Source organism: Chromatiaceae bacterium (genome assembly GCA_024235395.1).
Classification (GTDB): domain Bacteria; phylum Pseudomonadota; class Gammaproteobacteria; order Chromatiales; family Chromatiaceae; genus Thiosocius.
The window spans coordinates 974,551-1,089,893 of record JACKMK010000002.1; the positions used below are offsets into that span (position 1 = coordinate 974,551).

The 115,343-nt window shown below is 63.5% G+C and carries 91 protein-coding genes, 2 tRNA genes and 3 pseudogenes (2 of these 96 only partly in view); 58 read left to right on the forward strand and 38 right to left on the reverse strand.

Going from position 1 to position 115,343, the window contains the following annotated elements:
• Window positions 1–497, reverse strand: partial view of an MFS transporter gene (locus H6955_12510; GenBank protein ID MCP5314379.1) — the beginning only. 634 nt of this gene lie to the left of the window's left edge; only the first 497 of its 1,131 coding nucleotides appear in the window; the start codon lies at window positions 495–497; its stop codon lies beyond the left edge, outside the window.
• 449 nt (window positions 498–946) lie between these two features.
• Here H6955_12510 and H6955_12515 point away from each other — a divergent pair, with 449 nt between their 5' ends.
• Entirely contained in the window at window positions 947–3,856 is a 2,910-nt protein-coding gene (locus H6955_12515) for a hypothetical protein (protein MCP5314380.1), read from the forward strand.
• A gap of 89 nt (window positions 3,857–3,945) precedes the next feature.
• Here the strand turns inward: H6955_12515 and H6955_12520 are convergent, their stop codons facing one another.
• Both H6955_12520 and H6955_12525 read right to left on the reverse strand, forming a co-directional pair.
• Window positions 3,946–4,146: a hypothetical protein gene (locus H6955_12520; GenBank protein ID MCP5314381.1), complete on the reverse strand. Its 201-nt coding sequence runs from the start codon at window positions 4,144–4,146 to the stop codon at window positions 3,946–3,948.
• Between the two features lie 301 nt (window positions 4,147–4,447).
• A complete protein-coding gene (locus H6955_12525) occupies window positions 4,448–4,603 on the reverse strand; it encodes a hypothetical protein (GenBank protein MCP5314382.1) in 156 nt (51 codons plus the stop codon).
• A 427-nt stretch (window positions 4,604–5,030) separates the two neighbouring features.
• On the opposite strand from H6955_12525, the gene H6955_12530 reads away from it, so the two are divergent.
• Both H6955_12530 and H6955_12535 read left to right on the forward strand, forming a co-directional pair.
• Complete coding sequence (locus H6955_12530) at window positions 5,031–9,578, forward strand: TIR domain-containing protein (protein MCP5314383.1); 4,548 nt, start codon at window positions 5,031–5,033, stop codon at window positions 9,576–9,578.
• A 144-nt stretch (window positions 9,579–9,722) separates the two neighbouring features.
• Window positions 9,723–11,861, forward strand: a complete 2,139-nt coding sequence (locus H6955_12535) for a tetratricopeptide repeat protein (GenBank protein MCP5314384.1) — start codon at window positions 9,723–9,725, stop codon at window positions 11,859–11,861.
• Between the two features lie 75 nt (window positions 11,862–11,936).
• Here H6955_12535 and H6955_12540 read toward each other — a convergent pair whose 3' ends face one another.
• The 3 genes from H6955_12540 to H6955_12550 form a co-directional block, all read right to left on the reverse strand.
• Window positions 11,937–12,521 (reverse strand): hypothetical protein, encoded by a 585-nt coding sequence (locus H6955_12540; protein MCP5314385.1) that lies wholly within the window; start codon window positions 12,519–12,521, stop codon window positions 11,937–11,939.
• Window positions 12,522–12,605: 84 nt separating this feature from the next.
• Window positions 12,606–14,555, reverse strand: a complete 1,950-nt coding sequence (locus H6955_12545; protein MCP5314386.1) for a response regulator — start codon at window positions 14,553–14,555, stop codon at window positions 12,606–12,608.
• A 407-nt stretch (window positions 14,556–14,962) separates the two neighbouring features.
• Window positions 14,963–17,056, reverse strand: a complete 2,094-nt coding sequence (locus H6955_12550; protein ID MCP5314387.1) for a hypothetical protein — start codon at window positions 17,054–17,056, stop codon at window positions 14,963–14,965.
• Between the two features lie 199 nt (window positions 17,057–17,255).
• Between H6955_12550 and H6955_12555 the strand changes: the two genes are divergently transcribed.
• The gene (locus tag H6955_12555; protein ID MCP5314388.1) at window positions 17,256–17,651 is read left to right on the forward strand and encodes a DUF302 domain-containing protein; all 396 of its coding nucleotides are present in this window, start codon (window positions 17,256–17,258) and stop codon (window positions 17,649–17,651) included.
• A 116-nt stretch (window positions 17,652–17,767) separates the two neighbouring features.
• Window positions 17,768–19,492, forward strand: a complete 1,725-nt coding sequence (locus tag H6955_12560) for a bifunctional sulfate adenylyltransferase/adenylylsulfate kinase (protein ID MCP5314389.1) — start codon at window positions 17,768–17,770, stop codon at window positions 19,490–19,492.
• Window positions 19,493–19,561: 69 nt separating this feature from the next.
• Here the strand turns inward: H6955_12560 and H6955_12565 are convergent, their stop codons facing one another.
• Window positions 19,562–19,903: a hypothetical protein gene (locus tag H6955_12565; GenBank protein ID MCP5314390.1), complete on the reverse strand. Its 342-nt coding sequence runs from the start codon at window positions 19,901–19,903 to the stop codon at window positions 19,562–19,564.
• A gap of 123 nt (window positions 19,904–20,026) precedes the next feature.
• Window positions 20,027–20,824: an inositol monophosphatase gene (locus H6955_12570; GenBank protein ID MCP5314391.1), complete on the reverse strand. Its 798-nt coding sequence runs from the start codon at window positions 20,822–20,824 to the stop codon at window positions 20,027–20,029.
• Window positions 20,825–20,902: 78 nt separating this feature from the next.
• On the opposite strand from H6955_12570, the gene H6955_12575 reads away from it, so the two are divergent.
• The 21 genes from H6955_12575 to der all read left to right on the forward strand — a co-directional run bounded on the left by H6955_12575 (window position 20,903) and on the right by der (window position 40,627).
• Window positions 20,903–21,640, forward strand: coding sequence for an RNA methyltransferase (locus H6955_12575; protein MCP5314392.1), 738 nt, complete (start codon window positions 20,903–20,905; stop codon window positions 21,638–21,640).
• An 82-nt stretch (window positions 21,641–21,722) separates the two neighbouring features.
• Window positions 21,723–22,523, forward strand: coding sequence for a serine O-acetyltransferase (gene cysE / locus H6955_12580; protein MCP5314393.1), 801 nt, complete (start codon window positions 21,723–21,725; stop codon window positions 22,521–22,523).
• Between the two features lie 89 nt (window positions 22,524–22,612).
• Window positions 22,613–23,104: a Fe-S cluster assembly transcriptional regulator IscR gene (gene iscR / locus H6955_12585; GenBank protein ID MCP5314394.1), complete on the forward strand. Its 492-nt coding sequence runs from the start codon at window positions 22,613–22,615 to the stop codon at window positions 23,102–23,104.
• Window positions 23,105–23,152: 48 nt separating this feature from the next.
• Window positions 23,153–24,367 (forward strand): IscS subfamily cysteine desulfurase, encoded by a 1,215-nt coding sequence (locus tag H6955_12590; GenBank protein ID MCP5314395.1) that lies wholly within the window; start codon window positions 23,153–23,155, stop codon window positions 24,365–24,367.
• A 243-nt stretch (window positions 24,368–24,610) separates the two neighbouring features.
• Window positions 24,611–24,883: an RNA-binding protein gene (locus tag H6955_12595; protein ID MCP5314396.1), complete on the forward strand. Its 273-nt coding sequence runs from the start codon at window positions 24,611–24,613 to the stop codon at window positions 24,881–24,883.
• A gap of 75 nt (window positions 24,884–24,958) precedes the next feature.
• Window positions 24,959–25,366, forward strand: coding sequence for a Fe-S cluster assembly scaffold IscU (iscU, locus tag H6955_12600; protein ID MCP5314397.1), 408 nt, complete (start codon window positions 24,959–24,961; stop codon window positions 25,364–25,366).
• A gap of 1 nt (window position 25,367) precedes the next feature.
• On the forward strand, window positions 25,368–25,691 hold the full coding sequence (gene iscA / locus H6955_12605) for an iron-sulfur cluster assembly protein IscA (protein ID MCP5314398.1): 324 nt from the start codon (window positions 25,368–25,370) through the stop codon (window positions 25,689–25,691).
• Between the two features lie 66 nt (window positions 25,692–25,757).
• Entirely contained in the window at window positions 25,758–26,303 is a 546-nt protein-coding gene (gene hscB, locus H6955_12610; GenBank protein MCP5314399.1) for a Fe-S protein assembly co-chaperone HscB, read from the forward strand.
• Window positions 26,303–28,201 carry a Fe-S protein assembly chaperone HscA gene (hscA, locus tag H6955_12615; GenBank protein MCP5314400.1) on the forward strand — a complete coding sequence of 633 codons (1,899 nt, stop codon included), beginning with the start codon at window positions 26,303–26,305 and terminating at the stop codon, window positions 28,199–28,201. Before hscB ends, hscA begins: the two co-directional genes overlap by 1 nt.
• Window positions 28,202–28,205: 4 nt before the next feature.
• Window positions 28,206–28,544: an ISC system 2Fe-2S type ferredoxin gene (gene fdx, locus H6955_12620; GenBank protein MCP5314401.1), complete on the forward strand. Its 339-nt coding sequence runs from the start codon at window positions 28,206–28,208 to the stop codon at window positions 28,542–28,544.
• 43 nt (window positions 28,545–28,587) lie between these two features.
• Complete coding sequence (iscX, locus tag H6955_12625) at window positions 28,588–28,788, forward strand: Fe-S cluster assembly protein IscX (GenBank protein ID MCP5314402.1); 201 nt, start codon at window positions 28,588–28,590, stop codon at window positions 28,786–28,788.
• 128 nt (window positions 28,789–28,916) lie between these two features.
• Complete coding sequence (locus H6955_12630) at window positions 28,917–30,161, forward strand: DUF1015 domain-containing protein (GenBank protein MCP5314403.1); 1,245 nt, start codon at window positions 28,917–28,919, stop codon at window positions 30,159–30,161.
• Between the two features lie 59 nt (window positions 30,162–30,220).
• Window positions 30,221–32,440 carry a bifunctional (p)ppGpp synthetase/guanosine-3',5'-bis(diphosphate) 3'-pyrophosphohydrolase gene (locus H6955_12635; GenBank protein ID MCP5314404.1) on the forward strand — a complete coding sequence of 740 codons (2,220 nt, stop codon included), beginning with the start codon at window positions 30,221–30,223 and terminating at the stop codon, window positions 32,438–32,440.
• A 217-nt stretch (window positions 32,441–32,657) separates the two neighbouring features.
• Window positions 32,658–33,086, forward strand: coding sequence for a nucleoside-diphosphate kinase (ndk, locus tag H6955_12640; protein MCP5314405.1), 429 nt, complete (start codon window positions 32,658–32,660; stop codon window positions 33,084–33,086).
• A gap of 6 nt (window positions 33,087–33,092) precedes the next feature.
• Complete coding sequence (rlmN, locus tag H6955_12645; protein ID MCP5314406.1) at window positions 33,093–34,181, forward strand: 23S rRNA (adenine(2503)-C(2))-methyltransferase RlmN; 1,089 nt, start codon at window positions 33,093–33,095, stop codon at window positions 34,179–34,181.
• The gene (gene pilW, locus H6955_12650) at window positions 34,181–34,969 is read left to right on the forward strand and encodes a type IV pilus biogenesis/stability protein PilW (GenBank protein ID MCP5314407.1); all 789 of its coding nucleotides are present in this window, start codon (window positions 34,181–34,183) and stop codon (window positions 34,967–34,969) included. Before rlmN ends, pilW begins: the two co-directional genes overlap by 1 nt.
• 16 nt (window positions 34,970–34,985) lie before the next feature.
• Window positions 34,986–36,029 (forward strand): DUF4115 domain-containing protein, encoded by a 1,044-nt coding sequence (locus tag H6955_12655; protein ID MCP5314408.1) that lies wholly within the window; start codon window positions 34,986–34,988, stop codon window positions 36,027–36,029.
• A 74-nt stretch (window positions 36,030–36,103) separates the two neighbouring features.
• Window positions 36,104–37,378, forward strand: coding sequence for a histidine--tRNA ligase (gene hisS / locus H6955_12660; protein ID MCP5314409.1), 1,275 nt, complete (start codon window positions 36,104–36,106; stop codon window positions 37,376–37,378).
• 34 nt (window positions 37,379–37,412) lie between these two features.
• Entirely contained in the window at window positions 37,413–38,048 is a 636-nt protein-coding gene (locus H6955_12665) for a tetratricopeptide repeat protein (GenBank protein ID MCP5314410.1), read from the forward strand.
• A 9-nt stretch (window positions 38,049–38,057) separates the two neighbouring features.
• A complete protein-coding gene (gene bamB, locus H6955_12670; protein ID MCP5314411.1) occupies window positions 38,058–39,227 on the forward strand; it encodes an outer membrane protein assembly factor BamB in 1,170 nt (389 codons plus the stop codon).
• A gap of 8 nt (window positions 39,228–39,235) precedes the next feature.
• Window positions 39,236–40,627, forward strand: a complete 1,392-nt coding sequence (gene der / locus H6955_12675) for a ribosome biogenesis GTPase Der (GenBank protein ID MCP5314412.1) — start codon at window positions 39,236–39,238, stop codon at window positions 40,625–40,627.
• Window positions 40,628–40,633: 6 nt separating this feature from the next.
• Here the strand turns inward: der and H6955_12680 are convergent, their stop codons facing one another.
• Window positions 40,634–41,992 (reverse strand): exodeoxyribonuclease VII large subunit, encoded by a 1,359-nt coding sequence (locus H6955_12680; GenBank protein MCP5314413.1) that lies wholly within the window; start codon window positions 41,990–41,992, stop codon window positions 40,634–40,636.
• Window positions 41,993–42,145: 153 nt separating this feature from the next.
• Complete coding sequence (locus tag H6955_12685; GenBank protein ID MCP5314414.1) at window positions 42,146–42,523, reverse strand: SoxXA-binding protein; 378 nt, start codon at window positions 42,521–42,523, stop codon at window positions 42,146–42,148.
• A 241-nt stretch (window positions 42,524–42,764) separates the two neighbouring features.
• Here H6955_12685 and guaB point away from each other — a divergent pair, with 241 nt between their 5' ends.
• The 4 genes from guaB (at window position 42,765) to H6955_12705 (ending at window position 47,449) form a co-directional block, all read left to right on the forward strand.
• The gene (gene guaB / locus H6955_12690) at window positions 42,765–44,234 is read left to right on the forward strand and encodes an IMP dehydrogenase (protein ID MCP5314415.1); all 1,470 of its coding nucleotides are present in this window, start codon (window positions 42,765–42,767) and stop codon (window positions 44,232–44,234) included.
• 168 nt (window positions 44,235–44,402) lie between these two features.
• Entirely contained in the window at window positions 44,403–45,980 is a 1,578-nt protein-coding gene (guaA, locus tag H6955_12695; GenBank protein ID MCP5314416.1) for a glutamine-hydrolyzing GMP synthase, read from the forward strand.
• Between the two features lie 38 nt (window positions 45,981–46,018).
• On the forward strand, window positions 46,019–46,468 hold the full coding sequence (gene tadA / locus H6955_12700) for a tRNA adenosine(34) deaminase TadA (GenBank protein ID MCP5314417.1): 450 nt from the start codon (window positions 46,019–46,021) through the stop codon (window positions 46,466–46,468).
• A 114-nt stretch (window positions 46,469–46,582) separates the two neighbouring features.
• Entirely contained in the window at window positions 46,583–47,449 is an 867-nt protein-coding gene (locus H6955_12705; GenBank protein MCP5314418.1) for an MBL fold metallo-hydrolase, read from the forward strand.
• 2 nt (window positions 47,450–47,451) lie between these two features.
• Here the strand turns inward: H6955_12705 and mltF are convergent, their stop codons facing one another.
• Complete coding sequence (gene mltF, locus H6955_12710) at window positions 47,452–48,924, reverse strand: membrane-bound lytic murein transglycosylase MltF (protein MCP5314419.1); 1,473 nt, start codon at window positions 48,922–48,924, stop codon at window positions 47,452–47,454.
• 261 nt (window positions 48,925–49,185) lie between these two features.
• On the opposite strand from mltF, the pseudogene H6955_12715 reads away from it, so the two are divergent.
• From H6955_12715 to hrpB, 3 genes and pseudogenes are all read left to right on the forward strand, one after another.
• A pseudogene (locus tag H6955_12715) lies at window positions 49,186–49,881 on the forward strand (flagellar motor protein MotA).
• Between the two features lie 208 nt (window positions 49,882–50,089).
• Window positions 50,090–51,361 (forward strand): peptidoglycan -binding protein, encoded by a 1,272-nt coding sequence (locus H6955_12720; GenBank protein MCP5314420.1) that lies wholly within the window; start codon window positions 50,090–50,092, stop codon window positions 51,359–51,361.
• Window positions 51,362–51,454: 93 nt separating this feature from the next.
• Window positions 51,455–53,965, forward strand: a complete 2,511-nt coding sequence (hrpB, locus tag H6955_12725; protein ID MCP5314421.1) for an ATP-dependent helicase HrpB — start codon at window positions 51,455–51,457, stop codon at window positions 53,963–53,965.
• A gap of 16 nt (window positions 53,966–53,981) precedes the next feature.
• On the opposite strand, the gene H6955_12730 is transcribed toward hrpB, so the two are convergent.
• A complete protein-coding gene (locus H6955_12730) occupies window positions 53,982–54,776 on the reverse strand; it encodes a response regulator (protein ID MCP5314422.1) in 795 nt (264 codons plus the stop codon).
• A gap of 17 nt (window positions 54,777–54,793) precedes the next feature.
• Between H6955_12730 and H6955_12735 the strand changes: the two genes are divergently transcribed.
• Window positions 54,794–55,132 (forward strand): DUF2970 domain-containing protein, encoded by a 339-nt coding sequence (locus tag H6955_12735; protein ID MCP5314423.1) that lies wholly within the window; start codon window positions 54,794–54,796, stop codon window positions 55,130–55,132.
• Between the two features lie 97 nt (window positions 55,133–55,229).
• On the opposite strand, the gene H6955_12740 is transcribed toward H6955_12735, so the two are convergent.
• From H6955_12740 to mnmH, 8 genes are all read right to left on the reverse strand, one after another.
• Window positions 55,230–55,829, reverse strand: a complete 600-nt coding sequence (locus H6955_12740) for a hypothetical protein (GenBank protein MCP5314424.1) — start codon at window positions 55,827–55,829, stop codon at window positions 55,230–55,232.
• 17 nt (window positions 55,830–55,846) lie between these two features.
• A complete protein-coding gene (locus H6955_12745) occupies window positions 55,847–56,119 on the reverse strand; it encodes a GlsB/YeaQ/YmgE family stress response membrane protein (protein ID MCP5314425.1) in 273 nt (90 codons plus the stop codon).
• Between the two features lie 143 nt (window positions 56,120–56,262).
• Window positions 56,263–57,603, reverse strand: coding sequence for a DUF697 domain-containing protein (locus H6955_12750; protein ID MCP5314426.1), 1,341 nt, complete (start codon window positions 57,601–57,603; stop codon window positions 56,263–56,265).
• Complete coding sequence (locus H6955_12755) at window positions 57,545–59,038, reverse strand: 50S ribosome-binding GTPase (protein MCP5314427.1); 1,494 nt, start codon at window positions 59,036–59,038, stop codon at window positions 57,545–57,547. The genes H6955_12750 and H6955_12755 overlap by 59 nt, the downstream gene beginning before the upstream one ends.
• A 129-nt stretch (window positions 59,039–59,167) precedes the next feature.
• Window positions 59,168–59,587 (reverse strand): hypothetical protein, encoded by a 420-nt coding sequence (locus H6955_12760; protein MCP5314428.1) that lies wholly within the window; start codon window positions 59,585–59,587, stop codon window positions 59,168–59,170.
• A gap of 161 nt (window positions 59,588–59,748) precedes the next feature.
• Window positions 59,749–60,702 (reverse strand): FHA domain-containing protein, encoded by a 954-nt coding sequence (locus tag H6955_12765; protein ID MCP5314429.1) that lies wholly within the window; start codon window positions 60,700–60,702, stop codon window positions 59,749–59,751.
• Entirely contained in the window at window positions 60,690–62,000 is a 1,311-nt protein-coding gene (locus H6955_12770) for a trypsin-like peptidase domain-containing protein (GenBank protein ID MCP5314430.1), read from the reverse strand. Before H6955_12770 ends, H6955_12765 begins: the two co-directional genes overlap by 13 nt.
• Window positions 62,000–63,151, reverse strand: a complete 1,152-nt coding sequence (gene mnmH, locus H6955_12775; GenBank protein MCP5314431.1) for a tRNA 2-selenouridine(34) synthase MnmH — start codon at window positions 63,149–63,151, stop codon at window positions 62,000–62,002. The genes H6955_12770 and mnmH overlap by 1 nt, the downstream gene beginning before the upstream one ends.
• Window positions 63,152–63,281: 130 nt before the next feature.
• Here mnmH and H6955_12780 point away from each other — a divergent pair, with 130 nt between their 5' ends.
• Window positions 63,282–64,040 (forward strand): tRNA threonylcarbamoyladenosine dehydratase, encoded by a 759-nt coding sequence (locus tag H6955_12780; GenBank protein ID MCP5314432.1) that lies wholly within the window; start codon window positions 63,282–63,284, stop codon window positions 64,038–64,040.
• A 4-nt stretch (window positions 64,041–64,044) separates the two neighbouring features.
• Here H6955_12780 and rdgC read toward each other — a convergent pair whose 3' ends face one another.
• Window positions 64,045–64,950 carry a recombination-associated protein RdgC gene (gene rdgC / locus H6955_12785; protein ID MCP5314433.1) on the reverse strand — a complete coding sequence of 302 codons (906 nt, stop codon included), beginning with the start codon at window positions 64,948–64,950 and terminating at the stop codon, window positions 64,045–64,047.
• Window positions 64,951–65,012: 62 nt separating this feature from the next.
• Between rdgC and rapA the strand changes: the two genes are divergently transcribed.
• Window positions 65,013–67,862, forward strand: coding sequence for an RNA polymerase-associated protein RapA (rapA, locus tag H6955_12790; protein MCP5314434.1), 2,850 nt, complete (start codon window positions 65,013–65,015; stop codon window positions 67,860–67,862).
• Between the two features lie 74 nt (window positions 67,863–67,936).
• On the opposite strand, the gene H6955_12795 is transcribed toward rapA, so the two are convergent.
• The 4 genes from H6955_12795 to H6955_12810 form a co-directional block, all read right to left on the reverse strand.
• A complete protein-coding gene (locus tag H6955_12795; GenBank protein MCP5314435.1) occupies window positions 67,937–68,536 on the reverse strand; it encodes a glutathione S-transferase family protein in 600 nt (199 codons plus the stop codon).
• A gap of 230 nt (window positions 68,537–68,766) precedes the next feature.
• On the reverse strand, window positions 68,767–70,410 hold the full coding sequence (locus H6955_12800; protein MCP5314436.1) for a methyl-accepting chemotaxis protein: 1,644 nt from the start codon (window positions 70,408–70,410) through the stop codon (window positions 68,767–68,769).
• Window positions 70,411–70,583: 173 nt separating this feature from the next.
• Window positions 70,584–70,751 (reverse strand): hypothetical protein, encoded by a 168-nt coding sequence (locus H6955_12805; protein MCP5314437.1) that lies wholly within the window; start codon window positions 70,749–70,751, stop codon window positions 70,584–70,586.
• Complete coding sequence (locus H6955_12810) at window positions 70,751–73,582, reverse strand: valine--tRNA ligase (protein MCP5314438.1); 2,832 nt, start codon at window positions 73,580–73,582, stop codon at window positions 70,751–70,753. Before H6955_12810 ends, H6955_12805 begins: the two co-directional genes overlap by 1 nt.
• Window positions 73,583–73,767: 185 nt before the next feature.
• Between H6955_12810 and pcnB the strand changes: the two genes are divergently transcribed.
• The 5 genes from pcnB to H6955_12835 are packed head-to-tail and all read left to right on the forward strand — an operon-like array spanning window position 73,768 to window position 77,908.
• Window positions 73,768–75,066, forward strand: a complete 1,299-nt coding sequence (gene pcnB, locus H6955_12815) for a polynucleotide adenylyltransferase PcnB (GenBank protein ID MCP5314439.1) — start codon at window positions 73,768–73,770, stop codon at window positions 75,064–75,066.
• Complete coding sequence (gene folK / locus H6955_12820; GenBank protein ID MCP5314440.1) at window positions 75,063–75,569, forward strand: 2-amino-4-hydroxy-6-hydroxymethyldihydropteridine diphosphokinase; 507 nt, start codon at window positions 75,063–75,065, stop codon at window positions 75,567–75,569. Before pcnB ends, folK begins: the two co-directional genes overlap by 4 nt.
• On the forward strand, window positions 75,550–76,224 hold the full coding sequence (locus H6955_12825) for a deoxynucleoside kinase (protein ID MCP5314441.1): 675 nt from the start codon (window positions 75,550–75,552) through the stop codon (window positions 76,222–76,224). The genes folK and H6955_12825 overlap by 20 nt, the downstream gene beginning before the upstream one ends.
• 44 nt (window positions 76,225–76,268) lie before the next feature.
• Complete coding sequence (gene panB / locus H6955_12830) at window positions 76,269–77,066, forward strand: 3-methyl-2-oxobutanoate hydroxymethyltransferase (protein ID MCP5314442.1); 798 nt, start codon at window positions 76,269–76,271, stop codon at window positions 77,064–77,066.
• Window positions 77,063–77,908 carry a pantoate--beta-alanine ligase gene (locus tag H6955_12835; GenBank protein MCP5314443.1) on the forward strand — a complete coding sequence of 282 codons (846 nt, stop codon included), beginning with the start codon at window positions 77,063–77,065 and terminating at the stop codon, window positions 77,906–77,908. The genes panB and H6955_12835 overlap by 4 nt, the downstream gene beginning before the upstream one ends.
• Window positions 77,909–77,969: 61 nt before the next feature.
• Here H6955_12835 and ppc read toward each other — a convergent pair whose 3' ends face one another.
• Window positions 77,970–80,789: a phosphoenolpyruvate carboxylase gene (gene ppc, locus H6955_12840; protein ID MCP5314444.1), complete on the reverse strand. Its 2,820-nt coding sequence runs from the start codon at window positions 80,787–80,789 to the stop codon at window positions 77,970–77,972.
• 142 nt (window positions 80,790–80,931) lie between these two features.
• Between ppc and pgi the strand changes: the two genes are divergently transcribed.
• A complete protein-coding gene (pgi, locus tag H6955_12845) occupies window positions 80,932–82,578 on the forward strand; it encodes a glucose-6-phosphate isomerase (GenBank protein MCP5314445.1) in 1,647 nt (548 codons plus the stop codon).
• Between the two features lie 211 nt (window positions 82,579–82,789).
• Here the strand turns inward: pgi and H6955_12850 are convergent.
• The 3 genes from H6955_12850 to H6955_12860 all read right to left on the reverse strand — a co-directional run bounded on the left by H6955_12850 (window position 82,790) and on the right by H6955_12860 (window position 84,787).
• A tRNA-Asn gene (locus H6955_12850) sits at window positions 82,790–82,864 on the reverse strand.
• A 99-nt stretch (window positions 82,865–82,963) separates the two neighbouring features.
• Complete coding sequence (locus H6955_12855; GenBank protein MCP5314446.1) at window positions 82,964–83,521, reverse strand: GspH/FimT family pseudopilin; 558 nt, start codon at window positions 83,519–83,521, stop codon at window positions 82,964–82,966.
• A gap of 78 nt (window positions 83,522–83,599) precedes the next feature.
• Window positions 83,600–84,787 (reverse strand): pyridoxal phosphate-dependent aminotransferase, encoded by a 1,188-nt coding sequence (locus H6955_12860; protein ID MCP5314447.1) that lies wholly within the window; start codon window positions 84,785–84,787, stop codon window positions 83,600–83,602.
• A 95-nt stretch (window positions 84,788–84,882) separates the two neighbouring features.
• On the opposite strand from H6955_12860, the gene uvrB reads away from it, so the two are divergent.
• The 13 genes and pseudogenes from uvrB to H6955_12925 all read left to right on the forward strand — a co-directional run bounded on the left by uvrB (window position 84,883) and on the right by H6955_12925 (window position 100,216).
• A complete protein-coding gene (gene uvrB / locus H6955_12865; GenBank protein ID MCP5314448.1) occupies window positions 84,883–86,892 on the forward strand; it encodes an excinuclease ABC subunit B in 2,010 nt (669 codons plus the stop codon).
• Window positions 86,893–87,019: 127 nt separating this feature from the next.
• Window positions 87,020–87,096 (forward strand) — tRNA-Val (locus H6955_12870).
• A gap of 355 nt (window positions 87,097–87,451) precedes the next feature.
• A complete protein-coding gene (locus H6955_12875; protein MCP5314449.1) occupies window positions 87,452–88,831 on the forward strand; it encodes a YfdX family protein in 1,380 nt (459 codons plus the stop codon).
• Between the two features lie 62 nt (window positions 88,832–88,893).
• Window positions 88,894–90,423, forward strand: a complete 1,530-nt coding sequence (zwf, locus tag H6955_12880; GenBank protein MCP5314450.1) for a glucose-6-phosphate dehydrogenase — start codon at window positions 88,894–88,896, stop codon at window positions 90,421–90,423.
• Entirely contained in the window at window positions 90,420–91,124 is a 705-nt protein-coding gene (locus tag H6955_12885; GenBank protein ID MCP5314451.1) for a DedA family protein, read from the forward strand. Before zwf ends, H6955_12885 begins: the two co-directional genes overlap by 4 nt.
• Entirely contained in the window at window positions 91,121–91,699 is a 579-nt protein-coding gene (locus H6955_12890) for an Hsp20/alpha crystallin family protein (protein MCP5314452.1), read from the forward strand. Before H6955_12885 ends, H6955_12890 begins: the two co-directional genes overlap by 4 nt.
• 82 nt (window positions 91,700–91,781) lie before the next feature.
• Window positions 91,782–94,097 (forward strand): annotated as a pseudogene (locus tag H6955_12895) (glycosyl hydrolase).
• Window positions 94,098–94,271: 174 nt separating this feature from the next.
• Window positions 94,272–95,510 carry a sodium:proton antiporter gene (locus tag H6955_12900; protein ID MCP5314453.1) on the forward strand — a complete coding sequence of 413 codons (1,239 nt, stop codon included), beginning with the start codon at window positions 94,272–94,274 and terminating at the stop codon, window positions 95,508–95,510.
• Between the two features lie 183 nt (window positions 95,511–95,693).
• Window positions 95,694–97,226, forward strand: coding sequence for a cytochrome ubiquinol oxidase subunit I (locus H6955_12905; protein ID MCP5314454.1), 1,533 nt, complete (start codon window positions 95,694–95,696; stop codon window positions 97,224–97,226).
• A 12-nt stretch (window positions 97,227–97,238) separates the two neighbouring features.
• The gene (gene cydB, locus H6955_12910) at window positions 97,239–98,372 is read left to right on the forward strand and encodes a cytochrome d ubiquinol oxidase subunit II (protein MCP5314455.1); all 1,134 of its coding nucleotides are present in this window, start codon (window positions 97,239–97,241) and stop codon (window positions 98,370–98,372) included.
• 16 nt (window positions 98,373–98,388) lie between these two features.
• Window positions 98,389–98,607 carry a hypothetical protein gene (locus H6955_12915; protein ID MCP5314456.1) on the forward strand — a complete coding sequence of 73 codons (219 nt, stop codon included), beginning with the start codon at window positions 98,389–98,391 and terminating at the stop codon, window positions 98,605–98,607.
• Between the two features lie 2 nt (window positions 98,608–98,609).
• Window positions 98,610–98,972, forward strand: coding sequence for a TusE/DsrC/DsvC family sulfur relay protein (locus H6955_12920; GenBank protein MCP5314457.1), 363 nt, complete (start codon window positions 98,610–98,612; stop codon window positions 98,970–98,972).
• Between the two features lie 29 nt (window positions 98,973–99,001).
• Window positions 99,002–100,216 carry an FAD-dependent monooxygenase gene (locus tag H6955_12925; protein MCP5314458.1) on the forward strand — a complete coding sequence of 405 codons (1,215 nt, stop codon included), beginning with the start codon at window positions 99,002–99,004 and terminating at the stop codon, window positions 100,214–100,216.
• A gap of 32 nt (window positions 100,217–100,248) precedes the next feature.
• Here H6955_12925 and H6955_12930 read toward each other — a convergent pair whose 3' ends face one another.
• The 8 genes from H6955_12930 to cyoA all read right to left on the reverse strand — a co-directional run bounded on the left by H6955_12930 (window position 100,249) and on the right by cyoA (window position 112,419).
• Complete coding sequence (locus tag H6955_12930) at window positions 100,249–101,100, reverse strand: alpha/beta hydrolase (protein ID MCP5314459.1); 852 nt, start codon at window positions 101,098–101,100, stop codon at window positions 100,249–100,251.
• A gap of 9 nt (window positions 101,101–101,109) precedes the next feature.
• Window positions 101,110–103,725 carry a bifunctional lysylphosphatidylglycerol flippase/synthetase MprF gene (gene mprF, locus H6955_12935; protein ID MCP5314460.1) on the reverse strand — a complete coding sequence of 872 codons (2,616 nt, stop codon included), beginning with the start codon at window positions 103,723–103,725 and terminating at the stop codon, window positions 101,110–101,112.
• Between the two features lie 38 nt (window positions 103,726–103,763).
• Window positions 103,764–107,045, reverse strand: coding sequence for an efflux RND transporter permease subunit (locus tag H6955_12940; GenBank protein ID MCP5314461.1), 3,282 nt, complete (start codon window positions 107,043–107,045; stop codon window positions 103,764–103,766).
• Entirely contained in the window at window positions 107,042–108,130 is a 1,089-nt protein-coding gene (locus tag H6955_12945) for an efflux RND transporter periplasmic adaptor subunit (GenBank protein ID MCP5314462.1), read from the reverse strand. The genes H6955_12940 and H6955_12945 overlap by 4 nt, the downstream gene beginning before the upstream one ends.
• 480 nt (window positions 108,131–108,610) lie before the next feature.
• Window positions 108,611–108,928: a cytochrome o ubiquinol oxidase subunit IV gene (gene cyoD / locus H6955_12950; GenBank protein MCP5314463.1), complete on the reverse strand. Its 318-nt coding sequence runs from the start codon at window positions 108,926–108,928 to the stop codon at window positions 108,611–108,613.
• Window positions 108,928–109,542, reverse strand: coding sequence for a cytochrome o ubiquinol oxidase subunit III (gene cyoC, locus H6955_12955; GenBank protein MCP5314464.1), 615 nt, complete (start codon window positions 109,540–109,542; stop codon window positions 108,928–108,930). The genes cyoD and cyoC overlap by 1 nt, the downstream gene beginning before the upstream one ends.
• 3 nt (window positions 109,543–109,545) lie before the next feature.
• Window positions 109,546–111,567: a cytochrome o ubiquinol oxidase subunit I gene (cyoB, locus tag H6955_12960; GenBank protein ID MCP5314465.1), complete on the reverse strand. Its 2,022-nt coding sequence runs from the start codon at window positions 111,565–111,567 to the stop codon at window positions 109,546–109,548.
• 21 nt (window positions 111,568–111,588) lie between these two features.
• Window positions 111,589–112,419, reverse strand: coding sequence for a ubiquinol oxidase subunit II (cyoA, locus tag H6955_12965; GenBank protein ID MCP5314466.1), 831 nt, complete (start codon window positions 112,417–112,419; stop codon window positions 111,589–111,591).
• A 439-nt stretch (window positions 112,420–112,858) separates the two neighbouring features.
• Here cyoA and H6955_12970 point away from each other — a divergent pair.
• The 3 genes and pseudogenes from H6955_12970 (at window position 112,859) to H6955_12980 (ending at window position 115,167) form a co-directional block, all read left to right on the forward strand.
• A pseudogene (locus H6955_12970) lies at window positions 112,859–113,362 on the forward strand (DUF1269 domain-containing protein).
• A 45-nt stretch (window positions 113,363–113,407) separates the two neighbouring features.
• Window positions 113,408–114,895 (forward strand): FAD-dependent monooxygenase, encoded by a 1,488-nt coding sequence (locus tag H6955_12975; GenBank protein ID MCP5314467.1) that lies wholly within the window; start codon window positions 113,408–113,410, stop codon window positions 114,893–114,895.
• Window positions 114,896–114,963: 68 nt separating this feature from the next.
• Window positions 114,964–115,167 carry a hypothetical protein gene (locus H6955_12980; GenBank protein MCP5314468.1) on the forward strand — a complete coding sequence of 68 codons (204 nt, stop codon included), beginning with the start codon at window positions 114,964–114,966 and terminating at the stop codon, window positions 115,165–115,167.
• Window positions 115,168–115,249: 82 nt separating this feature from the next.
• Here the strand turns inward: H6955_12980 and H6955_12985 are convergent, their stop codons facing one another.
• A protein-coding gene (locus H6955_12985) for a histidine phosphatase family protein (GenBank protein ID MCP5314469.1) crosses the window boundary here: on the reverse strand, window positions 115,250–115,343 show its 3' portion. 491 nt of this gene lie beyond the right edge of the window; only the last 94 of its 585 coding nucleotides appear in the window; the start codon falls outside the window, past its right edge; it ends in the stop codon at window positions 115,250–115,252.

A 115,343-nucleotide genomic window follows, 5' to 3' on the forward strand; every position in this document is an offset into this window, starting at 1 on the left:
ACCGCGACGCCGGCGACGACGGCGAGAGCCGACGCCGAATAGAAGACCATCTGCCAGTCGGGCGTGATGCCGAGCCCCCGGATGAATTGGGGTAGCCCGGTACCCAGCACGAGCATCCCGACCAGCCAGCCGAGCATCTCGCCAGCCTTCTCGGGCGCCCAGCTCATCACGAGTTTCATGCCGATCGGATAGATGCCGGCCAGGGCCAGGCCAGTCGCAAAACGCAATGCCATGGCGTGCACGAGGATGCCTTCGGTATTGGCGAATCCCGCGTTCGCTATCGCACCGAGCACAGCGCATACAAAAAATATGCGGCTCGCGGAATAACGATCGGCAAGCCCCGAGATCGCGAACAGGAAGGTGCCGCAGATGAAGCCCAGCTGCACGGCACTCGTCAGGTGACCGAGATCGACCAGGGTGATCTGCCACGAGTGCATCAGTGAATCGGTGACGGCGTTGACGCTGAACCAAAGCGAGGTGCCGAACATTTCGGCCATCACGATCACGACGATCGCGAGTCGCTTGGCGCGGACGTCGTTCTTCACGGCGATGACGTGGCGGGAAAGGGAGTCAACGAAGTCGGTCCTCACGGGTGGCAGCAGGCTCGCGCGAATGCCGCCTGCCAGCCAAGCAAAAGGTCTCGGATCATTGTAGTCAGCGCGCGCGTGGAATCCCCGGTCGATCGGCAGTCGACCGGCCTTTCTGTGCCTTTGTGGCCAGGTGCGGCCCGGTCCGGTGCGGGATCGCATCGCCGGCCGGCGCACCGTCCATTTTTTTTACATTTCGCCCATCGCGGGCATCGATGGCGCCGGCAAACTTCTGAGCGAAACAGAAAAATCCAACCTGGTTCGCAGATTGCTTAACTACGCGGACGGCATGGATGCGCGCGCCTCCGGCGCAAACAAGAACAATCCAAAAAGGTGCTGCGGCGCCGGGAGAGGGGGTCATGCGCGAGTCTCGCGAAATGCCGACGCGGACCATGCTGTCGTGTGCCTTGGCCATCGGCCTGTCGCTGGCGTCGACGGTCGGTCACGCAATCACCATCGAATGGGATGCCGGTACCGGAGACTGGTTCGAGCCGACCAACTGGAATCCGGCCCAGGTGCCGGTCGGGTTTGGTGGTGGTACCGCCGGCGACGACGCGCTGATCAACAACGGCGGCAGTGCGCTGGCCGATGTCGATACCGCTCCGTCCGGCAGCGTCGCGGACACACGCACGCTCGGCGTCGGTGCCAACGGCAGCAGCGGCGCGATCGACGGCACACTGAACAGCGACCGGATCGACGTCAGGGCCGCGTTCGGTGTCGCCGTCGGGCGTGCCAGCGGTGACGTCACCGGTGCCACCGGTACGATCGCGATAGACAACGCCGAGCTGAATGTCACGGGTACCTCGCTCGATGTCGGCGTTGTGGCCGCACCCAATGCCGATGCGAGCGCCACCGGCGCCGTCCAGGTGAACGGCGGTGGCATCACCGGTGCCTTCGGTTCGATCGGCGCGGTTGCGGCGAATCCCACGGATGGCGTCATCGGTCCGACGATGACTGCATCCGGTACCGTCGTTGCTGACAACGATGTGATCGGTGGCTATACGATCGGCAGCAATGTCGCCGGCAATGCCGCCAGTACCGCGACTGGCCGTCTGACGGTGAACAGCGGCAACCTGGATCCCAGGGGACGCGACACCGTCGTCGGCCGTTCGTCGGGGGGTGACGGTAGCGCCGACGGTCAACTGGTGATCAGCAACGGCGCCTTCGTGCTTGGCGACCCGCTGAACGCCGGCAGTTTTCCGCCCTCGCTGTTTGTCGGTTCCGCCAGCGGTGGCGTAGCGGACGGCGAGGTCCAGGTCGCGGCCATGGATATGGCCGGCAAGGCGCTCGGCGACCTGGTCGTCGGTTCCGCCGGGTACCTCGGCACCCACACGGAGGTGACCAACGGCGGTGGTACTGCCACCGGTCGCTTCGTGTCGGGCAGCGGGGACGTCGCCGTCACCGGCGATGTCAGCATCGGCGAAGTCGTCGCGAACAACGGTGGCAGCGCGACCGGGGCGGCCGATTTCGGCACCGGCGCCACCGTGCGCAAGGTCGGTGACGGCAGCGGCAGTTTCTCGCTCGGCGTTGCGCAGGACATTGGCCTGGTGAACAACATCGGCCAGGGTGAGGCCAGCGGAACGGCATCCGCCTTCGGCCTCGAAGGTTTCGACAACTACCGCATCGGTGTCACGCTGGGGACGGTACAGGATGCGCCGCGCAGCGCAACCGGCATGCTCTCGGTCGGGGCGGGCGGCATCCAGGGCAACAGCGACGGAGACAGCAGTCTGTACATCGGTGCCGCGCTGGGCATACCGAACAACAACCAGTTGCTGGGTGGCGGTGGCAGTGCCGACGGCAAAGCGGTGGTGAACGGCGGCGACATCGCCGGCATGGGCCGTGTCGGCGTGGGTGTCAGCGAAGGGCTTGTGACCGGTGGGGGTCATGGAACCGGGAACGGTGAGCTCGTATTGCACAATGGTTCGCTGACCACCCGGGCACTGGAGATCGGTGCTGCGACCATGAATCAGGCCGCTACTCTTGTCGCCGATTCGGTGGCCCACGCGACCGGGCATTTCGAGATGGACAATGGCGTGCTTTCGATCACCGACTCTGCAACCGGTGTGCCGGGCCAGATGTACCTGGGCTATGCCTTCAGCTTCGGCACGTCTGGTGGCGTCGAGGACCGCCCGGCCCAAGGCGTCGGCAGCGCACAGCTCACCGACGTGGACGTCAACGGCGGGGCCCTGTCGGTGGGCGTCGCCAGACAGGCGTTCGCCGAGGGCGATACGCACGCCGACGGCACCCTCGATGTGCTGCGTGGTGGGCTCGATATCGCGTCGCTGGCGGTCGGTATCGCCTCAGGCGGGACCAATGCGAGTGCGCGTGGGCGGGTCCGGCTCACGGATACGCACCTGACGACCAGCGGTATCGTCGAGGTGGGCGGCGGCACGGACGCAAGCGGTGAACTCACAGCGGTCAACACCGATATCGCAGTCGGTGACGACCTCCGGGTCGGGGCCTTCCGCGGGCTGATCGCCGACGATCCACCGATGCTCGGTCGCCTGCAGATGCGCAGCGGCACGCTGTCAGTCGGTGGCAATGCGCTGATCGGTGCGCAATTTACCGGCGGGCATGGCGAACTGCTGCTCGACCAGGTGACGGCGACGGTTGGCGGCCTGCTGCGGGTCGGCGCCAGTTCCAACCTCGGCACCTTGTTCGGCACCGGCGAGGTCGAATTGCGGCAGTCCAGCCTGGACGTTACCGGTACCGTCTTGCTCGAGTCAGGCAGTGTCCGTCTGGTCGACAGTAGCGCGACCTTCGCCAACGACCTGATCATGAGCAGCATCACCTCGTTCGGCGCGGAAGTCACCGCCGACGCAACGCTCGCGTTGCAGCGCAGTCAGGTCACCGTCGCTGGCCTGTTCACGATCGGCGAGGGCGATACGCTGCGCATCGCGATTGAGGCGGCGACCCGTGGCGACGGTTACGGTGCGCTGGACGTCGGCAGTGCAGTCCTCGGCGGCGGCCTGGTGCTCGATTTCGCCGGGTTCACCGGCGTCGATCCCGACTATGTGTTCGATCTGATCGTGGCCGATTCACTGGGCACAATCACTGGTGACTTCACCAGCCTGCTCGTCGATGGACTGAGCCCCCTCTACCAGATCATGGCTGGCGTCGTGCAGGACGATCTGGGCAATGGGCTCGTCGACATCTATCGCGTGCAGATTGCCAGGGCGGTACCGGCACCGGCGACCTGGTTGCTGTTGGCACCGGGTCTGGGATGGTGGATGGCGTTTCGGCGCCGTGCCCGGCGCTCCCGTGCGTGACTGTGAGTTGCGAACCATTGCGACCCTTGTTCAATCGGGTCGGCACCGCGGCGTTCAGTGCCCCGTTGTTCGATGCAATGGTCGCCTGATCAATGTTCGGTGTTGAACTGGCGGGGGCCGGTTCGCACAGCGCTGTCCCAGCAGCCAGTGCTCACCCAGCCGTCCCATCCGAGCCACTCGGATTCGGGCACTGCGCCGGTCGAAGGCGGCGTCTGCTGCGGCTCTTTTTGCGCACTCGAGGGCGGCGTTCGTTTGCCCGGGTACAGGGTTTCGCTGATCGAATAGGACATGGTTTCCTCCGGCCCGGCACGCATTGGTGTTCGGCTACTACCGGAGCAACATTCATGCCCGGCAACCTAACTGTCTGTTTTGGCGCGACAAGGCTCTACCGAGTCGGTGCAACTGTAAAATTGCCTGTCAACACCGCAGGCCACTGACACCGGACCCACCGCGTCACCCGATGATCGTGACCATGGTGTACAGCGTCACCAGAAGATCATTGTTGCGGAACGGTATTGCGTGAATGTGACGCCCCGGTCCATCCCGTGCAATGCGCCAACGACGCCAGTGAACCGCGGTTCGGCCGGGGGGTCAGGGGCGGGGTGTCCGCCGGAGGAAGAACAACATCGCGATGCCCGTATCCGCGGCCCGCACGACATAGGCAGAGCGCCGCACGACCTTCACCAACTGGGGCGTATGCAGGCGGAAGAAGGCCAGCTCGACCTGTTCCCCTCGGGGCAACCTCATGTCGGTCTTGATCACCAGCCCGCTCTGATTGAGGCAGCGAACCGCGCACTGCCGCACAGGTTGCCCCGCTACGCGGATATAGACGCGCGAAACCTTTGGATGGGGGCAGGGTTGTACTGAGAGTTTGGGTTGGCTCATTGCGTTCCGATTCGCCGGGTCTGCTGGAAAGTCGTGTCGACCGCTGTAAAGATCGCAGCAATTTTTGTGCCGAGGCTCAATAGTGCTTTTAAAACATTGGTCTAGGGGATAACCGGCGTTAGATTCACGGTGCTTCGTAAAGAAAAGCGACACCGCCGACCCGCGCAACTATCCATGTACACCGGCGGTGAAAAGCTCGCCATACGGTAGCCGTCGCGTGTTTTGTGTTTGCCCGATTCCTGGCTACTGTGTACCTAATTCCGCAGCCATTGGGATGGCGCTCCAGGTCATGGATCCCGCATATGACGCATTCCTGAGCTACAACCGCCGTGACAGCGCGGCCGTGGAGCTGCTGGCCGAACGATTGGTGCGCGAGGCCGGGTTGCGGGTCTGGATCGACCGCAACGCGCTGAGCCCCGGGGAATCCTGGCGCCGGGAGATAGAGCAGGCGCTGAATGACGCCGCCGCGGCCGTGATCATCTGGGGACCGCACGGCCTCGGCCCGGTGCAGCTGCAGGAACGTGATCTCGCGTATGTGATCCGCGACGCCAACCCGGACTTCAGACTCATCCATGTGTTTCTACCGGGTGCCGAGCCGCCGCGGGCCAGCTGGGCAAGCGTCGACACCTGGATTCGGTTTGCCGGAGGTCTCGACGAGCAGGAAACCTTCGACCGACTGGTCGCCGCCCTGAAGGGGTTGGCGACGCGCCAGGAGTTCACGGCCGATCTGCCCGATGATCCCGCGCCCTACCGCGGGCTCGCGGCGTTCACCACGGCCGACGCGCATCTTTTCTTTGGCCGCGGCGATGTGATCGAGCAACTCCTGCGGCAACTGCGGCACGCACCTTTCGTGGCGGTCATCGGACCCTCCGGCTGTGGCAAGACATCGTTGGTGCAGGCCGGCGTGCTGCCGAGGCTCGATTCGAACGGCCGCGGGCCCGACGACGGTCGGATCCAGATGCTGTTGCGCCCCGGCAGTCGACCGCTCGAGGCGCTCGCAGCGGCATTGTTGCGTGTCCAGTCGACCGACGATCCTGTCGGACGCCTCGCGCAGATCACCGAGACGCTCGCGGCCGACCCGGGTGCATTTGCGGGGCTGCTGAACGCGCTGTTCGACCCCGCGAGGCCACTGGTCCTGGTCGTCGACCGGCTCGAAGAGCTGTTCGGCCTCTGCGCCGATCCGCAGCAGCGTGCCGCGTTCGCCTCCGCGATCCTGTCGGCGACCTCGCGCGGTCGCGTGGTCGTGACGATGCGCGCCGATTTCTACGGCGAGTTGGGCGCCCTGCGCGACCTGGCCGATCGGGTCGTCGCACACCAGCTCTACATCAAGCCGCTGCCGGCGGAGGCCGTGATTGAGGTGATCGAGGCGCCGGCGGCGCAGGTCGGTGCGGTGTTCGAGAAAGGGCTGGCGGCGCAGCTGGCGATGGACGCTCTGGGTGACGGCGAGGTGGCGTTGCCCCTGCTGCAACACACGCTGGAGTTGTTGTGGCGCCGCCGCCGTGGGCGCTGGTTGACCTGGGATGCCTATCGCGAGATCGGTGGTGTCTCCGGCGCCTTGCGCTACCACGCGGACGGTGTGATCGACGCGCTTTCGGATGCCGATGCCGGGATTGCGCGGCGCCTGTTGACCGGTCTGGTGTGGGTCGGCGAGCAACGCGGCGCCGTGGCGGCGCGCCCGATCGCCAAGGTGGAACTGTTGAACCGGTTTGCCGATCCGGCGCGCGCCGAAGGCGTGCTGCAACGCCTGGCGGATGAACGGTTGGTGGTGATTCGTGCCGATGCCGGTGGCGCAATGGCCGATATCGCACACGACACGCTGCCGCTGTACTGGTCGCGGTTGCGGACCTGGGTGGATGCCGACCGGGCCTTCCTGCAATGGCGCGAACGCCTGCGCCTGGTGATGTCCGAATGGCAGCGCCTCGACCAGGATCCGGCGTCGCTGCTGCATGGCTCGGCGTTGTTGGAAGCAGAGCGCTGGCAGACCGAGCAGGCCGTGGAGCTGGGTGCCGGCGAGCGGCGTTTCATCGAACGTAGCCTGGCGAAGCGGGACAGCGATCGGCGCGCGCGGGAGCGTCGGCGTCGGCGTGCGTTGCTCGCGGTCAGTGGCGCACTGGTGGTCACCGCGTTGCTGGCAGGGCTGTTGGCCTGGCAGTGGCGACTGGCCGAGGCACAGACCCGCGCGGCGCTGGCCGGGCAGTGGGCCGCCGAGGCACAGAGGCTGGCCGGGTCTGAACCCGACCGGACCGAACAGGTCGCGTTGCTCGCGGTCGAGTCGTTCAACGCCGTGCCATCGCGCCAGGCCTACCAGGCCCTGCATGCCGCGGTCGCGCTGATGCCGCGCCGGGTGGTCGGCGGTCTCGGCCACCCCGCGTCGATCAATCGGTTGCGATTCGATCCGGCCGGGCGGTTGCTGTTGAGTGCGAGCGACGACCACACGGTCGGCGTCTGGGACTGGCGGGCATCGCGCGCGGTGCAGCGCCTGCAGCACGCAGGGCGGGTCAATCTGGCGATTTTCAGTCCGGACGGAAAGCTGATCGCCAGTGCCAGCGAGGACGACACCGCAGCGGTCTGGGACACGGCGAGCGGCCGGCGTTTGTTCGTCCTGCCGCACGACGGTGACGTCGTCGATCTCGCCTTCAGCCCGGATGGGTACTATCTCGCGACCGCGAGCCATGACAAAAAGGCACGCCTGTGGAACCTCGATGACGGAACCCTGGAGCGGACCTTCGAGATGGTCCGTTGGGTGACTGCGGTCACGTTCAGTGACGACGGTCGCTATCTCGCGATCGGCAGCGGCAGTGCCATCGAGTTGTGGGCCGACAGGCTCAGGCTGGGCCAGGGTGCCGGTGCCGCACAACGCGACCGGCTGGCCCGGGAACGTCCCGGTGGCGTCCTGGTATGGGACATCGCACAGGGAAGCGAGCGGCTGCGCCTGAAAGACGGGCAGGGCATCAACGACGTGAGTTTTTCGCCCGATTCACGCCTGATCGCGGTGGCCAGCGCAGACCGCAGTGCGACGACCCATGACCTGCTCAGTGGCGAGGCGCTGGCGAGCGTGCAGCACGAGGACGGTGTCCAGCAGGTGGCGTTCAGTCCCGACGGGCGCTACGTGGCATCCATCAGTGCCTCCGGACTCCTGCTGACCTCCGCGGTCAACTCGGCAAAGGCATGGGATCCGCACTCGGGGCAGGAGTACGCGCGCGTCGCATTCGCGGCGCCGCTGCTCGACCTTGCGGTCAGCCCGAGCGGACGGACCTTCGTCGTCGGCAGTGGTGACCGCACCGCCCGCGTCGTCGAGCCCATGTTGCAGCGTGAGATCGCACGCATCGGTTGGCCGGGTTCGGTGCTCGCCGTCGCCTTCTCACCCGACGCACACCACGTGGCGGTAGCCGGCGCGCAGGGCGATCTGAGCGTCTGGGAGGTCGCCGACTCGGCCGCTCGGTTCGGTCTCGCAAGCAACTGGTCGAACCGCGCCGTGACCTTGAGCCCGGACGGCAGCTACCTCGCCGGATACGGCCCCGCGGGCAGCATCGAGCTGTGGCCGATCGGCGGCGATCAGGCGCGTGCGCGCGTCGCAACCGGCGACGAGGTCGCTGTCCTGCGGGTCGCCATCGACGGGGGACGCCTGGCGACCACCCACGCCGATGGCATCGCAAGGCTGTGGGATGCGAGCAGCGGTACACCCATCGCGCAGGCGCCGCGGGGTGACGTCAACGGCCTCGCGATACCGGCCCCGGACGGTAGGCACTGGGCATTCACCGGTGAGACCCTGGAACAGCTGAATATCGTCGATCCGTCGGCCCCGTCGCAGGCGGTGACCGTTCGCCACGAGGCCGGGATCGTGCATGCAGTCTTCAGCGCCGACAGTCGATTGCTGGCGACTGCCGGGCAGGACGCCGCGGTGCGCGTGTGGGAGGTGGCGACAGGCCGACTGCGACAGGCGCTCGCTTTGGGCGGCGACGTCTCGTCCCTGGCATTCAGCCACGACGCTCAGCTGTTGGCAGTCGCCGGTGTCGACGACGTTCGGGTCTACAGGACACTCGATGGACAGCTGGCGGAGCGCATTCCCCATGCAGCCTCGTTGGTCGCGTTCAGCCACGATGACGGCTACCTGGCGATCGCCGATCAGCACGACCTGGTGATCTGGGACCGTATCCGCGGCGAGGTGCTTGGAAGCATCGCGCACGACGCCTCCGTCTACCAGGTCGCCTTCAGCGGCGACGGAGAGACCGTGGTGACAGCAACCGGCGAACTTTTTTCTGCGCAACACCGGGTACAACGCTGGCTGTGGCAGCCAGAGGCACTGCTCGCCGAGGCCTGCACCAGGGCGACGCGCAACCTGACTCAGGCGGAATGGATACGTTACATGAGTGGCCTGAGCTATCGTCGTACCTGTCCGGATCTGCCAATCGATCTCGCCGATGCCATGCAGCATGCGGCCGCGTTGGCAAAGGCCGGCGATCGTGACGCGGCACACGATGCCTATCGCCGTGCGGCGAGATGGGCGATCGACGCCGGCGATGCAGCGGCCTGCAACGGCGTGTGCTGGTTGGGCGGGCTCGATGGCTTTGCCGAGACCGTGCTGCCGGCGTGTGATTGTGCGGTCGACCTCTCGACCGAGCAGCGCGCGTTCCACCGTGACAGCCGCGCGCTTGTGCGCGCACGTTCGGGGGACCGGCTGGGTGCCGCCGAGGATCTGACCGCGTTCGTCGCCGCGCTGCGCGACGAACCCGCGATGGCCGGCATGGTCGCGCAGCGTGAGGCCTGGCTGCAGATCCTTTCCAACGGCGGCGATCCTTACGACCACGCCACGCTCGAGGCACTGCGGCGAGAGTAGCGCCGTGAATGGGAAGGCATGCGCGCCGCCGTGTCGGGTTCGGCGATCGGCCGCTGGCTAGGCGATGACATCGGCCGTCAAAACCCCAATTTACATGCGGGATAAGGTGCCTATACTGGGGCCGCCCAACAAAGGTATCCGCGCATGTCCGGTGAAACCGATATCGAACAGGCCCGTCGCGCCATACAACTGGGAGATCGCCCGTCTGCGGCGCGCATCTGCGGCGACATCCTGGGTAAACAGGCCGATCATATCGAGGCGCTGCAGTTGCTCTGCGGCATTGCCGAGCCAGGCGAGGCGGATACCGTGATTGGGTATCTGAAACGCGCGCTCGCGCTCGACGGTGACGCGCACACAGTGCACTTTCTTCTCGGAGACATGTACGCGACGGCGGGTGACGTCGCTGCCGCGGAGCGTGCGTTTCAGGTCGTCATAGACGCACAGCCGGGTGTGGCGGCACCCTGGGTGCGGCTCGGCGATGCCATGCGCCGAACCGGTCACAGCGACGAGGCGATCTCTGCGTATCGGGAGGCGGTTTCGATCGAAACCGACAGTGCCGATGCCTGGGCGCGACTGGGCCTGGTGTTCCTCGAGCGGGGGCAGGCCGGCGACGCGATGATGGCGCTCAGGCGCGCACTGAAGCAACGCGCGAACGATTCAGAGACGCGGCAGGCACTGGCGATCGCGCTACAGCGCCTGGGTCGGGGCGGCGAGGCGATCGGCGTCCTGCAGGAGGCGGTGCGTCTGGATCCCCGGTCGGCATCGAACTACGAACGACTCGGCGACCTGCTGCTCGATGAAGGTCGCCTGGTCGACGCCGGGGCGGCATATCAACAGGCGGTCAGTGGGAGTCCGGAACTGGCATCGGCGCACTACGGTGCCGCCCGTGCGGAGGAAAGGTCTGGAAACCTCGAAGCAGCGGCCGCTGGATATCGACATGCGCTCGAGTTGCAACCCGATTCTGCCGACTACTGGCTGAGCCTGCTGCTGACCCGGCAGCGCCTGTGTGACTGGGATGGCGTGGAACAGATGCAGGCGCAGCTCGCGACCGGGCCTTCTGCGTTCATCGTGCCACCGCTCGCGGCCGTGTCGCTCGGCCTGCCTGCCGTGCAGCAGCGGCAGATCGCCACCCGCTTTGCCGAATCACTGCGTGTCGAACAGGCGCGACCGCCGGCATCGGTGTTCAGCATGCGTCCGATCAGGATCGGGTATCTGTCGAGCGGTCTATCGGACGATGCCGTGGGCAGGGCGGCGGCTGCGCTGATCGAACGGCATGATCGCAACCAGTTTCGGGTTGCGGTATTCAACTGCGGACCGGCCGATAAAGGCGAGGTCCAGCGACGCATCAGGCGCGCGGCCGACGAGGTCGTCGATATCCGGTTTCATTCGCCAGCGGCGGCGGTGCGCGAGATACGCGCCCGCGGTGTGCAGGTCTTGGTCGATCTGGGCGGCTATGGAAGGGATGCGCGTCCGGAGATCCTCGCACCGCGCGTGGCGCCGTTGCAGATCGGTCTGTTCGGTTACCGTGGCACCCTGGGAGCGGACTTCGAGGACTACCTGGTCGTCGACGACTACCTGGTGCCCGAGGAGGCAGCGCCGCTCTACACGGAACGGTTGCTGCGAATGCCGCGCGGGTTGTTCGTTGCCGACGTGCCGCAGCCGGCGGTGGTCGCGCGCGAGGCGTGCGACCTGCCCGACGATGCCTTCGTGTTCTGCTGTTTCGACGATGCACGCAAGATCAGTCGCCAAATCTTCGACATCTGGATGCAACTGCTGGACGTGATGCCGGGCAGTGTGCTGTGGCTCGAGGAGCGTAGCAGGGACAGCAGTGCGCGACTGTGCGACGCGGCAAGGCAACGCGGGATCGATCCACAACGCCTGCGGTTCTCCGCGGTCACCGATCTGCCGTCCACGCTGGGAAGGTACGCACATGCGCATCTCTGCCTCGACACCTATCCCTGCAGTGCCGGGACCACGGCGCTTCACGCACTGATCGCGGGCTGCCCGTTGTTGACCTGCTCCGGCGACAGTTACGTGACGCGCACCGCCGGCAGCGTGCTGAGGCAGCTTGGTCTGGATGCGTTGATCACCAGCGACCTCGGCGACTACCTGGGCCTGGCGAAAGCGTTGTCCGCGGATATGCCGCGTCTCGCCGCCGTGCGTGCGCAGCTCGAAGAGCGCCTCGATGACGCACCGTTCACGGACCTGCAAGGGTTTACCGAGTCGCTCGAGCGCGCATTCGACAACATGTTGCGGCACGGTGCCGAAGGGAAGGACGCCTGATCCTGGCCACTGTCGCGGTGCCGAGCACCATGGGCGGCCTGGTGCTGCCGACTGCGCTCAGCGTTGAGTGCTGCGTCAGTCGCCGTCCAGTGGCTTGATCGCGTCGAGCATTGCGTCGAAACCCGCTTCCAGGGTGTCGACCAACACGGTATCGCCATGCAGTTGGATCGTGACCAGTCCCTTGTGCGTCTGCAACAGCGCAGCCACCAACGTCTGGTCGGGTTTGCCGGTACCGCCCGGACCGGCGCCGATCCCGCGCGCATAGCTGCCCTGCAGGCGGACCCGCGTGATCGGCAGACCTGAAGGCGACAGTTTCGAGATCCGCGGTTCGGGCAGGGTCCCATCGGCACGGTGGAACTGCGATCGCCAACGGGCGATGTTGGCTTCGGCGCTGCCGCCCTGTCCCGGCCCAAAATAATAGAAGATCAGCTCGGCGGTTTGTTTGCCGGCTTCATCCTGGGTCGCAAACTGCGCGAGTCGCATGGATGAGGAGGGGGCGGCCTGATTCCAGACCTTCGGCACATGGGTGACGAGGCCCAGAAACCGCAGTTCCTTTCCCTCTCCGGCCGGCCCGGCTAACGCGATACTGCGCGGAACGGCGGCGGCCAACAGCAGCCAGAGAAGTATCCTCGGTCGATAGTGTTTCGTGTGGATATGCATCACGCCCTCCGATCCGCCCGATTTCCTTGCGTGCATTGTCGCACGCCGATCATATGGGCAAGGTGAGTCATGGAGCGGTTGGCGTCAATCGGGCGCTTCGCGGCATTTCAGCCACATGCCGAGGGTGGCGTAGAACTCGTCGGCCTCGACCGGCTTTTCGATGAAGTCATTCATGCCTGCGCTGAGACAGCGCTCGCGATTCTCGTCGAATGCGTTTGCCGTGACGGCAAGGATCGGCAGGTGCAGCAGGCGATGTTGCTTGCGCATCTCCTTGACGGCGGTCACGCCGTCCATGTTCGGCATATGCACGTCCATCAGCACGAGGGCATGGCGTTCCGGATCGACCAGTTCGAGCGCCTGCTGGCCGTCTCCGGCAATCTCGGCGGTCAGGCCGACGGCGTCCAGCAGATCGCTGATCACCAGCTGGTTCACCGCATCGTCCTCGACGACCAATATGCGCATCCCGGCGCACAGATCGTGCAGCTGCGCATTGTCAGGTGTCTCGGGCTCGGCAGTCTCGATCCTGGTCGATGCGGACTCGGCCAGTGGCAGCGACAGGACGAACCAGAAAGTGCTGCCTTTGCCCGGCTGGCTCCTCACGCCGATTCGCCCGTTCATCATTTCGACGATGCGCTTGCTGATTGCCAGACCGATACCGGTACCGCCGTAGTTGCGCGTCCGTGAATTGTCCACCTGTTCGAACGGTTGAAACAGTCTCGCCTGGTCGATGGTGGCGATACCGATGCCTGTGTCCTGTACCTCGACGCGCAGCGTCACCGTGTCGTCGTGTCGATCCGTTACACGGGCGCGCACGGTGACACGTCCTTCGTGCGTGAACTTGACCGCGTTGCTCATGAGGTTCAACAGCACCTGGCCCAGACGCTGTGGATCGCCGGTGACCACGAGGTCGTCCAGGTCCCCGGCGATCTCGGTCTCCAGGGTGAGGTTTTTGTCCTCGGCCGCGTGTTCGATCAACCGGATCTGTTTGTCCACGAGCTGCCCGACATTGAATGGCTTGCATTCGATGGTCAGGCGTTCGGCCTCGATACGGGAAAGATCCAGTACATCGGCGATGATCGCGAGCAGGTTGCGCTCGGCGGTGCGCATCTTCTCCAGGTAGTCTCGGGTGCGTGGCTCCTCCGACGACCTCAACGACAGCTCGGTGAAGCCCATGATGGCGTTCATCGGTGTGCGCAACTCGTGGCTCATATTGGCAAGAAAAGCGGTTTTCGCACGGTTTGCCGCTACCGCCACGTCTTTTGCCTGGTGAAGCGCGCGCTCATGCTCTTCGACCCGGTCCAGTAGCCGGTTGATGCCATTCGCCATCACGCTGAATTCATACAGGTCGCTGGCGGGCAGGCGTTGCCCCGGTGGTGCGTCGCCGGTCGCGCGCAGTCGTTCAGTCGCCGTCACGATGCTGGTGATCGGGCCGATCACGTAGCGTGAAAGGGTGAACAACAGCAACAGCATTCCAACCCCGATCGCCACGATGGACACCAACAGCGTGGCAATCATCACGTGATTGCGTTCCTGCTCGACCAGGCTGAAGGGAAATCCGACGGCGATGGTGCCGACATGTGCTCCGTTAGGTTCGCTCACGGGCTGGAGTACAAAGAAATTGCCCGAGTCGAAGTGCCGCAAGAACCGTTCGCCGGTCGAGATCGCGTTGTCGATGACGCCGTCGACCCCGGTCCCGCGCGGGTTGGAGGGATCGTTGTGGAACAGGATGCGACCGTCGGGTGCGATCACCATGGCTTGGGACAGCCCTTCGTTGTGCTCGACCGCTTCGCGACACTGGTCTTCGAAGCCCTGCAACTGGTCGAGTGCGATGCCCAGGGCGAACAGGCGCTGCAACTGGCTGTTGAGACCTCGCGCGATGGCCTCGGCACGCGACTGCTGGGCCTGTATCAGGCGTTCGTTGATCAGGTATCCGGCGGTTACGATGGCCCCCGAGGTGGCAACCAGCAGCATCGCAAGAGCGATCAGCAGAATGCGTGTCCGCAACCCGATTTCGATACGGCTGTCTTCGCTCACAGTGGCGTCTTCCGGTCCCTTTCGCTGTTGCTCAGACCTTTGAAGCGGTGCGTGGGTGATGCGGAAGGATCATCGCTAATGTTGCAATTCAACGGTTTCTGCCGGTGTGCCGAGCGCAGCGGGTCCTTGCGCTGCCCGCCGACGTTGTCTGGAATTCCGTCGGACGCTGTTCTCGAGCCGTTAGCGGATAGTCCTATTGGCGGCCGTTCCGCACCTTTCTTGATCGCACGGATCGAGTGGTCTGGATCCGACCCCGGGGATCTGGAACGATGCCACCCTTGGCATTTCGCTCTGCGGAGATCCGAGATCACGATCCCCGGCTTTCTGCCGCTTCGATCGACTGTCGCAATCGAAAATCGCGGTGCTTCCTTGGCGCCGCGCGGGGGAGCCGGTTGTTCGAGGTGCCCTTATCCGTGGCCGCCGAGGTAGCGGTGCTCCAGTGCGTCGTCGCGCGGCAGGGGTTGTTCGTCGACGATCGTCGCATCGACGATGCTCATGGCGACCGCGGTCTGCTGTGCGGATCGCAGGTGGGTCGCGAGAAAGGGGTCGTCCCGCTCCGCGGCACGTGTCGACGACTGAAGCTGCGCCAGCGAGACACCGTGTCCGAGCCCGGTCCGATCGAAGATCCCGTCGGTATCGAATCGTCGTATCAGGGACGCGGCATCGAGAAACGGTGCATTGAACTGCTTCTTCGGTGTGCGCACGAAATCGGCGGGCATCAAGGCGCCATAGGCACGACGCAACACCACCTTGTCGCGCAGACCGCTGATCAGCATCCGGTCCGGCAGGTCGGAGACCATCCGGCGCACGCCGTTTGCCAGGAAGGGGGTACGCCCCTCGAGCGTGTTGGCCATCTCCATGCGGTCGCCGACCCAGTTCAGCACCAGCACCGGCAGGTGGGTCTTGGCAAAGTAGTTCTGCCACAGGAGCAGTGCGTCGCGCGGATTGGTCGAGCCTTCGCCGGGTGACGCCAGCCCGGCGTAGAACCAGCTCTGCACCGAGGCCGCCTGTGTCCTCAGCCATTCATCCGCGGCAGGCTGGCCGAGCAACGCGGCGGCGATCGCCTGGATCTGTCCGAACAACGGATGGGGGATGCCGAGCAGTTGCAGGCTGTCGACAAAATCGCGGCCGGTCCCGGCGGCGCTTGCTCCCGCGAGCCAGGGATTGTCGGCATGGGCCGAGAACCGCGCGGTGTACAGGCGGTCACGCGCCAGCGAGCCCAGGGGTCGTCGGTCCAGCAGGGCCATGGTCTCGCGGATCGTATTTGCCTCACCGCGGCCGTGGATCACCGATTTCCACCAGTTGCTATAGCGGTAACTGGGGTAACCGCACAGCAGTTCGTCCGCGCCATCGCCGGTCAACACCCCGTGCACGAACTGCCTCGTAAACAGGCTCAGCCACCATTTCGCGGCGCCGTTGGTATACGGTTGGACCAGTTCGCTGTTGTACACCGCGAGCGGGTAGGAATAGTTCAGCGCCTCGTCGTCGATCCGGACCACGTGGTGGTCGAAGCCGAGGTGTCGGGCGAAGCGCGCGGCCTCTTCGGTCTCGTCGTAACCGGAGTGCGCGAATCCGACCGTGAACGATTTCATCGCCCGTTGCCGGTCCACCAGGCGACTCAGTTCGAACGCAATCGTCTTCGAGTCGACGCCGCCGCTGAGATAGACACCGAGTTCGACATCGCTGAGCAGCCGTTCGGCTACCGCGCCGTGCAGTGCCTCGACGAATGCGGCCTCGCCGTCGGTGACCCGGCCGGTCGCCCGTTGTCGGATCGGCGCCGTAAAGGTACGCAGCTCGCAGCGCAACGTCGCATCGTGCCGGCGGCCGACCAGGGTCCCGCCGGGAGGTACCTGTAGTACGTGTTCGAACGGTGTCCGGATCGGTTCGTACAAACCGACGAACTGGCGCAGCAGGCCCGTGCGATTCCAGCGTTTCGCGCTGGTGAGACCCTTGATTTCGCTCGAGAACTCGATGCTTGGGCAACTGAAGTCATAGCTGGGCTGGTAGCCGCTGAACGCCGAGGTATCGACACCCGGGCAACGGACGAACAGGGGCTTTACGCCGAACCGGTCGCGATGCGCGACCAGTTCACCGCCGTCGACCGCGGCGATCACCAGCGCGTATTCGCCCTCGAGTCGCTCGAAGAACGCCTCACCGAACGCCTTCCAGCCTTCGAGCAGGGTCTCGGTATCGCTGCGGGTGCGGAATGCGACACCGGTGCGATCGGTGATCGCGTCGCGCAGTGTGAGGTGGTTGTAGACCTCGCCGTTGAACACGATCAGGTGTCGCCGGTCGGCACTGTACATCGGCTGTTGTCCCGCCGCGACGTCCTGGAACGCGAGCCGGAAGTGGCTCAACCACAGATGCTCCAGAAACAGTTCGCGGTGCTCGGTGTCGCCGCGATGCGCCACGCGTTGCGCCGCCCGGCGAAACGCCTGAACGCCGCTTTCGATGGCCGATGCGGTGGGGCGGTGGGAGATGATGCCGGAAAATCCACACATATTGGCCAGCTCAGCGGTGTTGCGTGATGACGTGGTATCGAAAGTCGCGGCGTGCGGTCACCGGGATTGCCAAGTCGCAGCAGTCCGGCGAACCACCGGTTCGCTTTCCGGGCAGCGCGTGTTGCGCCGCCCGCAGGGCATCTTTAGAGTGCCCGGTTCGGGCCCATCTGGGAATCCACTTCATTGAGTAGTCTCGATCATGTATGAATTCAATGTGACACTGACGACGCCGTTCGACCAGGCGGTCGCCGACGTGAGCGCAGCCTTGGCGGCAGTCGGTTTCGGTATCGTAAGCGATGTCGACGTTCGCGCGATCCTCCTCAGCAAACTGGGCAAGGAGATCCCCGGTTACCGCATCCTGGGCACCTGCAATCCCGGGTTGGCCGACCGCGTCATCAGCGCCGAGCCCAATGCCGGGGTGTTGTTGCCGTGCAATGTCGTGGTACGCGCGGTCGATGAACGAACGACGGTCGTGAGTTTCATGCAACCGTCGGCGATGCTTGACATGACCCTGACGGAAGAGCCGAAGGTGGTCGCCGCCGAGGCGGCCAACATGCTCCAGGAGGTCGTCGGAAAGCTCACCGCAAAGAGCTGACGTACCGACGGGATCCTTTGACGATCCCACAGCGGTCGTCGGTGGACTGCATTTCCCGTGTCGGCGGCCGATAGATCGCCGGGGCAATACGTACAAGTTGACAGCGAGACAGGATCATGACGTTCAGGGTGCAACCACATGGCGGTGGCGGGTTGGTCAATCTTCTGGTCGAAGAGGAAGCTGCGGAGGACATCAGGCGGGCATCGGGTGGTTTTCCCTCGATCACGCTGTCTCAACGCCAGGTCTGCGATCTCGAGTTGTTGATCAGTGGCGCCTTCTCGCCGCTCGACGGATTCATGACCCGGGCGACCTACGATGCCGTGGTCGAAAGTCTCAGTCTGCCCGACGGTACGCTCTGGCCGGTGCCGATCGTGCTGGACGTCAGCGAGGCGTTTGCCGAGAAACTGTCCGTTGGTGACCGGATAGCCTTGCGCGACAACGAGGGGTTCATGCCCGCGGTGATGACCGTGGAGGACATCTGGCGGCCGGACCGGCAGCGCGAGGCCGAACGGGTGTACGACACCGGCGATACCTCGCATCCCGGCGTGCGTTATCTGTTGTCGAACGTGAATCCGGTGTACATCGGAGGCCGCATCGAGGGCGTACAGGCGCCGTTGCATCATGACTTCGAGAATCATTGGGACACGCCGGACGAGATGCGGGGCCTGTTCAGCAAGTCGGGCTGGCGTCGCGTCGTCGCGTTTCAGACCAGCAAGCCGATGCATCGCCTGCAGCGCGACATCACCCTGCGCGTTGCCAAGGATCTGCAGGCGCATATTCTGTTGCACCCGACCGTCGGCATGACCAAGCCGGGCGACCTGCATTACTACGCGCGGGTGCACTGTTATCAGGCGATCCGGCGCCATTTTCCGCATAACCTCGCGATGCTGTCGCTGTTGCCGCTGGCGATGCGCATGGCGGGACCACGCGAGGCGCTGTGGCACGCGATCGTGCACCAGAACTACGGCTGTTCGCACATGATCGTCGGCCCCAAACATGCCGGCCCGCCGACCCCGCCGGGGGAAGAGCCGCGGTTCTACGATGCGGCGGCGTCTCGTGAACTGATCGACGCGCACGCGAACCGCCTCGGCATTGGGATAGTGCACGTGGAGGCCCAGCAATACGTGCCGTCCAGACAACGCTTCATGGGGGTGTCGGAGATCGCCGCGCAGGGACTCGAGGGGATCGAGTACACCGATGCGCAGCTCAAGTGCGACCTGGCGATCGGTGAGACGCCGCCCGAATGGTTCAGTTTTCCCGAGGTCGTCGGTGAACTGCGCAACGTCTATCCGCCGCGCAATCGCCAGGGGTTCACGTTGTTCTTCACCGGCCTTTCCGGATCCGGCAAATCGACGCTCGCGAAGATCGTCTACGGCAAGCTGGTCGAGGGAGGTCGGCGACCGGCCACATTGCTCGATGGTGACATCGTGCGCCAGAACCTCTCCAGTGAGCTGGGCTTTTCGAAGGCCCATCGCGATCTGAACATCCGCCGTATCGGTTATGTGGCGAGCGAGATCACGAAGAACGGCGGCATCGCGATCTGTGCGCCGATCGCCCCCTATACCGAGACACGTCGCGCGGTGCGTGAGATGGTCGAGGAACGTGGCGCCTTCATCGAAGTCCACGTCGCCACGCCGCTCGAGGTGTGCGAAGCGCGCGACCGCAAGGGGTTGTACGCCAAGGCGCGCAAGGGCTTGATCCCGGAGTTCACCGGCATCAGTGATCCCTACGAAGTCCCGGAACGTGCCGAGCTGGTGATCGACACCGCCGATGTCAGCCCGATGGAGGCGGCGCAGGAGATCTATCTCTACCTGCTGAAAGAAGGGTTCATCGACTCCTGAGGTCCGTCCGGAAGGCTGCGGCCCGGCGCACGCTCGTGTCCGGTCGCCTCGCCACCCGGATACAGCCCGTCAATGGGACTTGTTGGCCGGGTCGAAGGATTCGGTCTCGGTTTCGGACGGGGGCGTTGTCCGTGTCGGCCAGCTCGCGACGCAACCTTCCTGCTGCGTGCCACCGTGGAAAGTGAGCAGCGTCCAGATCACGGAAACCGCCCACATCAGCGCCCCCAGGCCGACGGTGTACCAGCTGATCCCGGGTTCGGCGGTCGGGCCGCCGAGAAAGCCGTAGACCACGCTGACCAGACCGAACAACCAGAACACGGTCACCGGTGCCGCGCAGTTGCTGCCACAGCCATAGCGGCAGGCACCGACTGGCGGCATCAGCACCGAGGTCAAGATCCGCTGGGTCTGCATCCCCTCATTCCCCCTCGTCCTTTTTGTCGCTTATTCTAGGTCCAGGACAGGTATTCGCCTAGCGGTCGTGCGGCGCCGGACATTCGTCCTTGAGATCTGCGCGGTCATTGCGCGGGGAGGGGGTTAGGCGCGCAACTCGTCCGGGAGGTGCGGGCGGATCACATCGACCATCGCGCGGTGCAGGCGCACCCCGGCGGTGACCACGTTTCCGCTGTCGAGATGCTGGCTGCCGCCGCGGATGTCGCTGACCACGCCACCAGCCTCCTGTACCAGCAGCGCGCCGGCCGCGAAGTCCCATTTCGACAGGCCGAGTTCCCAGAAGCCATCGAGTCGGCCGGCAGCGACGTAGGCGAAATCCAGCGCCGCCGAGCCCGGTCGCCGGACGCCGGCCGTCTCGCGGGCGAAATCTTTCAGCATACCGAGATAGGCGTCCATGTAGCGCTGGTCGCGAAAAGGTATGCCGGTGCCGACCAGTGCGCCTTTCAGACCCTTCTGCTCGGTGACCCGCAGGCGCCGGTCATTCAACAGCGCGCCGCCGCCGCGCACCGCGGTGAACATCTCGTCGCGCAGCGGATCGTAGACCACGCCGCTCTCCAGCCGGCCACGATGCAGCAGCGCGATCGAGACCGCGAACTGGGGGAAGCCGTGCAGGTAGTTGGTCGTCCCGTCGAGTGGATCTATCACCCATTCGAATTCGTCCTTGCCATGCTGGCCGCTTTCCTCGGCGAGGATCGCGTGCGCCGGGTACGCCTTGCGAATGGTCTCGATGATCGCCTGCTCGGCGTTGCGGTCGATCTCGCTGACGTAGTCGTTGGCCTGCTTCTCGGACACCGTCAGGGTGTCGAGTCGGCTGAACGAACGCATGATGACGCTGCCCGCCTGGCGGGCTGCGCGTACCGCGATGGTGGTGCTGGGATTCATGGCGCGCGAGGATACGGGAAATGCACCCGGGCGGAAAGGCGAACCGCCGCCGGGATGGGGATTTGCTAAGCTGGCGCGATGAAATCCGGCATCCGTATCGTCATGGTGGCCACCTCGCACCCGGGCAACATTGGCGCTGCCGCCCGCGCGATGAAAAACATGTGTCTATCGGAGCTCGTGCTGGTGCAGCCCAAGGACTTTCCGAGCGACGCGGCGTTTGCACGCGCCTCCGGGGCCGACGATCTGCTGCGGGCGGCAGTCGTGACCGGAAGCCTGGCCGAGGCGGTTGCCGACTGCCGGACTGTGATCGGCGCGAGCGCGCGGCTGCGCAGCGTTCGGTGGCCGCAGCTGGCGCCACGCGAGGCGGCTGCACTGGCGGTTGCAGAATCGCGCAGCGCTCCCGTCGCGCTGGTGTTCGGACGTGAGAGCGCCGGGCTGAGCAATCAGGAGCTCGACCTGTGTACCCACCTGGTACAGATCCCGACCAACCCGGCGTACAGCTCGCTGAACGTCGCGATGGCGGTACAGGTGATCAGTTACGAGGTCATGCTGGCGTCGCAGGCCGCTGAGCGGCGTCCGGACGAGGCGGCCGGCGAGGTCGCGAGCATCGCCGAGATGGAAGGATTGTTCGCCCACCTCGAACAGGCGCTGGCAGATATCGGGTTCATCGACGAACGCCGCTCGGAAAAGCTGTTGCGGCGGCTGCGCCGGCTGTTCCACCGCGCTGCGCCGGAGAGCGATGAGGTCAATATCCTGCGTGGCATCCTGAGTGCGGCGCAGGGCCGAAAGTCGATGCGACGCGGCGCCGGCGGCTGATCCGGCGCCCGGCGGCGCGCTAGTGTGCGTCCTGGTAATTGAGTACAGTGAAGCCCGTTTGGCGGCAGGCGGCAATGCATCCATGTTCGAGAGACTCCGGGAAGACGTGCGTGTGGTATTCGACCGCGACCCGGCGGCGCGCAGCACGCTGGAGATCCTGACCGCCTATCCGGGATTGCACGCGGTGATGATGCACCGCTTCGCGCACTGGCTGTGGCTGGCGGACGCCAAGTGGCTGGCGCGCATGGTGTCGCATCTCGGGCGTTGGCTGACCGGCATCGAGATTCACCCCGGTGCATTGATCGGGCGGCGCTTCTTCATCGACCATGGCATGGGCGTGGTGATCGGCGAGACCGCGGTGATCGGTGATGACTGCACCCTGTATCACGGCGTCACCCTTGGCGGGACCAGTTGGAAGAAGGGCAAACGCCATCCGACGCTGGCGGACGATGTCGTTGTGGGCGCGGGGGCCAAGGTGCTGGGTCCGATCGAGATCGGTAGCGGGGCACGCATCGGTTCCAACGCGGTGGTATTGCGCGACGTGCCGCCGAACAGCACCGTGGTAGGAGTCCCCGGTCGCCTGATCGAACGCAAGGAATCGTCGGTAGACACAGAGCATCGCGAGCGCATCGCGAGCAAGATGGGGTTCGATGCCTACGGTGCGACCGCCGATGCCCCGGACCCGGTCGCGCATGCGATCAATTGCATGCTCGATCACGTGCATGTGATGGAGACCCGGATGCAGCGTATGTGCGAGGCGCTGCGCGAGATGGGATTCGAGTCGGGCGACGAACCGTTGCCCGAACTGGATTCCTGCGAGATCATCTCCACGGCCGAGGAGTTGCGCAAGATGCAGCTCGAAGAGGTCGGCAAAGAGGGGTGATTTCCGTCCTCGCCGCAGGTTTGTAATTCTTGACTAATTTACTCGAGATTGTATAGTCCGCGGCATCAAAGGCAGCGGAGTTCACGCTCGTGAGGTTGACGACCAAAGGCCGTTACGCGGTCACCGCGATGCTCGATCTGGCGATTCATCACGGCGGTGGGCCGATCACACTGTCTGACATCGCCCAGCGCCAGGGAATCTCGCTCTCGTATCTCGAACAGCTGTTTGCCCGGTTGCGCAAGCGTAACCTGGTTTCCAGCGTGCGCGGTCCCGGGGGCGGGTACACGCTCGGCCGCGACGCCGGCGCGATCTTCGTTGCCCAGGTCATCGCGGCGGTCGACGAAAATGTCGACACCACGCGCTGCGGCGGGGCACACAATTGCCACGACAACCAACGCTGCCTGACGCACGACCTGTGGCACGATCTGAGCAACCGGATCTATGACTATCTGAATCAGATCAGTCTGCAGGACCTGATGAACCGGCGTGGCGTACAGGAGGTCGCGGAGCGCCAGGAGAATGGCAAGGACGGGGGTTCCGTGAGCCTGCGACAACTGAAAGTGGAATCGGCCGGCGCCTGATCTGAGAAAATGCCAAAGCTGAACCCGATTTGAGTGCCGGAGCGCGCGATGAAACTTCCGATATACCTAGATTATTCCGCCACGACCCCGGTCGATCCCAGGGTCGCGGAAAAGATGTGCGACTGTCTGACGATGGATGGCACCTTCGGCAATGCGGCGTCGCGTTCGCATCCGTTCGGCTGGGCGGCCGAAAAACTGGTGGATGAGGCGCGTACCAACGTCGCGGCGCTGGTCGGGGCCGACCCGAAAGAGATCATCTGGACCTCCGGGGCGACCGAATCCGACAACCTGGCGATCAAGGGGGCCGCGCACTTCTACCAGAAGCAGGGCCGCCACATCATCACCGTCAAGACCGAACACAAGGCGGTGCTGGACACCTGTCGCCAGCTGGAGCGCGAGGGATTCGAGGTCACCTATCTGGATGTGATGTCAGACGGACTGGTCGATCTGGCGGCATTCGAGGCGGCGATCCGGCCGGATACCGTGCTGGCCTCGGTGATGCACGTGAACAACGAGATCGGCGTGATCCAGGACATTGCGGCAATCGGCAGGATCTGCCGGGATCGCAAGGTGATTTTCCACGTCGATGCCGCTCAGAGCCCGGGCAAGGTGCCGATCGACCTGAGCGCATTGCCGGTGGACCTGATGAGCTTCAGCGCCCACAAGATCTATGGGCCCAAGGGCATAGGGGCACTGTACGTGCGCCGCAAGCCGCGTATCCGCCTCGAGGCGCAGATGCACGGTGGCGGTCATGAACGCGGATTGCGTTCCGGTACCTTGGCGACCCACCAGATCGTCGGTATGGGCGAGGCGTTCCGCATCGCGCGCGAGGAGATGGCCGCCGAGAACGAACGGATCCTGATGTTGCGCAACCGCCTGTTGGACGGTCTGAAAGACATGGAAGAGGTGTACGTCAACGGTGACCTGGAGCGGCGCATCGCGGGCAACCTGAACATCAGCTTCAACTATGTCGAGGGCGAGAGCCTGATGATGGCGTTGAAGGACGTCGCGGTGTCGTCTGGCTCGGCCTGCACCTCGTCCAGCCTCGAACCGAGTTATGTATTGCGTGCGCTCGGGCGGCCCGATGAGCTGGCGCACAGTTCGCTGCGTTTCACCCTGGGTCGGTTCACCACCGAGCAGGAGATCGACTACGTGCTCTCGCAGGTGCGCGGGCAGGTGGAGCGATTGCGCGATCTGAGCCCGCTTTGGGACATGTATAAAGACGGCATCGATCTGGCAAGCGTCAAATGGGTGGCCCATTAAAGAGTATTTGGACGTTCGTCCGATGCCTGGGCCGAGCCGGGCGCGGACGCCGTTTGTTGAACGTAAGGGATTGCCCGTCTTGGTAAAAAGCCAATTAGGGTGTAGCCTCCGAGTGCGGACAGCCGAGCTGTCGGCAGTAACGGAGAACTGTGCGGGTGCGCCCGCTGGTCGATCGCCAGGCCGTGGCCCGGCTGGCGATGGATTTTCATGTCCTACGGGCCACACGCTTGAGAGCATTCTGCAATGAATATATACGTTGGTAATCTGGCATACAGTGTCACAGAAGACGACCTTCGCGAGGCCTTTTCCGCTTTTGGTGAAGTGTCCCGAGCGAACGTGATCATGGATCGCGATACCGGTCGCTCGAAAGGATTTGGCTTTGTTGAGATGCCAGATAACTCGCAGGCTGAAGCCGCGATCAACGGTCTGAACGAAAAGCCGTTGTCCGGTCGCGCGATTCGCGTGAACGAGGCCAAGCCGCGGGAGGATCGTCCCCGTCGCCCGATGCGCCACTGATCTTGATCTAGAGGTAGAGAGCCGCCCGATCGGAGACGGTCGGGCGGTTCGCGTAAGAAAACAGAGGAAAAGGCCATGGCTTACAGCGAAAAAGTCGTCGATCACTACGAGAACCCGCGCAACGTCGGGGTGCTCGACAAAGAAGCGAACAACGTCGGTACCGGCATGGTCGGTGCGCCGGCATGTGGCGACGTGATGCGGCTGCAGATCCAGGTCAATGAGCGGGGCGTGATCGAAGACGCGAAGTTCAAGACCTACGGCTGTGGCTCGGCGATTGCCTCCAGCTCGCTGCTGACCGAATGGGTGAAGGGCAAGACGCTCGACGAGGCCCGGCTGATCAAGAACTCCGAGATTGCGGAAGAACTCGCGCTGCCGCCGGTCAAAGTGCATTGTTCCGTGCTCGCCGAGGACGCAATCAAGGCGGCCATTGCCGACTACCAGTCCAAACAACCGGCCACGCAGCGCGCATCGTCCGGGGATTGATATGGCGGTGACGCTTACCGAGGCTGCCGCCAATCGCGTGCAGAGTTTCCTTGCGAATCGTGGCAAGGGGGTGGGGGTACGGCTGGGCGTCAAGACGTCCGGGTGCTCCGGACTCGCCTATGTGCTGGAGTTTGTCGACGAGGTCGACGAAGGCGATCAGGTGTTCGAGGATCGCGGCGTCAAGGTGATCATCGATTCGAAGAGTCTCGTGTACCTCGACGGTACCGAACTCGACTACGGCCGCGAAGGTCTCAACGAAGGCTTCAGATTCAACAACCCGAACGTCATCGACCAATGCGGTTGTGGGGAAAGCTTCAAGGTCTAGTGCGCTCGTCGCCTTGACGGCCCCGGTGCCCGAGCGTCGCCCGGGTGCCAATGATTGGGTAACCGGATGTTCGATTTTTCCAGGAATTACTTTGAGCTGTTCGGCATGCCGGTCGGTTTCCTGCTCGACGGCGGCGAACTGGCGACACGTTATCGCGAGTTGCAGAAGGTGGTCCACCCGGACCGGTTCGCGGCTGCGGGTGGGCACAGCCAGCGTCTGTCGCTGCAAGGCGCCACGCTGGTCAACGAGGCATACGAAACGTTGCGCGATCCTTTGCGCCGCGCCCAGTACCTGTTGCAGTTGAATGGCATCGACGTCGACCCGCAACAGAGCACGCTCGACGACCCCGGATTCCTGATGCAGCAGATGGAGCTGCGCGAGGCGCTGGCCGAGGTGCGCGGTGCGCCGGATCCACAGGCCCGCCTCGACGCCTTGTTGCGTGAGATCGGTGGCTTGATCAAGACGCAGATCGCGCAGATCGCTGTGCAGTTCGAAGAGGCGACGCCGGAGCAGCTGAATGCCGCCGTGCAGACGGTGCAGAAGATGCAGTTTCTGAACAAGCTCCATGCGGAAGCGGAGGCAATCGAGGCCGACCTGGAAGAGGCCCTCTGATGGCATTGTTGCAGATAGCGGAGCCGGGCCAGTCGGCTGCCCCGCACGAACACCGACTTGCCGCGGGTATCGACCTCGGTACCACCAATTCGCTGGTGGCGACGGTGCGCAGCGGGCGCGCCGAGACGCTGCCCGACAGGCATGGCGAACACATCCTGCCCTCGGTGGTGCGCTACACGCCGGCCGGTGTCGAGGTCGGCGATGCCGCACGTGCCGCCGCCGCGGTCGATCCGACCAACACCATAGCCTCGGTGAAGCGTCTGATCGGGCGTGGTGTCGAGGACGTGCGCTCGTTGGGAAACGAACTGCCGTACGAGTTCGTCTCCGGGGAAAGCGCCGTGCCGAGGATCCGCACCGTTGCCGGCGATGTCACCCCGGTAGAGGTCTCGGCCGAGATACTCAGAGTCCTGGCAGAACGCGCCGAGACCACGCTCGGCGGTGAACTCAACGGCGTGGTGATCACCGTGCCGGCGTATTTCGACGATGCGCAGCGCCAGGCCACCAAGGACGCCGCGCGTATTGCCGGGCTGCACGTGTTCCGCCTGCTCAACGAGCCGACCGCGGCCGCCGTGGCGTATGGACTGGATCGCGGTGCCGACGGCGTGCACGCCATCTACGATCTCGGCGGCGGCACCTTCGACGTGTCGATCCTGCGCCTGCACAAAGGTGTCTTCGAGGTGATGGCGACCGGCGGCGACTCGGCGCTGGGCGGCGACGACTTCGATGCCGCGATTGCCGGTTGGTTGCTGCAGCAGGCGGGGCTCGACAGGAATGCCGACCGCGGTACCCTGCGTCACCTGCTCGATCAGGCGCGCGCGGCGAAGGAGGCCCTGGCGGAGCATGCATCGGCCGAGGTCGAGCTGCGGTTGCCGGGTGGCGCCAACTGGCGGGGCTCGCTCACGCGTGCGCAGCTGGATGAACTGATCGCGCCCCTGGTGCGCAAGACGATCACCACCTGTCGACGGGTGCTGCGCGACGCGGGCGTATCGTCCGACGAGGTTGCCGATGTCGTGATGGTCGGTGGGTCGACACGTACGCTGCTGGTGCGGTCGATGGTGGCGGAACTGTTCGGCCGCGAACCCCTGGTCGACATCGACCCGGACCGTGTCGTGGCGGTCGGCGCGGCGATCCAGGCCGATATCCTGGCCGGCAACAAGCCGGACGACGAGATGCTGCTGCTGGATGTCAACCCACTCTCGCTGGGCATCGAGACGATGGGTGGCCTGGTCGAGAAGATCATTCCACGTAACACCACGATCCCGGTGGCCCGGGCGCAGGAATTCACGACGTTCAAGGACGGCCAGACCGCGATGGCGGTCCATGTCGTCCAGGGCGAGCGCGAGCTGGTCGCCGACTGTCGTTCACTGGCGCGATTCGAGTTGCACGGTATTCCGCCGATGGTGGCCGGTGCCGCCCGGATCCGGGTGACGTTCGCAGTCGACGCGGATGGCCTGCTGCAGGTCGAGGCGCGTGAGCAGACTTCGGGTGTCTCGGCACGCGTCGAGATCAAGCCATCCTACGGGCTCACCGACGACGAGGTCGCCGGGATGTTGCGTGCATCCATTGAGCATGCGGGCGAGGATCGTGATGCGCGGCGCCTGGCCGAGGAACGCGTCGAGGCGCAGCGCGTGATCGAGGCGTTGCGCGCGGCACTCGGCAAAGATGCCGAGACCCTGCTGAACGACGGGGAACGCAAGGAGATCGAGGGCGCGCTGCAGCGTCTGGTCGATGTTGCGGAAGAATCGCAGGACGCCGACGAGGTCCGTGCCGAGATCGGACGGCTCGAAGAACAATGCGCCTTTTACGTCGAGCGGCGCATGAACGACGGTATCCGCAAGGCGATGGCCGGACACCGCGTCGACGAATTTGCCGAGGAGGAAGGCCGGGAGGCCGAGTAACACGATGCCGCAATTGATCTTCCTACCGCACGACGACATCTGTCCCGAGGGAGCGGCAATCGATGCGGAACCGGGCCAGACGATCTGTGATGCGGCGCTGGCGCACGACATCGAGATCGAACATGCGTGCGAAAAGTCGTGTGCCTGCACGACCTGCCACGTGATCGTGCGCGAGGGTTTCGCGTCGCTCAACGAATCCACCGAAGAAGAAGACGATCTGCTGGACAAGGCATGGGGTCTCGAACCCGAGTCGCGGCTCAGCTGTCAGGCGGTGATCGGCGATCAGGACCTGGTGATCGAGATCCCGAAATACACCATCAACCAGGTCAAAGAGCACCATTGAACGCCGCTGTGACCGAGTGCGGCGGCTGCGCGCGGAGTAGACCATGAGCCTGAAGTGGACCGATGTGCTGGATATCGCGATCGAGCTGGACGAGGCGCATCCGGACGTCGACCCGCTGCGCGTGAATTTCGTCGATCTGATGAACTGGGTGATGCAGCTCCCGGATTTCGACGACAGTCGCGAGCATTGTGGGGAAAAGGTCCTGGAGGCGATCCAGGCCGCGTGGATCGAAGAGCGCAGCTGAGCGCCTTTGTCGCACCCGACCGGTCCGTCCACAGACGGCGCCGTTCGGCGCACCTGTGATGCCCTGTTAAACTAGGGGGCTTGCCGTGGTCCGGGGTTGGCCGGACGCGCCAGAGCCCAGGAGTAAGCATGTCCCTGATCAAACCCTTTCGCGGCCTGTGTCCGGCCGCCGGTCGCGCCGCCGACGTGGTCGCACCGCCTTACGACGTGGTCGACCGGGCAGAGGCCAAGGCCCTTGCCAAAGATCGCCCGTGGAGCTTCCTGCATATCTCGCGACCGGAGATCGATCTGCCCGACGACGTCGATCCCTACGACCCCGGCGTGTACGCGAAGGGACGCGAGAACCTCGACCGCATGGTGACCGAAGGCGTCCTGGTGCGTGACTCGGAGCCGTGTTACTACGCCTACCGGCTGACCATGGGTGGGCACGTGCAGACCGGGCTCGTGGCGACTGCCTCGGTCGAGGCCTACGATCAGGGACGGATCAAGAAGCATGAGTTCACGCGGCCGGTCAAAGAGGATGACCGCGTTCGGCAGATCGAGGCGCTGAACGCCCAGACCGGCCCTGTCTTCCTGGTCTATCCGGCCGATGTGGTGGTGGATGGGATCCTGCGCGAAGTGACTGCCGGTCCTGCCCGGATCGACGTTACCGCGCAACGCGACGGCGTACGTCACGAGGTCTGGCGCATCGACGGCGAGGAAACGCTGGGACGCCTGACCGCGGCGTTCGAGGCCATGCCCGCAATCTACGTCGCGGACGGACATCACCGCTCTGCGGCCGGTTCGCGGGTCGGAAATGCCCGGCGTCAGGCCAACCCCGCGCACACCGGCGACGAGAGCTACAACCACTTTTTGAGCGTGATCTTTCCGCACGACCAGATGCAGATTCTCGATTACAACCGCGTCGTGCGCGACCTGAACGGTCTCTCGCCGGAGCGCTTCCTCGAAGCGGTCGGTGAACGGTTCGACGTCGAAATCAGCCAGGTACCGGTCAAGCCGGCGACCAGTGGTGAGTTTGGGATGTACCTGGGCGGCAGCTGGTACCGGCTGCGTGTTCGCGATGAACACGTTCCGGCCGACGATCCGGTGGCGCGGCTCGATGTCAGCCTGCTGCAGGACAACCTGATCGAACCCTTGCTGGGAGTCGGCGACCCAAGGCGCGATGAACGGATCGATTTCGTTGGTGGCATCCGCGGGCTCGGGGCATTGCAGAAACGGGTCGACAGTGGTGACTGGGCCGTCGCGTTTGCGCTGTTTCCGACGACCATGCAGGCATTGATGGATGTTGCCGATGCCGGCGAGGTGATGCCGCCGAAATCGACCTGGTTCGAACCCAAACTGGCAGACGGGCTGGTCAGCCACGTGCTCGACTGATTCCCGTCCGGCGGCCGCACGGCCGACCGGATGGGCCCGGCGGAGGACGCCAAAAGCCGATGGTCTCGCGAATCACCACGCTGCCGAAAGACGGCACGGCCAACGAGCAGCAGGTCGAGAACTGGCTCGCCGAACTGGCCAGGTTTCGCCCACAGCGGGACATCGCCCTGTTGCGCGATGCAATCGCGATCGCGCGCGCTGCGCACCATGGCGAGCATGCGGCCGACGGCTTCGACCGCTTTCTCTCCTTGCTGTACACGGTCGAGACGCTCGACGAGCTGAAACTCGACATCGAACCCCTGCTCGCAGCGGTGCTCTCGGAGTTGCCCGGGCATCCGGCGTATGCCGAAGCGGATATCGAACGGCGCTTCGGACGTGCGGTGGCCGCGATGGTCGAGCAGGTATCGCGTATCCGTGGGCTGTCGGCCAGCGGTGCGGAGAAGGTCGACGAGAAAGGGGTCGAAAAGCTGCGTCGGATGTTGCTCGGCATCGCCGACGACGTCCGCGCGATTCTCGTCGTGCTGGCCAAACGGCTGCAGATCATGCGCCGCCTCAAGCGCCTGCCCCCCGAGGTGCAATACCGGATCGCGCAGGAGACGCAGAAGGTCCATGCGCCCATCGCGAACCGTCTGGGCGTGTGGCAGATGAAGTGGGAGCTGGAGGACCTGTGCCTGCGTCATCTGCATCCCGAGGAATATGCCGATCTGGCCAGCCGCCTGGACGGCAAGCGCCGCGAACGCGAGGCGTTCATCGCAGACGTGATTGCCCGGATGGGTGTTGCCTGTGCCGCGGCGCAGATTCCGGCCGAACTTTCAGGGCGGCCCAAGCACATCTACAGCATCTGGAAGAAGATGCGCAGAAAGCGCGTGGATTTCGAGCAGGTCTTCGACGTACGCGCGGTACGTGCGCTGGTCGATACGGTCCCGCAGTGCTACGAGGTGCTCGGCATCGCGCACAGTCTCTGGCGGCCGGTGCCCGGTGAGTTCGACGACTACATCGCCCACCCCAAGCCGAACGGTTACCGGTCGCTGCATACGGCGGTCGTCGGTGACGATGGCAAGCCGCTCGAGATCCAGGTGCGGACCCGCGAGATGCACGAGCACGCCGAACGCGGCGTCGCGGCGCACTGGAAATACAAGGAAAGCGACAAGCACGACGACGAACTCGAGCGCCGCATCGCGTGGATGCGCCGCTGGCTCGAGCAGCAGGACCTCGATGTCCAGGCCCAGGAGACGGCCGATCAGGAGAGTGAGTACGAGGCTCGGCGTATCTACGTGTTGTCGCCGCAGGGGAAAGTGGTCGAACTGCCCAGTGGTGCAACCGCGCTGGACTTCGCCTACGCGATCCACACATCGGTCGGCCACCGCTGCCGCGGCGCGAGGGTGGATGGGCACATCGCGCCCCTCGCGCAGCCGCTACAGAGCGGACAGCAGGTCGAGATTCTAACCATCAAGGAGGGTGGGCCAAGCCGCGACTGGCTCAACCCGCACTCCGGTTACCTGACCACGGCACGCGCGCGCAACCGGATCCGGCAGTGGTTCAAACAGCAGGACCACGATCAGCATGCCGCGATCGGGCGTGCGAACCTGGAACGCGAGGTGGCGCGTCTGAGCCTGCCCAAGCCAGACCTGGAACGGCTCGCGCATCGGTTCAATTTCAAGACCTCGGACGATCTGCTGGCGGCCATCGGGCGTGGAGAGCTCTCGGCGGTCCAGGTGGCGAATGCGCAGGCCGACCGGGTACCGCGCGACCCGGATCTGGTCGCCGACCGCGAGATACCCGAGCGGGTTCGGCGACGCGCGCCGTCGCGCGCCGCGGGTGGGGCCGGGCAGGTCGTGGTCGAGGGCATAGGCGATCTGATGACGCAGATCGCCAAGTGCTGCAAACCGGTGCCCTATGACGACATCGTCGGCTACATCACCCGTGGTCGGGGCGTCACGGTGCACCGCACGGACTGCGCAGTGGTACGTAAGATGGATGCCAGCAACCGCGCACGGCTGGTCGATGTCGCCTGGGCCGATACGCAGCAGAACTCGCGCTTTCTGGTCGACATCCAGGTACTCGCCGCGGACCGCAAGGGCCTGCTGCGTGACATCTCCTCGGTGTTCGCCAACGCCGAGGTCGACGTGTTGGCGGTGAACACCCAGTCGGACCGGCGCAATGACCGCGCCAGCATGCGTTTCACCGCGGAAGTGTCGGACATGGCCGAGTTGAGCCGGGTGATCGACCGGTTGGCACAGATCCCCGACGTGCTCGATGTACGTCGGCAGCTATCCTAGTCGCCGCGCTTGGCACGGGGGACCCGGAATAGGTAAACTAAGCCCCGGTTTTAAAAGAGAAAAACTATCCATCTTCGATTTTGTAGTCGGTGTTGCGCCGATGCGACACCGGGCGGGCCGCGCGGGGTGACGCCGCGACCCCGCGACGGCCGCCTCGCAGGCACCGTTGGATCCCCGAATTTTTACTTCTTTTGTCTGATTTTATTTGGAGTTTTGCATGGCCGTAGAGCGCACTATTTCGATCATCAAGCCGGATGCTGTGGCTAAAAATGTCATCGGCGACATTTACAACCGCTTCGAAAAGGGGGGGCTGCGGATCGTCGCTGCGCGCATGCTGCATCTGACGCGCGAGCAGGCAGGTGCCTTCTATGCGGTCCACAAGGAGCGCCCTTTCTACAACGACCTGGTGGATTTCATGACCTCGGGTCCGGTGATGGTGCAGGTGCTGGAAGGCGAAAATGCGATCGCCAAGAACCGTGAATTGATGGGTGCGACCAACCCGAAGGACGCCGCGCCCGGTACCATCCGTGCCGATCATGCGCAGACCGTCGACGAAAATGCGGTGCACGGTTCCGACGGCCCGGAGACCGCCGCGACCGAGATCGCGTTCTTCTTTCCGGACGGCGTCTGCGAGCGCACCCGCTGAGCGGCAATCGAAGTGGCGGCATCGAAGACCAACCTGGTGGGGCTCGGTAAGGAAGACATGGAGTCTTTCTTCACCGCGCTCGATGCCAAGGCGTTTCATGGCCGCAACGTGCTGAAATGGATCCACAAGCACGGGGTCACGAGCTTCGACGCGATGACCGATGTGCCCAAGGCCCTGCGTGAGCGGCTTGCCGAGTCGGCGGAGATCGCCCTGCCGCGCATAGCGCTCGCTCAACCGGCGCGCGACGGAACCACTAAATGGTTGCTCGAACTGGCCGATGGACAGTTCATTGAGACGGTCTACATCCCGGACGCCGGGCGGAGCACGATCTGTGTCTCTTCGCAGGTGGGGTGTGCGCTGGATTGCGCGTTCTGCTCGACTGCCCAGCAGGGTTTCAACCGGAACCTGTCGGTCGCCGAAATCATCGGCCAGGTCTGGATCGCGGCGCGCGCGATCGGTCACATGCCGACCAATGTCGTGATGATGGGCATGGGTGAGCCATTGGCCAACTTCGATAACGTGGTGGCCGCGATGGCATTGATGCAGGAAGATCTCGCTTACATGATCTCTAAGTCGCGCGTGACGATCAGTACCTCGGGTATCGTGCCGGCGCTGCGCCGCCTGCGCGAGGTCAGCGATGTGAGTCTCGCGGTGTCGTTGCACGCGCCTGACAATGCGCTGCGCGACCAGCTGGTACCGATCAACCGGAAGTACCCGCTGGAAGAGCTGATTCCCGCGTGCCGTGACTTCATCAGCGGGGACCGGCGGCGCAAGGTGACCTGGGAGTACGTGATGCTCGACGGTGTCAACGACTCGATCGCCCACGCCAAGGCGTTGATCCGTCTGCTGCAGGGTGTACCCTCCAAGGTCAACCTGATCCCGTTCAATCCGTTTCCCGGCAACACTTTCCGTACTTCGCCGCCGGATCGTGTCGAGGCGTTTCGCCAGCGGCTCAAGCGTGCGGGCATCATGTCGATGACCCGCAAGACGCGCGGCGACGACATCGATGCCGCCTGTGGTCAGTTGGTCGGCAAGGTCGACGACCGTAGCGGCCGCCGGTTGAAGCGGGTCCCGGTCGCCCTGGAGCAGATGTGATGAGATTCACGGCGGTGGTAGCGGCGCTCGGTATCGTCAGTCTGTTGCTGGCTGGATGCGGCAAAACCGGGGTACGCCAGGCCGAGACCGGCGATGCGACCGGCAATCTCGGGTCACCGACGGTCCGCAACAGTCCGGCACAGGTGTACATCGACCTGTCGGCCGCCTATCTACGCGAAAATCAGCTGACCGAGTCTTACAAAAACGCGCAGAAGGCGGTGATCGTCGATCCGAAGTTCAGTAATGCTCACTTCATGCTGGCGCTGGTTCAACAGCGTCTTGGCCAGGACGAGGCTGCCGACAAGGCGTACCGCAAGGCCATCGCGCTGGATGCGCGCAATCCGGTGGCGCTGAACGCCTATGGCTCGTTTCTGTGCGAACAGAAGCGTTTCGACGACGCGGACGGTTACTTCCGGCGGGCGCTCGCGAATCCGCTTTACAACACACCGTGGTTGGCGTGGCACAATGCGGGTCAGTGCAACGAGTTGGCGGGCAACGCGGAGCGCGCGGAGAGCGACTATCGTGGGGCGCTGCAGGCCAACCCGCGGTTTGCGCCCAGTTTGCTGGGCATGGCGAAGATCAGCTTTCAGGATGAGAATTACCTGTCGGCACGTGCTTACCTGCAGCGCTATGCGGAAGTCGCGCAGCACAGCGCCGAAAGTCTCTGGCTGGGATATCGAACAGAGAACAAGCTGGGCGACAGAGATCAGATGGCCAGCTACGGCCTGAAGTTGAAGGCCAAGTTCCCGGACTCCGAAGAGGCCAAGTACCTACAATCGATCGAGTGAACTTATGAGCGCCGTAATGTCTGACCAACCCAGCAATAACGTGGCAGAGTTCTTTGCGCCCGGGCCCGGCGAGCGCCTGCGGGCAGCGCGCCTGTCGATGGGCTTCGACCTCGCCAAGATCGCCAGCGAGTTGCATCTCACCGGTCGGGTCGTGGAGGCGCTCGAGGCGGATGAATACCAGGGCATCGGAGCACGGGTGTTCGTGCGCGGTTACCTGAGAAACTATGCGCGTATCGTCGGCATGCCGGTCGAGTCGATCCTGCGCCAGTTCGACGAAAAATGGCCGGACGACGGCGCACGCCAGAGCATGCTGAGACAGTCGCCGACACTGCCGGCCGACGGCGGGCCGAGTCGCGGTTGGGCGGGTGCGATCACCTGGCTGCTCGCGATCGGTCTGGTGGTGCTGTTTCTGATGTGGTGGCGAGGTTATCTCGACGGCATAGTCCCGGAACAGATCCGCACCACGGCCGGTACCGAAGTCGGCGCTGGCGTTCGGACGCTCGAGGCACAGGACCCGATGCTGAACCCGGCTATGTCCGAAGAGCCGGTGATGGCCGATGGCAGCCTGCGTCTGCCGGCGCCGCCGCCCGATGTGGACCCAGCGCTCGAGGGTGGTGCGGAGAATTCGATCGATGCTGCCAGTGGCTCCGTGGACACGACTGCTGATTCCACCGGCTTGCCAGCCCCGGCCGAGCAGGCGGAGGCCGCGGAGACCGCGCCTGAGGCAGCCGTCTTGCAGGCTGCGGCGTCGCCGGCGTTGTCCCTGACCAGTCTCAATCCGGCACCAGCCGACGACGGTGGGGCGCCGGTCGTGGAAGGTACTCAACAGATCGTGCTGACATTCGGTTCTCCGTGCTGGGTCGACGTCCGAGACAGCGAGCGTAAATTCAAACTGTTTGGTGAGATGCCCAAGGGGACTCGCAAGGTGCTGGGTGGAAAACCGCCGTACAAGCTGGTGATCGGCAATGCGCACGCAGTGAGCATTACGGTGAACGGCAAACCGTTCGATCTGTTGCCTTATGCCAAAGGCAACGTGGCACGCTTCACGCTGAATCCCTAACGGGCGCCAGGTGCGCCTCTGAACAACCGGCCCCGTCCTGCGGGGTCGCCGTTTCCCGGTCAGGCCTTTTTTCGATGGCAAAGAGCATTCAGGCGATTCGTGGCATGCATGATGTGCTGCCGGAGCAATCCCCGCTGTGGCAGTTCCTCGAGCGAAGCGTTGCGGATGTGCTGCGCGTCTACGGCTACCGCGAGATTCGCATGCCGATCCTCGAAATGACCGAGCTGTTCAAGCGTTCGATCGGCGAGGTCACCGATATCGTCGAGAAAGAGATGTATACCTTCGACGATCGCAACGGAGACAGCCTGACGCTGCGTCCCGAGGGTACCGCCGGCTGCGTTCGCGCAGCGATGGAGCATGGCCTGCTGCACAACCAGACCCAGCGCCTGTGGTACCAGGGTCCGATGTTCCGGCACGAGCGGCCGCAGAAAGGCCGCTATCGCCAGTTCCACCAGATCGGCGTGGAGACCTTCGGCATGTCGGGCCCGGACATCGACGCGGAATTGATTCTGGTCACCGCAAGGATCTGGCAGGTGCTCGGCATCCGCGACCTCGAGCTGCAGCTCAATACGCTGGGTACGGCGCAGGAAAGGGCCGCGTACCGCGAGGAGCTGGTGGCGTATTTCGGCAACCACGCCGACGTGCTGGATGACGACAGCCGGCGCCGCCTGCATACCAATCCGCTGCGCATCCTGGACAGCAAGAACCCGGACATGCGGGCGATGCTGGATGCCGCCCCGACCCTGCAGCACCATCTCGGCGAAGAGTCGCTCGCGCATTTCGACTTCATCTGCCGGACGTTGGACCACGCGGGGGTCGCCTACCGCGTCAATCCACACCTGGTGCGCGGCCTGGATTACTATTCGCGCACTGTTTTCGAATGGGTCACCGATCGCCTGGGGGCACAGGGCACCGTGTGTGCCGGTGGCCGCTATGACGGACTGGTCGAACAGCTCGGTGGCAAGCCGGTGCCGGCGGTCGGATTCGCAATGGGCCTCGAACGGCTGGTCGCGATCCTCGAGGAACTGCAGCCCGCTGAGGCCGTGGTCGCCGCGGACCTGTACCTGGTCCTGCTGGGTGACGCCGCGGCGCGTGAAGGCCTGGTGCTCGCCGAGCGCGTACGTGATGCGCTGCCCGGGCTCGAGGTGGTCGCCAATTGCGGTGCGGGCAGCATGAAGGCGCAGTTCAAGCGCGCCGATCGCAGCGGGGCGCGTTACGCCCTGGTACTGGGTGACAGCGAACTGGAACAGGGCAGCGTCGTGCTGAAACCACTGCGGACCGACCAACAGCAGACGTCCGTGGCGCGCGAACGCCTGATGGACGTGCTCGGCGAACTGTTCGCCGGGTGACGTCCGACCGACAATCTTTGGAGAGAATGCACCGATGAGCACATACCAGACCGAAGAAGAACAGGTCGAAGCGATCAAGAAATGGTGGAAGGAAAACGGCAAATCGGTGATCGGGGGCGTGGTGCTGGGTTTCGCGGTGATCGGCGGCTGGCAGGGCTGGCAGGGCTGGCAGCGTAGCCAGGCGGAGGCCGCTTCGACGCTGTTCGACCGCATGCGACTGGCGGTGCAGCAGGATCAGCCCAACAAGGCGATCGAGGATGGCAAACAGCTGATCGGCGAGTTCGGTGGCAGTGCCTATGCGAGCTTCGCTGCGCTGGAACTGGCCAAGTTGTCCTATCAGCAAGGGGAAAAGGCGGCGGCGCGCAATCACCTGCAATGGGTTGCGGATTCCGCGCCCGATCCGACGATCCGTGAACTCGCGCGTCTGCGGCTCGGTCGGCTGTTGCTCGACCTCGCCGATCTGGATGCACTGCAGGCCCTGCTCGCAACACCGGCCAGCGATGCCTTTGCCGGCGAGTTTGCGGAGTTGCGCGGCGATCTCGCGCTCGCTCGAGGTGACCAGACGGCGGCCCGCGAGGCCTACCAGGAGGCGTTGGCGAAAGGGGTCGAGGACGCGTCGCTACTGCGGATGAAGCTGGTCGACGTCGGTGGCGAGAACGCCGCGTCCTGAGGAATGACTATGATCCGACGCCTGTTTCTGCTGTTACCGGTGATGCTGTCGGCCGGTTGTGGCACCTTGCTGGATCCCACCGAGTGGCTGGCCAGTGCCGATGTGGTCGAGCCCAATGAACTCGTCGATCTGCAGAACGAGATCCAACCGCGGACCTTGTGGACCGCCGACACCGGCGCCGGTACCGACGAGCAGCGCCTGGCGCTCGAGCCACGCGTCGACGGCGACACCGTGTATGTCGCGGATGGCGAGGGTGAAGTGCGGGCGATCGCCGCGGACACCGGCCGACCACGCTGGAAGGTCGATCTGGATCTACCGGTTTCGGGCGGTCCCGGGGTCGGAGACAGCCTGGTGCTGGTCGGGACCAGCGACGGCGAGATCATCGCGTTGGGTGCACAGTCCGGCGACGAACGCTGGCGGTCGCGCGTCTCCAGCGAGGTGTTGTCGGTGCCCGCAGCCGCGCAGGGTGTCGTCGTGGTGCACACGATCGACGGCAAGGTGTTCGGACTGGAGGCGGCGACGGGCGCCGAGCGCTGGCGCTACGAGCGGGAGGTCCCGGTGCTGACACTGCGCGGCACGGGATCGCCGGTGCTGTCCGGGGGCATCGCCTACGTCGGCATGTCCGGCGGCAAACTGGTGGCGCTGCGCATCGACAACGGCAGTCTGATCTGGGAGCTGGACGTCACCGTTCCGGGCGGACGGTCCGAGTTGGAACGCCTGGCGGATATCGACGGCGATCCGCTGGTGTTCGGCGGCGGCATCTTCGTCGCGACCTATCAGGGCGATGTCGCGGCGATCGAGCAGCGCTCGGGGCGAGTGGCGTGGCGCCGCAAGGTGTCCACCTACAGTCGCATGGCAGTCGACCTGAAGGGGCTGTTCGTGAGCGACGCCGAGGGCGTCGTCTGGGGCCTCGACGTGCGGTCCGGCAATGCGCGCTGGAGCCAGGATGCGCTCAAGAACCGTCGCCTGTCGAATGTCGCTTTGGTCGGTGATCTGGTCGTCGTCGGCGATTTCGAGGGCTATCTCCACTGGCTGGATCGTGACGATGGACGCATGCTGGCACGGACGCGTGTCGGCAGCGATCCGATCACCACCGGGATGGTGGTCGTCGACGGCGTACTTTACGTTCAGGGCGATGGCGGTGAACTGGCCGCGATCCAGCCGCCCGGCGAGCTCTGACACCGCAGATGTTGCCGGTCATCGCCCTGGTTGGGCGGCCCAATGTCGGCAAGTCGACGCTGTTCAACCGTCTGACGCGCACGCGTGACGCGCTGGTCGCCGACCAGCCTGGCCTCACCCGCGACCGCAAGTACGGGGTCGGGCGGCTCGGTTCTCAACCCTATCTCGTGGTCGATACCGGTGGCATCAGCGATTCTCTGCAGGGTGTGGATGCGCTGATGGAGCAACAGGTCCAGCGCGCGATCGGCGAGGCCGACCTGGTGTTGCTGATGGTCGACGGGCGGGAAGGCCTGAATGCCGGCGACGAGGCGATCGCCGCCAGCCTGCGGCGCACCGGTAAGCCGATCGTCCTGGTGGTGAACAAGACCGAGAACCTTGATTTCGGCCGCTGGTCGGGTGACTTCCACGCTTTGGGGCTGGGCGAACCGGTACCGATCGCCGCGGCCCACGGGCGCGGTGTGCACAACCTGATCAACGGGGCGCTGGCGCAGTTGCCGCAGACGGAGGAGGTGGCCGATGAACGTGAACCGGGAGTACAGATCGCGGTGGTCGGGCGGCCCAATGTCGGCAAGTCCACGCTGATCAACCGCCTGCTCGGCGAAGAGCGCGTGATCGCGTTCGACCAGCCGGGTACCACCCGCGACAGCATCCATATCCCGTTCGAGGTCGACGGCAGACCCTACACCCTGATCGATACCGCAGGCGTGCGGCGGCGGGCGAGGATCAGCGAGGCCATCGAGAAGTTCAGCGTGATCAAGACACTGCAGGCGATCGAACAGGCCAATGTGGTGATGTTGGTGCTCGACGCCCAGCAGGGCATCTCCGACCAGGATGCCGGGCTCGCCGGTCACGTCGTCGACAGCGGCCGCGCCCTGGTCGTGGTGATCAACAAATGGGACGGGTTGAGCACCGACCAGCGGGATCGTGTCAAGAGCGAAATGCAACGCCGCCTTCCGTTCCTCGATTTCGCCGATTGGCGCTTCGTCTCGGCGCTGCACGGCAGCGGGGTAGGCCACCTGATCGCGGCCGCCGACGCGGCCTACGCGGCGGCGACTGTCGATCTCAAGACACCGGAACTGACCCGGATTCTCGAACTGGCGGTCGCCGAGCACCCGCCGCCGCTGGTGCACGGGCGCCGGATCAAGCTGCGATATGCACACCAGGGCGGTCGCAACCCGCCGATCGTCGTGGTCCACGGCAATCAGACCGGTGAGGTGCCGGCGAGTTACCAGCGCTACCTGATGAATCGGTTTCGCGCGGTCCTCGGGCTGCGCGGCACGCCGCTGCGCATCGAGTTCAAAGGCGGAGACAATCCCTACGCCGGGCGGCGCAACCCCCTGTCCGACCGGCAGCGCAAGAAGCGCGGTCGAATGATGCGCTTCGTGCACAAGAAGAAATGATGGCGTTCAGTCGCTGGGTCGGCTGCGTACGACCTCGAGCGCAAGACTCCCGTCCACCAACAGCGCCTCCAGCGCGTCGCCGGTCCTGACCTGCGCGACACTGGAAACCACCGCGCCGGTTTCCGGCTGCCGCAAAACCGCGTATCCACGCTGCATCGTCGCCAGCGGACTTACCGCATGCAGTTGCCGGCCGAGGCTCTGCAGGCGTTGGCGATGTTCGCGCAGGCGCCGGTGCATGACCTGCTCGAGACGCGCCGGCAGACGCGCATATCGTTCGCGCAGCGTGCCGACACGGTGAGCCGGATGGTGGCGCTGCAGACGCGCAAAGACGGTTTCGAGGCGTGCGCTACGCCGGGCCAGGCCGTTGCGCATGGATCGCAACAGGCGCAGGTCGATGCTGTCCAGTTGTTGCTGCTGTTGGCGCAGCCGGCCGCCGGGAGAGGCGCTGCGCAGCCGCTTGCCCAGCGAGCGCAGTTGCGTGGCGTCATGCTGCAGGCGCCGCCGCAGCGCGTTGCCGAGACGGCTTGACTGCGCGACCAGTGTCCGCTGCAGCGCATCGGAATCGGGACTGATCAGTTCCGCGGCCGCAGAGGGCGTCGGCGCTCGCCGATCGGCAACGAAATCGGCGATCGTGAAGTCGATCTCGTGACCGACCGCGCTGACCACCGGGATCGGTGATGCGGCAATCGTCCGCGCCAGCGTCTCGTCGTTGAATGCCAGCAGGTCCTCGGGCGACCCGCCACCGCGCGTGAGCAGCAGCACGTCGCAGTCGGCCCGACGGATCGCGAGATCGAGTGCCGAGACCAGCTCCGCGGCGGCGCCACGCCCCTGGACCTGTGCCGGGAATACCGTGACCGCAAGGTAGGGCGCGCGGCGGCGCAGCACCTTCAGGACGTCGCGCAGTGCCGCACCGGACGGCGAAGTGATGACGCCGATGCGTCGCGGAAATACCGGCAGGCGCCGTTTGCGGGCGGCATCGAACAATCCCTCGGCCTGCAGTTTCTGCTTCAGCGCCTCGAATGCCTGCTGCGCGGCGCCGGCGCCGGCCGGTTCGAGGTGTTCGACGACCAACTGGAAGTCGCCACGCGGCTCATATAGACCGACCCGCACACGGGCCACGACCTGGTCGCCGTCGGCAGGCTGAAAGCGCAACAGCTGCCGCTTGGGTCGAAACATCGCGCAGCGCACCTGGGCGTGGGCGTCTTTGAGGTTGAAGTACAGGTGTCCCGAACGTGGCGTCGCAAGGCCGGACAGCTCGCCTTCGACCCACAGCAGCGGAAAGCTGGAATCGAGTACGGCCCGCACCTCGCTGTTCAGGCGACTGACGCTGTAGACCTCACGGCGATCCTGGTCACGTGCGTTCATGTGACACGGTTCCGCGGTATCGTGTCGGCGGCGCAGGTAGCGCATACCGCGATGTGCGGTGGGAGAGCCGCGCACCGTTGTGCATCCGGCCGAAGAAAAAGCCGGGCAATGCCCGGCTCCTGGTCTGCGCCCGACGAAGGAGCGCCGAGCGAATCACTTGTACAGGTAATCGGGATTACCCTTGTTGACCTGGGTGGCGGCCTGCTGCTGGCCGAGCCGACCCTGTGCAGCGGCCTTGTCGGCGAGGCTCTTGGCCTTGCCGTAGTCGCCTGCCGCGGCGGCCTCTTCGGCCGACTTGATGATCTTGCCGGTATCGCGCCATTCGCCGCCCACTTTCGCGGCCTTGGCCTGTTCGGCCTTGGCGTCGGCGAGCGCGGCCTTGTAGGCGTCCGCCGCCGAACCGGTGGCCGGCATGGCCGCTTTCATTTCAGTGGCTTCCGCGCTCGCGGTGTCCATCTTCTCTTTTTTCGCGCAGCCGCCGAACGTGAACGCGACCGATGCCAATACGGCGATGAAAAGGGTTCGTTTCATCTGACTCCATCTCCTGAAGGGTTTCGTATTTATGCTGTCGTGTGCCCCAATCCATCTGCCGCACCGGCGGTCATGCACCGCCGCAGCGCTTCGGAGTCCCTGCCAAGGGCGTTGTTTTTCTACGCCAAATCTGCCGGTTGTGACGATCCAGCGACGTGTCAGCGAGACTAGCCAGTTTACCGGCATTTCGTCAAATCCTATAATCCCCCGCTTGTTTTCACCCGCCAGATTGGAATCCCCTATGCGCCTTGCCCAAGACCATGAAGCTCTGACTTTCGACGACGTGCTGTTGGTGCCGGCCCGTTCCGAGGTCGTGCCGAAAGATGTCACCTTGGCAAGCAAGCTCACCCGCGACATCGCACTGAACATCCCGCTGGTTTCGGCGGCGATGGATACGGTGACGGAGGCGCGTCTGGCGATCGCGATGGCGCTCGCCGGCGGCATCGGCATGGTGCACAAGAACATGACGGCGGCCGAGCAGGCGGCGCAGGTGCGCATGGTCAAGCGTTACGAGAGCGGGGTGATTCACGACCCGATCACCGTGTCGCCGCACACCAGCATCGGTGAGGTCCTGGCGCTGACCCGTTCCAACCATATCTCGGGCGTCCCGGTGGTCGACGGCAGTGAACTGGTCGGAATCGTCACCGGCCGCGACCTTCGATTCGAGACCCGCCTGGACGAAAAGGTGAGCTCGATCATGACGCCGAAAGAGCGTCTGGTGACGGTGCGCGAAGGCGCGAGTCGCGACGAAGTGGTCGCGAAACTGCACCAGCACCGTATCGAGAAGGTGCTGGTGGTCAACGACCAGTTCGAGTTGCGCGGCCTGATCACCGTGAAGGACATTCAGAAGGCGACCGACTTCCCGGATGCCTGTCGAGACTCGCAGGAACGCCTGCGGGTCGGTGCTGCGGTCGGCGTCGGCGCCGGCACCGAAGAGCGGGTCGAGTTGCTGGTCGAGGCCGGGGTCGACGTAATCACGGTCGACACCGCGCACGGTCATTCGCTCGGCGTCCTGAATCGTGTCGCCTGGATAAAGAAGCATTTCGCGCAGGTGCAGGTGATTGGCGGCAACATCGCCACCGGCGATGCCGGTCTTGCACTGGTCGATGCCGGCGCGGACGCGGTGAAGGTTGGGATAGGGCCGGGATCGATCTGCACCACGCGCATTGTCGCGGGGGTAGGCGTGCCACAGGTCACCGCGGTGGACAACGTCGTGTCCGCGTTGGAAGGCACCGGTGTGCCGGTGATCGCCGACGGGGGGCTGCGCTATTCGGGCGATATCGCGAAGGTCATCGCCGCCGGCGCGCACTCGGTGATGATCGGCGGGCTCTTTGCCGGCACTGACGAGTCGCCTGGCGAGGTCGAGATCTACCAGGGCCGCTCGTACAAGTCGTACCGTGGTATGGGATCGCTGGGCGCGATGGCCGGTCAGCAGGGATCCAGCGACCGGTATTTCCAGGAGGACACCAAGCAGGACAAGCTGGTGCCCGAGGGTATCGAGGGCCGGGTGCCGTACAAGGGCCCCTTGGTCAACGTCATCACCCAGCTGATCGGCGGGCTCCGTTCCAGCATGGGATATACGGGCTGTGCGACGCTCGACGAGATGCGTACCAAACCCCTGTTCGTGCGGGTGACCAACGCCGGAATGCGCGAATCGCACGTGCACGACGTTCAGGTCACCAAGGAAGCGCCCAACTATCGTCGCGACTGATCGAACCACGACCGCGAACGGCGTGCAGGACCAGCCGCCGCCAGGCATGACGGGACCCACCAGACCCGTTTCGCAAACCGCAAACCCGATGGTTGCACGCCTTGCATCGAAACAGGCGCAACCTCAGGGTTTTGCCCTGACCAGCTTCATTTCTCGGAAACCGGATCCATGACCACCGATATCCATGCGCATCGCATTCTGATCATCGATTTCGGGTCGCAGTACACCCAACTGATCGCGCGTCGCGTCCGTGAAGCGGGCGTCTATTGCGAGATCTGGCCCTATGACAACTGTCTCGAGGCGATCGACGCGCAACCGCCGCGCGGCATCATCCTGTCAGGCGGGCCGGAGACGGTCACCGGGGATGACACACCACGCGCGCCGCAACGGGTGTTCGAGCTGGGTGTGCCGGTGCTCGGGATCTGTTACGGCATGCAGACCATGGCGGCACAACTCGGCGGTCGGGTCGCGTCGTCGGACCGGCACGAGTACGGGTACGCGCAGGTGCGTGCGCGCGGCCACTCGCGGCTGTTGCGTGATATCGAGGACCACACGAGCCCGGAAGGCTGGGGCCTGCTGGACGTGTGGATGAGTCACGGTGACCGCGTCGAAGAACTGCCACCCTCGTTTACCGCGATCTGTACCACCGGCAATGCGCCGCTCGCCGGCATGGCGGACGAGTCACGCCGCTTCTACGGTCTGCAGTTCCACCCCGAGGTCACCCATACGCGGCAGGGCGGGCGCATCATCCAGCGTTTCCTGTTCGAGATCTGCGGCTGCGAGGCGTTGTGGAATTCGCACAACATCATCGACGATGGGATCCACAGGATGCGCGAACAGATCGGCGAGGGTCGCGTGGTGCTCGGTCTCTCGGGCGGCGTGGATTCCTCGGTGGTCGCGGCCATGCTGCATCGCGCCGTTGGGGAACGCCTGGTCTGCATCTTTGTCGACAACGGGTTGTTGCGGCTCCACGAGGGTGACCAGGTGATGGCGACCTTCGCCGAGCACATGGGTGTCAACGTGATCCGGGTCAATGCCGAAGATCGGTTCCTGAAAGGGCTGAAAGGCGTCGCGGACCCGGAACAGAAGCGCAAGATCATCGGTAACCTGTTCATCGACATCTTCGAAGAGGAGGCGGCGAAACTCGAGGATGTCGCGTTCCTCGCGCAGGGCACCATCTACCCGGACGTGATCGAGTCGGCCGGTGCGGCGTCGGGCAAGGCGCACGTGATCAAGTCGCACCACAATGTAGGCGGGCTGCCGGACTATATGAAGCTGCAGCTGGTCGAACCGCTGCGCGAGTTGTTCAAGGACGAGGTACGCCGCGTCGGTGTCGAACTCGGGCTTCCGTTCGAGATGATCTACCGGCATCCCTTCCCCGGTCCCGGTCTCGGGGTTCGTATCCTCGGCGAGGTGAAGAAGGAGTATGCCGAGATCCTGCGCCGCGCGGATGCGATCTTCATCGAGGAGCTGCGCCGCGCAAACCTGTACGACGAGGTGAGCCAGGCTTTCGCGGTGTTCCTGCCGGTGCGTTCGGTCGGCGTGGTCGGCGACGCACGTCGCTACGAGTACGTGATCGCGCTGCGCGCGGTGAAGACCGTCGATTTCATGACGGCGAGCTTTGCGCATCTGCCGTTCGAACTGCTCGAGCAGGTCTCGACCCGCATCATCAACGAGATCGCCGGTGTTTCGCGTGTCGCCTACGACATCTCCAGCAAGCCGCCCGCGACGATCGAGTGGGAGTAGACCGCGAAGGAATAAATGGACCGCCGGCGACGTCTATCATCGAGGACGAGGCGTTCATGCGCCGTGCGCTCGAGCTGGCACGGCACGCGGAACTACAGGGGGAAGTGCCGGTCGGCGCCCTGGTGGTCAAAGACGGCAGGATCATCGGCGAGGGCTGGAATCAACCGATCGGCAGCCACGATCCCACGGCGCATGCCGAGGTGGTCGCGTTGCGCGACGCCGCCGCAAAGGCCGAAAACTATCGTCTCACCGGGGCGACCCTGTACGTGACGCTCGAGCCCTGCCCGATGTGCGCCGGCGCCATTGTGCACGCACGGATCGAACGCGTGGTCTATGCTGCCCGGGATCCGCGTGCCGGGGCTGCCGGCAGTGTGTTCGACCTGCTGCCCTCCGACGAGCGGTTCAACCATTACACGCGTTGCGAGGGTGGTCTGCTCGCCGACGAGAGCGCGACCCTGCTGCGAGACTTTTTTCGCGCGCGCCGCTGAAGCGCGCCAACGCACGGGTATCCAACGATGAGAATGTGTTTACTGTTCGGGATCGGGTTGCTGATCGCACTGGGCGAGGCGCGTGCCGAGACCTATCCGCCGGTGACGGCCCAGATGTCGGTGGAGCAGGTGGGGCCTCATACGTTCTATGCGCAGGGCGCGGCGGGTGCGGCCACCGACAACGAGGGGTTCGTCTCGAACGCCGGCTTCGTCGTCACCGATGCCGGCGTCGTCGTGTTCGATGCGCTCGGTTCGCCGTCGCTGGCCTGGACACTGCGTCAGAAAATTCGTGAGCTCACTGAACAGCCGGTGGTCAAGGTGATCGTGAGCCACTATCACGCCGACCATATCTACGGGCTGCAGGTGTTCGAGGACGAGGGCGCCGAGATCGTCGGTCCACGCGGTGCCGGTGACTATCTGGCATCACCGGCCGCCAAGTCGCGCCTCGACGAACGCCGCATCTCGCTGTATCCATGGGTCAACGACGACACCCGCCTGGTACGGCCGGACCGGGTCGTCGAACAGGAATACCGGTTCACGGTGGGCGGGATCGATTTTCAGGTCAACTATCTGGGCAGCGCGCATTCCGACGGCGACATGACGTTGTTTGTCGTACAGGACCGCGTGCTGTTCTCCGGTGACATCATCTTCGAAGGTCGCGTGCCGTATGTGGGCGATGCAGACACACGGCACTGGTTGCAGACACTCGAGGCGCTCGAGACCAATGGTCTGAACGCGTTGGTGCCGGGTCACGGTCCGGCGGCCACCGACCCGGTCGCCGCGATCGGTGGTACCCGTTCCTACCTCGCCTATCTGCGCGAGGTGATGGGCGCGGCGGTAGAACAGTTCCAGGATTTTGCGACGGCTTACGAGGCGGCGGACTGGAGCCGGTTCGCCGACCTGCCGGCGTTCGAAGAGGCGAACCGGCGCAATGCCTACCAGGTGTTCCTGTCGATGGAGGCCGAGGCGCTCGGTCAATAGGCTCAGCGCGCCGTCGCGTTCGCAACCGGCGGGATGACAGGTTCGCCCGGTTCCTCGGCGAGCAGACGGTGGCGCATGTTGGCATCTGTGGTCGTCGTGTACCACACCAGCAGGTCGTAGTAGTTGCGGATGTTGTCCACGTAATCGACCGGTTCCTGGCCACGTGCGAAGCCGCGCTTGACGGTCGAGTAATGCGCCTTGTCGGCAAGCAGGGGAAGGCGCTGCTTGACCTCCATCCACAGATCCGGATTGGCGCCGTCACGCTCGGTGAGTATCCGTGCATCCTCGAGGTGGCCGAAGCCGACGTTGTATCCGGCCAGCGTCAACCACATCCGGTTGGGTTCGCGAATGCGACGCGGGATCTTCTTCTCGATGACGCGCAGGTAGCGGGCGCCGCCGACGATGCTTTGTTCCGCGTCGTCGCGGTCGCCGACCTTCATCTGCGTCGCCGTCGCCTCCGTCAGCATCATGATCCCTCGCACGCCGGTGGGTGAGATTGCATCCGCCTGCCAATGCGACTCCTGGTAGCCGATCGCGGCGAGCAGTCGCCAGTCGATGCCGGTGATTTCGCCGGCACGTTCGAAGTAGCCGCGGTAGCGCGGCAGGCGATCGCGGACATTGCGCCAGAAGTCGCGCGTCTCGACGAAATTCATCCGACCCGCATGTCCGTAGTAACGCGCATACAGGCGCTGCAGTCGACCATCGGCCTGGACCTCGGCGAGGAACGCGTTGGCGGCATCGAGCAGGCTGCGGTCCTGCGTAGGCGGCAGCGCCCAGGCCAGCGCACGCGGTTCGTCGAGTTCGAACGCCACCGCGACATACCTGTACAGGCGCCGGCTGAGTTCGACCTCGTTGGCGCCGGCCAGGGTATAGCGGATCCCGCCTTGGTCGAGCGCCGCGAGCAGGGTCTCCGGGCCGGTGCCCCCAAGGCGTTCCCAGCGCAGCTGCGGATACGCTGTATCACGCAGTTCGATCAGTGCCGCCTCCTGGCCGGAACCGGCGATCACGTGCAGCTCGCCCGGCTCGACGTCGGCCAGACTGCGCGGCCGTCGGCTGCCCCGGCGGTATACCAGCTGCTCGGTCTGATACTGGTAGGGCAAGGTGAAATGGACGCGGTGGTTACGCTGCTCGTTGATGCTGAGTCCGGCCGCCGCGATGTGCACCGTGCCCCGGGTCGTGGCATCGAGCAGTGCCTCCACGTCGGCGGGAAACTCGAAACGGACGCCTACCCCGAGTGCGCGCCCGAATTCCTTCGCCAGCGCATACTCGAAACCGTCGGGTCCCGCCGCGCCCGCATGGTACGTCGTCGGCCCCAACCGCGTGGCCACCACCAGTTCGCCACTGCGCTGGATGCGTTCGAGCAGTGATACGGGCGGGCGCTGCGCGAGCATCCACAGGGCCAGGGCACCGCAGGCGAGCAGACCGGCGGCGAGCAACACCGCGTAGCGTCGCTGGGCGCCGGCCTTCATCGGCATTCGAACGACCGGGTTGTCGAGGGGACGCAGCGGTGGACGCGGCAGCGATGCAAGAGGGGTCCTCGCGCAGGGGTTACGGAAATCGGAAGATAGTTTTCAACACGACAAAAAGCCAGTCAGTGATCTGCAGCACGGTCCGTGGTGCCATTGAGTGCCGCTGCAGGGTGGTGGGTCGGGGCGCGGCGGACTCAATGCCACTTGCGATTGCATCGCGCAGATCGCATCCTTCGAGGAATTTGTATCGACCCTTGTGTGGCGGACATGCTTTCGACGCGACAATCGCTGTTCTGGATGATTGTGTATCTGGCCATCGTCGGCGCGATCTGTGCGCTGTTGTGGCGTCCGCTGTGGTCGGCCCTGATGGCGAACTGGGGGTTCAACTCGGTCATTCTCGGTGTGCTCGCGGTTGGTATCCTGATCGACTTCCGCCAGGTGATCGGGCTCAACACCGAGATCAACTGGATAAGGGTGTTCCGTACCGGGCAGCCCGGCCTGTCGGTGACCCGCGAGCCACGTCTGTTGAAGCCGCTGGCCACCCATCTCTCGCATCGCCGGCGCGACCGTTTCCGGCTCTCGGCACTGGCGCTGCGTACTGTCCTCGACGGTATCCGGGAACGCCTGGACGAATCACGCGAGATCTCGCGCTACTTGATCGGCACGCTTATCTTCCTCGGCCTGCTCGGTACCTTCTGGGGGCTGCTCGGCACGATCGGGGCGGTGGGCAAGGTCATCGACGGCCTGGATGTCGGCGACCAGGACTTTGCCGCGGTGTTCGCGCAACTCAAGCAGGGTCTGCAGACCCCGCTAGGCGGCATGGGCACGGCGTTCAGCTCGTCGCTGTTCGGTCTGGGCGGCTCGCTGGTGCTCGGTTTCCTCGACCTGCAGGCGGGACATGCACAGAACCGCTTCTTCAACGGACTGGAAGAGTGGTTGTCCGGGGTCACGCAGCTGGTCGATGACGCCGGTGATCCGGCACTCGCTGCGGCTCCGGTGGAGGTCACCGACGATGCGCTGGCTCCGGCGATTGCGGTGCTGATCGATGAGGTCAGGGCCGAACGCTGCCTGCTCGAGGAGTATCTCGGGCGCAACTCGCCGGCAGATCCGGCGGGTACCGCCGCGGATCCGGTGGAACCGCCGCCGCCCGGCGCCGGGCAGGACTGAACCCATGGCGACGCGCCGCAGACATCGCGCGATCGATGTATGGCCGGGTTACGTGGATGTGCTGGCCGCGCTGTTGATGCTGGTGATCTTCGTGCTGATGTTGTTCAGCCTGGCCCAGTTTCTGTTGTCGCAGATCCTCGATGCGCAAGAGAACGAACTCGGCGTGATGTACGAGCGCGTCGTGCAACTGACCGACCTGCTGGGACTCGAACAGGAAAAGACCGCCGGCCTGAGTCGCGATATCGCCGATCTGACGACACGTGCTGAAGACCTGGAGCAGGCACGCGCGACTCTGACGAGCGACCTTGCCGAGATGACCGAACGCGATGCGGCAAAGGGACAGCAGCTCCAACAGCAGCTGCTGTTGGTCGCGAGCCTGCAGGAAGATGTCGACGCGCTGCGTGCGCTGCGCTCACGCCTAGAGGCCGAGGTCGGGATTCTCGCATCCGCACTGGACCGCAACGTCAGTGATCTGGGGGCCGAACGCGATCGCTCCAAGGGCCTGGAGGCGCGTCTCGCCGACCAGGCCGAACGCACCCTGCTGGCACAGCGCGAACTCGAGCAACGCGACATCCGCATCCAGGCCCTGTCGGCGTTGGTCGACGAACGCGAACGGGCAATCGAGGCGGAGCGCCGTCTCACAGCCGATGCCCAGGCCGAGGTGGCGCTGCTGAATCAGAAGCTGGATCACCTGCGCGACCAGCTCGCGGAGATCAGCCAGGCGCTGGCCGCGGCGGAACTCGAGAAGACAGCCCAGGCGGACAAGATCCGTGATCTCGGCGAGCGCCTCAATATCGCGCTGGCGCGCGAGGTCAACCGGTTGGAACGCTACCGCTCCGACTTCTTCGGGCGACTGCGCGAGGTGCTCGGCAACAATCCCTCGGTGCGCATCGTCGGCGACCGCTTCGTGCTGCCCTCCGAGTTGTTGTTCGGTTCCGGCAGTGCGACCCTCGGCGATGACGGTCGCGTCGAACTGGCCAAGCTCGCGGCGACGCTGCGTGACCTGGTTGCGCGGATACCGCCCGAGATCGACTGGATACTGCGCATCGATGGACACACCGACCGGGTGCCGATCAACACCACCGAATACCGCTCGAACTGGGAGCTGTCGACGGCGCGCGCCGTGTCGGTGCTGCATTTCCTGATCGATCAGGGCATTCCCCCGGACCGCCTGAGTGCAGCCGGATTCGGCGAGTTTCATCCGATCGATCCCGCCGACTCGGTTGAGGCCTACAGTCGCAATCGCCGCATCGAACTGAAGCTGACCTCGCGTTGAGCGGGGCGGGTCGGCCGGTCCCTCCGGGTACCGGTTCGGCGAAGCAGCCCCCGGGGCCAAACCGTGACACCCAAGACCATCGATCTCTCGCGCCTGCCTGAACTGCCGGTCACACGACAGCTGCCTGAGCTGCGCCGCACGCTGGCGTCCGGACATGCGGTACTGAGTGCCGAGCCCGGTTCCGGCAAGACCACGCTGGTCCCGTTGTTGCTGCTGGATGCCCCGTGGCTCGCCGGCCGGCGCATCCTGATGCTCGAGCCGCGGCGGCCCGCGGCGCGTATGGCGGCGCGACGTATGGCGGCGTTGCTCGGCGAGCCGGTCGGGCAGACGGTCGGCTACCAGGTGCGCTTCGAGCGCCGCCTGTCCGCTGCGACGCGCATCGAGGTGCTTACGGAGGGCCTGCTGCTGCGCCGCCTGCAGGCCGATCCCGAGCTCACCGGGGTGGGCCTGGTGGTGTTCGACGAGTTCCACGAGCGCAGCCTGCAGGCCGACCTGTCGCTCGCGCTGTGTCTCGATGTCTGCGCCGGGTTACGCGACGACCTGCGACTGCTCGCGATGTCGGCCTCGCTGGACACCGCGCCACTCGCCCGGCTGATGGGGGCAACGACGGTCACCGCCGAGGGGCGCCTGTATCCGGTGGATATCCACTATGCCGACCGGGATGCCGAGTCGCGCGACCCGGTGCCCGCGACCCTGGGCGCGGTACAGAACGCATTGCAGGTCTGTGATGGCGATCTGCTGGTGTTCCTGCCGGGCAGGCGCGAGATCGATCGCCTGCGTGAGCGGATCGCCGCGCACTGGGGATCGGCACTGGTGGTCGACACCCTGTACGGCGACATGCCGGCGTCGGCACAGGACGCGGTACTGCAACGGGAAGGAGGCGGGCGTCGGGTGATCCTTGCGACCGATATCGCCGAGACCAGCCTGACGATCGAGGGTATCACCGGGGTGGTCGACAGCGGCCTGGCGCGCCGGCCGGTGTTCGATCCCAATACCGGTCTCACCCGCTTGGAGACGCGGCGTATCAGCAAGGCATCCGCGCTGCAGCGTGCCGGCCGTGCCGGGCGACTCGGTCCCGGTTACTGCCTGCGTGCCTGGACGGCGAGCCGCCACGCGAGACTCGACGACTGGACCGCGCCGGAGATCGCGAATGCCGATCTGGCGCCGCTGGTGCTCGAACTCGCCGCCTGGGGCGTGACCGATCCGGGGGCACTGTCCTGGCTTGACCCGCCGCCGCGCGCGCACTGGCAACAGGCGGCGACCCTGTTGCGCCAGCTGGATGCGCTCGATGCGACCGGACGCATCACGGCGACCGGCAGACAGATGGTGGCGTTCCCGACCCATCCCCGCGTCGCGCACCTGTTGGCCGCTGCGGCCGACAGCACGTCGCGGAACCTGGCTGCCGACCTCGCTGCCTTGCTCGCGGAGCGCGACCCGCTGCGTGGTTCCAGTGTCGCCGGTGCCGACATCGATGCGCGTCTCGCGGCACTCGATGCGCTGCGCGCGCGGCAACCCCTGCCGGCCGGCGCGGATCGGACGTCGCTGCAGCGCATCGCCCGCGCGGCCGAGCAACTGCGGCGCCTGTGCGGCGACGTCCTGCCGGTCGATGGGGATGAAGGCCCGATCGACATCGGCGAGGCCGTCGCCCGGGCCTATCCGGATCGAATCGCCCTATGCACCTCGACCGACGGTCGCCGCTACCTGATGCGTAACGGGCGCGCGGCGGTACTGGGTGACGGCGATCCGCTGGGCGGACGGCGGTGGCTGGCGGTCGCGGCATTGGACGCGGGACATCGCGATGCGGCGATCTGGCTCGCGGCACCACTGGATGAACGGACCCTGGAGCGATTGTTCGCCGGGGTCATCGAGTCGCGCCGCGAACTGCGCTGGGACGCCGCGCTCGACGACGTGGTGGCCCGCGCGGTCCGACGTCTGGATGCCTTGGTGATGAGCGACGAACCGATGGCACTGCATCCGGACGACCCGACCGGTCCGATCCTGTGTGCACAGATCCGCAGGCAGGGGCTGGCGGCGTTTTTCGACGACCCGGTGGAACTCCGTGCGCGCGTGCAACGCATGCGTGCGCTCGAGCCCGGTGAGGGATGGCCGGATTATTCCGAATCCAAGCTGCTCGACGGCGTGGAGCACTGGTTGCTGCCCTGGCTGAAGCCGGGTGAGGGCCGCAGGCAATTGCGCAGGCTCCGGCTCGACGAGGTACTGGCCACGCAACTCGGCTGGGAACGCGTGCAGCGCCTCGACCAGTGGCTACCGACCCATTTCGAGACGCCCGCCGGCACCCGACGGCGCATTGGCTATGTGGGTGAAGGGGCACCGACGCTCCAGGTGCCACTGCAGGAGGTGTTGGGTCTGCAGTCGTCGCCACGACTGGCAGGCGGTCGTGTCGCGGTCGTGCTGCACCTGCTGTCGCCGGCCGGCCGGCCGCTGCAGGTTACCGCGGACCTCGCGGGGTTCTGGTCCGGCGCCTACGCCGAGGTCAGGAAGGAGATGCGCGGTCGGTACCCGAAGCACCATTGGCCGGAGGACCCGGCGCATGCCGAAGCGACGCGGTTCACCAAGCGCCGCACGCAGCGCGGAGGTGATTGAGCGGCAGGTGCCGGCGTCAACCGGCGATCATGTTGCGCACCAGCGTGCGGACCATGGATGGCTCGAAGGGTTTGTCGCAGATGGCTGAGATACCGCTGTTCTGGACGGCGGCGAGACGATTCTCGTTTTCCTCGCTGGTCACCATCAGAACCGGAATCGACGATTGATCCGAATCCTGGCGGATGTGGTCGAGCAGTTCCTGGCCGTCCATTTGCGGCATGTTGTAGTCGGTGATGATGAAGTCGTAAAGGTGTGCGCGGATCAGCTCCAGGGCCTGCACACCGTTCTCGGCATGATCGACCTGGGTGATGCCCAGCGAGTGCAGGACCCGGGTGATGTGTTTGCGCGAGAAATGGCTGTCGTCGACCACGAGAACGCGCAACGCCTGGTCTGCGAGTTCCTCGCCGAGCTCGTCGTCGCCGAGCAGGTCGAGGGTTGCATGCAATGCGGCATTGAGTTCTTCGGGCGAGAACGGTTTGGGGAGAATCGCGACCACACCGGCCTGGCGGATCGGATCGAGATAACGAAACCGCGTCTCGCTGGAAATCAGAAGAAAAGGTGTATCGGCGAAGTCGGACGAATGGCGTATCTGCATCACCAGATCGGTGCCCGTCATGTCCGGCAGATACAAGGAGCTGATCACCAGGTCGGGCGATTCGTCGCGCAGTGTCTGCAACGCCGCATGTCCCGCGTCCGCCTCGAGCAGCGTCTGGACGCCGATCTCGTTCAGGGCACGGCAGATCAGGCGTCTCTGGGTCGGTGAAGGTTCGACGACCAACACCACGATTTCGCCGATTCGCATTGCGCTCATGCAGACTCCCGACAAAGATGCGTGTCCGCTATAGCGGCGCATCCGTGGCACCCTTTATCCGGCGCGCAAGTTCGCCGTGCGGCCGTGGAATCTGGCAAACTGCGTGGCGGCTGCAGTCATGCGTTGGGAGTGGAGTGAAGGTGTCCGAACAACACAAGAGGCTTTCGATCGTTCAGATCATTGGCAGCGTATTGTCGTCGTTTTTCGGCGTGCAGAAGAATGCCACCCGGGAACGCGATTTCAAACATGGCAGGGCGCGCGATTTCATCCTGGTCGGTGTCCTGCTCACGGTGGTATTCATCCTGATCGTGTGGGGCGTCGTGCAACTGGTGATGAGCGTCGCTGTCACGCAGTGACGTGATCGATCGACCACGGGGCCTCTGGATTACAGCGGTATCCCACCGGGTGGCCGGATGTCGCCGGACGACATCCGCACCCGACCCAAGATCCGGATCAGCGCTTGCGCCACCACGGCGGCGGTGGTGGAGGGGGCGGTGGCATCGCGCCCGGGGGGAAGCCGGGACCCGGCATCCCCGGCGGTGCATAGACCTGGCGCAGGTCCTGCCGCCACGTCTGGAAACGGGCCTCCTGGTGCTGCTTGAACACGCCGCGTTCGCGTTCCTGAGAATGCATGAACTGCTCCAGCTGGGCGCGCTGATAGGCAGCAAAGCGCTCCTGCTCGACCCGCTGCTGTTCGGCGAACATCTTGCGATTGTGTTCCTGGTGAGCGTTGAAGCGTTCGTACTCGCGTTGCATCCAGTCGGCACCCGCCGCGGCGGTGGTCGAGACCGGATCGGCATCCGCGTCTTCCGCCTCGCGCACCGCGGCCTCTCCGGCGTTTTCCGGCGCGGCCTGTGGGGTCTGCGGATTCTCCGGTTGCTCGGTGCCCGGAAGGGGCTTGGTCAGGATGTCGGTGATCTTGTCGAGCAGCGAGTCATCGTCATCGTCGTCGGTGAACACGACCGGCTTGTCGGCCGGGGCCGCTTTCTCGGTGCCGGGCAGGGGCTTGCTCAGGATTTCGGACAGCGCGTCGAACCAGCTCTTGTCACTCATGCGGGCAATCTCCAAGCTTACGCAGAACGCTTCAGTTGGCGGGCCACCCACACCAGCGCCAGGGCACCGATCACGGCCGCGACCAGGCTCGCCAGCAGTCCGCCCACCGCGCCTTGCAGGCTGTCGGGGAGGGCCATCGATGCGCCATAACCGGCGAGCAATGCGCCGACGATGCCCATTACCAGGTCACCGAGCTGGCCGCCGGGTGCCTGCCCGCCAACGATGCGGCGTCCGAGAAAACCCATTGCGGCGCCGATGGCCAACCAAACGATTAGTACCCAGACAGGCATGATGCATTCTCCGGCAGCGTTGACCTGACCGGCGGCGTCTGCGCAACCGGCCTCCCGTTCCTACCGAAATGTACTATGGATCAATAAATTAGTAAATGCTGAACTACGCCTGCCGGCGGCGCAGGTGTTGGTCGGGGAGGGGGTCAATGGGCGCCGAGGCGTGCGCGGATGTCGGCCTTGGCCTGGTCGATGATCGATTCGCGGTCCAGGCTGTCGAGGATCTCGCGAATGGCGAGTTTCGGGCCGGCGTCTCCCCATGACTTGCCATTGGCGAGGTAGCGTTCGGCCGCACGTCCGACGACATAGGTGCTGTAATACGCGACCACCCCCTGGGCGCTGCCCGTGACCACCGCCGAGAGGCCGCCAGTGCCGAGCTTCAGCGCCGAGGCGACGAAATGCACCGCCCATACGGTGCCCATCAGCACGAGCATCTGCGTGCCGATCGTCTTGACCAGGCCACCGGCCTCGGCGCGACTCAGTGGCAGGCCATAGACCCGCGACAGGTGTACCACCATGCTGATGTCGACTACCGCCGCGGCGACCAGGTCGGCCACCGGGACCGGGTTGAGGGCGACCGCGACCCCTTTGCCGATGCACCAGGTGCGGATCACGCGCTCGCCGAGCGTGCGCCGAGCGGTCAGCACCCGCGCCGCCACCTGATCGCTCAGGTCGCCGGCGAACAGTGAGGCGTTGAGCGCGGCGAGGGTCTTGCCATCGCGCTCGAGGATCTGCCAGAGCCGTTCCTTGAGGGCGCGCACGTCGGGCCTGCGCTCGCGCTGCTGGTCCACCTCGTCGCCGTGTTCATCGACCCGGACCACCCACTGCGGCGCAGGTTGGGCGGCCGTGAACACCAGGTTCTCGGGCTGTACGACCCCCCTCGCATGCTCCAGCAGGGCATCGTGCAACTGGGTGCGTTCCGCATCGTTGTAGCGGTCGGTCTTGTTGAGCACCAGCAACAGCGGACGTCCGACGGCGGAGAGTGCGCGCAGGGCGTCCAGTTCCGCCTGTGTCAGGTCGCCGTCGACCACGAACAACACCAGATCGGCGCGGCCGGCGACCTCGCGCGCGAGCTGTTCACGTGCCTCGCCGGCGACCTCGTTGATCCCAGGGGTGTCGATCAGGAACACGTTGCCGTCGCGGAACTCGTGCCACTGACCGCTCTGCACGCTACGGGTCTCGCCGTGCAGCGGGCTGGTCGCGAAACGCTGTTCACCCAGCAGGGCGTTGACCAACGCCGATTTGCCGACGCTGACCCGGCCGAATACCGCGATGTGGATGTGGCCGTGCTCGAGCTTGGCGAGCATCGATTCGACTTGCTGGTAGTCCTCGCCGAGTGAGGCGCGCACCTCGCCGGGAACGCGTTCATCGTCCAGAAGCTCGCGCAGGCTTTCGCGGGCCAGCGCGAGATGCGTGTCACCGCCGGTGTCAGGATCCGTCCTTTTTTCGGATCCGCGTGGCCACCACGCGGGCAAGGTCGCGCGCAGACGTTTCCAGATCTCCACCCAGTCTCTCCTCAAACAATCTTGCGGTCTGCATCGGATGCAGTTCGCCGCGTGTCGCCAGGGTCAGGCTCAGTGCGCGGCCGAGCGTTCGGAAGATGATGCCGTAGGCGATCGCGTGCAGGGCGCCGCCGGCCAGCGTGCCGATCCCCGGAAACGCCTTGAGTGCGTTGCCCGAGACCGCCAGCAACAGGGTATGCGCGCGGCCCACGTGCTGCTGCACCAAACGTAACAGCAAGTCGCTGTCGACCTTGCCGACCCGCGTATCGTACACGGCGGCGAGTTCACGGATCAGCTGGGTTCCGAGCCAGCCCTGGATGACCAGGTCTGCGCCCGGGGTGATCGCCGCCAGGGCGCCGACCACCGCCTTGAACGCGTACTCGTCGACCAGCTTGTCGGCGCGCTGCCGCCGGCTCTCCGCCAGCGCCTCGTCGAGCTGCCGTGCTGCGAGCACGAAGGTCGCGCTGTCGCGCAGACGGTCGAGCAGCGCCTGGTTGCCGTCCACCAGGCGCTGCAACGCGCGTGCGAGGTCGCCCACCCGGGGGGCGGTCGGTCGCTGCTCGAGCTGCTCGCTACCATCGGGCAGCACCCGCAGGACCTCGCGAGAGCCGGCCGCGGAAACGCTGGCGAAAGCGGTGTTCGGGTGGTCCTGGACGAGACCGCGCAGGCGCTCTGACAGCAGCTCGGCCTCTGGCTCGCTGTAGCGGTCGGTCTTGTTGAGTACCAGGAGCAGCGGCTTCTGCAGCGTGAGCATGTCCTGCAGTGCCGCATGCTGCGTGCGGTTCAGATCGCTGTCGGTCACGTACACCACGACATGCGCACGGCGCGCCTCGTCGGCGGACAACCGGTCCAGGGTGCCGTCCGCTTCCGCAGTGCCCGGCATATCGGTGATCAGCAGTTCGTCGCCGCCCGGACTGGTCCAACGGTAACGTTTCAGTTGGCGCGTGGTCCCGCCGCGCACGTCGCTGACGGCCTCGGCATCCGGCAACAGCGCGCGGATCAGCGCCGACTTTCCGGTGGAAATCTCGCCGAACAGCACGACATGGATCTCGCCGGTCTCACGACGCCGGCGCAGTTCGGCGAGCTCGCGCTGCACCTGGCGGGTGTCGGTGCCCAGTGCCGCCGCCTCGTCCATGGCGGATTCGAGTTGCTGCTCGCTGGGTGCCTGCGCGGCGTCGTCGGGCGTCCGCTGGCGCGTGCGTGACGGGCGCAACAGGCGCCAGAGCAGCCAGGTGATCGACAGGCTGAACAGCCCGATCAATCCCCACCAGGCGATGCCCAGCCAGACGGGGCCCTCGGCGAGGTGCGCCCGGATGTTCAGCGTCGCTTCGCTGATCGCCAGGATCAGCAGCAGGGCGCCGAGGCCGAGTACCAACACGGCCATGGCGATCAACAGACGTAGACTGCGCGGAAGAGGCATCGGCGGAATTGCGGCCCGGCGTTGACTTTCGCGCAACGCTACCCCAGCGGGAGACGCGAGACAACGCGGCAGGCGGGGCGGGAAGCTGAGGATCGCCGCACCGTCGTTTCGGACGACGCGGCGACCGGGTCAGGCAGGCGAATACACTGAGCGCGAGGGTGAAGTGATCTTTCCCTGGCGTTTCAGGTAGGCGAGCGTCTGCGCGAGGTTGTTGGCCACCACGCCACGCGACTCGAGCTCCGCCTTGATCTCCTTGGTGGAGATCTTCTTGGTCTTGCTGACTATCTCGAGTACGTGATCGGTGACGCTGCCTTCAGTCGACCGACGCCGTTTGCCGCGCGTGGTGCGACCACCCATGCTGCGGATCTCGGCATCGATTGCAGACAATTCCTTGCGGTGACGCGCGAGCATTTCGCGGCGCGTTGCGCGCAGCTCGTCGAGTTGCGCGCGCATCGCTTCTTTCGCTTCTTCTGCTTCCTGTTGCTCGCGTTCTTGGGCGAGCTGATAGAGTTCATCGGAGCTCAGCCCCGACAGATTGACTTTTGCCATTTATTGCACTCCGGATATAAACGCTGCGGAAATAGACGCTTCTATCCCTTCTTTCCTGGGGATCAAAACGTGAATATTTCTCGGCGCGTAAATATAGCGACTAGGTTATGCGTTTGCAATGAACGGCGACCTTGCGGCAGTTCACGTTTTGATGCAAAAAGCTAGTTGGCGTGCCGCAGTAGGAAATCTGAATTGATACGTGTGAACTCATCGATGGACGCGGTCGCCTCGATGCGCTGGTCCCACGGAGAAAGTGATCGGCTGTAATACGCGGTCTTGGTGAAATCTTCGAACCACGAAAATTGCGTCATGGCGTCGTCCAATTGATAGTAAGCCGCGGGTGAAAGCAATAGTATGGTGAATATCACGCTTCCGACGACACTGCCGTGGTTGAGGTTCACCAGGAACCAGCCGAGTGCGAACGGCAATATCAGCAGCGACCAGAGGATGCTGATCGTGTACCCGGGCATCGGGGAAGTGAAGAAATAGTCTGCGAGCGGGATCAACTGGTCGAGAACGAACGCAACGATCAACATCAGGCTGACGAAGCTGAGCGACGCCAGGTAGTCCCAGCGATGCGAGACGATGCGATTGACGATCAACAGACCCACGGACAGGCTCAGCGCGGCCATCGTGATCACCACTTGATCCCGCCAGTACGATTTCCAGCTCAGCGTCTGTGGTGTCGAGAGATAGTTGTCGGCGGCGCTGAGCAACACCATGCCGAGAAACAGCAGAAACGACCAGCCCCAATTGCTGAACAGGCACAGGCCGCCAGCACGGCAGCTGATGATGCGTGTCGGCGCCACTGGCTGCGCCGGGTCGAGTATACGGATGTGTGTGCGTCCGGCGTCGAACTCCAATGGAAGCTCGTCGAGTGGTAGCGGCTGGTCGATTCGGCGCCTTCCGATGTGAATGCCGTTTTCGTTGGCGAGCGGCCTGAGTTCGTAGTCTCCCTGGGGGTCCGCACGCAGCACGAAGTGATGCGGCGATACTGCCGGATCCGGCAGGATGATGTCGTTGTCCAGCGCCCTCCCGACACGCACAACCGGCTTTTCCACTTTGTGGTAATGATGGCCATGTCTGCCGACGATCTCGATGATCAGCGTTGCCATTTGATTTCCCTTAGAAATCGTGTGATCAGGCGATTGGCGATCCCGACATCGGTCCCCGAGAGGTCGATGTTGAATATAAATCCGGTATCGGGTTCGCCCACCATCGCTGCGGTGAACAATACGTCACTCAGTCCGGGGTAGTTGAGGTAATGTCGGGTGCATGTGGTCGCTTTCAGATCGCGGCCGTTGACGTCCACGAATTGTGTATTGCAAGTGAAATTCGAGACGTCGTCCTTGTTTGCCTGACCGCCGAACTGACTGTTGTTCAACGCGCGATACAGGCGGTAGAAACGCAACGGCTCGAGCGACTCCGATTCGATCCAGATGAATTCATAGATGATCTTGCCGACATCCAGTCGATCGGAAAGAAAGATATCGATCTCGTTCTGGCACGTGATGCTGAGATGATGGTAAAGGTTTTCGGGTTTCGGCTTCGGGCTGGCATCCCAACAGCGGATCGTGGGCGAAATCGCGCCCGGCACCTGTGCCGTGCGTAGGCGGGTCGTCGGCCAATTACCGTCGGCGATCGCGCTCTGATAGCGCGTCTGATACGCGCGTACCTGCCGCGCTATGTGCTCGAGCAGCCTGTCGGTGGGTACCGGCGGCATCGCTGTCAACGCCTGCAGATAACGTGCAGGCACGATGAAGCTGATATCGTTACGCGCAGTGGATACATTGATGCCGACCACGAGGCCACGCTCGTCGAACGTCGGACCGCCGCTCATCCCGGGATTCAGGCTGCCGGAGAACAGGATGCGGCTATCGTCCGTCTGGCTCAGCAGCCCGCCGTTGGTGCCCGCTGCGATGGTGAGACCCAGGTCGAGCGGGTTCCCCATCGCGTACAGGGCGGCGCCCTTTGCCGGCGGGGCGCCGACCGGTAGCGGGGAGCCGAGTGACTGGTCTGCTTCGACCAACGCAAGGTCGTAAACCACGTCGACTGCCAGCAGTCGCAGCATGCCTTCGCTGCCGTCCGGGCGCAGGTACCTCAGTTCGTACAGGTCGGGTTTCTCGGCGAAGCTGCTGACCACGTGGTAGTTGGTCGCCAGCCGCTCGGGCCGATCGAACACGAAGCCGGAACCGATCGCACTCTTTTTCCCGGTCTCGCGATTGACCACGCGAATCTGGAATACCGCGTGCTCGTTGGATTCGAACACCGCCTGGGAATCGAGCGCAAACGCCGCATGACGTGGGGCGAGCCAACACATCCCGATCAGCAGCAACCAGGCGATGCTGCGCATTCTCTTGCCGATAGTGCCGGCCAGTGGCTGCCGTTGCCGATCGTTCGCGTAACTCACCATCAGCGCGCTGCCGATTCGTTCTGCACGGTGGCCACATCCCCGATCGCATGCCTTTGGCTGAGAAAGGCCATCACCGCGTCGGCCGGTCCGCTGAATTCGACGCGTTGCGACTTTTGCGCGAGTTGATAGCTGTACATGCCATCGTAGTACTCACGCAACAGGTAGGCGATCCAGGCGCGGTGCCGGTCTGTCGCGCCACTCGCCTGCTGGGTGTCGATCGCATCTTCGAGCATGTGTCGCACCTTCAGATGCCGATCGCCGCCCAGCCGTCGACGAATCCGGTCGACGCTGTGCAGCAGATAGGTGCGCCACTCCGCGAATCCCTTGGCCTCGCCATGCAGTCGGCGGAATGCATCCAGCGTGTCGTGCACGTATTCCTGTAGCGTGATCTCGATGCGCTCTTCCTCGGAGGCCTCGAGCACCACGATCGGCGCTTCTTCCAGGCGCCGGAAGAACGCCTCAGGAATGTGACGACTGCCGATGTTGCGACTTTCGTCCTCGACGACGAACCAGCGATTGCCATCTGCGACCCGCTTGAGCAACGCGATCGAAAGCGCATTCTCGAAATCGATCTGCGTGGGCTGGGGTTGCGGGTGGCCGCCGAAAGCGGATCCGCGGTGATGGGCCAGTTGTTCGAGGTCGAGTCGCTCCACGAAGCGCCGCAGGAGTCGCGTCTTGCCGACGCCGGTACGCCCTCCGATCACCACCGGTCTGCACTGTGCGGCGTTGACCTGCAGTTGGTCGATCAGGTAACGGCGCATCGCCTTGTAACCGCCGCGCACCCGCGGACATGCGATCCCAACGTGTTCGTGCAGCCAGCGCTGACTGATCTGCGAGCGCATGCCGCCGCGAAAACAATACAGCACCGCGTCCGGATGCTCGCGCATGAACGCCTCCCAGGCGCGGATGCGCTGCTCTTTGAGGTCGCCGCTGACCAGTTGGATGCCGAGCGCGATCGCCTGGTCCTGGCCTTGCTGTTTATAGGTCAGGCCGATGCGTTCGCGTTCCAGGTCATCGATCAGCGGGTGGTTCACTGCGTTGGGAAAGGCGCCTTCGGCGAACTCGACCGGGGCGCGCACGTCCAGCAGCGGTACATCGCGCAGGAACAGTGAACGGAGGTCGTCGATTTCCTCGAGGGCGGGTGTGGACATGGTCAGCGACATCGGGTTTGCAGTCTTTGCTTGCGTGGCGATTGCGGCCGGGCATCCGGTGGCCGGCATATCCGCCGCCTGCACGCCTCGCTAATATACATGGTTGCATCGGGGGCATGGGGCCGGATTGATGGATTTTGCGCGGCGTTTCGGTGGCGTGGCACGCCTGTACGGCGATCAGGGGCTGTCGGCGTTGGCAGCTGCGTCGGTCTGCGTCGTGGGTGTCGGCGGGGTCGGATCCTGGACGGTCGAGGCGCTGGCGCGTAGCGCGGTCGGCCACATCACGCTGATCGACATGGACCATGTCGCCGAATCGAACATGAACCGCCAGCTGCCGGCGATCGAAGCGGAACTGGGTCGTGCCAAGGTCGCTGTGCTGCGTGACCGGATCGCCTCGATCAATCCGTCGTGCGAGGTGACCCTGTGCGATGCGTTCGTGACCACCGACAACGTCGCGGAGCTGATAGCCGTGGGACACCAGTGGGTGATCGACTGCATCGACAATTTCCGGGTCAAGGCGGCGATGATCGCATTTTGCAGGCGACGCAGACAGTCGGTCATCACCGTCGGCGGCGCCGGCGGACAGCGCGACGCAAGCCGAGTCCGGGTAGGTGATCTGCGCAGGACGGAGCAGGACCCCTTGCTGGCGAGGACACGCAAGCTGCTGCGTCACGATTACGGCTTTCCGACCAACCCGAAGCGCCGGTTCAATGTCCCCTGTGTATGGTCCGACGAGCCGCGGGTCGCGCCACCCGGTGAATGCGACGCATCGACCGAGGGTTCGCTGAACTGTGCCGGTTTCGGTGCCTGTATGCCGGTCACCGCGACCTTCGGCCTGATCGCCGCCGGCTACGTGATCGATCAGCTGGCGGGCCGTCCGGGGCGATAGGCGATCAGTCTTCTTCGATGCCGCCGAATGCTTCGAGCACGGCGGGAATGAAGCGCGCCAGTTCCAGTGCCATCAGCGTGAAGTCGGCGTCGAACCGTGCGATGGCATCGTCGGCATCGATCTCGGCAGCCTCCTGCATCACCAGGTCGAGAAAGCGCAGACGACGGATACCGAGATCGTCGCACAACAGGCAGCCGATACGTTCCTGCCACTCGACCGCGAGCTTGGCGACCAGCATGCCCGCCTCGAGATGCGAACGGACCTCGGCGCTCGCAAGGTCGATGCGCCGGCCCCGCATCACGCCGCCCTTGTCGACCGGTTCCTTGAGCTCGCATTCGTCGCCCAGGCCGAAGCCGGCGGGTGGCGCCTGTTCCAACCAGCGGGTCAGGGTTGCGGCCGGTGCATTGTTCACCGCCAGTGGCCGGAGACGCAGGCTGCCCAGGGTCTCGCGTAGGGTGCTGAGCAGTTCTTCGGCCTTTTTTGCCGTTGCGCTGTCGACGACGATCCATCCGGCTGCCGGATCCACATAGGCGTACAGCAGGTTGGAACGGGTGAACGCGCGCGGCAGCAGGTCGGTCAGTACTTCGTCCTTGATGCGCTGCCGCTCCTTGCGGCCGACCGGCCTGGCTTCGTCCGCGGCGATCGTCTCGGCCCTCTCTTCGACGTGTTCGCGAACGACCGCCGCCGGCAGAATCCTTTCCTCGCGCCGCAGGCACAGCATGATGCGGCCGTTGGCGGCATGCACCAACGATCCCGCATCGCGGCCGGCCGGTGACACCCAGCCGACGCTGTGCGTATCCAATCCGGCGCAGGGTTTGAAAGGGCGCTGCGTCAGTGCGTCATACAGCGTTTCGGGAGTGTAATCAAACGGTTCGATCAGGCGGTACAGCTGCAGATTGCGAAACCACATGTCTGAAGACTCTCCCCGGGTGACCAACAAAGGGGCGCGATTATCGCGGACCTGTCGTGCGGATGCCAGTTTGGCGGAACCCGACGCTGATCGCGGGCGCCGTTAACCGGTACAATGCCGCGCCTGCACAGGGGGGTGATGTGCCGCAACGTTTTGTACCCGGGCAACGCTGGCTCAGCGAGGCCGAACCGGACCTCGGTCTCGGCAGCGTCGAGTCGTTCGACGGCCGGCTGGTGCTGATCGACTTTCCGGCGAGTGCCCAGAAGCGCACCTACGCCGCGCAGACCGCACCTTTGGGTCGGGTGCGTTTCGCTGCCGACGACAAGATTCGCGACCGGGAAGGCACACCGCTCATCGTGCGCGAGGTGCACGAGCAGGGGGGGCTGTTCAGCTACGACTGCGTCGATCAGGCGGGCCGGAGGGCGCACCTGCCGGAGCAGTCCCTGGACGACCATCTGCGCCTGAACCGTCCCCAGGACAAGCTGCTGGCACGGCGCATCGATGCGGATATCTGGTTCAGCCTGCGCTACCGCGCCTGGCTGCAGTCTGCGGCACTGTGGCGCTCGCCGGTGTTTGGGCTCCAGGGGCCGCGCATCGACCTGATTCCGCATCAGCTGTTCATCGCCACCGAAGTCGCATCCCGGTCGGCACCACGGGTGCTGCTGGCCGACGAGGTCGGACTGGGCAAGACCATCGAGGCCGGGCTGATCCTGCACCGGCTGCTGCTCACCGAGCGCGTGCGACGCGTGCTGATCGTGGTGCCGGACGCCCTGGTCAATCAATGGCTGGTCGAGATGCTGCGACGTTTCAACCTGGCGTTCGCGGTATTCGACACCGAACGCTTCGCAGCATCGGCCGAAGAGAATCCCTTCCACGCCGAGCAGCGGGTGTTGTGCAGCCTCTCGTTCCTGACCACATCGCCGGCGACGAGCGCTGCGGTCGTGGCCGGCGAGTGGGACCTGCTGATCGTCGATGAGGCGCACCACCTGGCGTGGAGCGAGCAGGGTGCGAGCGGCGACTACCAGGTGGTCGAGGCATTGTCGAGTGTTACGCCAGCGGTGTTGTTGTTGACCGCGACACCGGAGCAACTGGGTCGCGCGGGGCATTTCGGCCGCCTGCGCCTGCTCGATCCACAGCGCTTCCACGACTACCACGCATTCCTCGAGGAAGAGGCCGCCTACGTGCCGGTCGCGTCGCTGGCCGCCAAGTTGCTCGACGGCATGCCGCTCGATGACTCGGAACGCGCGCAGCTGCGGCACCTGCTGGGCGATGAAGCCGGGCTGCCGGCCCAGCAGTCGATCGAACGCCTGATCGACCGCCACGGCACCGGAAGGGTCCTGTTCCGCAACACCCGACATGCGGTCACCGGATTTCCCAAGCGCCGGTTGCACGCCTATCGACTGCCGCTGCCAGACGCCTATGCCGGGCTCGCGGTCGAACCGACACCTGAAGTGGCCGCGGGTGGGGGGTGGACCGATCTGGATCCACGCGTGGCGTGGCTACGGGAACTGTTGCTCGACCTGGCGCCACTGAAGGTCCTGGTGATCTGCGCGCAGGCCGAGACGGCGATCGCATTGCGGGATCACCTGCTGGAGCGATGTGCGATCCATGCCGCCCTGTTCCACGAACACATGGAGATCGTTGCGCGCGACCGCGCCGCCGCGTTCTTCGCCGATCCCGACGAGGGAACACAAGTGCTGATCTCCTCCGAGATCGGCAGCGAAGGGCGCAACTTCCAGTTCGCCCACCACCTCGTGCTGTTCGATCTGCCCTGCGAGCCGGATCTTCTCGAGCAACGCATTGGCCGGCTCGACCGCATCGGTCAGCGCGAGATCGTCGCGATCCATGTGCCCTACCTGGAAGGCGCCGCCAGCGAAGTGCTGCTGCGCTGGTATCGCGACGGTCTCGCCAGCTTCGAGGCCGTGTGTCCAGCGGCCGGCGCGGTGTACGCGCAGCTCGCGGATCGCCTGCAGTCTGCGCTGGGCGACGCGGAACAGGTACCTTCGCTGATCGCCGATGCCGCGGCGCTGACCCGGCGGATCAATACCGAGCTCGAGGCCGGACGCGACCGCCTGCTGGAGCTGCATTCCCACCGGCCGGAGCGCGCCGCCGCCTTGCTGACCGCGTTGCGAGCGGATAGCGATGCCGCCTTGCTGCGGACCTTCATGGACGACTACTGGGATGCTTTCGGTGTCGAGCACGAGACCGCTGGCGGACAGGCGATCGTGCTGCGGCCGGGCCCACACATGCTGCACGAGCATTTCCCCGGCCTGGGTGGCGAGGCGGCGACCGCGACATTCTCGCGCAACGACGCGCTGGCGCACGAAGACCGCTTGTTTCTGACCTGGGAACACCCGATGGTGCGCGGCTGCATGGAGATGCTGACCAGCGGGGAGCTGGGTTCGGCCGCGGTCACGGTCGTCAGCCACCCCGACTATCGGACCGGCACGCTGTTCGTCGAGGTGTTGTGTGTCGTGGAATGTAGTGCGCCCCAGGGACTGGCATTGCAGCGCTACCTGCCGCCGACCTGTCTGCGCCTGCTGCTGGACGCCCAGGGCAGGGATTGCTCGACGCAGCTGGCGCACGCGGACCTGCAGGGCCTGTGCCTGTCACAGAATCGCAAGCTCGCCGACACCGTATTGAAGTCGCAGGCGGAGCGGGTCAAGGCGTTACTGCGGCACGCCACGGAGCTGGCGGAACGCGCCGGTGCGGAGCGCGCGGTACAGGCACTCGACCTGATGCAGGCCGACCTGACCGACGAGCTCCAGCGTCTCGAATCCCTGGCCAGAGTCAATCCGAATGTGCGCCGCGAGGAGATCCAGGCACTCGCCACGCATCGTGAACGCATGGCCGCCCAGATCGGACGCGCCAGGGTGCGGTTGGATGCGATACGCCTGATCGTGATGCGCTGAGGCGGCTTGCAACCGGGATCACGGGGCCGGCTCTCGCGGTGTCGGGTGCAGGATGGGCCGACACGGGGTCCGGGTCAGTCGAGCAACGCCTTCCAGCCCGGAAGCCCTTCGACACGTTGCAGCCATTCGCGTATCGCGGGGTAGGGCTGCAGCGAGACCTTGCCTTCTTCGGCGAGGGACACGTAGGGATAGCAGGCGATGTCGGCAATCGTCGGATGCTGTGCGGCGAGCCAGTCGTTGCCGGTGAGCCGTTGCTCCATCGCCGCGAGTCCCGAGGCTGCGTCGCGGTGGCACTGGTCGAGGTCGAATGGCTTGTTGAACAGGACAGCGATACGCGCCCGGGCAAGGCCGTACAGCAGCTCGTTCTCGGAGACCGCGAGCCACTGCATCACGCGTGCCTCGCCCAGCGGATCGTCGGGCAGCCATTGCGCCTCGCCGAACCGGCGCGCGAGATACACGAGGATCGCCATCGAGTCCCAGATCACCGCGTCGTCGTCGATCAGCACCGGGATCTGTCCGCGCGGATTGAGCCGCTTGAACTCGGCCGTCTGCGTCTCGCCGGCCGTGCTGTCGATCGGGATGCGTTGGTAGTCGAGACCGAGCATCGACAGCAGCAGGCGGATCTTGTAGCAGTTGCCGGATCGCGGGAAGTCGTAAAGTGTGCGTGTCGGCATGTATGTACTCCTCGCGGTCTCTGTCGGCTGCGGTGTGCCCGGCATTCTGCCCCTGTTCCATGCCTGTCGCCAGGCGATGCCCGGCGCCTGCCGCGTCCGGCCTTGGCGTACGGGAGCGGATACAGCATAGGAGATCGGCACGACGGCCTGACGTGGCCGGGACCCCGCAGGGTCCCGCACAGGGAGTCATATCGCGGCGAGGTGGTACGCGGCGGGAGAGCGGGCGCCGGTCAGCTGATTGAAAAGCGTCCCACGAGGGCGCGCAGCTGCCCGCCGAGGGTCGCCAGCGACGTGCTGGCGGTGGCGGTCTGTGCCAGGTTGTCTGCCGACTGGTGTGCCTGCGCCGAGATATTCGCGACGTTCTGATCGATCTGCCCGGCGACGACGGCCTGTTCTTCCGCCGCGCTGGCTATCTGAGTGTTCATGTCCTTGATCGTGGCGACCGCGGCGACGATGCTCTGCAGCGCGGTACCGGCCTCTTCGCCGTGTGCCAGGGTGCGGTCCGTGGTCGCCGAACTGTGCTGTATGGCTGCTACCGCACGCGCGACGCCACCACCGAGCCGCTCGGTCATCGCCTGGATCTCGCGCGTCGATGCCTCCGTCCTGCTGGCCAGTGTACGTACCTCATCGGCGACGACGGCGAAGCCGCGTCCCTGCTCACCCGCGCGGGCGGCCTCGATCGCGGCGTTCAGTGCGAGCAGGTTGGTCTGTTCGGCGACTCCGCGGATGACTTCGAGCACACTGCCGATGGCGTCGCTGTCCTTGCTCAGCTGCTGGATCACATCCACGGCGGCCTGCACCTCGCCGGCCAGGGTCTGGATCGAGGCGCGCACCTCTGCAACCTTCTTGTGGCCGTCCTGGGCGTGTTGATCGGCGCGCTGGGCGGCGTCGGCGGCCTCCTCGGCACTGCGTGCGATCTCGCGCACCGTGGCGCTCATCTCGGTGACTGCGGTCGCGACCTGCTCGGTCTCGCTCTGCTGCCGCTCGACGCCGTCGCGGGAGGCCTGGGTGATGCCGGTCAGTTCGTCGGACGATGCCGACAATTGGTGGGTCGCCTTGTCGACCTCGCGCACCGTATGTTGGATCTTGTCGGTGTACAGGTTGAAGGCCGATGCCAGGCTCGCGAGTTCGTCCTGCCCGGAGGCCGGCAGCCGCTGGGTCAGGTCGCCGCCGTCCGAAGCGATGTTCTGCATGGCGTCGGTGATTGCCCGGGTCGGCAGGGTAACGCTTTGCCCGATCATCGTCGCGTAACCAAACATCAGCAGCGCAAACAGACCGGCGATCGCCGCGACCGCCTTGACGTTGTCGAAGAAGATGGCATCCAGGTCGTCGAACAGGGTTCCCGAGCCGACAATCCAGCCCCAGGGCGTGAATCCTCCGAGATAGGAGACCTTGTCGGCGACGATGCCTTTTGCCTTGTGTTCCCAGGTGTAGGTCACGAAGCCCTGGCCCTGTGCCTTGACGACCTCGACGAATTCCAGCCAGTGGTGTTTGCCCTGGGCGTCGGTGCTGCCGGACATGTCCTTGCCGATGAGCTTGGCCTTCAGCGGATGCATCAGCACCTTGGGTTGCATGTCGTTGATCCAGAAGTACCCCTTGCCGTCGTCGTAGCGCATGTCGGCCACCGCAGCGAGTGCTGCACGCTGTCCCTCGGCATCGGTGATCTGGCCTTCCTGTGACAGGCGGTGATAGTGCCGGATCACGCCGAGCGCACTCTCCACCTGGTGCTGCAGCGACGCTCTACGCTGTTCGTAGAGGCTGTCGCGCAATTGAAGCGAAACCAGGCTGGCGACCGCGACGATACCGAGCAAGGCCAGAATGGATACGCTGAACAGGCGACTCGATATCGAAAAGCGGCGCAGCAGTGAGTGCATTCGGAAGATTCCTTGTCGGTGGTCTCGCGGCACCCCGTGTATCGGCGGAATAGCGGAAATCTTTATGCATGGGCCTCACTGGCGACGGCGTGCTCCGACGCCGCGCGCGGTGACAACTCGACGGGATGGTGCGCACGGGCGTTCTGGGTCGGACGCCCGTGCTGACGGGGGAATCAACCGACGTGTGGGTTGCGCAGGATCCAGCGCTGGGCGATCCATTGCCACAGGCCGGCGGCCAGAAAACGCGCCAGCAGGAGGCCGAAACCGAGCCACTGCCGTGTCCGTTGCCAACGGTTCGCAGGTCTTTCCGGCGGCTTGCCGCCTGCCAGGGCCAGGCACATTACAACCTCCGGATCTTCTCGGCCTGGGCCGAGAGGTCGGCGAGCGCGGCCTTGTCCTGATCGAGTTTGTCGCGTTGCTTCTGCACGACCTCGGCCGGGGCCTTGTCGACGAAGTTCGGGTTCTGCAGTTTCTTCTCGCTGCGCTCGATGTCCTGCCGGTAGCGGCCGATCTCCTTGTCGAGCCGCGCCAGTTCGGCGTCCTTGTCGATCAGCCCGGCGAGCGGGATCAGGATCTTCATGTTCCCGACCAACGCGGTGGCCGATTCCGGGCCGGCGTCGCCGGGCTCGAGCACGGTGATCGACTCGGTACGCGCGAGGAAATCGAGAAAAGCGCGGTGCTGCGTCGCGTTCTTTCGATCCTGCTCGCTGCTGTCGGCAAGCAACACCGGCACCGGCCTGCCGGGAGCGATGTTCATCTCACCCTTGATCTTGCGGATGCCGAGGATGAACTGCATCACCCATTGCATCTCTGCCTCCGCCGCCTCGTCGACCAGCGGTGCACGGTGCCTGGGGAAGGGCTGCAGCATGATGCTGTCCACGTCGCCACCGTCGGACTTGCCGGCCAGCGGCGCCACGCGCTGCCAGATCTCTTCGGTGATGAACGGCATGATCGGGTGGGTCAGGCGCAACAACGATTCGAGGACCCGCACCAGGGTACGCCGCGTACCGCGCTTCGCGGCCGCGCCGGCCTGTTCGTTGTTGAGCACCGGTTTGCACAGCTCGAGGTACCAGTCGCAGTACTCGTTCCAGGTGAACTCGTAGATTGCCTGCGCGGCCTGGTCGAAACGATAGCCCTCGATCGCGTCACTGACCGCCTGCTTGGTCTTCTGCAGGCGCGACAGGATCCAGCGATCGGCGAGCGAGCGTTCGATCGCATCGTCTTCCAGCCCGCAGTCCCGACCTTCGGTATTGATCAGCACGAAGCGCGACGCGTTCCAGAGCTTGTTGCAGAAGTTGCGGTAGCCCTCGATGCGCCCCATGTCGAACTTGATGTCGCGCCCGGTCGCCGCCAACGCGGCGAAGGTGAAGCGCAGCGCGTCGGTGCCGAAGCTGGGAATGCCCTCGGGAAACTCCTTGTGTGTCTGCTTGTCGATCTTCGCTGCCAGCTGCGGTTGCATCATGCCGCTGGTGCGCTTGGCGACCAGTTCCTCGAGCCCGATGCCGTCGATCAGATCGATGGGATCCAGCACGTTGCCCTTCGACTTGGACATCTTCTGTCCCTGGGAGTCGCGGACCAGACCGTGGACGTAGACCTCGTGGAAGGGTACGTCGTCCATAAACTTGATGCCCATCATGATCATCCGCGCAACCCAGAAGAAAATGATGTCGAACCCGGTGACCAGCACGCTGGTCGGGTAGAACTGGCCGAGGCGATCGGTCCGTTCGGGCCAGCCGAGCGTCGAGAAAGGCCATAGCGCGGAACTGAACCAGGTATCGAGTACGTCTTCGTCCTGGGTCAGCGGATAGTCGGCGGCGAGCTTGTGCCGGGTCCGGATCTCGGTCTCGTTGCGACCGACGTAGACGTTGCCCTCCGCGTCATACCACGCCGGGATCCGGTGCCCCCACCATATCTGCCGGCTGATGCACCAGTCCTGGATGTTGCGCATCCACTCGTAATAGGTGTTCTTCCAGTTGTCCGGAACGAAACGAATCCTGCCGGTCTCGACCGCCTCGATCGCCGGTCTGGCCAGGGGCTCGACCTTGACGTACCACTGGTCGGTGAGAAAGGGTTCGATCACGGCCCCGGAACGATCGCCCCGCGGCACCATCAGCTTGTGATCGACGATCTTTTCGAGCAGGCCCTGGGCCTCGAGGTCGGCGACGATCTGCTTGCGGGCCGCGTAGCGGTCCAGGCCGGCATATTGGGGCGGAATCAATTGGTCTTCGCCGTCCTCGTTGGCGCGCACGGCCGCATCGATCGTGAAGATGTTGATCAGTCCGCCATGGACCTGTTTGCTGATCGGCGTCTCGTCGCGATGCCGCAGCCAGACGGCGTAGTCGTTGAAATCGTGGGCCGGGGTGATCTTGACGCAACCGGTGCCGAATTCCGGGTCGGCGTGTTCGTCGGCGATGATGGGGATCCGCCGTCCGGTCAGCGGCAGCTCGACCAGCTCTCCGATCAGGTGCCTGTAGCGTGCATCGTCCGGGTTCACCGCGACCGCGCAGTCGCCGAGCATCGTCTCGGGGCGGGTCGTGGAGACGACCAGGTGGCCCTTGCCGTTGCTCAAGGGATAACGCATGTGCCACATGCTGCCGGCCTCTTCCTCGGAGATGACCTCGAGGTCGGATACCGCGGTATGCAGTTTGGGGTCCCAGTTCACCAGGCGCTTGCCGCGGTAGATCAGTCCCTCTTCGTAGAGGCGAATGAACACCTCCTGGACCGCCTCCGACAGGCCCTCATCCATCGTGAACCGTTCGTGGCGCCAGTCGAGCGACGAGCCGAGTCGGCGCAACTGACGGGTGATGTTGCCACCGGACTCCGCCTTCCACTCCCAGACACGCTCGATGAACCGCGCACGGCCGAGATCGTGACGGGTCTGGCCAGCCGCCTCGAGCTGGCGTTCGACCACCATCTGGGTCGCTATCCCGGCATGGTCGGTGCCGGGCTGCCACAGGGTCGGGCGACCGCGCATCCGGTTGAAGCGGATCAGCGTGTCCATCACCGTGTTGTTGAAGCCATGCCCCATGTGCAGGTTGCCGGTGACGTTGGGGGGCGGAATCATGATGCAATAGGGCTTGCCGTCGCCGGTCCCGGGTTCGAACCAGCCGCGGTCCTCCCAGGTCTGATACCAGCGTTGTTCGATGGCGTGTGGGTCGTAAGTCTTGTCCATTGGTCGGTGTCCGGCAGGGCGGCTGGCAAAAAATCACAGTATACCGATTTGCCTGCGCGCTCGGCGCACTCGCGCAGGCCAGCTGTGTCGCGGCGGATGGGGGCGGCGGGGCGTGACACTGATCGTGGGGTGTGTGCAGTGCTATGATAGCGGCCACCCAGTCGCCAACAGCCCGGTAACCCGTCATTACCCAACCCGTCGTCATCCCCCGCGATCAGCACACGATCTCGCGTGCCAACATCTCGCCGAATGCGTTGAAAGTGCTCTACCGCCTGAAAGCGGAGGGGTTTGCCGCGCATCTGGTCGGTGGCGGTGTCCGTGACCTCCTGCTTGGGCGCGAGCCGAAGGACTTCGACGTTGCGACGGACGCGCGTCCCGAACAGGTGCGCGAGGTGTTCCGCAACTGCCGACTGATCGGACGCCGATTCCGACTCGCGCACGTGCATTTCGGCCAGGAGATCATCGAGGTCGCCACCTTCCGGGCCGGCCAGGACGGCGAGGAAAACGGCAATCACCAGACCGACGAGGGCATGCTGCTGCGCGACAACGTCTACGGCACGATCGAACAGGACGCGCTGCGTCGCGATTTCACCGTCAACGCGCTGTACTACAACATCGCGGATTTCTCGATCATCGACTACGCCGGCGGTGTCGAGGATCTGCAAGCCGGGGTATTGCGTCTGCTCGGCGACCCCGAGACCCGTTATCGCGAGGACCCGGTGCGCATGCTCCGCGCGGTGCGCTTCGCCGCCAAGCTCGGCTTCCGGATCGATGACGCGACGGCGGAGCCGATCGTCGACCTGGCGTCGCTGCTGGGTGATATCCCACCCGCCCGACTGTTCGAAGAGATCCAGAAGCTGTTCCTGTACGGCACTGCGGTCGGCGGATTCGAGAAGCTGCGTCAATACGGCCTGTTCGCCCACCTGTTTCCGGCCACCGAGGGATGCCTGGCGCAGCTCGAACACGAGTTTCCACTGACGCTGGTACTGAAGGGCCTGGAGAATACCGACCAGCGCCTGCGCGAGGGCAAGTCGGTGACACCGGCGTTCCTGTTTGCAGTGCTGTTGTGGGAACCCGTCCGGCAGCGGGCGGAACGCCTCCAGGCGGGTGGCGAGGCACCCTACCAGGCGATCTCTCAGGCCGCGGCCGAGGTCGTCGCGCGGCAACTCGAGCGGATCGCCCTGCCGCGCCGTTTCAGTACGCCGATGCAGGAGATCTGGACGCTGCAACCGCGTTTCAACCAGACGCGGGGCAAGCGGCCACAGCGCCTGATGGCGCATCCGCGGTTCCGTGCGGCCTACGATTTCCTGTTGTTGCGCGCGGCGGCCGGCGAGGCGGACGCCGACCTAGCGGCATGGTGGACCGCACTGCAGGGCGAGGGTGGGGGCGAGTTGCCGCCGCCCGACAAGCCGACGGCACGTCGGCGCAGCCGACGCGGTCGACGCGGGCGGCGGCGCAGCAAGGAAGCGGCGACCGAGGAATGAGCAGCGCCACGGTCCTTGCGTTCGTCGGCCTGGGCAGCAACCTCGACCGACCGCAGCGCCAGGTCCTCGATGCCCTCGCGGAACTCGACGATATGCCGCAGTCGCACCTGTTGCGTCATTCGAGCCTGTATCGCTCGGCACCACTCGGTCCCGCCGGACAACCGGATTACATCAACGCGGTCGCCGCGGTCGAGACCCGTCTCGCGCCGTCTGAACTGCTCGATGCGCTACAGGCCGTGGAACAACGGCATGGCCGTGTGCGCGGTGTGCACTGGGGGCCGCGCACGCTGGATCTGGATATCCTGACATACGGCAGTGCGCGTATCCGCACCGATCGCCTGGTCGTGCCGCATCCTCAGCTGCAGCACCGTGCGTTCGTGCTGATACCGCTGCACGAGATCGCGCCGGATCTCCGGATCCCCGGGCTGGGGACACTGCACGACCTGCTGGAGGGTGTTTCGATGGAGGACCTGCACGTGATCGATGGTGCCGAAGATGCCTGAGCAGCGCCAATCGCCGCCGGAATTCATCGTTGTCGAGGGACCGATCGGCGTCGGCAAGACCAGCCTGGTACGGCGCCTGACGGAGACGCTCGGCTACGCGAGCCTGTTCGAATGCGCCGAGGACAATCCGTTCCTCGCACGCTTCTACGACGATCCGCTTGCCGCGGCGTTTCCGGCCCAGCTGCATTTCCTGTTTCAGCGCAGCCGGCAGCTCGAACAGTTGCGCCAGCGCGACCTGTTCAACAGCCACCTGGTCGCCGATTTCATGTTTGCCAAAGACCGTCTGTTTGCCGAACTGAACCTGCAGCCGGAGGAACTGGCACTCTATGACGAGGTGTACGCTCGCCTTGAGATGCAGGCACCCAGACCGGATCTGATCCTCTACCTGCAGGCGCCGGTCGATGAGTTGATGCAGCGCGTCCGACGGCGCAACCGGACGATGGAGAACAGCCTCGCACCCGACTACCTGGCACGCCTGTCGGAAGCGTATGCACGTTATTTTTATTATTACGATGCCTCCCCCGTCCTTATCGTGGACACCGCGGAACTCAACCTGGTCGATTCGGAGTCCGACTACCAGGAACTGCTGTGCGCCATCACTCGAAGATTCACCGGCAAGTCCTATTTCAACCCGACACCGCTAGCGATAAACTGAATCCGGATCGGCTCCGCCAGCCGAGCGGCCGCGCAGGAGGAGAGGTGGGAAAGGTCACGATAACAACCCTCAATCGTATGAAAGCGGCCGGCGAGAAGATCGCGGTCGTCACCAGCTACGACGCCAGTTTCACCCAGCTCATCGAACATGCCGGCATGGATGTGATCCTGGTCGGCGATTCGCTCGGCATGGTGATCCAGGGACACGAAAGCACGCTGCCGGTGACCGTGGATGACATGGTCTACCATACGGCGAACGTTGCGCGCACCAGCGAGCGTGCGTTGATCATCGCGGACATGCCCTTCATGAGCCATGGCACGCCGGAACAGGCGCTGCACACGGCGGGTCGGTTGATGAAGGAAGGCGGTGCCCACATGGTGAAGATCGAAGGTGGTGCGCCACAGGTCGACACCGTGCGTCACATGACCGCGCGCGCGGTGCCGGTCTGCGGGCATCTCGGGCTCACGCCGCAGTCGATCCATCAGATCGGCGCCTATCGGATACAGGGGCGCGGTGAGCACGAGGCGGAACGTATCCTCAAGGACGCCGTGGCGTTGCAGGAGGCCGGGGCGCAGATGCTGGTGTTGGAATGCGTGCCGGCGATACTGGCAGCCGAGATCACCAAGGCCGTGGATGTACCGGTGATCGGCATAGGTGCCGGTGGCGAGACAGACGGTCAGGTCCTGGTGCTGTACGACATGCTCGGCCTCACGATGCATGGAACACCGAGTTTCGTGCGGGATTTCCTCGCCGAAAACGGTAACGTCAAGGCGGCACTGGGTGCCTATGTGAATGCCGTCAAAGACGGCAGCTACCCGTCCACCGAGCATATCCTGGCGTGAACACGGTCGCTGAGCTGGGCGAGCTGCGCGCGCAGGTGGATGCCTGGCGGCGTGGCGGCAATGTCGCATTCGTGCCGACCATGGGCAACCTGCACGAGGGTCATCTGTCCCTGGTCCGCGCCGCCCGCCTGCTCGCGGACCGGGTCGTGGTGAGCATCTTCGTCAATCCGCTTCAATTCGGCGCCGGCGAAGATTTCGCGAACTATCCGCGGACGCTCGATAACGACACGGCGATGCTCGAAGGCGAGGGCACGGATCTGCTGTTCGCGCCTCCGGTCGCGGTCATGTATCCCAAGCCACAGGCGCAGCAGACCCGGGTCGAGGTGCCCGAACTCTCCGACCTGCTGTGCGGCGCCTATCGGCCCGGACACTTCGTCGGAGTCGCCACCGTGGTGTGCAAGTTGTTCAACATGGTGCAGCCGGACGTCGCACTGTTCGGCAAAAAGGACTATCAGCAGCTGATGGTGATCCGCCGCATGGTCGACGACCTCGCAATGCCGGTCAGGGTGGTGGGTGTGGACACGGTGCGCGAAGCGGACGGCCTGGCGATGAGTTCACGCAACGGTTATCTGACGGCGGAGCAGCGCGCCACCGCCCCCGTACTGTTTCGTGTGCTCAGCGGTTTGGCCGGCAAACTGCGCGAAGGCGGCGACGACGTCGTGGCGCTGCAGGCACAGGCGACACGTGAACTCGACGAAAGCGGCTTTACGACCGATTACGTCGCGATCCGGCGTGCGGCGGACCTGCAGGAGCCGGAGCCAGGCGAGCCAAATCTCGTGATATTGGCTGCGGCCTACCTCGGCAAGGCGCGCCTGATCGACAACATCGAAGTCACGCGCTGAATCGTGGTCGGGGCAAGCGTCTCCCGACCGGTTCCCACCTGTTCCCGATGACCTGCCCCGGTCAGCCCGTGTTGCGCATGCCGGCGGCAATCGCGTTGATCGAGCGCAGCAGTGGGTCGAGGCTCGCCTCCCGGTCGACATCGCGCGTCTCGGGGCTGCGGTAGCGCTGCAGCAGTTCGAGCTGGATGTGGTTCAGCGGATCGAGGTAGGGGTCACGCCTGCCCAGTGAAGTCTTCAACAGGGGGTTGTCATCGAGCAGCTCGTCGATCCCGGTGATCCGGCGGATCCACTTCTCGGTACGCAGGTACTCCGCTTCAATCATGCCGAACACCGTGTCGCGAATCCTGGGATCGGTGCACAACTCGGCGTATTCGCGTGCGATGTCCATGCGCGATTTGACCAGCGCCATCTGTGTGTTGCTCAGCAGCGCGCGAAAGAACGGCCACTCGCGGTACATCTGGCGCAGTGTCCTGAGACGCTTCTTCTGGTCCTTGCAACAGAACTCGAGGGCACTGCCGAGTCCGTACCAGGCCGGCAGCGTCTGGCGTGCCTGCGCCCAACCGAACACCCATGCAATCGCCCTCACCGACGACTTGGAAAGGTCGCCCTTGGCGCGGTGTGACGGTCGTGACCCGATGTTCAGCATGCCGATCTCGGCGACCGGCGTGGCCTGATAGAAGTAGTCGAGGAATCCCGGTGTCTGTTCGGTCAGATCCCGATAAGCCGCCTCTCCGGTCTCGGCCAGCACGCGCATGCTGTCGTGGAAGCTATCGTCGTCGGGCGCGACATCGCGGATCAGACCGACACTCGCGCTGATCACGCCGGTCAGTCCCATCGTCAGTTCATAGATCGCCGTCTCGCGGTTGCTGTACTTGTATGAGAGTACCTCACCCTGTTCAGTGAACTTGATCTGTCCGAGCAGGGTGCCGGCGGGTTGCGCGCGGATCGCGTCGTGCGTCGGTCCGCCACCACGGCCGATGGTGCCGCCGCGACCGTGGAACAGGCGGATGTGGATGCCGCGTGCCTTGCCCAGTGCGATCACCCGCTGTTGGGCCTGGTACAGCAGCCAGGCGGAGGCAACGATACCGCCGTCTTTCGCCGAGTCGGAGTAACCCAGCATCACTTCCTGCAGGGTACCGTGGTGCTGCAAAAGCCGCCGATACACCCGGTTGTCGAGCAACTGTGAGATCACCGGCTCGATCCGCGAGAGGTCATGAATGGTCTCGAACAGCGGCGATACCCCGATCCGGCAGACGAACAGGTCGCCCTGTTGTCCGCACAATCGGCACAGACTGGCGAGGAACATCACATGCATCACATCAGACGCCTGGTGTGCCATCGAGATCACGTAGCGTCCGATCGTGCGTGGACTGATCACCTGCTGCATTTCATCGACGACGTCCAGTACCCGAAGTACTTCCTGGGTCATCTCGGAAAGCCGCTCACGATCAGTCAAGACCGGCGGGCCTTCGATCAGCCGACCGAGCAATTCCAGGCGCTGCGTTTCATCCAGCGCGGCGTAGTCCTGTTCGATCCCGAGGTGAGCAAGGATCTCAGCAACCGCATCGGTGTGCACGGCCGACTCCTGGCGCACATCGAGCCGTGCCAGGTAGAACCCGAAGGTGCGCACCAGGCGGATCAGATCCAGCAACTCGGCATTGGCCGCATCGGCGTCGCCATGGCTGACCAGCGAATCGCGCATCAGCACCAGGTCGCGCAGAAAATCGTCCTCGCTGCGATAGCCATCCGGGTCCTCGGTCAGCGGCTCGCCGTCCAGCCGCGCCTTGGCGCGTTGCATCGTCTGGCGCAGGCGCAGGCCCGTGATATACAGCTTGCGCCGATAGGGCTCTTCGGGGAAACGCGCCGGCCACTCCTGGTCGAACAAAGCGCGGTACTCGTCGTCCTCGCGCAGACCCGCCTGAAACGCCGGCGACGGCGTGCAGAAATCCTGCGACTGCGTGAGAATCCCGATCAGGCCCTCGACGCGTTCGACGTAGGCACGCAGGATCGTCAGGTGTTGAGTAAGGATGGCCTCGTGCGTGGTCTGTGCGGTGACGTTCGGATTGCCGTCGCGGTCGCCACCGATCCAGCTGCCGAATCGGATCATCGCCGGCAGGTCGATGCCACGAAAATCCGGGTGGCTCTGGTAGGCGCGACGTATGGCACCATCCATCCGGCGATAGACCACCGGGATGGCATCGAACAGCGCCTCACGGAAGTGATGCATCCCCATGCGGATCTCGTGGCGCACGTCCGGGCGTGAGGGGCGCACCTCGTTGGTCTTCCACAATGCCTGAATGTGGGTATGCAGGTCGCGCGTGTACCGCTCGGTGTGATCGATCGACGTCGGCGGTGCATCGAGCGCGTCGTTGCTCTCGAAGATGCGGCGGATCTGCAGCATGATCGCACGTCTCTTGGATTCGGTCGGATGCGCGGTGAAAACCGGCATGTAGCGGATCTCTTCGAACAGATCCTGCAACTCGTCGGGTTCGACGCCGAGGCGGCGCAGATCTCGCAGGCAGGCATCGAAGGAACCTTTCCACAGCACGCCGCCCTTGGCCGCAATCCGCCGTCGTTGCCTGTGCTGAAAGCTCTCCTCTGCGGTATTGACCAGCTGGAAATAGATGCTGAATGCCCGAATGACCGGTCGCAAGGCATCGGGCGACAGCTTGCCGATCAGGCGTTTCAGCCTTTCGAGGCGAACGGGATCGGGGTGCTCGCGCAGCTGGATGAATCCCTTGCGCAGGCGTTCGATATTGCGCAGCACTTCGCCGCCGGCCTGGCTGCTGATGACATCGCCGAGCAGTCGCCCGAAAAGTTTGACCCGACTGCGCAGGGTCCGGTCATGTTTGACGCAGGCGTCGACGAATGGGTCGCTCAAGGTACTGCACTCCGTATGGCTGACATCGCCGGCCGGGCGCGAAGACCGCGCGCCCCGGACCACCGGCGTTGGTATACTTTGACAAAATCACGGCCTCGGTGCCGCTGTAAATTCACTTCATTCTGTGCGTTGTAGTAACGGTATGCCATTGATCAGTCACACCCCGGCCTGGAAAGCGCTCGAGCAACACTGGACCGACGTCGCCAAGCTGCACATGCGCGAGCTGTTCGACCAGGACCCGACCAGGGCGGAGCGTTTCAGCCTCGAAGAGTGCGGCATCTACCTCGATTATTCGAAAAACCTGATCACCAGCGAGACGCTGCACCATCTGATGGGACTGGCGCAGACCGCCGAATTGCGGTTCTGGGGCGACAGTTTGCTACGGGGCGACAAGGTCAACAACACCGAAGGCAGGGCGGTGCTGCACATGGCCCTGCGCAATCGTGGTGCACGCGAGTACCGGGTCGACGGCAACGATGTGATGCCGGGCATCCGCTCGGTACTGGAGCGCATGGGCGCGTTCTCCGAGGAGATACGCAGTGGCCGCTGGCTGGGATACACCGGGCGCCGGATCAGCGACGTGGTCAGCATCGGGATCGGCGGTTCGAGCCTGGGTCCGAAGATGGTCTGCCAGGCGCTGCGGCCCTACCAGACACCGAAACTGCGCATGCACTTCGTCTCCAACGTGGACGGCGCCCAGCTCGCGCAGACCATCGAGTCGCTCGATCCGGCATCCACGCTGTTCGTCGTGGCATCCAAGACCTTCACCACCCAGGAGACGCTGACCAACGCGGAATCGGCGCGTGCCTGGTGCCTGGAGGCGCTGCACGACGAGGCGGCGATCGCCCGGCACTTCGTCGCCGTGTCGACGAACAGCGACGCGGTCAGCGCGTTCGGCATCGATCCGCAGAACATGTTCGAGTTCTGGGACTGGGTCGGCGGCCGTTATTCCCTGTGGTCGGCGATCGGCCTGCCGATCGCGCTGGCGATCGGGATGCCGCGTTTCGAGGAACTGCTCGCCGGGGCGCATGCGATGGACGAGCATTTCGTCGAGGCGCCGGCCGAGCGCAACATGCCGATCATCCTCGCGATGCTCGGCCTCTGGTACAACAACTTCGGCGGGGCCGCGACCCAGGCGGTCATTCCGTACGACCAGAACCTCCGCAATCTGCCAACCTACCTGCAGCAGCTCGATATGGAGAGCAACGGCAAGCGCGTCACCCGCGACGGACTGGCGGTCGACTACCAGACCGGTCCGGTGATCTGGGGGCAGCCGGGGACCGATGCCCAGCACAGCTTCTTTCAGCTGATTCACCAGGGCACGCGCCTGATTCCGACCGATTTCATCCTCCCGCTGCGTAGCCATCATCCGATCGAAGGACACCACGACAAGCTGGTTGCAAACTGCCTCGCGCAGGCCCAGGCGCTGATGCGTGGCCGTACCGAGGCCGAGGCGCGCGCGGAACTCGAAGCGGGAGGCATTGGCGCCGCGATGGTCGACAAGCTGGTGCCGCACCGGACATTCCCGGGCAACCGCCCCAGCAACATGCTGCTGGTCGAGCAGCTGACCCCGGCGGTGCTGGGCGCGTTGATCGCGCTTTACGAGCACAAGGTGTTCGTACAGGGCGTGGTCTGGGGGGTGGACTCGTTCGACCAGTGGGGTGTCGAACTCGGCAAACAGCTGGCCAGCCAGATCCTTGCGGACTTCCGCCAGATATCCTGTTCGCCGGGGGTCGATTGTTCGACTGCGAGCCTGATCCGCCGGTATCACATGTCGATGGGGGATTGAGGCGACCGGCGTAGTGCCGAACGGTCATCGCCCCCCAATGCGTCTTCGGTTTTCCTGATCTGCACAGCGCTTCCTGCGCCAATCGCGTGCTCTTGGATGCCGCAGTGCGACTGCAACACCGCGGTGTCGGTCTGTGCCAGTCGCGGCAGGCTCCGGCCCGAACGGAAAAAAGCCGTTCCGAGCATGCCCGGAACGGCTTTTTTAAGGTTTTTGGCTCCCCCGGTTGGATTCGAACCAACGACCAACGGATTAACAGTCCGCTGCGCTACCGCTGCGCCACAGGGGAATAAAGCGGAGCGCGAAGTCTAAGTTTTCATCCCAATCGGGTCAAGCCTCCGAAGGCACCGTGCATGGACAGACGTCCTGCACAAGGCGGCGCTACGCGTCAGGTGCAGGTGACGGGGCGTTCACCCGGCAGAGTGCTTCCGACCCGCGCGCGACCGCTGCCGTACAAGACCACCGCGCGATTCACGCTTCCGGTGTCGCCGACGCACACGCTGAACGAGGTGTTGGTCGACCAGGCTGCCCCGTCCGGGCGGAACCGGATCGCCGGGCGACCGGCGGTGCTGTGCAGACGCATTCCGGGCGGCAGCGCCCGCTGTACCCGCAACAGTGTCTCGTCGTCGCTGCGGGAACGGTTGCCGTCCGTGTCCTGGAAAATCAGGTATCCACGCTGCCAGCCGAAGGGGTCGCCGGAACAGGTCGCCCCGTCGTCGCTCGGGCACAGGCTGACCATGCGCCGGCGGGTGACCGCCTCACTGCGCGCGTAACGCAGATGTCCGAGCAGCCGATTGGCGGTCGTGGTCACCTGAGAGCGATCGGTCAGCGCCGACCAGCTTGGGATCGCCACGGCGAGCGAGACGCCGGCCACCGCGAGCGTCGTCATCAGTTCCACCAGGGTGAGGCCGCGCCGGGTGCGCGGCAGGGATTTTTCGACTTGCATGTCGTTTGGCCTCCTTGCCAGTGAGTGACGCCCGATCCGTGGGCATCGCGTTGTGCCGGCGCAGGTCGCCGGCGGTGTTCAGCCGATCATTCTTTCGATGCGGTCGAGTGCATTCTCCAGGTTCTGCATGCTGGTGGCGATCGAAATGCGCACGTGGCCCGACAGGCCGAACGCGGTGCCCGGCACCAGGGCGACGCCCGCGTGCACGATCAGGTGCTCGGCGAGCTGCAGGTCGTCGTTGACGCCATCCAGCGCTTCGATCAGGCCCTTGACCGACGGGAACACGTAGAAGGTGCCGTCGGTCTTGAGACACTCGATGCCGCGCATCCCGTTCAGGCGCTCGACCACATAGTCGTGGCGCTTTTTGAACTGCGCCAGCATCTCGCCGATGCAATCCTGAGGGCCGTTCAGCGCGGCCTCGGCCGCGTACTGCGAGATCGAGGTCGGATTCGAGGTGCTCTGCGACTGAATCTTCTTCATCGCCTTGATGACCTCGACCGGGCCACCGGCGTAACCGATGCGCCAGCCGGTCATCGCATACGCCTTGGAGACACCGTTCAGGACCAGGGTGCGGTTGGCCAGGTCCGGACAGGCATTCAGGATGTTGACGAACGGTCGGTCGAGATCCCAGCGGATGTGTTCATACATGTCGTCGGTCGCGATCGCGACCTTCGGAAACTCGCGCAGCACCTCGCCCAGCTCGGCGAGTTCGTCCCGGCTATAGGCCATCCCGGTCGGGTTGGATGGGCTGTTGATCACGAACAGCCGGGTTTTGTCGGTCAAAGCGCCGCGCAGCTGCGCCGGCGTGATCTTGAAGTCCTGATCGTCGCCGGCATGCACCAGCACCGGCACACCGCCGGCCAGGATCGACATGTCCGGATACGAGACCCAATAAGGTGCCGGGATGATCACCTCGTCGCCCGGATCGAGGATCGCCTGCGCGAGGTTGTAGAAGCTCTGCTTGCCGCCGCACGAAACCAGGATCTGCTCGGGCTTGTAGTCGAGCCCGTTGTCGCGCTTGAACTTGGCGATGATCGCCTGCTTCAGGCCGGGCGTGCCATCGACCGCGGTGTACTTGGTACGGCCGTCGGCGATCGCCTGGCGGGCCGCGTCCTTGATGTGCTCCGGGGTATCGAAATCGGGCTCGCCGGCACCCAGGCCGATCACGTCCTTGCCCGCGGCACGCAACTCGGCGGCGCGCGCGGTGACGGCGAGGGTCGGGGAGGGTTTGACGGCCTGGACGCGGCTGGAAAGCTTGATGCTCATGGCTATGAATGGCTTCTCCGCGGAGAACGGCTCTGACAATGGGGATGGGTTGGTATCATACCGGATCACCCCAGCGGCGATCATCATCTTTGCGTATGGACGACAAGCGCTTTCAGCTGCACAGCCGATTTTCCCCCGCCGGCGATCAGCCGGAGGCGATCGAGCGCCTGGTCGAGGGCCTGCACGATGGCGAGGCCGGGATGACGCTGCTCGGTGTGACCGGCTCGGGCAAGACGTTCACGATCGCGAACGTGATCGACCGGGTGCAGCGGCCGACACTGATCCTGGCACCGAACAAGACCCTCGCGGCACAGCTGTACGGCGAGTTCCGCGACTTCTTCCCAGACAACGCCGTCGAATATTTCGTCTCGTACTACGACTATTACCAGCCCGAGGCGTACGTGCCGTCTTCCGACACCTTCATCGAAAAGGACGCCTCGGTGAACGAACACGTCGAACAGATGCGCCTGTCGGCGACCAAGGCGCTGCTCGAAAGGCCCGATGTCATCGTGGTGGCGACGGTCTCGTCGATCTACGGTCTGGGCGATCCGCGCCTGTACCTGCGGATGATGCTGCACCTCTCCCGCGGTGAACGCATCGACCAGCGTGCGATCCTGCGCCGGCTGGCCGAGTTGCAGTACAAGCGCAACGAGGTCGAACTGCACCGCGGCACCTACAGGGTGCGTGGCGAGTTGATCGACATCTACCCGGCCGAGTCCGACGACGAGGCGGTGCGCGTCGAGCTGTTCGACGACGAGGTCGAGAGCATCGCGGTGTTCGATCCGCTGACCGGCGAGGTCCTGCGCCGGGTTCCGCGCTACACGGTCTACCCGAAAACCCACTATGTCACCCCGCGAGAGACCATCCTCGAAGCAGTCGACGCGATCAAGGTCGAACTGAAGGAGCGCCTCGAGCAACTGCATGCGTCGGACAAGCTGGTCGAGTACCAGCGCCTGCAGCAGCGTACCCAGTTCGACCTGGAAATGATGGTCGAACTCGGCTATTGCTCCGGTATCGAGAACTATTCGCGTTATCTGTCGGGCAGGGCGGCCGGCGAGGGTCCACCGACCCTGTTCGACTACCTGCCCGATGAGGCCCTGCTGGTGGTCGACGAGTCGCACGTGACCATCCCGCAACTCGGCGGCATGTACCGTGGCGACCGCTCGCGCAAGGAGACCCTGGTCGAGTACGGTTTCCGCCTGCCGTCGGCGCTGGACAACCGGCCTCTGACGTTCGAGGAATTCGAGAGCCGTGCGCCGCAGACCATCTACGTGAGTGCGACGCCGCGTGACTATGAGCGGTCGCACTCCGGAGCGATCGTCGAGCAGGTCGTGCGGCCGACCGGCCTGGTCGACCCTGCGCTCGAGGTGCGCCCGGCGACCAGCCAGGTCGACGACCTGTTGTCGGAGATTGGCGCGCGCACCGCGCTCGGCGACCGCGTGCTGGTCACGACCCTGACCAAGCGCATGGCCGAGGACCTGACCGACTATCTGATCGAACATGGCGTGCGGGTGCGTTACCTGCATTCGGACATCGATACCGTCGAGCGTGTCGAGATCATCCGCGACCTGCGCCTCGGCGAGTTCGACGTGCTGGTCGGCATCAACCTGCTGCGCGAGGGCCTGGACATGCCGGAGGTCTCGCTGGTGGCGATCCTGGACGCGGACAAGGAGGGTTTCCTGCGCTCGGAGGGTTCGCTGATCCAGACGATCGGTCGTGCGGCACGCAACGTGCGCGGCAAGGCGATCCTGTACGCCGACCATATGACCGGCTCGATGCAACGCGCGATCGACGAGACCGAGCGGCGCCGGCAGAGGCAGATCGCGTTCAACGAGGCGCACGGCATCACCCCGCAGACCGTGCAGAAGAACGTCGCGGACATCATGGAGGCGGCCTACCCGGGGGCACCGTCGACCGCGAGGCGGTTCGCCAAGGTCGCCGAGCAGACCGCCGAGTACGCCGCGATGACCCCGGCGCAGATGAACCGGCGGGTCAAGGAACTCGAGAAACAGATGTACCAGCATGCGAAGGACCTGGAATTCGAGGAGGCCGCACGGATCCGCGATCAGCTGAAAGAGCTGCAGGGCAGGGGATTGGTCGCCTGATCGCTTCGGTGACGCCCGTCAGGGGTGGCGTCGACCCATCGGACTGCCGGTTGGCGTGCGGCCGGCCGGAGGGGCGGCTTGGTGGCTTGTATGGCCCGCGGCGGCTGTGTATCATTGCCGCCTCTTCAGGCGCGTAGCTCAGTTGGTTAGAGCACCACCTTGACATGGTGGGGGTCGGTGGTTCGAGTCCACTCGCGCCTACCAATTAAAGCAAAGGGTTAGTGGATTAATGCTGCTAACCCTTTCGTCTTTTTGGGGTTTAGGTACCATTTTAGGTACCGCGCCCCACCGCCCGTTATGATCCGTCGCAAGCACCGGCTGTCTCATCCGCTGCAAAGCGGTTCGCGCCATCCATTTCTCCGGTTCATAAGAGTTGCGCGAACAAGCGCACCCTCGTCGCCGTAACCTCTCCCGCCGACCCACCGCTGACCGGGCGATGTCCTGTTTGAAATCAACCGTGGCATGCGATTGGAGATTGACCGGATCCTGGTTTGAATTACCCAAGCGTTTTGGTGCAGCACCACCAATGGCTGGCTTGTTTGCACTCTCGTAGTGGAAAGTGGCTGAAAAATCGACGAAAAACAATGTTGGCACGCTCGCTGCTCAGACACTGGTGAAAGCCTCGAACGTTGAGGCACATCAGACCAAGCAGGAGATCACGACCATGTCCATTCGATTCCCACTGAAACCCATTGCAGCTGCCTTACTTGTGGGTTTGGCGGCAAGCGGTCCACTCTACGCTGAGCGTGCTATCCAGGAAGAAATTTCGATTTCGCCGGGGCGCCAGATCACGCCTGTAGACGAAGCGACTATCTCGTCGAGCGCTGTGAAGGTACTTCGACATATCGCCGATGCGCGCGGCGCACTGCAGGGTGACAAGCCCGATACGGCGAAGGCAAAGGCCCAACTCAATCAGTCCGAGATTCTGATGGACGTCATTCAGGCAGCTTTGCCGACCACGCAGGTGAAGGATCGGATCTGGGTAGCCAAAAAGCATCTGGAGTATGAGAACACTCAGGAAGTGCTGCCAGATTTGATCCCGATCTATTCATCGCTTCAGGAACTGGTCGACTACGTGCCGGCTGCCAAAGCCAAGGCTCATCTCGACGATGCCAAGCAGGCCCTGGAAGAAGGCGATAAGGAGAAAGCGGCGGAAAGGTTGCAGGCAGTCGATGATGCGCTTCTCTATGTGGAGGCGGATCTGCCGCTCAGTAGTACCCGTCACCTCGTCGAGCAGGCGAGGGACGCATTGGACAAAAATGATGCCAAAGCTGCGGATCTGGCACTTGCCGCGGCTGAAGACAATGTGGTTTTCGTGTCGCTCTCGTTTCAATCGCCGTTGACCCAGGCCAAGGCCGCGCTTTATCGCGCGAGGCAGGACCTCGAGTTTGGTGAAAAGGCCTTTGCGAAATCCGACCTGAACGCGGCTGTCCGACATCTGGAGCGCGCCGCCCAGAGTTCGGACACGATTGCGAGAGAAGCCGCGGCGGACCTCGTTTCGGAAGTACGGGATCTGCACAGCGCGATCGATACTGAAGGGAAGGACCTGACAGCGCAGCTCGAAAGCGCGTGGCACCGCACCAAGGCGATGTCGGAGCGATCTGCCGAGTACATCAGTACGGGCTGGCAACGTATGCGCGCGGAAGGTGTGGCCAAGAAGGATCTGATCGAGGCGAAGACACAACTGGCCTACGCCCGTATCGATCGTTACTACGCTCACGACGATGCCGCCGCCAAGGTTGAGTTGGCCGAGGCCAAGGGTTACCTCGATGCGGCTGCAAAGCGCATGACAGCGAAGCAGAAAGGGGAGGTACAGAACCTGTTGAGCCTTGTAGCGAATCTGGAAAATAAACTCAACGCTGGCAACTTGTCGCAGAGCGATTTGACGGCCTTTCACCACGCCGAATCCAGTCTGGCGGCGTTGATCCAGCAGATTTGAAGACAATGTGCTCGTCCGCTTCTGGCGACGGAACATCGCCAGAGGACGAGCGGTGAACCAGTATGATCGCGCACCGAAAAAATCCCGCTACTGATAGGCCAACGCTGTTCGTTCTCCTGGGGGCGACCGGTGACCTCGCCCGCCGCTTGGTCGTCCCGGCGCTGTTCGAACTGCATCGCTCGGGCGGTCTTCCGCGGCACTTCGAGGTGCTCGGATTGGGCCGCGACGAATTACGGGTGCAGGTATTGTCCGAGAGATTGAAAATGGGTTGCGAAGAGTTCGCGCGATCGGGAAGGCCAACGGATGAAGAATGGCTTGAATTCAGCAAGTGCCTGCACTATCAACAAGCCAACCTAGCGGAACCGTCAGCCTATGCCGATGTGGCAGTTTTGGTCGGAGAAATTTCCAGGGAATTTCCGGAGCCACCCCAATGCGTCTACTACCTGGCAACGCCGGCGGCGATCTTCACACCGGCTGCGACCGGACTCGGCGCCGCAGGCTTGGTACACGATCGTGACGCTTCCCGACTGGTTGTCGAGAAACCGATTGGGTCAGACCTGGCCAGTTTTCGACACATCGACGAAATCCTGAGAGAGAATCTCGCCGAATCACAGCTGTACCGAATCGATCACTATCTGGGCAAGGAAACGGTGCAAAATATCCTGGCCCTGCGCTTCGCCAACCCGATCTTCGAGCCCATCTGGGATCGCCGCTACATCGATCACGTGACCATAACGGTCGCTGAAACTCTCGGGGTTGAGCATCGAGGAGGCTACTACGAACGGGCCGGCGCGCTGCGCGACATGATCCAGAACCATCTGATGCAATTGCTGTGTCTGATCGCGATGGAACCACCGGCGAGTTTTACGGCGGATCGTTTGCGCGATCGGAAGATGGACGTGATGCGGGCTCTACGTGCCATTCCCGAACAATCGGTTTCCGACTATGCGGCGCGTGGGCAGTACGGCCCTGGTTGGGTGGAAGGTGTACACGTACCGGGTTATCGCGAAGAAGTGGGAGTGGACCCGGCTTCCGGAACAGAGACCTTTGCGGCACTGAAACTGTTCATCGACAACTGGCGCTGGCAGGATGTCCCATTCTATCTGCGTACAGGAAAGCGGCTCGCGAAAACCGTATCAGAAGTGTCGATCCGGTTTCGCCCGGTGCCGCACCAAGCCTACCCATACAGTGCCGCCGAAGACCATCAACCAGCGCGCTTAGTGTTGCGGCTGAAGCCCGATGAGGGAATGGATCTCAAACTCAATGTGAAGGTGCCGGGCGCGGATTTCATGCTGGCTCCGGCCGACATGCGCTTTTCCTACCAACAAGCTTTTCGTACCCCGGTGCCTGCCGCCTACGAGACCTTGTTGTACGAAGTGCTGGCCGGTGATCAGACTCTGTTCATGCGTGCCGACCAGATTGACGCAGCCTGGACGCTCCTACAGCCAGTACTGGATGTCTGGCGGAGGCATCCCGCAGTGGATTTTCCGAACTACTCAGCGGGAAGCTGGGGGCCGGAATCTGCCGAGGGGTTGATCAGCCGCGACGGCCGTAGCTGGCTTGCCCCCACGCTGCAGGAGGTAAGCGGGTGACCGGCATCGAACACATGCTGGCCGAGGCGACGCCATGGTTGCATCAATATGGATACGCCGCGGTTGCCGTTGCGGTTATGTTCGAGGGCACCGGCATCCCGTTGCCCGGCGCTATTCTGATGGGTGGCGCGGCCCTGTTGGCAGGCCAGGGTGAGCTGAATGTGGTGCTGGTCTGGTTGACGGCGTGGCTTGCAGCCGTGGTGGGCGACAATCTCGGTTACTGGATCGGACGTGGCGGTGGACGGCGTTTGCTGCTGCGTGTCGGTGTGCGTCGAAACCGTCTCACACGATTCGAGCGCTTTTTTCGGCGCTTCGGTATTTGGCTGCTCCTGTTCGGACGATTCTTTGATGGCACCCGCCAGCTAGACGGTCTTGTTGCCGGTAGTGCGCGCATGCCATGGCTACTGTTCTTCTTCGCTGACCTCGTGGGATCGGCACTCTGGGTCTCCGTGTGGGTCATCGGCTTGTATACCCTTGATCAGCATACTGCGATGTTGCACCGGATTTTGTCCTATCTGAACCTCTGGGTCGTGGGCGGCACGGCCATCGCGTTGGTCGGAACGCTCTATATGTTCTTTCGGCGGGGCGCCTCGCATGACGAGATGCCCTATCTCAGTGATACGGCTTCCGCATCCTCCGTGCGTAGTAAGCAAACGGAGTCCGAAAGCGGGCGTCAAACCCATCTAGGAGATCTACCATGAACAAGCGCGTAGTGAAGCAAAGCCTGGTTGCTGTTGCCCTGCTGGGAACGATCGGCGCGGTGGGAGCGGCAGCCTATCGTTCACACGAAACGGCAGAACACCTGGCAGTGGAGGAGCCTTCTCAACAACTCGAGGTAGTGCCCGACGCGACAACGGCACTGCGCGATCCCTGGGCTGGATTGCATGCCGACATGTTGCGCATGCAGACGCAGATGGACCAGATGTTTGCCTCGGTGCTAGGCGATGTACATGCCGTGAGGTCGGACAATCAGCAAACGGGTGCGCAGGTCACGCTGGAAGAGCAGGGAGACAACTACGTGGTCAATGCTGAAATCCCGGGCGCCGGTGAAAACGATGTCAATGTCAAGCTGGATGGCCGCCTGTTGAGCATCTCGTCTGAATCCCATGGCAGTGAGAAGCAAACCGCGGACGACGGCCAATTGATCCGGCAGGAGAGTTTTACTCGCAGCTTCCAGCAGTCCTTCACGCTGCCGGGGCCAGTCGATGCCTCAGGCATGAAAACGCAGTTTCACGATGACGTCCTGACTGTGACGGTCCCGAAGATCGCATCGTGAGCCAAGAGCAAGGTGTGAGGGGGAAACAAGGCGAGGCCGCAGAGTGAAACCGGTAGTGGCGCCGGGCGCGCCCGGTATACCCCCTACCTGGTGCAGCAGTGACAAAGACCTCGTGGGTACCGCCATGGGACCGGCGCGCCTCTGGTATACGGTTGGACATGGCATCGTCAATGAAGTCTATCATCCACGGCTCGATATCCCGCAGATCCGTGACCTGGGGTTCATCGTTGCGGACAACGCCGGTTTCTGGGTGGAGGCAAAACGGTTGCGCGAACGGGAAATTCGTCTGCCGGCACCGGGGATTCCGCTACCGACAATCACGCACCATCATCCACGATTCCAATTGACAGTGCGGCTGTGCCCTGATCCCGAGCGCGATGTCCTGTTGGTCGACGTCGATCTCGACGGCGACGAAGCACTTCGACCTTATGTGCTGCTCGCCCCGCGCCTCGGCGGTAGCGGTCATGACAATCGGGCGTGGGCGCAACGACACCGCGGTCGCAGCGTGCTGTGGGCCGAGCAGGGGCCATTCGGTCTGGCATTGAGTGCGGTCGATGATACTTTTGACGATGCGTTGAGCCGAACCTCAGTGGGCTACGCCGGCAGCAGCGATCTCTGGCAGGATTTTTCCGCGAACGGACGCATGGATTGGGTGTATGACACGGCCGGCCCAGGCAACGTGGCCCTCGCCGGGGAACTGCCGCGCCGTGCGCGGTTGGCATTGGGCATCGCGACGTCCAAAGAAGCGGCCGCCACGCTTTCTGTCGCCGCACTAGCCCAGTCTTTCGACGATCTTTTCGAACAGCAAACCATTGCCTGGGAGGAATGGCATGCACAGCGCGAACGTCGGGTGCCGGATCCGCCGCTTCCGGGGAAGCTAGCAGCGCAGTACAGGACGTCCGCGATGGTTCTCAAGAGTCATCGCGACAAGACATATGTCGGCGCGATGGTGGCGAGCCTATCCGTTCCCTGGGGAAACAGTGGCGAGGAGCGCGGCGGTTACCATCTGGTTTGGCCCCGTGACCTGGTCGAATGCGCAACCGCGCTGTTGGCGCTGGGCGGTGTGGAAGAGGCGCGCAATGTCCTGCGTTACCTCATTGCGACACAGAACGCCGACGGGCACTGGTATCAGAACCAGTGGCTGGGCGGCAGACCCTACTGGACTGGGATACAGTTGGACGAGACGGCGTTCCCGGTATTGCTGAGCGCGGCGTTGGGCGAGTGCGGCGCATTGGAAGGTGTTCCGGTGCGAAACATGATTTCTCGTGCGCTCAGTTATATGGTTCGGCACGGACCCGCGAGTCCCCAGGATCGCTGGGAAGAGGACGCCGGGGTCAATACCTTCACGCTTGCTGTTTGCATTGCAGCGCTTGTCGCCGGTGCTGACCTCCTTCCGTCACCCGATGCTGAGTTGGCTTTGATTGTTGGGGATTTCTGGAATGCACGCCTCGAGGACTGGACTGTGGCGACCGGCGGCGATCTCGCGCACCGGCACCAGGTTTCCGGGTTCTATGTGCGCGAAGCGCCAGCCGGTGCCTTGAACGAGGTCTCGGCACTCAGCCGTGCAATGCCGATCAGGAACCGGTTCGGTATCACGAAGCCGCGTGCAGACGAACAGGTTGCAGTCGACTTCCTGCAGCTCGTGCGGCTCGGTCTGAGGAGCCCGGAGTACCCGGCGATTCGCGACACGATCCGCATCGCCGACGCGCTGCTTCGTTGCGATACCCCTGCCGGGCCCGTATGGCATCGGTACACTGGCGATGGCTACGGTGAGAAACCGGACGGCAGCCCGTTCGACGGCAATGGTGTCGGCCGTGGTTGGCCACTATTGACCGGCGAGCGCGGCCATTATGCGCTGAGTGCCGGTGAGGATCCCTTGCCGTACCTGCAAGCGATGGGAAATATGGCCGGCCACAACGGTTTGCTCCCGGAACAAGTTTGGGATGCCGAAGCGCTGCCGGCGCATAGCTTGTTCCCCGGTCGGCCGACCGGTAGTGCAATGCCTCTCGCCTGGGCTCACGGTGAATTCGTCAAGCTCGCCGTGTCGATCAATCTCGGACGCCCGTTTGATCGGCCGCGGGTGGTGTGGCAGCGGTATGCGGGATTGCGTCCGGTCGCGCACACCTGGGTATGGACAATCGGGGCACCCGTCAATTCGATGCCCGTTGGCAAGGCGTTGCTGCTGCTGTTCGATCATCCGGTGACACTGCATTGGGGATTGGACGGATGGCAGCGGATTCGTGACGACCATAGTCGCGAAGTGGGGCTCGGCTTGCACGGTGTGCGTTTGAACGTAAACCAGTTGGCTGGTCGAAGTAGCGTGGAGTTCACCTGGCGTTGGCGCGACAAAAGACATTGGGTCGACGAGGATTACCGGATCGAGGTTGTATCAACTTGAGACTCTGGCTGTGTGCAATCGGGTGCGTGGTTTCCCAATGGCCATCCGCCTCGCGACTGAACCGACAGTTTGCTCCGTCGTGTTGCGCATAAAGTAACTTCGTTGCCGTCGAGCGATCATGCAAGCGCCTCACAGGCATTCTTGATTCACCAAGTATCTGGGACGCGATGAATAATGGATCTTTGGAACACGATTGCTGCTTTGCTCGGTTTGACGGCAGGGTTCGCGTACCTCAATCATCGCTGGATCCGCCTTCCGCCGAGTGTCGGTGTGATGTCTGTGGCCTTATCCTTTTCCCTGGGGCTGCTCGCACTGCAGTCCATGGGTATCGAGGTCGCCGAACCCATCCAGTCGCTGGTGCGTCAGGCACATTTTGATACAACGTTACTGCATGGGTTCCTGGGGTTCCTACTTTTCGCGGGCGCGCTCTCGGTCGATCTGACTGAATTGCGCCGCAACGGATGGGTCGTCGGGATCCTGGCGACATTTGGCGTCGTCGTTTCAACGCTGGTGGTGGGATTCGGCACGTATTGGGTAATGCGTTGGTTGGAACAGCCATTGCCGTGGCAGTACTGCTTACTGTTTGGGGCACTGATTTCGCCTACCGACCCCATTGCCGTGCTTGCTCTACTGAAACGACTCGGCGCACCCAAGGGATTGGAGATCAAGATTGCCGGCGAGTCATTGTTCAATGACGGGGTGGGTGTGACCCTCTTTCTACTAATGTTAACGCTGGTGGGCAACGGTCCGACGCCTTCGTTCACCGAAGGGCTGGCACTGCTGCTGAAAGAGACTTTGGGCGGTATCGCATTCGGTGGCTTTGTTGGTTGGCTGGCCCTGCGCCTGTTGCGTGGCGTTGATCAGTACACGGTCGAAATCCTGCTGACGTTGGCGTCGGTCAGTGGTGGCTTCGCATTGGCTGACATTATTGGGGTATCCGGCCCCCTGGCTATCGTGGTCGCGGGTCTGATCATCGGCCAGCATGGCCGGGTAGCGATGTCGACGATCACGCGTCACCATCTGGATTTGTTCTGGCATCTGCTGGACGAGATTCTCAACGCGATACTGTTCGTGTTGATTGGGCTGGAAGTACTGGTGATGCATTTTCACGAGCGTTACCTCGGTATTGTTCTGGCCTTGCTACCGGTCGTGTTGGTGGCGCGGTTGGTCAGTGTTGGCCTACCGTATGGGTTGTTGCGACGGCGTTGGGCATTCGAATCAGACGCACTGGGTGTAATGGTTTGGGGAGGCCTACGTGGTGGCCTGTCCGTGGCGATGGCGCTGTCGCTACCAGCGGGGGGCGAACGTGATCTACTTGTGGCGGCGACCTACGGCATCGTCGTGTTTGGGTTGCTCGTGCAGGGAAGCTCATTGGGGTGGATCGTGCGCGCACATCTCCGACCGCGAACCTGACTGACCGCTACTGGTTGAAATTACCACCGACACCGCCGGTCAGTCGGGGCAAATCGACAACTGCATCGTGCGCTGAATGCTATTGATCAAAAGCGGCGCCGCTCAAGGGAACAGCGGCTGGTACTGGCCCAATTGTTGCCAGTAAAGATCCATGACTCCCGCAGCCGACTGAGGTGGATCGCTGTGATCGATGACTGGGTCGTTGAGCTTTCGCGCTGGCAGTTCGCAGCCACTGCGCTGTACCACTTCCTATTCGTACCGTTGACGCTCGGGTTGTCCTTCCTGTTGGCGGCGATGGAGACGGTCTATTTCACCACGGGTCGGAAGATCTATCGTGACATGACGCAGTTCTGGGGCCGGATTCTGCTGATCAACTTTGTGTTGGGGGTGGCTACCGGACTCACGCTGGAGTTCGAGTTTGGTACCAACTGGTCATACTTCTCCAGTTTCGTCGGCGACGTGTTCGGTGCGCCGCTGGCGATCGAGGGGATGATGGCCTTTTTCATGGAATCGACCTTCATCGGCCTGATGGTTTTCGGGTGGAATCGATTGTCCAAGGGACAGCATCTCGCCGTGACCTGGCTTGTCGCCCTGGGGTCAAACCTTTCCGCACTGTGGATCCTGGTGGCGAACAGTTTTATGCAGGCGCCACACGGGGCGGAGTTCAATCCAGCCACAATGCGGCTGGAGTTGACCAGTTTCGCGGAGTTGTTCTTCAACGCCGATGCCCAGGCCAAGTTTGTACACACCAGCATAGCGGGTTATGTCACAGCAGCGATCTTTGTCTGCGGTGTGAGTGCCTGGTATCTGCTGCGCGGTCGGCATCGCGAGTTTGCGTTGCGTTCGTTTCGGATGGCGGCCCTGTTCGGGGTCCTGGCCACCGCCGGCGTCATTACCCTTGGCGACGCCCTTGGGTTCGTGGGCGGTCATGCACAACCGAGCAAGCTGGCGGCGATGGAAGCCTTGTGGGAGACCGCGAAACCGCCGGCCGCGTTCAACGTCGCGGCCTGGCCTAACCAGAGCCAACAGAAGAACGATTGGGAGTTGCAGATCCCCTATTTGTTGACGCCGCTGGTCACTCACACCTCGGACACGCCGATTCCAGGGCTCAGGCAGTTGGAAGCGGAGGCAGCACAGCGGATCCGCAACGGCATTCCGGCGGTCACGGCACTCAAGATCCTGAGTGAAGATCCGGGTGACCGCGAGGCATACGCGCGTTTCAAGGCGCACGAGGATGACCTGGGTTACGGTTGGCTGGTCAAACGCTACGCGCAGAACCAGGACGTTGCTTTGGCAACCGACGCCGATATCAAACGGGCAGCGCAGGACATCATCCCGAATGTCGCGCTGGTGTTCTGGTCCTTCCGTATCATGGTCGGGCTCGGTCTATTGATGCTGGCCTATTTTTTGATGGCAGTGATCTACAGCTTGCGTCGTGATCTGGAGCGGCGGCAAGGCTTCCTTCGCTGGGGACTGTGGATGATTCCGGTACCGTTCGTTGCCAGTGAGGCAGGGTGGGTCGTTGCTGAGGTAGGACGCCAACCCTGGAGTGTCTACGAGATCCTGCCGACCTGGATGTCTGCCTCGACCCACACAGAGTCGTATCTGGTCTTCTCGCTCGCTGGCTTCGTAGTCTTATACACCGTATTCGTGACCGTCGAGATGTATCTTTTGGTTCGTACGATTCGGCGCGGTCCGGGCCTATCGGTGGCTTGAGGGGATATGACCGTGGAAACCTACCTCTTCCTTAAAGTGGCTTGGTGGTTACTGCTCGGCGTCTTGCTGCTGGGTATCGCTGTCATGATGGGTACCGACATGGGCGTCGGTGCCATGCTGCGCTGGGTCGGTCGGACGGACGTCGAAAGGCGTGTCGCGCTCAACGTAATCGGTCCGCACTGGGACGGCAACCAGGTGTGGTTCGTTCTCGGGGGTGGGGCCATGTTTGCTGCATGGCCATTGGTATACGCTACCGCATTCTCTGGGCTGTATGTCGTCATGCTGGTACTGCTATGGAGCATGATCATCCGGCCGCTCGGTTTCGAGTACCGTTCCAAGCTGTCAGTACCCGCTTGGCGCAATGCGTGGGATTGGGTGCTGTTCGTTAGCGGCGTGGTTCCAATGCTGGTGTTCGGCGCGGCGATCGGAAACCTGTTCCTGGGCCTGCCGTTTCAGTTCAGCTGGAATCTGACGTCGTGGTACGACGGAAACTTTGTGGCGCTGTTCAATCCTTTTGCGCTGTTGTGCGGCGGCTTGTCGCTGGCGATGGCCGCATACATGGGGTGCGCTCGGTTGATGATGGGTACTGATGGAGATCTCTACCACCGCTCACGCAACTACGGATGGTGGGCGGGGTTACTCGCTGTCGCCCTGTTTGTGGTTGGCGGTCTCTGGATAACGGCGCTGGAAGGTTACGTTGTGGTCGACGCGCCGTCGCATGGTGTTGCACAAACTCCTTTGCAGCAGGTCGTGGCGGTGGTGCCGGGTGCCTGGTTGGACAACTTTGCCATTCGCCCCTGGGGATGGGCGCTGCCGCTACTCGGTGGAATCTTCATTCTTGCCGGTACCGCGGCATTGCGTGCTCACCGGCCGGTGACCGGTTGGTGGCTTGGTGCGCTGGGCTGGTTCGGCGTAATCGGTACTGCTGGTTTCGCGCTGTTTCCTTTTCTGATGCCGTCGAGTAGCGCACCTGCACAAAGTCTGACGGTCTGGAACGCAAGTGCCAGTGAGCACACCTTGTTGTGGATGTCGGGTTTCAGCGTGATCTTGCTGCCGTTGGTCGTCTGGTACACCAGCTGGGCCTTCTACATGATGCGCGGCAAGGTGAGTACCGAACAGATCGAATCCGATGAACACGCCTACTGATGGCAGAAGGTTTGACATGAAAGTAGCGCTACTTTTTCCCCTGTTGCTCGTCATCGCCGTGAGCGTAATCGTTCTGGCCGTAATGCTCGGTGACTATGGCCCCTGGTACTTCGCATGGCTGGTGGGCACGGTGATGATGGTGCTCGTCGCAGCCGCCGGTGGCGCGCTTTTCGATGTGCAATCCGAACGCGATGGAACCCGTTCCGGGCTCAGCGATAAACAAGGAGATCAATGAAAATGACTGACATCTTGAAATCGATCCGAATGGATGACCCTGATCCAAATCACCTCGATCGTCGCGAGGAACTGAGGGATTGGAATCGTGACAAAGCTGTGGAAATCGCTCATCGCTTTGGTGTTGAGCTCTCGGCGGAACACTGGATGGTGATCACGTACCTGCGCCGCACGCACCTCGATCGTGGCATACCGTATGAAGCGCGGAGATTGGCCGCCAATCTCGATGCTGCGTTCATCGATCAAGGCGGCATGCGTTGGCTGTACGGCTTATTCCCGGGCGGGCCGGTAGTGCAGGGCTGCGCGATCGCTGGGGTCCCGATACCCGAGCATAGTAGCGACGATGCGTCGGGCACGCGCTTCTGAGCAATGAAGCGACACGCGGAAGACGCATCGTGAGCACTATGCAGCCAAGCAATCGGGAGCGAGCAAGCGGCGATATAGCGTCCCGAATCGCAAAACGAATCGACGGGGCAAGACTGCGCGTCCTTATTATCGGGGCCGGGATCGCCGGCGCGACCCTCGGTGCATTGTTACGCCAGCGCGGCGAGCTGCCCGCGATTATAGAAAAGGGTGGCGAACTCGATGGAGAGGGATACATGCTGGGGCTGTTGCCTTTGGGTGGCCGAGTACTGAATGGGCTCGGACTGGTTGCCGCCTATCAATCCGCCAGTGTACCGGTCAGTACCTATGCATTGTACGATCGACATGGCCGCAAGATCCGGTCTTATCGCCTTGGCGGGCTGATCGATCGCTACGGGGTATGGCGCGGGATCGAACGGGGCGCGCTCATCGAACTGCTGCGAGGGGCGGCGGGCACAATTGACTACGGCACCAGCGTATCGAAGATCCGGAACACGGCGACTGCGACCCTAGTGACCTTCAATGATGGGTCTAGTGCTGAGTTTGACCTCGTTGTCGGCGCCGACGGCATTCATTCGTCGACACGTTCGCTGATCCTTAAGCCGAACGACGTGCAGGGGTACGACACGGGGTGGGGCGGGTTCGTGGCTTGGAGTTCGCTGCACGATCAGAAAATCGATGTCTATCGGGAAATGTGGTCATCCGGTTGGCGTGTCGGCCTTTACCCCGTGAAGGATCGACTCGGGATGTTCCTTGCCGGTGCCCACCGGATGCTCGCGGAGCGGGACGTGGATAGTTATGCCAATGAGATCGAAGCGCGGTTGCCGGACGGACCCTTTGCGCGGGCGGTGCGCATGCGTGACCGGTCGGCAGGTTCGTTTTACTGGCGCATGGCCGATTGCCGGACGCGCATCTGGCGGCGCGGGCGTACGGTGCTGTTGGGCGATGCCGCCGCGGCCTTCCTTCCCACGGCGGGCGTCGGCGCCTCGTTGGCGATGGACTCGGCTGCCGCATTGGCAGATGAATTGTCTCGTGCAGATGTGTCGCATCTGGACTATGCGCTCGAGCTGTATGAAAAACGCCAGCGCCGTCGGGTCGAACTGGCCCAGGCAAACTCTCGTAGCTTGTCGCGATTCATGTTCGTAAACTCGCGCCCAGCTGCGTGGCTGCGTGATCAGTTGATGCGTGTCTACACATTGAAGATGCTGGTGCGGGATATCTCCCGGGTCATGTCGGGTTACCGATGATCTGGTTCCCGGGCCGCTGGATCGTTCTCCAGTCATCCTGCCTGCACTCGCTCGTACAGGAAGTTCTCGATTGCGCGGTTGATTTCGTCGGGCTGGGTGACCGGCAGGGCGTGGCCGCCGGCGAGAATCATGAGTTTTGCGTGAGGCATCTGTTCTGCCATCTCTTCGGCATGGTCAATACTGACAACGTCGCTGCGGCCGGCAATGATCAAGCTCGGCGACTGTATCGCACGCAGGTCGTCACTGGTGAGGATCGGAGCAGCACGCCAAAGGCGCTTGATTCGGCGTTCGAGTTCAGTGGTACGCGCACCGGCCTGTGTCCACCAGCGCCGCAACCAGTAGGCTAAGCCGGAACTGGTGGTATGGGCATCCGCGTGGGCCTCGGGCGTGAGCCCCGCGGGATCATAGTTGGCACTGATTGTAACGATCCGACCAATGCGTTCGGGATAGTATCTTCCGAGCAGCAAGGCGGTATTGCCGCCGTCACTCCAGCCGATGACATCGGTGCGCGCCACGTCGAGTTGGTCCAGCACGCGTGCCGCATCGTCGGCAAACTGGCGGTAGCTGAGTTCAGCCGATCCGATTCCGGATCGCCCGTGTCCCCGGGTATCGACCAGAACGACCTGGTGGCCGGATTTCACCAACCAGGGGATCTGCGAAAACCAACTCAGGCGGTTGCTCAAACCACCGTGCAGCAACATGACGGTGGGGCCTTTGCCGTATCGGGTGTAATGGATGCGCACCTCGCCGCTGCGCACACTGCCGTGTGTGGGATGCGCCGCGGTGACCCGCCACCAGAGATAGTCGATGAAATTAGCGGACGCTGGTCTCAACCAGATGTAAGCGGCAACGCAAACGGCCAGACTGAACGCGACAATCCGCATGTGGCACCGTCAGCGTCGCAGCGCCCGCCAGTACCCACCGGTGATCAACGCCGTCACGTCGAACAGGACAGACGCGAGCGGGTGGCCATGTGGATACGCGAGATACATACTGCGCCACTCAGGATGGAACTTCTCTTTGTATTGACGCAGCCCCTTGTAGTTGTAGAAGCGGTTGCCGAATTCGTAGACCAACTTGAGTAGACGCTCGTTCAGCGGTGACCAGTGGGAACGGCCCACGCCGCTCAACGGCGCCATACCGAGATCGAACCAGCAAAAATGTGCATCTTTGGCGTGTTGCAGAAGTTGGACGAACAGGAAGTCCATGGTGCCGTGGGGTGCATCGGTCAGATGGCGCATCAGATCGATACCGCTCTCCTGTCCGTGGCCGAAGTCCTCGACCACATTGGCGAAAGCGATGATGTTGCCTTCGCGTTTGACGATCGCGATCGGAAACCGCGCCAAGTAAGCCCTATCAAAGTATCCCAGCGAGAAGCCGATCTCAGCCATGCCCCGGTCGGCCAGCCAGGCATCCGAGACGACGCGCAACTGCCGCCAGGCGTTTTCGTCCAGCGGCTGTGGCAGGATTTCGAAGGTCAGACCGTCGCGGCCGGCGCGGTTGAGGATGGAGCGATACTTCGAGCCATGCTTGCCCTCGAGCGTGAATGACGCAAGTTCCACACGCGCGGTCTCGCCAAGCTTCAATAGCCGAAAGCCCGCTTCGTGATAGTGATGCAGATGCGCTTCCTCGATCTGGTACAGCGCAGGGATCAACCCATAATCGTCGGCGAAGCGGCGAAGGTCCTGGATGGCTTGAGGAAGATAGGCTGGTGCGCAGGCAGGATCGCCCAGGGTGATCAGGTGATTACGCTTTATGCCGTACTGAACAAGACTGCGGCCATCGTCGGTGAGCCGCAGGTACTTGTCCCCCAACAAGCTGAGGTAGGAATAGGTCGTGCGGGAGACATCCGAATAGAAGCGACTGGCCTGCTGCAATGACTGCGCGTTTGGCCGTTTCACAGCGGGGGCGGGCATCGCGTACCAGGTCCAGGCCAGCCAGGCGAGGAAGGTGATCGACATGATCAGCAGTGCGCGCTCGAATCCGACAGCGTGGGTGAGGAGTTCGTTCGTTCCGAGAGGCGGCGGCTGTGTAGCGTACAAGATTGTACCGAGAAACCCGGTAACGAACAGAACGACCACCATCGCTGCCAGCCATCGCAGGGTGCGGACGCTGCTCAGGGCGTAACCGCGGCGCGTAAAACGCGCTTGGTTTGAACGTAGCAAGATGGAGATTGCGACCAGCAGCAGGGCTTCTTCGATATCCAGGCCCCGTAGCAGGACGAGCAGGGCGCCTGCCAGGAGGATGATCTGTGTGCCCCGGTAGGCGCCACGCATGCCGGCGCGTATACCACGTGACATCGCAAGCAACAGCGTACCCGCGATGACGCTGCTCAGATGAAACCCTTCGCGCATTTGCCAGGGAAGGTACGGCTCCAGTATCGCCAAGCGATCGACGACAGTCGGGAAAGCTGCCGTCACCAAAAGCACGGCACCGGCAGTGAACGTTGCGTAGGCCAGCACACGAGTACCGATCTGTGCGACGAAGCGCAATGGTACGCGCCCGAAACGCAGAATCGGGTGAGATTGGAAGCGCCGTACCATCTCATCCACGGCGCTGCCTTCAGGTACCAGCTGTATACCGGGAAGCAGCTGTGCGGCGAACAAGAACGGCGTGAAGTAGTAGGCGACGCGGAACAGTAGCAGGCCGGTCAACAACTCTGCGGTGGCGGTTCCACCGGTTCCCAGCAACAGGAGCATCGTGCCTTCGAACACGCCCAGTCCACCGGGGATCAGGCTCAGCATGCCCAGTGCCTGTGAAAGTGCGAATGCCGCGATGGCGGTTGTCGGCGAAACATCCACATGCGCGGCGTGCAGGCAGGCCCAGAGCAGGAGACCGACCGCCAGCCAGTCAATGACGGACACGGCCAGCAATGTCAGTCGCTGTTGTGCGGTGAGCGACGGCGTGTCTGACAGGTAGCGGTGGTGTAGGTATCCGCGACCGGCCGCCACAAGGTATGAAGGCCAGTATAGGCTGACAGCGGTCAGCACGAGCAGGCCGAGCGTGGCCGAAAGTCCCGGCAGCTGCAGCATGTCGCGGTGAAACAACAAGACCAGTGTCGTCAGTACCGACAGGCCTGTCGTTGCACTAAGTGCAGCGTGCAAGATGCTGGCGACCGCCGGTTTCGGTGCGGCGCCTGCCCGGGTCAGGGCGAGGTAGCGGATCGTTGAGCTCGTCATGCCCATGAAGCCCACCACGTTACTCATTGCGGCGGCCAGCCAGGAAAAGCGCGCGATGTAAGCCGGCTTCACCGGCAGAGCCAGCCACTGGTTTATCAGGATGTCGTAGGGAATGCTCAGGCTGGAAATGACCACTCCGGCGGCAAGCAACGACAAGGTCGAATACAGATCGAGCTGGTGGAATGCAAGTTGTACGGCATGCAGATCGAGATGTTCGAACTCCCTGCCTGCACTGACAGTAAGGATCGTCAACGCGAGTACGGGAAGCAACCAGCGCAGCAGGGCTATCCCGCGCGCAGCGGACGACGCCGATCCGTCGACTTCACTCATGTCAGGTCGGTAGCCTTCAGACCCCGGACTGGGCGGCGTCACCGAATGTGCTCCTCGACCGATGCCGGCATGCGATACTGCCGGCACTGCGTCAGTGGCCCGCTGGCGCTTACGCAACCCAAGGGCACGACGAACAGCGTGAGCAGGGTGGAGACCAGCACACCGAAGAGCAGCGAGACCGCCATACCCTGGAAAATCGGGTCGGTCACGATGACGATGGAGCCACCAACCAGTGCCAAAGCGGTGATCAGGATGGGGCGGGTGCGGGCCTGACATGCCGCCAGCACTGCATCAGCCGCGGTGGCGCCGCCGGACATCGCGTGGACGGTGAAGTCCACGAGCAAAATGGAGTTGCGCACGATGATCCCCGCCAATGCGATGAAACCAATCATGGAGGTCGCGGTGAACTCGGCGCCCATGATCCAGTGGCCGGGAATGATACCGAGCAGCGTCAGCGGGATAGGCGCCATGATAACCACCGGTATGACGAAGTTATCGAACTCCATGACCAACAGAAAGTAGATCACCAGCAGCGAAACAGCGAAGGCAATGCCCAGGTCGCGGAACGTTTCATAGGTCACGGTCCATTCGCCCGCCCATTCGAAACCGTATGCACCGTCATCCGGGGGAGGTCCGGTCAACGTAGCCGTCAGACGGTTTCCGTCGGGGGCTTCGTAGTTGGCGAGAGCCGCGTCGATCTGTGCCATTGGGTAGATCGGGGAGTCGAGCCGGCCGATCGCGTCGCCGACAACATACTCGAGCGTGCGCAGATCCTTGTGGTAGATGATCGGGTCCTGGACGGAAGCGGCGAACCGTCCCAATTCGATCAGCGGTGCGCTGCCACCCTGGGCGGTCGGCAAAGGCAGATCGCTGAGCTTTTCGACATTGGCACGTGCCGCATAGGGCGTTTCGAGCACGATAAAGGTCGGTTCCAATGCGCCACCGATCTTCGCGTCGCCGACCCTTCTGCCGCCCATGGCGTAGCTCAGTTCATCCGCCAGTTGGCGGTCGGTTATGCCGAGCCGTTGCGCCTTGTCGCGGTCGGGCTCGAATCGCAAAACCGGATACTGTTTTTTCATCGAGTTCTGGACGTCGGCAACCCCCGGAGTGTCGCGAAACAGGTCGGTCAGGTGGCGGCTTGCCGCGCGAATGCCATCGGTCGTTGGCCCGTAGACTTCGGCAACCAGCGTTTGCAGAACCGGCGGTCCGGGTGGCATCTCGACGATGGTGAGTTCGGCGCGACCTCGTTCCGCAATCGGTTGCAGCAGCGGGCGGACGGATTGTGCGATCGCATGACTTGACCTTGCGCGGTCAGCCTTGTCGAGCAGTTGGACGTGGATCTGTGCCTGCCAGGGATTTCGGCGGAGGTAGTAGTGCCGGACCATGCCGTTGAAGTCGTACGGTTCAGCGGTTCCGACATACGACTGGATAGCGAGGATTTCGGGTATCTGCTGCAGCGCATCGACCATCTGTTGGGTCACGCTTATGGTGACGGGCAATGCCGTGCCCGCCGGCATGTCGATAGCGATCGAGAACTCCGACTTGTTGTCATAGGGCAGCATCTTTACGACAACGGCGTGCAACGGGAACAGCGCCAGTGAGCCGAAAAAGGCACCGATCAGTGCCAACAGGAAGAGCCAACGGTACGCCGTTCTCTGGATCATTGGCTTGAGCAAGCATCGAAACAGTTGCAAGGTGCGCGCGCTCATGGCGTGTTCGCGGGCTGCGGAACGCTCGAGCGTTGCGCGTGAAGGACGCAGCCATCGCGTCAGCCAGGGGGTTAGGGCGAAAGCGGCGAACAGCGAGAACAGCATGGCTGTTGAGCCCAGCACCGGGATGGGCTCCATGTAGGGACCCATCATGCCTCGAACGAACGCCATCGGCACCAGCGCGGCGACCACGGTCAGCGTGGCGATGATGGTCGGATTGCCGACCTCGCGTACCGCGTCAATAGCTGTCGCGGTATCGGTGCTGTCGGCCGCGAGCCATCGTCGGTAGATGTTCTCGACCACGACAATCGCATCGTCGACTAGTATTCCTATCGCGAAAATGAACGCGAAAAGACTTACGCGATTGATCGAATAGCCGCCGATGTAGGCGGCAAACACCGTGATCAGGATCACGACAGGAATGACGATCGTCACCACCACTGCCGGCCGCAGGCCCAACGCTACCAGGGTAAGTACACTCACCGCGCCGGTAGCGATGAACAATTTCAGTACCAGTTCGTTGACCTTGTCCTCGGCAGTCTTTCCATAGTCGCGGGTCAACTCTACCTTGACGTTGTCCGGGATCAAGCGACCCTGCAGTTCAGCAATTTTATCGCGTACCCTGTGTGCCACTTCGACGCCGTTGCTGCCGACCTTTTTGGCGATGGCCAGGGTCACCGCGGCGGCGCCGTCGGGTACCGCCGCGCCGGCAGCCGTTCCCTTATACGCGGGCCCCGCGTACTGCTGAACCAGGTGTTGCAGCTCGGCGGGGCCGTCGCTCACTTGGGCGATGTCGCGCAGGTAGACCGGGTTACCATTGTGTAAACCGACGATCAGTCCTGCCAGGTCGTCTGCGTTTTGCAGAAAACCCCCGGCCCAGAGCTCAAAGTATTGGTTGTCGGCCTCAGCCGAGCCGGCTGTTTCGGCGTAATTGGCGCTATGGATCAATTGGGCAATCTGGCCGAGCGACACACCGTAGCTGGCCAGGCGCTCAGGCTGGACAACGACCCGGATCTGCCGCGCGCGCCCGCCGACCACGAAGCCCACGCCGGTGTCCTTTACTTGCTTTATCTCCTGCAGCAGATTGATGGCCAGGGTGCGCAATATGGCATCGTCGACTGCGTTCGACCAAAGCGTGACAGTCACGATGGGAACATCGTCGATCCCTTTTTGTTTGACCAACGGTGGTTCGACACCAGGTGGCATCTTGTCCAGATTGGATTGAAGTTTCTCGTAGACCTTGACGATCGACGGGCCGATCTGCTCGCCGACCTCGAACCGCACGGTGACGAGACCCTCGTCATGCCGGCTTGCCGAGTACACATGCTTCACCCCGGGAATCTCAGCCATGATCCGTTCCAGTGGCTTGACCGCCAGGCCGGCGACCTGTTCCGACGAGGCGCCCGGGTAACGCACGAAGATGTCCACGAGTGGGACCGAGATCTGCGGATCTTCCTGCCGAGGCGCGACGACAAGTCCGATGATGCCTAGCGCCAGAAGGGCCAGCAGCACGAGGGGTGACAGGCGAGAGCTGATAAAGGCACGGGCCAGGAGCCCGGCAATGCCGGGTCGTGCCGGTGCGGCCTTTTTATTGGCGCTGTCATCGGTCACCTTGGCGTACCGGCGGCGTTGGTCGCGTCTGACAGGCTCCGGAGCCTGTCACCGGAACGGATGCCGGGCCTGGGATGGATCAGGATACGCTCACCGGCCTCCAGTCCCGCCAACACCTGCACCGTATCGTCGCCAAGTGTGGCTCCCAGTCGCAACAGCCGTACGCGGACCCGATGACTGGCGTCTACCACGTATACCGTGTCCAGCCCGCCTTCGTGCAGCACGGCGCTGCGTGGTATCGCTAGACCTTTTTGTATCGATTTTCCCAACGTGGGGATTTCGATGGCTGCATACATACCGGCCCGCGCGCTCATGTCAGCGGGCAGGTCGAGTTTGACAGTCACCGTGTGACTCAGCCGATCAGCCGTAGGGTAGATCTTGGCGAGGTTGAGTTCGACCTCCTGTTGTGTCCCGTCTGCGGTCTCTATCCCGCCGTGTAGGCGGTCGCCGGCATGCAAGCCACGGGTCAGGCTTATCGGCAACTGAACGGCGACCTGCAGGCCCTGTGGCGCAGCGAAATCGATGAGCTTATCGCCAGGCTGAACTGTGTCGCCGACCTCGACATACTTTCTGGCGATGAAGCCGTCGAACGGCGCTATGCTCCGCGCATCTCGCAGTTTGGCATCGATCTGTCCGATCTCCGAGAACGCCCGGTCGTAAGCGGCGCGGGCTTCAGCGACACCCGCACCCTGGCGATAGAGGTCGGCAGAGTATCGAGCACCTGGATGTGATAGCCCCATCATCGATGACATCGGGTCGATGAACAGCTTGTCGAACATCGATGGCAGCCCCATGCCGCCAGGTGTCTCATGGATGCGTGGATCGACCAGCTGACGTTGGTACTGCACACCCGCGTTGTTCAGTGCCGCAGCGGCACCGGCCAGCCTTGCCTCAGCGGCTTGTCGTTTAGCGAGCAGGTCAGTGTCACTGAGGCGAGCGAGTAGCTGCCCCTTGCGAAACGGGTCACCCTCAGCGCCGCCCAGCTCGGTTATGCGGCCTGCCAGTTGCGCCGTCAGTGTCACATCGCTCTTCGTAACCACTGTGCCGCCGATACGCAGCCTGCGCTGCAGCTGTTTCGGCTGCACCGTGTGGATCTGTTCCTGTTCAGTGGACGCGGTCGCGGGCTGAGCCGCCACAGGCAGCGAGGATGCCAGTACGACCGCCGAGAGCGCGTATCGCCAACAACGAAGACAAGAGCGGACCTTTGCGGGGCCGGCACGGCTTGTGGCGATGCGACCACGTTGCGATCTTCTGGGCACAGCCGCTCTCCTGAAAGCGATTCGAGGCCTACCTGTCGGGAACGTCAGTTTGCCCGTTTAGGGGGGCGCATCGATGGTAAGACTTCCGTGATCTGCGCCAGGTAGGCGGCGCACGAAACCACGAAGGTCACTGAGCAGCATTTATGCCATTCGCTCGCTATGCCCACAGCGGGTCGCGAAAAGGCTTGAGTCGTATTGCGTGTTCCGAGAATGCTGGTGGTTGGGTCAACAGCCCCACCATGCATGGTGCAAACTCACCGACTTGGACGTACCGGTTCGGTAGGGAGTTCGAGCCGGTCTGGGCGCTTACAGCATCATGTGGCGGTTGAGGTCGAATATTATCCAGAGGGTACCGCCCGCCATGATGAGCAGAATCAATGCGGTAAAAACGATAGCCACGACGAACCAGGTGTTGCGCGGGGAGAAGGTCAGATTCAGGAAGTAGCGCAGGTGTATCAGGATCTGGGCGATGGCAGCGATCGCAATAACGGCGAGGGTGACTGGCTTTGAGAAAATTGCCGCACCGACCAGCACAAAGGATAAGGCAGTGAGTGCGATCGCTGAGACGAATCCAGTCAGGTAGCGCTTCAGATGGGGTGAACGGGCGCTCTTGACACCGGCCATCATAGCATCCCCGGCAGATACACGATTGAGAATATCCCGACCCAGACGATGTCGAGGAAGTGCCAGAATGTGCTCCAGCGTTGCAGCCGCGACTGCACCCAGCTGCTGGGCCCCTTAATGACGATCTGTGCGATCATCACCAGCAGCCAGACGATTCCCACGCTGACATGCAAGCCGTGGGTACCGACCAGCGTGAAAAAGGCGGACAGAAAGCCGCTGCGCTGTGGTCCGGCGCCCTGGTGCAACAATCCCATGAACTCGACGATCTCCATTCCAATGAATCCCAGGCCGAGCGCGAGGGTGACGAGCAACCAGGCCACCGCCGTTCCACCGCGCCGCTGTTGTGCCGACCACGTAGCCAGGCCGCAGGTCAGGCTGCTGGTCAGCAACAGCGTCGTTTCACCCAAGGTATGAGTCAGGTTGAAAAGGGTCTTTCCGCTCGGACCGTCCGCATAGTTGCCGATCATCGTGGCGTAGGTTGCAAATAGCAGCGCGAAAATGACCGCGTCGCTCATCAGGTAGATCCAAAAGCCCAACGCTCTGGTTGCGCGTGTCTCGGCGAACCCGTTCCCCGGTTGAGCGACGATCGCGTCGGTAATGCTGACGTCTGACATGTCTCAGACCTCTTGCGTGGCCGGAGATGAACCGAATCCCGTCGGAGCACGTCCCGCCGCTTCCGCTCGAGGGGCCCTCGCTCGCTCGATGCGCGCCACGGCCTCGGCCGGAATCACATACTCTGTGTGATCGACAAAGCTGCGCGCAACCACGGCTGCGATAATGCCGCAGGCGGCGACGATGGCCAGCCACCAGATATGCCAGATCAGTGCGAAACCGAGTACGAGAGCCCCGCCGCCGATGATGAAACCGATGCCGGTATTTTTCGGCAACAGAATGTCCTGATAGCATTCGGGAGCCGTCGGCGCGGAGCCACGCGCTTTCATATCGAAAAATGCGTCTACGGCGCGCACGTTGGGTATCAAGGCAAAGTTGTAGACCGGTGGCGGTGAGGCAGTGGCCCATTCCAGGGTGCGGCCGTCCCAGGGGTCTCCCGAGGCGTCCGCAAGTTGTTCGCGATTACGTATGCTCACCAGCAGCTGAATCACCAAACAGGCGATTCCCACCATGATCAGCGCCGCGCCAACAGCGGCGGCGATCAGCCAAGGCTGCCACTCGGGGTTGCCATAGTGCTCCATGCGCCTCGGCATGCCCATCAGGCCGAGTACGTATAGCGGTAGGAAAGCGAGGTGGAATCCGATCAGCCAGCTCCAGAAGGCACGTCGGCCCCAGCGCTCGTCGAGACGGAAGCCGAAGGCCTTGGGAAACCAGTACATGTAGCCTGCCAGATAACCGAAAAGGGCACCGGGGATGAGCATGTTGTGGAAATGGGCGACCAGGAATTCGCTGTTGTGCATCATGAAGTCGACCGGCGGTACTGCCAGCATCACACCGGTGGCGCCGCCAATCGCGAACGACGGGATGAACCCCAGGGTCCACAGCATCGGCGTGTCGAAGCGGATCCGCCCGCGGTACATGGTCAGTAGCCAGTCGAACAACTTCACGCCTGTGGGTATCGCGATCAGCATCGTCGCAATGCCGAAGGCGGCATTGACGTTGGCGCCGGCACCCATCGTGAAGAAGTGATGCAACCAGACGGTGAACGACAAAAGTGCGATCGAGATGGTCGCCCAGACCAGTGAGCGATAGCCGAACAGGCGCTTACTCGAAAAAGTCGCGACGACCTCGGAGAACACGCCGAAGGCCGGCAGGATCAGAATGTAGACCTCCGGGTGGCCCCAGATCCAGAACAGGTTGGCGTAGTTCATCATGTTGCCGCCAGCGCCGTTTGTGAAGAAGTGCATTTCGAGGTAGCGGTCCAGCGCCAGCATGGCGGTGACCACGGTCAGAGCGGGGAAGGCAAGCACCATCAGAATGCTGGCGCAAAGGGCGGTCCAGGTGAAAAGCGGCATCCGCATCAGTGTCATGCCGGGGGCGCGGTTTCTCAGGATCGTTACCAGGAAGTTGATCCCGGTCAGGGTGCTTCCGATGCCGCTGATCTGCACTGCCCAGATCCAATAGTCGACACCGACCGTCGGACTGTAGGCGAGTTCGGAGTACGGTGGATACCCGGTCCAGCCGGCGGTGGAAAACTGCCCAATGCCAAGCGACAGCATCACCAGCATGGCGGCAGCTGCTGTAAGCCAGAGGCTGACCGAGTTCAAGAACGGGAAGGCGACATCGCGCGTGCCGATCTGCTGCGGGACCACGATGTTGATCAATCCCGTCAGAAACGGCATCGCCATGAAGAAGATCATGATGGTGCCATGGGCGCTGAAGATCTGGTCAAAATGGTGTGGTGGCAGGTAACCCTGGTCCGGGCCGACGGCCAGAGCCTGCTGCGCGCGCATCATTGCAGCATCAACGAATCCACGCAGCAGCATGACCAGCGCCAGCACGATGTACATGATGCCGATTCGCTTATGATCTACGCTGGTCAGCCATTCGCGCCAGAGGTAGCCCCACTGTCGATACCACGTGATTACGGCACCGATGGCCAGGGCAACCAGGACCATGAACGCGACGGCGCTCATCACGATAAGGTTGGTGTAGGGAATGGCTTCGAGCGTGAGCTTTCCTAGCATGATGCGGATCTCATCTCTGGTTCACTGAGCCTGCGTAGCGGTTGTGAATTGATTGATGATGTGTTTGAACAAACCGTTCTCCACTGATCCAAACCAGTGGACCGGCTCGCGGATGCTGGGACGTGCCAGCGTCTCGAAGTGCACTTGCGTCAACGAGCCACCCCGCTTTTTCACGTCGTTTATCCATGCGTCGAACTCCGCCGCGGGCTTTGCAGTGACTTCGAAGTGTTGATAAGGGAAACCGCGTCCGCTGTACTGCGTGTTCTCGCCGAAAACGGTGCCGGGCCGATCAGCCAGCAGATGCAGCTCAGTGCGCATGCCTGCCATCGCATACACCTGGCCACCGAGCTGCGGGATGAAGAACGAATTCATAACGGTGTTCGACGTGATGTCGAAGCTGACCGGCCGGCCGACCGGGATCACCAGCTGATTCACTGTGGCGATCCCTTGTTGCGGGTAGATGAACAGCCACTTCCAATCCAATGCAACCACCTGTATCGAAAGAGGCGGGATATCCGATTCGATCGGTTTGTAAGGGTTGAGCCGGTGAGTGGATGTCCACGTCAGCCACGCGAGAACCGCAACAATAGCTGCAGGTACCAGCCAAACGATGACATCGAGGCGTGTCGACGACCAGTCGGGCGCATAGTTGGCTTGGATGTTCGTGGCGCGATACCGCCAGGCGAACCAGGCGGTCATCGTGAATACCGGAATCAACACGATCAACATCAGTCCAAACGCGACCAGCATCAGGTCGCGCTCGCGCAATGCGATCGGACCCGATGGGTCCACATCGACTAGATCAGCTGCCATGCAAGCGCCCGCGATCAGCATCAACGGAATGGCTGCCATGATGGCGAGGTGTTCAGGGTCCAGTCCATAGCGCTTTGTTTGTCGGCGGTACATGCGGATGGGAGACCACGCAGTTTCTCTAGAACCTGAGTGTCAGCTACTCAGGAATCATGCCAATCACACGGCATTAAGCGGCCAAGGTATGTCGGGCGCTCATCGGCGATCCAGGGCATGGATTGGTCGCTGTCAACCATTCGCTGCGGGGACTTTGCACCAGAGGCAGCGTTCGGGGATGGCGGTCTCTTACGGTTAGCCCCTGCGCTCGTGCCGAAACCGACAGGCATGTCCTTATCGCAAGGGGGCGGTATGCGAGTACCCACCTCGTGGTACGGATGTTGCTGACGCTTGTATCAGATAAGCCAGTTGACCGAATCGTCGCAGGTGTCGTGCACCGATACAGCGCGAAGGCGGCAATTTCATCCAGAGAGGAGCAGCAACCATGCGTCGCCTTTATTTCTTGGTACCTGATACAAGTACCGCTCGGGACATCGTGCGGGAGCTGTTGCTGGCACGAGTGGAAGAGCGCCATATCCACATTGTCGCGTCACCCGACACGGAGTTGGGTGAACTGCCCGACGCGGGGCCGTTGCAGACCTCCGACTTTGTACCGGCACTCGAGCGCGGTGTGGCGCTCGGCGGAGCTGCGGGTGTGCTTGCTGGACTGACCGCTTTGGCATTTCCCGGCGTCGTAGTGGCCGGCGGCGCAGTGCTCGCGGGCGGCGTGGTGGGTGCTGGCATGGGTTCATGGATCGGTGGCATGGTGGGTCTCGCAGGAGACAATGTCCACATAAAGAGGTTTCAGGATGCAATTGATAGTGGTCAGTTGCTCATCCTCGTTGACGTGCCCAAATAGCATCTAGCGGCAACTGAAGAATTGGTCAAAACGCATCACCCAGCGGCGGATTTCGAGGGAACGGAGCCGAGTGTTCCGCCTTTTCCCTAATTGGCTTAGCAAGCGTTGCACGAATTTGAATTGGAGGTAGAAGGCATGCAGGACACAACAACTGACACCGATGTGCTGATCGTCGGCGCTGGACCGGTAGGACTGTTTCTCGCGAACGAATGTGCGCGCCGGGATTTGAATTGGCAGATCGTTGAAAAAAGACCGGCTCAGTCGGTGCATTCCAAGGCGCTGGCGATCTTCCCGCGGACGCTTGAGATCCTGGATATGGCGGGGCTGGCCGATCCTTTTCTTGCAGCAGCACACCGAGTGACCTCTGTTGAAGTCGCCGCTCATGGCCGTGTACTGGCTCATATGCCATTCACGCCAGAGGAGAGCCCCTATCCATTCATCGCTATGGTACCGCAGAATCGGACCGAGAAACTGCTGGTAGATCAGTTGGCTGAACGGGGCGGTGCTATCGAGTACGAAACGTCTTTCGTTTCTGCCGTCCAACACGCCGACCACGTACGCGTAACTCTGGATCACAACGGTCAACGCCGCGAGCTCACCGTGCGCTTCGTCGTGGGTTGCGACGGTGCGCATAGCGCTGTCCGCCATCATCTGGATCTTCCGTTCGATGGTGCCGAGTACCACGATCAATTTTTGTTGGCGGACATTGAAACAAATGAAGGTCTGCCGGCTGATCAGCTTCAGCTGTGTCCCAACGAAGCCGGCCCGTTGGCTATCTTTCCGATGAGCGCTACGCGCCGTCGAATTGTCGCGACGGTCCGAGAAGCCACTGGCGAGGCGCCGTCGCTGGAACTCGTGCGGCAGATCCTGGAAGAGCGGGCGCCTGCTGGCCTGGAGGCGTACAGCTTGTACTGGAGCAGCTACTTCCGTATTCATCATAGAAATGTCACGCAGCTGCGCTCGGGCAGATTCTTCCTTGCCGGCGATGCCGCACATATTCACAGCCCGTTTGGTGGCCAGGGAATGAACACCGGTTTGCATGACGCCTGGAATCTGGTCTGGAAGCTCGATTTGTTCTTGAAGGGGAAAGGCAACGAGCAACTGCTCGATAGCTATAGCACGGAGCGCCTTCCCGTGATCAAGCATGTCGTTGAGATCACGGATTTCCTGACCAGGGCGATGGCGACACCCAGTAAGTTCGCCCAGTCGCTACGCGATACGGTGATTCCTATGGTGTCGCGGCTGGTGCCATTCCAACATGCCTTTGTGGAGGTGTTGTCCGAACTGGGTGTCTCATACCACGGGAGCCCTATTGTTGAAGGACCAGGCAAGCGCTACCTAGATGACTCCATGCGCGGTGGTGATGGCATCGGGAGCCGCTTCCTTCTCTTGCTTGGCCGAGACGTTGATTCGTTAATTGCGGAGAAAGCAGGAAGAATCGCCGAAGCGCTTGAAGGTGCTGTCGCAATCCGTTCGGCGCCAGGTCGGGGCGTCATGTTGGTTCGGCCTGATGGCTACATAGCTTTCTCAAAACGTGATGCTGTCGACATGTCGGATCTGACATCGGTGCGGATACTGTTGGAAGTTCAGGTATCGCCAGCGAAGCGCATGGCCATCGCCTAGTGGGCCGATTCGCACCGTCGCAGACCACGAACAATTGACGATTGGAGAATCTGGTGTCGAAAGAAGGTATGAGTAAGATGGAAGACTTCGAGATGGACAAGCGGCGTCGCGAGTTGGATCAGGATGTTGAGCAGTTGGTAGACAAGTACCTGAGAGTCTTCGAATGGGAGATACCGGAAACGGACGAGCCCCGTGCAAAGCGTTTGATCATCGAGGAGATCCGGCAGGCACTAGACCGGCTCCTGGCCGGCCAGCGAGAGCATTCCGGTTGAGATGACGTTGCATCCCGAATGCCACGCATCTCAGGTTGATCGCCGCGTGTTGACGAGAAATGCCAGGTGACACATTCTTTGTTCAGTCGCACCAGGTCTGGGTAAGGTTCCACAGCCGGATAACCCGGGTCTCGTGTTCATGACCGAGAATCGAGACCGAGGCCGGGTCGAGCGCA

Bases quoted from the DNA above. Each gene is read 5' to 3' on its own strand.
- H6955_12755 (MCP5314427.1), bottom strand. From the start codon at position 59,038: ATGCCTCTTCCGCGCAGTCTACGTCTGTTGATCGCCATGGCCGTGTTG.
- bamB (MCP5314411.1), top strand. From the start codon at position 38,058: ATGATCCGACGCCTGTTTCTGCTGTTACCGGTGATGCTGTCGGCCGGT.
- H6955_12860 (MCP5314447.1), bottom strand. From the start codon at position 84,787: ATGAGCATCAAGCTTTCCAGCCGCGTCCAGGCCGTCAAACCCTCCCCG.
- pilW (MCP5314407.1), top strand. From the start codon at position 34,181: ATGAGATTCACGGCGGTGGTAGCGGCGCTCGGTATCGTCAGTCTGTTG.
- cyoD (MCP5314463.1), bottom strand. From the start codon at position 108,928: ATGGCCGGTGTCAAGAGCGCCCGTTCACCCCATCTGAAGCGCTACCTG.
- iscU (MCP5314397.1), top strand. From the start codon at position 24,959: ATGGCTTACAGCGAAAAAGTCGTCGATCACTACGAGAACCCGCGCAAC.
- H6955_12795 (MCP5314435.1), bottom strand. From the start codon at position 68,536: ATGCCGACACGCACACTTTACGACTTCCCGCGATCCGGCAACTGCTAC.
- hisS (MCP5314409.1), top strand. From the start codon at position 36,104: ATGGCAAAGAGCATTCAGGCGATTCGTGGCATGCATGATGTGCTGCCG.
- H6955_12575 (MCP5314392.1), top strand. From the start codon at position 20,903: ATGAAATCCGGCATCCGTATCGTCATGGTGGCCACCTCGCACCCGGGC.
- H6955_12760 (MCP5314428.1), bottom strand. From the start codon at position 59,587: ATGGCAAAAGTCAATCTGTCGGGGCTGAGCTCCGATGAACTCTATCAG.
- H6955_12635 (MCP5314404.1), top strand. From the start codon at position 30,221: ATGGTCTCGCGAATCACCACGCTGCCGAAAGACGGCACGGCCAACGAG.
- H6955_12560 (MCP5314389.1), top strand. From the start codon at position 17,768: ATGACGTTCAGGGTGCAACCACATGGCGGTGGCGGGTTGGTCAATCTT.
- H6955_12770 (MCP5314430.1), bottom strand. From the start codon at position 62,000: ATGGTGAGTTACGCGAACGATCGGCAACGGCAGCCACTGGCCGGCACT.
- H6955_12855 (MCP5314446.1), bottom strand. From the start codon at position 83,521: ATGCAAGTCGAAAAATCCCTGCCGCGCACCCGGCGCGGCCTCACCCTG.
- H6955_12800 (MCP5314436.1), bottom strand. From the start codon at position 70,410: ATGCACTCACTGCTGCGCCGCTTTTCGATATCGAGTCGCCTGTTCAGC.
- H6955_12655 (MCP5314408.1), top strand. From the start codon at position 34,986: ATGTCTGACCAACCCAGCAATAACGTGGCAGAGTTCTTTGCGCCCGGG.
- H6955_12735 (MCP5314423.1), top strand. From the start codon at position 54,794: ATGCGTGTCCGCTATAGCGGCGCATCCGTGGCACCCTTTATCCGGCGC.
- H6955_12900 (MCP5314453.1), top strand. From the start codon at position 94,272: ATGGATCTTTGGAACACGATTGCTGCTTTGCTCGGTTTGACGGCAGGG.
- cyoC (MCP5314464.1), bottom strand. From the start codon at position 109,542: ATGTCAGACGTCAGCATTACCGACGCGATCGTCGCTCAACCGGGGAAC.
- H6955_12540 (MCP5314385.1), bottom strand. From the start codon at position 12,521: ATGCATATCCACACGAAACACTATCGACCGAGGATACTTCTCTGGCTG.
- uvrB (MCP5314448.1), top strand. From the start codon at position 84,883: ATGGACGACAAGCGCTTTCAGCTGCACAGCCGATTTTCCCCCGCCGGC.
- guaB (MCP5314415.1), top strand. From the start codon at position 42,765: ATGCGCCTTGCCCAAGACCATGAAGCTCTGACTTTCGACGACGTGCTG.
- hscB (MCP5314399.1), top strand. From the start codon at position 25,758: ATGTTCGATTTTTCCAGGAATTACTTTGAGCTGTTCGGCATGCCGGTC.
- H6955_12535 (MCP5314384.1), top strand. From the start codon at position 9,723: ATGTCCGGTGAAACCGATATCGAACAGGCCCGTCGCGCCATACAACTG.
- H6955_12685 (MCP5314414.1), bottom strand. From the start codon at position 42,523: ATGAAACGAACCCTTTTCATCGCCGTATTGGCATCGGTCGCGTTCACG.
- H6955_12515 (MCP5314380.1), top strand. From the start codon at position 947: ATGCGCGAGTCTCGCGAAATGCCGACGCGGACCATGCTGTCGTGTGCC.
- H6955_12915 (MCP5314456.1), top strand. From the start codon at position 98,389: ATGAAAGTAGCGCTACTTTTTCCCCTGTTGCTCGTCATCGCCGTGAGC.
- H6955_12810 (MCP5314438.1), bottom strand. From the start codon at position 73,582: ATGGACAAGACTTACGACCCACACGCCATCGAACAACGCTGGTATCAG.
- H6955_12890 (MCP5314452.1), top strand. From the start codon at position 91,121: ATGAACAAGCGCGTAGTGAAGCAAAGCCTGGTTGCTGTTGCCCTGCTG.
- H6955_12555 (MCP5314388.1), top strand. From the start codon at position 17,256: ATGTATGAATTCAATGTGACACTGACGACGCCGTTCGACCAGGCGGTC.
- hscA (MCP5314400.1), top strand. From the start codon at position 26,303: ATGGCATTGTTGCAGATAGCGGAGCCGGGCCAGTCGGCTGCCCCGCAC.
- H6955_12520 (MCP5314381.1), bottom strand. From the start codon at position 4,146: ATGTCCTATTCGATCAGCGAAACCCTGTACCCGGGCAAACGAACGCCG.
- H6955_12720 (MCP5314420.1), top strand. From the start codon at position 50,090: ATGGCGACGCGCCGCAGACATCGCGCGATCGATGTATGGCCGGGTTAC.
- H6955_12590 (MCP5314395.1), top strand. From the start codon at position 23,153: ATGAAACTTCCGATATACCTAGATTATTCCGCCACGACCCCGGTCGAT.
- cyoA (MCP5314466.1), bottom strand. From the start codon at position 112,419: ATGGCAGCCATTCCGTTGATGCTGATCGCGGGCGCTTGCATGGCAGCT.
- pgi (MCP5314445.1), top strand. From the start codon at position 80,932: ATGCCATTGATCAGTCACACCCCGGCCTGGAAAGCGCTCGAGCAACAC.
- fdx (MCP5314401.1), top strand. From the start codon at position 28,206: ATGCCGCAATTGATCTTCCTACCGCACGACGACATCTGTCCCGAGGGA.
- H6955_12980 (MCP5314468.1), top strand. From the start codon at position 114,964: ATGAGTAAGATGGAAGACTTCGAGATGGACAAGCGGCGTCGCGAGTTG.
- H6955_12550 (MCP5314387.1), bottom strand. From the start codon at position 17,056: ATGTGTGGATTTTCCGGCATCATCTCCCACCGCCCCACCGCATCGGCC.
- H6955_12765 (MCP5314429.1), bottom strand. From the start codon at position 60,702: ATGGCAACGCTGATCATCGAGATCGTCGGCAGACATGGCCATCATTAC.
- H6955_12665 (MCP5314410.1), top strand. From the start codon at position 37,413: ATGAGCACATACCAGACCGAAGAAGAACAGGTCGAAGCGATCAAGAAA.
- ndk (MCP5314405.1), top strand. From the start codon at position 32,658: ATGGCCGTAGAGCGCACTATTTCGATCATCAAGCCGGATGCTGTGGCT.
- H6955_12730 (MCP5314422.1), bottom strand. From the start codon at position 54,776: ATGAGCGCAATGCGAATCGGCGAAATCGTGGTGTTGGTCGTCGAACCT.
- zwf (MCP5314450.1), top strand. From the start codon at position 88,894: ATGATCGCGCACCGAAAAAATCCCGCTACTGATAGGCCAACGCTGTTC.
- der (MCP5314412.1), top strand. From the start codon at position 39,236: ATGTTGCCGGTCATCGCCCTGGTTGGGCGGCCCAATGTCGGCAAGTCG.
- H6955_12570 (MCP5314391.1), bottom strand. From the start codon at position 20,824: ATGAATCCCAGCACCACCATCGCGGTACGCGCAGCCCGCCAGGCGGGC.
- mltF (MCP5314419.1), bottom strand. From the start codon at position 48,924: ATGCCGATGAAGGCCGGCGCCCAGCGACGCTACGCGGTGTTGCTCGCC.
- rapA (MCP5314434.1), top strand. From the start codon at position 65,013: ATGCCAGTTTGGCGGAACCCGACGCTGATCGCGGGCGCCGTTAACCGG.
- H6955_12920 (MCP5314457.1), top strand. From the start codon at position 98,610: ATGACTGACATCTTGAAATCGATCCGAATGGATGACCCTGATCCAAAT.
- cysE (MCP5314393.1), top strand. From the start codon at position 21,723: ATGTTCGAGAGACTCCGGGAAGACGTGCGTGTGGTATTCGACCGCGAC.
- H6955_12740 (MCP5314424.1), bottom strand. From the start codon at position 55,829: ATGAGTGACAAGAGCTGGTTCGACGCGCTGTCCGAAATCCTGAGCAAG.
- H6955_12930 (MCP5314459.1), bottom strand. From the start codon at position 101,100: ATGCGGATTGTCGCGTTCAGTCTGGCCGTTTGCGTTGCCGCTTACATC.
- H6955_12525 (MCP5314382.1), bottom strand. From the start codon at position 4,603: ATGAGGTTGCCCCGAGGGGAACAGGTCGAGCTGGCCTTCTTCCGCCTG.
- mprF (MCP5314460.1), bottom strand. From the start codon at position 103,725: ATGAGTGAAGTCGACGGATCGGCGTCGTCCGCTGCGCGCGGGATAGCC.
- folK (MCP5314440.1), top strand. From the start codon at position 75,063: ATGAGCAGCGCCACGGTCCTTGCGTTCGTCGGCCTGGGCAGCAACCTC.
- H6955_12805 (MCP5314437.1), bottom strand. From the start codon at position 70,751: ATGTGCCTGGCCCTGGCAGGCGGCAAGCCGCCGGAAAGACCTGCGAAC.
- H6955_12705 (MCP5314418.1), top strand. From the start codon at position 46,583: ATGTCGGTGGAGCAGGTGGGGCCTCATACGTTCTATGCGCAGGGCGCG.
- H6955_12745 (MCP5314425.1), bottom strand. From the start codon at position 56,119: ATGCCTGTCTGGGTACTAATCGTTTGGTTGGCCATCGGCGCCGCAATG.
- H6955_12595 (MCP5314396.1), top strand. From the start codon at position 24,611: ATGAATATATACGTTGGTAATCTGGCATACAGTGTCACAGAAGACGAC.
- H6955_12680 (MCP5314413.1), bottom strand. From the start codon at position 41,992: ATGAACGCACGTGACCAGGATCGCCGTGAGGTCTACAGCGTCAGTCGC.
- iscX (MCP5314402.1), top strand. From the start codon at position 28,588: ATGAGCCTGAAGTGGACCGATGTGCTGGATATCGCGATCGAGCTGGAC.
- H6955_12630 (MCP5314403.1), top strand. From the start codon at position 28,917: ATGTCCCTGATCAAACCCTTTCGCGGCCTGTGTCCGGCCGCCGGTCGC.
- iscA (MCP5314398.1), top strand. From the start codon at position 25,368: ATGGCGGTGACGCTTACCGAGGCTGCCGCCAATCGCGTGCAGAGTTTC.
- H6955_12825 (MCP5314441.1), top strand. From the start codon at position 75,550: ATGGTGCCGAAGATGCCTGAGCAGCGCCAATCGCCGCCGGAATTCATC.
- rdgC (MCP5314433.1), bottom strand. From the start codon at position 64,950: ATGTGGTTTCGCAATCTGCAGCTGTACCGCCTGATCGAACCGTTTGAT.
- H6955_12530 (MCP5314383.1), top strand. From the start codon at position 5,031: ATGGATCCCGCATATGACGCATTCCTGAGCTACAACCGCCGTGACAGC.
- H6955_12565 (MCP5314390.1), bottom strand. From the start codon at position 19,903: ATGCAGACCCAGCGGATCTTGACCTCGGTGCTGATGCCGCCAGTCGGT.
- H6955_12780 (MCP5314432.1), top strand. From the start codon at position 63,282: ATGGATTTTGCGCGGCGTTTCGGTGGCGTGGCACGCCTGTACGGCGAT.
- H6955_12975 (MCP5314467.1), top strand. From the start codon at position 113,408: ATGCAGGACACAACAACTGACACCGATGTGCTGATCGTCGGCGCTGGA.
- guaA (MCP5314416.1), top strand. From the start codon at position 44,403: ATGACCACCGATATCCATGCGCATCGCATTCTGATCATCGATTTCGGG.
- mnmH (MCP5314431.1), bottom strand. From the start codon at position 63,151: ATGTCCACACCCGCCCTCGAGGAAATCGACGACCTCCGTTCACTGTTC.
- cyoB (MCP5314465.1), bottom strand. From the start codon at position 111,567: ATGCTAGGAAAGCTCACGCTCGAAGCCATTCCCTACACCAACCTTATC.